The sequence below is a fragment of the Streptomyces sp. NPDC053750 genome, assembly GCF_044544295.1.
Classification (GTDB): domain Bacteria; phylum Actinomycetota; class Actinomycetes; order Streptomycetales; family Streptomycetaceae; genus Streptomyces.
Genome location: NZ_JBITXB010000024.1, coordinates 1 through 89,930 on the forward strand (window position 1 = coordinate 1; position 89,930 = coordinate 89,930).

The following is an 89,930-nucleotide window of genomic DNA, read 5'->3' on the forward strand; positions in this document are numbered from 1 at the left end:
GGCGACGGAGTTCACCAGGCCATGCTCGGCATCGCCCGACTGCACAACCTGGCCCTCACTGGATAACTCACACCCCATACGGGACAACCTCTAGTCGAACCACGACCCCGTACACCCTTGCCCCTGCGAGGACGGGGGTGTACGCGTTTCAACGAGATGACTGCGCACGCTATTGACGTGAACCTGCCCCACTGATTACCTGCTTGTGTAATCGTTTTAACTATGCCGTCACATAACTGGTGCCCAGCGGTACCGAATCCCGCTCGTCGTGCCGGCCACCGGACGGATCGTCCACCTCCGACGCACAGCGAAACAGGCCGGTAAGGAGGCCCTTTCGTGCAACGACAACCCCGACGACGTCTTCGTCGTCTCACCACAGCGGCGGCCGTGGCAGCGGCGCTGGTTCTCTGTGTCATCTCGCCGGGCTCGCCGCATCCCTCCCCGGCAGGCACGATGTCCGCGGCCGGACAGGCAGCGGCAGTACAGGCCAGGCCCATGGAAAACCTCGGCCGTGGTGTGGTGGCCGTGCGCTCAAGCGCTACCGAAGTCCTGGTCAGCTGGCGTCTGCTGGGACTCGACCCCGACGGCATCGGCTTCAACGTCTACCGGTCCTCCGCCGGCAGTAACTACCACCGCATCAACGACGAAGTCATCACCGACCGTACGAACTTCGTCGACACCGGGGCTGACCTGACCAAGCGGAACGCCTACCGTGTCCGTCCAGTGATCGACGGCAAAGAAGGTGCAGCCAGCGGGTCGTTCTTGCTGACCGCCGCTCACGCCCAAGAACCGGCCGTGCGGCTCCCGCTCCGTGCCGGAGGACCCGTGAAGTTCGTCTGGGTCGGTGACCTCGACGGTGACGGCGAGTACGACTACGTACTGGACCGGCAGACCTCGCCCCAGTCCATAGAGGCGTACAAGGGCGACGGCACATTCCTCTGGTCCGTTGACATGGGCCCGAACAGCCGGAACCAGGGCAACATCGAGGGCGGATCTTCCACCATCGACGTCGGCAACTGGGACGGCGTCACGGTCTACGACTTCGACAGCGACGGCAGAGCCGAGATAGCCCTGCGCATCGCCGACGGAGTCACCTTCGGCGACGGGCAGACGTTCACCTACAGCGACGACACGCACCAGTTCATCGCCATCCTCGACGGCCGGACCGGTGCGTCCCGTGCCACCGCCCCGGTCCCCGATGACTACCTCTCCGACGGCCCGCTCTACGCCCGCTTCGGGGTGGGTTACCTCGACGGCAGCACACCCAGTCTGGTCTCCTTCATGAAGAACCGGCAGGACGGCGGAGACTTCAACGCCGTGATCGCCGCGTGGCAGTTCGACGGCACCGACCTCACCCGGCAGTGGAAGTGGCTGCGGGGTGACCAGAACATGGCGGACGGCCACAACACGCGCGCCATCGACGTCGACGGCAACGGCACCGACGAGATCGCCGAGATCGGCTTCGCCCTCAACGGTGACGGCACCCTGCGCTACTCGCTGGCCGACGAGGGCATCCAGCACGGCGACCGCTTCGACATCGCCAAGATGGACCCTGACCGCCCCGGCCTACAGGGCTACGGCGTCCAGCAGGACAACCCGAGCGGACTGCGTGAGTACTACTACGACGCCCGCAACGGAACGATGCAGTGGCAGCACATCGAGGACGGAGTGGCGGACGTCGGGCGCGGCATGGCCGCCGACGTCGACGCCCGCCACGCCGGCATGGAGGTCTGGTCCTTCTCAGGGCTCTACAACGCGCCGACCAACAGACTGACCGAACCCGACTCCTCCCTCGCCCCCTGGCCCCAGCTGGGCCTGTGGTGGGACGGCGACACCACCCGGGAACTGCTCAACAACGGCAAGTTCGAGAAGTGGGACCCTGAGAACCCGGCCGCCAGCAACAGCCTGCCGCGCCTGCTCACCACCTCCGAGTTCGGTGCGGTCGACGCCAGTCAGAGCGTTCAGCCCACTTTCGTCGGCGACGTCCTCGGCGACTGGCGGGAGGAGGCCGTCTACACGAACGCCGCCTACGACGAGCTGATCATCTTCACGACCGACCGGCCCTCGGACACCAGGCTGTACACCCTCGCGCACAACCCCGCCTACCGGAACGCCATGACGTTCAAGGGCTACATGCAGTCCCACCACGTCGACTACTTCCTTGGCGCGGGCATGACCGCCCCGCCCCGCCCGAACATCCGGTATGCGGGTAGCTGAAACGATCGACCGCTGAGCGGTGAAGCCGTCGCTGAAGCTGAGCTACAACCGCTGCGAGGTGCCCTGAGCGGAGGCGCCGGAGGCGCAGTGGGCGGCGGAATGGGAAGTGCCGGGTAAGGCCGCGCGTTCGGCGTGGGGCGAGACCCGGCCGTCGGCCACGAGCATGACCGGTAGCTTCACCACAGGCAGTCGCCACCCTCGCCGCGGTTCAGCCGGCACCGTGCCTCCCGGCCCCCACCGCCAACACGGCGGTGGGGGCCGCCTTCTCCTGCGGCACGGACCGATCTCAGCCGGCCGCGGGCAGGCGACGGAACGGGTCCGCTGCGGGAGCTCCGATGCTCTCGCGCTCCACCAGGCGGGTACCGAGCAGGAGATGCCGGGCGGTACCGGGCTTCTCGGTTTCCAGTGCCAGCCGCACCGCGGCCCGGCCCAGTTCCTCATGCTGGACGTGAACAGTGGTGAGACCGATGTCGGCGGCCGGAGGAAGGTCATCGAACCCGGCGAGAGACACGTCGTCCGGAACACGCAGACCGCGCTCGGTCAGTGCCTGCCGGGCGCCTGCGGCGATCTGGTCGTTGGCCGCCATCACGGCCGAGAAGTCACGCGGACCGTGGTCGAGCCGCTCGGACATCATGCGATGTCCCTCGTGCCGCTCCATCGTCCCGTCGGACTCCAGCCCCGCGTCCCGGGTCACGCCATGCGCGTCGAGGGCCGCGTGAAAACCGGCGATGCGGCTCTCCGGCGTCGAGTAGCCCGCTCGCCGCCCCAGGAACAGGATGCGCCGGTGGCCGGCCGCGATGAGGCGGCTGGTCATGGCAAAGGCGCCGCCCTGGTTGTCGTACTCCACCACGATGGCCGGCACCTCGGGGCCCAGTGAGGGTCTGCCGCACAGGACCAGATGGCACCCCGCCACCGTCAGGGCGCGGGCGTAGGAGGCCATGCGTTCCCGGTACGCGTCGTCCGCGACGACGTTGCCCACGAGAATCAAAGCCTCGGCCTGGCGTTCCCGCATGAGCCGGACGATGGCGAGCTCCTGCTCGGGGTCGCCGCCCGTGGTGCCGACCAGGCAGATCCGCCCCGCGCGCGCGGCCTCCTCCTGCACACCTTGGGCGACATGCGCGTAGTGCGGAGAGGCGACACTGTTGACCACGATGGCGACGTTCCTGGACTGGCCGCCGGCCAGACCGCGGGCGTGCGGATTGGCCACGTAGTCGAGTTCGCGCACGGCACGCATCACCTTGGTGCGCGTCGCCGGGGCGCTCGGGTAACTGCCCGAGAGGATGCGCGAGACCGTGGCGACCGACACGCCAGCGTGCTGGGCCACATCACGGATCGTCGCCGGGCGATCCCGCCCGTCTTTCGGAGCGGGGCGGCGGACCATCCAGCCTCCTGGCATCACGGTTGCCGATGAAAACGCTTCGGACCGGATTATGCCACGGGGACGCCAACCGCCGTGATCGGGATGTCATCGGAGTGTAAGCGCTTCAAGCCGAACCGCTGCCGACGGAGGGGAGGTCGCAGCCGGATCCCGAGTACAATGGCGGCCCCTGGCGACCTGGCGGACGCGAATGCGTGTAGGGACTATGGCCTCTGGCCACGCACTGCCAGGGGCACACCGTCCAAGCCGTCGCCCGCGTGTACAACCTTGCCCTCGCCGCACGACCGAACACACACAGGCACCGCTTCAGCCTGCGTGATCACGGCCTTCCGCAACAGTCCTTGGGCGGTGAATCACGGTGGAGCGGTGGATCTCCGACGGCCTTGCCCGTCATGCGGTCGGCGGTGGCGGCGTGCATGCTGCTTCCCGGCGCCCCTGATCGCGAGCTTCCTCCAGCATCCGGTCAACGCGAGCCACTTTTCGGCGTCGGCCCGCGAAGAGAGCGAACAGGATGAGAACCACGGCAACCAGAATCGCGAGATGCGGCCAAGGAACCGTCCAGACATGAATCGTTGTCCGAGCGTCCGCCGCAATGCCGGGGCTGGTTCCCGTGGCTGTGAGAGTAAGGTTCACGGGGACGAGAAACACCGGCCATGCGGACGTCACCACCGTGGCGGCCCTGGTCTCGCCAGGAAGCAAACCGCCACGTTCATTCTTCTCGTCGCTGCCTATTCGATCAGCGTAGCTCAGCTGCATGTTGCCGCTGTTCGCGGCACGGTAGCTGACATTGATCTGGGCCGGGGCGAAGGGATTCCATGAGATCGACGACTTCGTCTCGATGTTCTGGATCTCGAGATCGGGCCTGATATCACCGGTCACGGTTGTCATCACCCTGAACCCGACGCGGCTCACGACCCCGATCTTGGATCCCTTGTCGTCTGTTCCGCTGCTCAAGATCGATGCGGCTACGCCAGCGGCATGATCGCCCGGTGTCGCATTGTCGGGCACGGTCACCGTGAAGGGAACGATCTCCGCCCCATGCGCTTTGACGATCACGGACGCAGGCAGGTCGATCCACGTGCCGGCGTCCGTCGATCCCATCTGGGTCGGCAGCATGTTGAACCGGCCCGTATCAGTGAAGTAGCCATCGGCGGCGGTGAGCTGGAACTCAGCGTCGATGTCTCCGAAGTTTCGGATGAGCGCGTAGTTCGTGATGGACGTGCCCGGGTCCAGTTTCTGTTCTATCCAGGCGCGCCCATCAGGGCCATTCTCATCCGCCGGACGAATCGACCATGTGACGCTGGTCGATTCGTTCGCGTCAGTGGCGGCCCACCCCGAAGGAGCAACAACAAGGCTGGCCAAAGCGGTTGCAACCGCGAGCAGGCGAGCGAACAGGTTGCTGCGCCGCGACATGGTCATCTCCTTCGGTTCATTCGAAGAGTGAGAGTGTGATGGTGGAGGTGTAGGTGCCGTCAGCGACGGTCGCCGGGGTACGAAGGGATAGGTCCGCGGTAGCGGTCCATTGCCCTTCGGCCGCGATTGCACCGGAGTCGGCTGCCATGGCGAAGAGCTCTTCGTCGACGAGGCCGACGTTGTCAGGTGCCTGGTCGTCGTCGACTGCGGAGTAGACCGGGTCACCGGCGGAGATGCTTCCGGGATCAGCGTCGATCAGACGTGGCGTCCAGCCGAGGTAGTTCGCATTGATCGGCGCCTGGCCCTCGTCGCCAGTGAAGTTCGTGGCCGTGCCGAGCACGTACCAGTACGCGCCGGCGGGAATCTCGTCTGCCGACCGGGTGTCGGTGACCGTGACCGTGGGCATGGTGCCGGTGAACTGTCGGACGAGGTCGGTCGAGCCGTTTTCGGTCAGCGTTGTACTGTCACCGTCGACGGTGAGCGCAAGAACCCCTGGGCTGTCGATGGCGGGGATCTCGACAGTGACGTCCACGTCGTCCTTGTCGTGGTCTTCTTCGGCTGTCGCAACTGCTGCACCGAAGATGGTGGAGAGCACGACTGCACCCAGCGTTGCCGCGCCGATGCGGGTGCCTCTACTGGTCGCCTTCATTTCTTTCTCTTTCCGGGTGGGCCGCGTCAGTACGACGCGAACGTGTGTGAGGGGAGGGCCGCGCCATGCGGCCCTCCCATGGGCTGTTTCAGCAGGTGTGCCCCGAGTAGGTCTGTGTCACGGTGCCGGTCGGCGGCGCACCGTCGACATCGGACGTGACTGTTGCGTCGACCGCCCCGGAGGCCAGGTCACGCACCCGAGTCGTGAAGCTTTGGAAGACAGACTTTCCGGGCGGGACGTTCGCGAACGTCTTCGGGCCGTACGGCGTGGTCAGCTCGATCGTGACCGGGGCCTCATTCGTGTTGACCGCGGAAACCGCAAGCATTGCCTTCTGAGCGACGCAACGAGCCTCAACCGACACCACCGACGAAAGCTGGTCGGTGCCGGCGCTGATCACGCGAGCCAACTGGCCCTTTCCGACGTGGAACGACCCGTCAGACGCGACCTCGAGTGTCCCCTCAGGGATCCACACGCCGTCCTCGTCAAACGAGCCCACCTCGGCAACAGGGTTGTCGGTATCCACGGTGAATTCCACATCGCCGAAGGTGTCGCTGATCACGTAAGTGCTCAGAGTGTCCTCGTCGTACAACGCGAAGCCGACGTCCTTGGTCGTTGTGCTGAAGGTGACGTCGCCGCCGGGCAGCGATACCGTTTCAGTTGCCTGTGTCGGCTGGTCACTTGCGGTCTTAGAAGCGTTGAACGCGGCCATCGTGCCCACCTCGGCCTTGGCGACTAGCTCCGGCATCTGCTCCATGCTGACCAAGAAGTTCCGCAGTCGCTGTGTGCTTACGGGCATCGCGGGGATTGTGCCGAGCTCCCAGTCGTAGTAGTGCTGGAAGTTCTCGACATTGCTGTCGTCACCGTACAGCGAGAAGCCAGAGCGGATGCCGGTCTCCTCCGTGCCGGTCGTCGCCCACGCGTCGTTCAGCATCCAGAAGTCGACGAACCCGCCGGCCGCGAGTACAGACGCGAGCACCGGGCTCTTCTCGTTGCTGTTACCGCCGGTCTCCGGGATGTACGCGATCGGCGATCCGGTCTCGTGGACCATGTTGATGTAGCCGACTTGGTTCATCGGGTTATGGTCGTAACTGTCCACACCGATGAAGTCGACGTTCTCTGACAGGAAGGTCGCGTAGCGCGCCCGGCGGTCATCGTTGGCAAAGTTGCCGCGCTGGAAGTTCATGCGCGTCGCCACAACGTAGTTCGACGTCTTGATCGCGGCGCCAAGTTCATCGACCAGCTGGCGCCAGACCGTGGTCTCAATGCCGCCGGTCGAGAAGTACGGGTAAGCGTCCGGCTCGTTGTAGAGCTGGAACAGGATCGTCTGGTGTGTGGTGTCTACCTCGGCGAGGTGGTCGAACATCGCATGCACCGCGGCCTGCTCCTGATCGAACAGGTATCGCGCATCATCGTAGTACGGCTCACCGGGGATCGGCAGCTTCGGCGGGTGGCGTTGGTCGCCGCTCACACGCACAGGGCTGCCGTCGGCGTTCTCCTGCCAGTACTTCGGATCCTCGAGATAGGTGGGAACTGTGCTGATGTAGCCGTTGTGCTCGCCGTCGATGACCGCACCGCCGACTCCGTTGCTGCCGAACCAGACGAAGTCCAGCTTGAGGTCGTACTTCTTGCCCCATTCGACATACTTGTCGATGATGTGCCAGTCGTACTCGCCCTCGCGCTCGGGCTGGATCGTGTTCCAGCCCAGTTCGATCTGCGCGGTCCTGAAGCCGGCCGCGGCCGTCTTCTCGAACGCGTTCTCGAGCCATGCTTCATCGAGAATCTGGTTGCTGCGATCGGTGGGGATGTTGGCGGGGTCGAGGCCGTTGCCGTAAAGCTGCCATTCGCCGAAGTTCTGCACGCCGGAGATCGGGAAAGGCTTGCCGTCGACCTCGAGATAGCCCTTCGTGCCGTTGTGCGCGACGCTCGAGACCACAACTGGCTTCTCGTCGGCGGGCTTGGCCACGGCGTTCGTTGTGGGGTACGCGGTGAGTATGAGCGCAGTAGCGGTAGCGGCGACTCCCGCAGCGTGAACGCGTCGCCTCTTTGCCGTTCGGAACACTTCGTCGTTTCCTTTCGTTCGGCCCGGCGGATCGGGCGGAGTGCGTGACTCAGGCCTCCTGTGTCACTCGTTCGAAGATCGGCAGCGTGCGCAGGCCGCATGTCACGGCCACCTCTACGGGCCCTGTGACGATGCGGTCGTCCGTACCGCGCCAGCTTCCGGCCGGAAGCTGGACGCGGCGCTCGGTCGCCCCGCGTTGAAGCACGGGCGCGACGACCACGTCGGCGCCGAGGAAGAACTGGTCGGTCACATCGATCAGTTCCGGCGCGTGGTACGCCATGGGGCGCACCACAGGCTCACCTGTGCGGGCCGCCTGGTCGACGAGGTCGAGTATCAGTGGCGTGTGCTCGGCACGGATGCGCATCGACTCGCGGACAGCGTCGAGGTGTTCGGCGTCCAGCACGCGCGAGGGCACCACGGAGAACTGCGCCATCGGGGCAAGCGCCGCCAGCTGCGCATAACGTACGAAGAACTCCTGATCGATACCGGACAGCTCGCTCATTGCATCGATCTCGCCACCGCCGATCATGTCAGGGCACGTGAACGCGTATCCGGCCATGCCCTGCGCGAGCATCTCGGGGATGAGCGAGCCGATACCGGTCTCATCCCATGCCGGGGGCTTGTCCTGCAGGCGCTGTCCGAGAGCCTGCCCGCCCATGTTCCAGCTGGCACGGAACTCGTTGAACGGGTAGCGAAGGCCGACGCGGCTCCACGCGTGGCACATCTGCACCGGCTCAAGGTCGCCCGCGGTGATGTCGTCGTGATGAAAGTCGCGAACGTCGCCACCGTCGAATTTGAAACCGTCGACGCCGATTTCGTCCATGATTGCGTCGAGTTGGTCAGTGATCCAACGGATCGCCGCATCATTGCTGAGGTCGAGCACGGCGCTCAGTCCGTTCCACCAGCGACGCACGGCGGTGTCGCCCGTCCTGTTGCGCACGAGCAGGCCGCGTTTCTCCAACTCGCGGAAAGAGAACGAGTCGGGGCTCACGAACGGTACTACCCACAGCATCACTGAGAAGCCGAGGTCGTGCAGGCGAGTCACCATCGCCGCCGGGTCAGGAAATCGGGCCTTGTCGAAGCGCCAGGTGCCGTAGTCGGGCCCCCATGAGTCGTCGATGTAGAGCACGCCCGGCGGCATACCAGAAGCGAGGAGCTCCTCGGCGTAGCGCAATACAGAGTCCTGCGTGGGCACGTAGGGCTGGTCGATCCAAGTGTTGTACTGCGGAGCAGCGAACAAGGCCCGCGCAGGTGTCTGGCCGCTTGCAGGGAAGAATTCGCGGGCTGCCGCCAAATATCCATCGCGCAGCGTCGTACCGCCGAGGATGAGACGCAGCCCCCGACCCTCTACTCGCATACGTCCTTTCGTGATGTTGAATCGGAAGGGGTGACACGAGCCGATCGCTCTTCCTGCTGTGGACACGAGCGCAGAGCTGGCTTGATTGGAGGGGGTGCCGAGGCCGTCGGTGAAGCTCGAGGGTCCGTTGAGATCCCGTGCGAATTCCGTCGCGCCGAAGGGCATGCTCACGCCATCGGTCGTGCTCCCGCCCCACCAGCGCTCCCGGGGCAGCAGAGCTATGTCGACGATGTGTTCGGAGATGACATCGCCATCGAGTGTCACGGACCTGTCTGACTGGCGCGTCAGTGCAGGCGGAGGGTTCATCGTCGAGGTTCCTCTGGCGTCGTTCGGCACGGGATCAGGTTGTGCAGCCCGTAAGGTCATCGATACGTATCGTACGGTACGTATCGATGATTGCAAGCAGAGAAGAGAGAAGCATCCTCTCCACGTCCCGATCGACACGGCAGATGTAGACGGCCGTTGCTGAACCCTTCTAATCACGGTGTGGTGCCGACGTACGCGTGCCGGCGGCGGTGGCACGCGTACGCGGTGTCGGTGGAGGCGGCGCCAGTGGACCACCACAGCCGCTGATCGCGGTCTCGTCGGGCCGGCGGAAGGATCAAAGCCCGTAGCAGGCAGAGGAGTGCGTGGCCGCGGAAGGGGGACGAGGCCGGCCTCGCAGGGGTCTCGCGGGTCGCCTGTGCGGTGGGTCCGGGGGCGGCTGCGGTGGCCGGGAATGCGTAGGCGACCAGGCTGAACCCGCTCCAGAAGGGCCAGGAGCTCCAGCGGGGTGACCTGGCCTTTGCCGAGGTGGCAGATCTTTACGCGTCCTGGAGATCGTCCACCACCCGTCACCTGCGGCACACCAGTGACACCAGTCGCGTCAGTGTCACCGGCCCCGGGGCGAAGCAGCGGTGGTAGGACACGGTGCAGGGTGTAACGGTGCCGAGGGACCAGCTGCACCGAGGCCCCCGCCTCGCCGTCGTGTCGGGCGGGAGTGTCGCCGGAATTGACCTGGATCACCGCCCAGGTGCACGGCGACATGACACAGATCCGCGCCGCCGACCGAGGAGTTCCGGCGGGCCGCGGCGGCCGGTCTCATTCTGATACTGCGTTACACCACGTCATGATCAAGGCTGCCGCCCTCGTGCCCCCACCCCCTTCGAGCAGCTGACCAGCAGCAACGAGCTCCGGCAGACCCATCTGCAGCTGCCGTATCGAGCAGGCAGAGAGCGAGCCTGCCCAGACGAATGGGTATCCTGCTCGAATGAAACACCCCTCGCGCGGACGCCGCGGCGCACCGACAAGCCGTGACGTCGCAGCACTCGCAGGAGTGGCGCAGAGCACCGTCTCTGCTGCGATCAACGGTGGCCCGGTTGCCCCCGATACCAAGCGGCGTATCGAAGAGGCAATGCGCATGCTCAAGTATCAGCCCAACGCAGGCGCCCGCACCCTTCGCACCAACCGCACCAACGCGATCGCCATGGTGGTGCACCTGGAACAGCAGGATGACGCGGCCGAAACCGTGCCGTACATCGATTCCGTCGTCGAGATCGCACGCCGAAGCGACTACGACGTCGTGCTGAGTACCCTGCGCGAGGGGGTCGACGGCATCGCGCGGTTGGCTGGACGCGCCATCTGCGATGGCTTCCTGGTCATGGACGTCGAGTCGCACGATGCCCGCGTCGGTAAGCTCGCCGAGCTTGGCGTACCGGCTGTTCTCGTGGGGCGACCAGCGGACCCGCAGGGCTTGGATGTTGTCGACCTCGACACCCGGGAAGCAGGGCGGCTCTTGGTGGATGAGCTCGCCGACACCGGACATCGGCGTGTTGCGATGCTCGCCGAGCCTGAAGAGGCGGAGCGGGAGTACAAATTCATCTCCGACTTCGTCGACGGCGTGCGCACGCGGGCAGCGGAGCGCGAGCTGACACTGGACCTGATCGCCGTCGAGGACCAGAGCTGGCCTGGCGTGCAGGCTGCCGCCGACCGGCTGCTGGGCCGCGCCGACGCCAGGCTCGGCCTCATCGCCCGCACACCGCGGGTGACGCAGTGGTTCATGAATCTACTGCAGCTGCGTGGACTCATCCCCGGGCGTGATATTTCGGTCGTGAGTCGCTGCACCGATGAGCTTGCCAAGTCCTTCGCCTTTCCGGTCAGCAACGTCTCACCACAGCCGCGCGAGATGTCGCGCATAGCCATGGAGTTCCTGATCGAACGTCTCGGCGGCAGTGACGTCCCCGCTCGTACCGTCCTCGTCCGCCCGGAGCCGCTGGTGCGTCGAGCATCCACGGCGATCTCTCCGTCCTGACGTCCCGCCGGCGACCGGCCCTCCGGCTGCGCAGGAAACCTCTCAGACTATTGGCGTGTCTGGCGAAGCTGTGTAAGATTTCGATACGTACCGACCGATACGTATCGATCGGCGCTACCGGTCGGTACGTATCGGCCGTTCCTTGTGAGCTCAACGAGGGGTCACCCCATGAGAAACTTCGCCCGCGCCCTGGCAACCAGCGCTGCCCTCACGCTCGCCGTAGCATCCCTTGCCGCCTGCAGTGCGGGTGCCGACAACGGGGGCAGCGACGGTCAGACCACCATCAGCTACTTCTCCTGGAACAACGAGGCGTCGATGAAGGAGATCATCGACACCTTCGAGGCCGAAAACCCAGACATCAGCATCGACTTCTCCGCCCCCACCGGCACCGCGAACGACTACGCGCAGACGCTCATGACCCGTATCTCGGGAAATCAGACGCCCGATGTGTTCCACATGTCGATCGAGACGCGAAACGAGATCATCGAGGCCGGTCTGGCTCGCGACGTCACCGATGCCGGCTTCATGGAGGGTATCGACCCGACCGCGAGCGAGATGTATACGAAGGACGGCAAGGTCTACGGCATGGCGCCGACCGCTTGGGCGGGTGTCATCGTCTACAACAAGGATCTGCTCAAGCAGGCCGGCTATGAAAGCGTTCCCAAGGATCTCGACGGCTTCATCCAGCTCGGCAAGGATCTGCTTGACGAAGGCATCACGCCGTACATGGAAGACACGAGCGTGACATCGGGTTCCTTCAACCCCATGCTCGGCGGCTACTACGCCGCCTCCGGCAAGACCGACCAGACCATCTTCGAGGGGAAGGCGACTTTCGCATCGGACTGGACGCCGCTCATCGAGCAGTGGCAGCGACTGGTCACCGAAGGTGTGCTGCCCACGTCGACGGTGGGCGTCGGCGCAGACCAGATCAAGCAGTCGTTCATGACCGGCGACCTCGCGATGTTCCGCTCGGGCCCCTGGGATTTCGCTGACCTCGGCACGTCCGGCGTCGACTACGGCACGGCTCCGTTCCCGGCATTCGAAGGCGGAGAGCCCTTCGTCGGCGGTGGCCCGGACTCGCCCTACGTCCTCAGTTCGAAGATCGGCGGTGACAAGCTCGCCGCTGCCGAGAAATTCCTCGCGTTCCTGAACAGTGACGAAGGTCTGACGCTGGCGGAGAAGAGTCTCAACCAGATCTCGACCTCCGCCAAGCACGACAGCAACGTCGCCTCGCAACTGGAGGACGTCTACCGGGACTACGTCAAGAACGGCAAGTACTACTGGATCAACTGGCCCGCCAGCGGCAACGTGATGGGCTCCGAGATCGCTGCGCAGTTCCAGCTGCTCATACAGGGCCAGGCCACGCCGGCTGATGTCGCCAAGGCGCTGGACGCGAAGTGGAGTGAACAGTAGCTCACTGACCAAGGCGGGGCCTGGCTCCAGGTCCCCGCCATTTCGAAAGCGGACAAGACATGAGCCTCACACGAGTGCCGGAGAAAGCACCGATACAAGCGTCGGCACGCCCGGCCGAGCGCCGCCGCGGTATGACGGAGAACCGTTTCAGCTCGACCATGTTCCTGCTGCCGATTGTCGCGATCTTCATCACACTCTTCCTCATCCCCCTGCTGCAGAGCGTGTACTTTTCCTTCACCGACTACAACACTCTCTCCGGAGAGTCGAACTTCATAGGGCTGGACAATTACGTCACGGTTTTTACCGACGCCTCACTGCTCTCCGGCTTGGGATTCACTCTTCTCTACGCGATCTTGACTACCGTGGTCACGACAGCACTCGCGATTCCCCTGGCGGTGGTGCTGAACAAGAGATTCTTCGGCCGCACGATCGCTCGTTCGCTCTTCTTCTTCGTGGGAGTCCCCTCACTCGCGGTGCTGGGCCTCATCTGGCAGTACGTGTTCTCGCCGATCGGATCGGGCGCGCTCAACGCGGTGCTCGGTTCGTTCGGCGTGGAGCCGATCCCGTGGCTGGCTGACGCGACACTGGCCCGTTTCTGCGTGATCTTCGTGGCAGTGTGGGCACAGGTGGGCTGGCACGCCACGCTGTACCTCGCCTATCTGCAGACCATCTCGGTGGACCTGTACGAGCAGGCATCGCTCGACGGCGCCGGCAACCGCTCGCAGTTCTGGCACATCACGTTGCCGGAACTCGTGCCCGCGATCGTCGTCTCGACGTTCCTGCTGCTCACGAACGGCCTGAAGGTCTTCGATCTGCCCTATGCCATGACCCACGGTGGCCCGGGGTTCTCCACCAACACCATCACTCAGTCGATCATCGTGCGAGGTCTCTCGCAGTCCGACTACGGTCTTGGATCGGCGCTCGCGGTGCTGTTCACACTCGGCTGTGTGCTTGTCGTCATGTTGCAGATGGCTGTCGCGAACACCGCGACCAGGAGGTTCTCGTGAGTATCGCCCGGCGCGAACGCGGGCGGTTCGCCACCCGCTCGGTGGTCATGATCGTTCTCACGGTCTTCATGGCGACCCCGCTGTACTACGTAGTCGTGAGCACCTTCAAGACGCCGGCCGAGATGGCGCATTCGCCGCTGGGCCTGCCGTCATCGTGGACCTTCGACAACTACACCGCGGTGTTCCAGCAGAACAACATCGGTCACTTCTTCGTCAATACCATCATTGTCACGCTCGTCTCAGTGTTCTTCCAGGTGCTCATCGGGTCGCTCGCCGCGTACGGCATGATCCTCCGCAAGAGCTGGTTCACCGCTGGGGTGGGCGCTGCGCTACTGGTCGCTTTCGCGATCCCGACGCAGGCGACGCTCATCCCGATCTACCGCATGGAAGCGCAGGCGGGTCTCGTGAACTCGCTCACGGGTCTCATCCTGATCTACCTGGGCAGCGCGATCTTCTGCTACTTCCTGATCGTCGGATACATGCGCAAGCTCCCACTCGAGATCCTCGAGGCGGCGCGCATCGACGGCGCTGGCCCGCTGCGGGTCTACTGGTCGGTCGTCCTGCCGCTGATCAAGCCGATCCTCACCACGGTGATCGTCTTCCAGACCCTCAGCACATGGAACGACTTCCTCTGGCCAAACGTGCTGCTGTCGTCGTCCGAGAATCGCACGATCGTGCTCGCCGTGTTCAACGCCGTCGGGCAGTTCAGTACCAACTGGCCGATGTTCATGTCCATCACGGTCATCGCGCTGATCCCCGTGTTCGTCTTCTTCCTGTTCTGCCAGCGGTGGATCGTCGCGGGCCTGGTGGCGGGCGCCGTGAAGGGATAGCCGCGAACCATGCCTCACATGTCAGCGTCACAGCTCATCACCGCAACACCCGACATGACCGATCCCGCGTTCGACGGCATCGGTGCGGTCAACGGGGGCGGTGCGACCTCCGTGCTCCTGAAGGACTATGCCGAGCCGCAGCGATCTCAGATCCTCGACCTTGTGTTCGCCCCCAAGTTCGGGGCATCCGTCAGCACGATGCTCGTAGAGGTGCCAGGAGACGGGAATTCCACCCAGGGCTCCATGCCGAGCCATATGCACGCGCGTGACGATCTCGACGCGTTCCGCGGCTACACCTGGTGGGTGCTGCGCGAGGCGAAAGCTCGCAATCCGCAGCTGACACTCGACGCCGCCGCATGGAGTGCACCGGGTTGGCTGGGCGATGGGGAGTTCTGGTCGCAGGACACTGCCGATTACTACGTGCAGTGGGCGCGACTGCTGCGCGATGTGCACGGGCTCAAGCTCGACGCGCTCGGATGTCGCAATGAGAAGGGCGTCAGTTTCGAGTTCGCGGCACATCTGCGTCTCGCGCTCGACGCGGCGGGCTTCCGGCACGTGCGAGTGCACGCGTTCGACAACTGGCCTGCGGACAAGTTCGACTTCGTCGCGGAACTCGACGCGCATCCGGCCGCGCTTGAGGCCATCGACATCATCGGCGCGCACGTCATGCATGGAGATGCCGAAGCGCCGGCTCCGCAGTGGGTGCAGCAGTGGGCAGCCGAGGCGGGCAAGCCCATCTGGAACTCGGAGGACCACGTCTACCGCGACGGCTTCGACTGCCTCATCGGCATTGTGCGATGCTTCAACCGCAACTTCATCGTGAGCGGAGCGACCAAGGTGGTGCTCTGGTACGACATCGCCGGCGTATACCCGATTGAGCCATATCCCACCCAGCCCGCGATGATCATCGCCCGCGAGCCATGGAGCGGGCATTACGAGATCCGTGAGGCGTTGTGGGCGTACGCCCATTACGGCCAGTTCACCGAGGCGGGTTGGACGTACGTGCGCTCGGCTTGCGGGGAGCTCGCCGACGGCGGCAGCGTCGTCGTGCTCCGCAGCCCCGAGGGGGCCGACATCAGTGCCATCCTCGAGACCGAGGGAGCTTCACGTGCGCAGCGCCTCGTCCTACGGCTCGCCGGCATCGCCGACGGCACCCGTATGTGCGTTTGGAGCAGTGACGAGGACGAGCAGTTCGTGCGCCGTGCTGACCTCGTGATCAAGGACGGCGCGATCGAGTTGGACGCTGAGCCGAACACGGTCTACTCCATCTCGTCGACCTCGGGACAGCGCAAGGGAACGTTCGATGCTGTGCCGCCGTCGGCGCCCTTCCCGTTCCCGTACTACGACGACTACTCCGCAGACAGCGCTCCGCAAGGCCGCCTGCCTCACTTCACTGCTGACATCGCTGGTGCTTTCGAGCTGACCGGCTCTGGGACGCTCCGCCAAAGTGTTCCGATTCCGACTCTGTCGTGGGCGCCCGACTGGCATCCCTACACCATCATCGGCGACGCAGGCTGGGCCGATTACGAGGTGCGCACACGCCTGAAGGTGAGCGGCAACGACGCCGCCGCGGTGATGGGACGCGTGCACCACGTCGGAACCGGTTATGGCTTCGAGCCGAAGGGGTATCTCTTCGAAGTCGCTGCCGACGGTGCTTTTCGTCTGGTTTCGGTCAATGGCAAGCTCGACAAGGCAGCGCTGATCGGCGATGCGGAGCAGCAGGCGATCATCCGTGCCGCGGCCGAAACTGAGCCGGGTGGCGAGAGGGTCCTGGCGACAGGTTTCGTCGACGTCGTGCCCGGCGCCTGGAGCGAGGTGTCGCTGCGCATGGTGGGGAACCTCGTCGAAGGAATCGTCGAGGGCACTGTGGTGGCGCGCGCGCGGGACGATGCACATTCGGCCGGTATGGCCGGTCTCCTGGCAGTCGCCCGGTCCGATGCGTTGAGCCGGCCGGAGTTCGATTGGCTGTCGATCACGGAGCCCGGCGGCAGAACCGCGACGCGCTATAAAAGTGCCGCTCAGCGCCTCTATCCCGAGACGGGCGGGCGGTGACAGCGCTGCTACGGACGATAAGTTCAGTGTGATGAGCCCTTGTCCCCCGATACGTATCGAGCTAGGCTGAACGGCACGGATTTGAAACGATTCATAGCGTGTATGGATGAGGGCGCAATGCAGTGACCGCCATGCAATGAATCCCCTCACACTCTGAAGGGCATTGATGTCTCACCTGATAAGGCGCCCTCGAAGGGGATGCCGCTTCCATCGACTGGCCGCAATGCTGGTGGCTGCAGCCACAGTTGTCGCCGGGGTCATCAGCGTTCCGGCGAACGCCTCAGCTTCGACGTCTGAGGTCCGTGTCGCGAGCCTCAAGACGAACGGCCGGACAGAACCTCTCGGCATTCCTGGAGGCGATCCCGTCTTCGGATGGGCGTCGACGTCCGATCGCCGCGGTGTGACTCAGACCGCATACAAGATCCAGGTCGGTTCGGCTGCCGGCCGGGCCGATGTCTGGGACTCGGGCAAGGTCGCGTCGCGGGACCAGGTCGACATCGCATACGAAGGTCCAGGTCTGGCCTCGGGCACTCGCTACTTCTGGAGAGTGAAGGTCTGGGACGACCGGGGTGCCGGAAGCGACTGGAGCGAGCCGACATGGTTCGAGACCGGTCTTCTGTCTGCTTCGGACTGGGGCACGGCTCAGTGGATCGGCAAAGCCGCCCCTCAGTTCGCGAAGTGGGACGACTACGTCGTCAAGACCCGGTTCAAGGTCAACGCGGTCGCCCTGGGCCTCATGCTGCGGTCGGACGCGAACTTCACAAACGGATATCTCTGGCAGGTGGCCCGATCCACGACGAACCCCACATACGCGATTCTCAAGCCGCACGTCAAGGCAGGTTCGTCCTACGCCGCGACAACTGTCGAGCTCCAGCCATTCGGCATCACATGGGACAGCTTGATCAACGGATACCACGATCTCGAAGTCCGTGTCACCGGAGATCAGTTCGTGACGTCGATCGACGGCACCCAGGTCGACTCGCGCAGCTACAGCAACCATGCACGCGGTCAGGCGGGGTTCCGGGCATCGTACAGCGGCTCGACGCCCGAGAGCTTCTCGCTGACGTCATTCTCCGTGACGAGATCGACGGGCGAAGAGCTCGCGGCATCCGACTTCTCGGCAGAGAACTCGCTGACGGCGGGGACGACGTCCGACGGCACTTACACGCTGGTCGGCGTCACCAAGAGAGAGGTATACAGCGCGTACAAGTACGCTGCCGGCCCGGATGACAATGCACCTCTGATCCGCAAGTCCTTCGACCTCGACCCCACCAAGCAGCTCGCTGACGCGCGCGTTTATGCATCGGCGCAGGGCATCTACGAACTCACGCTCAACGGCGAAGACGCGAGCAACTCGCACCTGGCTCCGGGATTCACCAACTACAACCACCGGATCCAGTCGCAGACGTATGACATCACCGAACTTCTGACACCGGGGCGCAACGTACTCGGCGTCGAACTCGGCAACGGCTGGTTCACGGGCTCCGTCGGAGTCAAGGGGATCAATCAGTTCGGCACGAAGAACGCCTTCGTCGGCCGGATCAAGCTGACCTACACCGATGGGAGCGTTCAGTGGATCGACACCGACACCACCTGGAAGGCCACCAATGGCCCCCTGGTCTCGAACGACCTTCAGAACGGCGAGGTCTACGACGCCCAGTACGAGAAGCCGGGCTGGAACACGGTCACCTATGACGACTCCTCTTGGAGGCCAGTCGTCGCCTCCGAATCGGCGACCGCCAAGCTGGTGCCTCAGCCCGATGCACCCGTGCGCACGCTCGGGGAGCTTCCGACGGTCACCGCTTCCGATCCCGTCCCCGGCACGCGCATCTACGATCTCGGTCAGAACATGGTTGGCGTCGCCAAGTTGCGCCTGACCGGCGCGGCCGGTGAGACGGCCAGGATCCGGTACGGAGAGGTGCTGTACACCTCGTACTACGGCGACAAGGAAGGTCATCTCTACACCGACAATCTGCGGAAGGCGCAGGCGACCGACCACTACACCTTTGCGCCGTCCTGCGGTAGCTCGTGCACGATCGAGTACACGCCGAAGTTCACGCAGCACGGTTTCCGGTACGTGGAGGTCAGCGGTCTGGCGCATCTTCCCGCCGCCGAAGACGTGACGGGCGTCGTGTGGGGTTCCGACCTCGAGCGCGTCGGCGATCTGACGACATCCTCGTCCCAGCTGAACCAGCTGACCTCGAACGTCTACTGGGGTGCGCGCGGCAACTTCCTGTCTATCCCGACCGACACTCCGGCGCGCGACGAGCGCATGGGCTGGATGGGCGACATCAGCGTGTTCGCGCCCACTGCGGGCTACCTGTTCGACTCGCGTGCGTTTCTCGGCAAGTGGATGACGGACCTCTCGGGCGAGCAGCGACTCACCGGTACTTCGGCGGGGTCCTTCCCGCCGGTGGCACCGTATCCCGTCGGCATCGGGGTGTCCGGGCAGCGCAGCTTCGGCTGGGAGGACGCGGCTGTCACCGTTCCCTACGCCATGTACCGGGCCACCGGCGACCTCGGCATCGTCCGCGACAACTGGGCGACGATGGAGCGCTTCATCGCCTACGTGATGGGTGAACTCGGCGACGACAACATCGATCCCGATCTTGGGCGCTGCGGATCGGGACCCTGCTCGGACTGGCTGAATCTCAACGACCCGACTTCTCGGAGTCTGCTGTCCACGGCGATCTCTGCTGAGGACCTGCGGATGATGGCTGAGCTCGCGGAGGCGATCGGGGATCCCGATGCGGCAGCCTACGCCGCTCGTCACGAGGCCGTACGAGAGGCGTTCACGGCGAAGTTCGTCGCTGCTGACGGTTCCGTGCAGGGCGGGCCGGAGACGTTCAGGTTCGGCAGTTCACTCGGTCTCGACGGTCCGGCCCGGGACAGCGTGCCCCCGTCCCAGACGGCGTATGCCGTGGCTCTCGGGATGGAACTGATCACCGATCCGCAGCTGCGTCAGAAGGCGGCCGACAAGTTCGTCGCGAAGCTCGCGGAGAACGATAACCACCTGACGACGGGCTTCCTCGGTGTCTCGTGGCTGCTACCGGCGCTGAGCAGCATCGGTCGCGATGACCTCGCCTTCGAGGTGCTCATGCAGAATGACTACCCTGGCTGGCTCTTCGAGATCTCCCAGGGCGCGACCACAGTCTGGGAGCGATGGAATTCGATCGACGAGAACGGCAAGTTCGGCGACGTCTCCATGAACTCCTTCAACCACTTCGCGTACGGCGCGGTGCTGGACTGGGTTCAGCAACACGTCGGCGGGATCCGGATCGACGAGCCTGGCTACCGCACGAGCATCATCGATCCGCACCTGGGTGCGGGCCTGACCGAGGCCAAGAACGAGATCAAGACCGTCTACGGACCGCTTTCGTCCGAGTGGAAGGCTGACGGCGACGACCTCACGCTCGACGTGACCATCCCCGTCAACACGACCTCGCGTGTACGCATCCCCACCCCTGACGGCCACGCGGTCACAGAAGCGGGGACGGCTCTCGCGGAGGGCAACGGAGTGACCGACGTCGACTACGACGCGGACGCCGAAGTGACGACGGTCACCGTTGGCTCGGGCACGTATCACTTCGCTGTCCACGAAAGCCTGCAGGCTCCTGAGCTGTCGGCGGTGGTGTCGGTCGAGGCACGTTGTGTCGATCAGAAGACAATGCTTGCGGTCTCCGCGGTCAACGCGAATGAGGTTCCGGTCACGGTCGAGCTGACCACGCCGTACGGCGCGAAGACGTTCGCGAACGTCGCACCCGGAAAGTCGGTCTTCCACAGCTTCACGACTCGGCTGCGTGATATGCCCTCCGGCGCTGTGGACGCAACGGTCACGTCCGATGCCGACGCCGCGCCGCCGGCCGGCACCGTGACGCAGACGTACTCGGGGCGCATCTGCTGAAACAACCCGTCGGAGGGGCCGCACGGCACGGCCCCTCCCATCACACACGTTCGCGTCATGCTGACGCGGCCTACCCGGGAGGAGCTGTATGAGCGCGACCACTGACGAGCTCTAGCGGTAACGATGGCCTCACTGTCTCTTTAGGCCGTTTGGGTTAGGGACGCAGGCGCGTAGGCTGATCATGGCGGAGCGTCGGGACACGGGTCTTTCCACAGCTGTGATTGCCGCTCTGGTCGCGGAGTTGGGTCCGGTCTGGCAGGCCCCGCAGGGATGCAGAACTGCTCGACCGACCACGCCAGCGAGCCGTGGGAGCGGGTGCGACGTAGAGGCTGGTCTTCAGCGAGCGGCTCCTGGCCATACTCGTCCAGACCACACTCATCGATGCCACCGAGATCCGAGTCCGTCGCCCGGGCGCACAGCGCGGCGGACGCAGCCGGTTCATCTCAGGTAAGAGCAGCGACAACGCCATGGAAGCCCTCCTCGTCACCACTAGCGCGCACGACCACTGTTCTGCGGCGAGGTTTCCGGCCGACTCCGGCGCCAACGTCACTCAGGCTCGTTACTTCAGCCTGGCCGACCTGCTCGCCGACACCACGACCGCAGATCCCTACCCGCGCCGGCTATCAGGGCCTCGGGGCCCAGACCTGCGGCCTGACCGTCACCCCGCCATGCAGACGAGGCGGCAAATACCTCGAACTGGACATCGCCACCGAACGCACTCGCAAAGCGATCCCATGCTCGCCCCCGTCGCTGGCCGTCGGCCTACCGGCGGATGAGATCCCGAGTGTTCTCGGTGCGTCCTCCTGGCGAGTGACCGATAGAGCCAGCCGCGCTGTCCGGGACCGGAGAAGGTCGACCACCTCGACTGACCGAGCTCCACTGCCGCCCGCCCTGTTCACGCGCCGAATCCCGCGGCGGCGGTCCCGTGTCCGCACTCATTCCAGACCCCTGCCCCACACCCCGCCCTGCTCGACAGACGAAGGAGTTCGTGTGATGGAACACCCCCTGGATCGCCGACGCTTCCTGACCGCCGCCGTGCTGACCGCGGGAGCGGCAGCCCTTCCCGGCGGCCTGTTCCCGGGGAAGGCTGAGGCCGCCAGCCCCCCGCAGATCACCCTCCCCGACCGCGGTATCTACGACACGGCTCCCGCTTCGTCCTGGACCGACGGCTTTCTCACGGGCAACGGCGAGTACGGTGCAATCCTCCACGGGGCGGCGGCGCTGGAGAAGGTGGTCTTCAACTATCACCGTCTGGTGATGCCGAACGGCACCCGTGCCATGAAGCCGCCCGTGCTTTCCGACCGTCTGGAGGGCGTGCGTGACAAGGCGCTCGCCGGCGACTACGCCGGAGCCCAGACCGACTTCACCTCCGGGTGGTCGCTGAAGTGGACGCAGACCTACCATCCCGCCTACGAACTGCGCATAGATACCCCTGGCATGACCACGGTCAACGACTACGGCCGGATCACTGACTTCCGTACGGGCGAGGTCAGCTCCAGCTGGACCGACCAGTTCGGCACCTGGACACGCCGGGCCTTCGTCTCCCGTGCTGACAACGTGATCGTCCACGAGCTGACGCCGGCCCCGGGCCGCACGGTGGACACCACGCTGAGTGTCAACACCGAGCTTGAAGGGACGCCCACCAGCGTCAGCTTCACCACTCGCGCCACCATGAGCAATGGCAACGGCTATCTGAACCTGCGCGGCGCCTACCCCTCCGGGAAGGGCGCCTTCGGCTACGAAGGCGTGACCCGGGTCGTCGCCACGGGACCGAACGCCTCCGTCAGCGCCAGCGGCTCCACCATCGTGGTGGCCCAGGCGACCAAGGTGATCCTGCTGACCAAGCTGGACCGCTACGACTCCTCGACCGCATGGAACGCCGAGCCGCTGCACGCCAAGCTGGCCGCACTCAGCACCGACTACTCCGCACTGAGCTCGGCGCACATCGCGATCCACGCAGGGATCTACGACCGCTCCCGACTCGACCTGAACGTCTCCGACGCCGACCGAAAGCTCTCGGTCGGCGAGCTGATAGCCCGACAGAACGCGGACCGGAGCGTCATCAACATGGCGCTGCTGGAGCGGCTCTACGACTCGGGCCGCTATCTCTTCATCAGCTCCAGCGGCGTACTTCCGCCCCGCCTCACCGGCATCTGGACCGGTTCCTGGACCGGTGCCTGGGCCGACGACTTCACCACCGACGCCAACATCAACCTCCAAGTCGCGGGCGGCAACATCCTCGATACCACCGAGGCTATGGAAGGCTACTTCAACCTGGTCCTCGGCCAGCTCTCCGACTGGCGCACCAACGCCACCAACCTCTACGGAGCCCGCGGCTTCCTCGCCCCCTCCCGCACGGACGGCGAATACGGCCACATGCTCCACTTCGCTAACAAATTCCCGGGCCACACGTGGACCGGCGGCGCCGACTGGCTGCTCTACCCGTTGCTCGAGTACTACGAGGTCACCGGTGACAGCAGCTTTTACCGCACCAAGCTGGCCCCCGCCCTGATGGAACTGGCCCTGTTCTACGAGGACTTCCTTACCCGTACGGACTCGAACGGCAAAGCGGTCTTCGTGCCGGCCTTCTCCATGGAGAACAGCCCCGGGAACACCGACTCGATGCTGGCGATCAACGCCACCGGGGACATCATGGCAGCCAAGCACGCCCTGCAAGCCGCCATCGACGCGGCCAACGCTCTCGGCGTGGAACAGGGCGGCGACGAGGGCATCGGCCGCTGGACCGCGCTGCTGCAGAAGATCCCCGACTACCGCATCAATGGCGACGGAGCGCTCGCCGAGTGGTCTTGGCCCGGCCTGACCGACCGCTATGACCACCGACATGTCCAGCACCTCTACGGCGCCTGGCCGCTGCACGAGATCAACGCCGAGGACAAGCCTGCCCTCGTCGGCCCGTCGCTCAGGGCCCTCGAACTGCGCGGCGACCAGAACATCTCCGCCCACGGCAGCCTCCACCGCGCCTTGGCCGGTGCCCGGCTCAAGGACGGCGGCAAGGTCTACAGCAACCTGCAGAAGATCATCGGAAACAACATGGTCTTCAAGTCGCTGATGACCTCCCACAACCCCGACCTCGACATCTACAACGCAGACGCCGCCAACGCCACACCCGGCGTGCTCGCAGAGGCCCTGATTTACACCCGGCCCGGCGTTTTGGAGATCCTGCCCGCGCTGCCCGACCAACTGGCCAAGGGCTCCATCACCGGCGTACGGGCCCGCGGCCGGATCCGCATCCACACCTTCGCCTGGAACCTGTCCGCCCACACCGCCACCCTGTCCGTCACCTCCGCGATCAACCAGACCATCACCCTCATTAGCCGCCGCGGCATGACCTCGGTGAGCACCTCCGCGACAGTGGCCTCCTCACCTCTGGGTACGCATGCGCGCAAGGTCACTCTGGCCGCCGGGCAGCGCACGGACGTCACTGTCTCCCTGCCTGTCGGGTACGTCCGACTGATCAATCGTCGCAGTGGCAAGGTCCTGGGTGTCTCCGCTGCCAGCACGGCCCACGGCGCCAAGATCATCCAGAACACCTGGTCCGGTGCCACCGACCAGCAGTGGCAGCTCCTAGCCAACACTGACGGTTCGTTCCGCCTCGCCGCCCGCCACAGCGGCAAGGTTCTCGATAGCCCTGGCAGGTCCGGCCGGGGGGCCCAGCTCATCCAGTGGGCAGATGCGGGCAGCAACAACCAGTGGTGGAAGCTCGTCGACGCGGGCAGCGGCTACTACCGCCTCGTCAACGTCCACAACGGCTGGTGCGCGGACGTCGAGGCCGGATCGACGTCCGACGGCGCCAACGTCATCCAGTGGCCTCTCGGCACCGGCACGAACCAGGAGTGGCAGATCTTCAACCTATGACGGAACGTGCGTCGGGTGAGCTCGCACCCGCGGATCGGCACACCGCGTTCAGAAGCAGATCCAGTGCTACATGGCACTGGTGCCTGACGGGCTAGCGAGAAGTGGGCTGAGCTCCCCGACTCACAACCGATACCGCAGCGATTCAGACGTTGTATCGATCTCTGACGACTGTGCTTCGTCAGCTTCTGAGTCCGGTTCGGTTGCGGGGGAGGGGTCGGTTGCAGGTGGTGCGGGTACCGGTCCAGCCCTGGAGGAAGCCCAGGGCCTGGTAGGGGGTCAGGCCGACGAGGCTTTCTGGTCGAGCTGCCTGAGAAGCCGTTGTCGTACCGATCTTGGTGAGCATGGGCTCGAATGCGGCGGCTCGGTCGGGCGATCTTCGGTCTGTCCGTGCATGAGACGTCATTTCAGTTGGCGAGTCTGCGGTGGCATATGAGGGTCGAGGCGATGGCGGTGAACGCAAGGAAATGTTCTGGCTTGCGCTCGTAGCGGCGATGGAGGCGTCGGCAGCCAGACAGCCAGGACAAGTTCGCTCTACGACCCAGCGGTGTCGGCCGAGTCGTCGGGATGACTCGATGCCCCTTCGGGCAAGGCGGTGCCGGATACCTCGGGAGGTGAGCCAGCGCCGCAGGTGGGGGTAGTCGTAGCCCTTGTCGCCGTGCAGTTTTCGGGGCCGGCGGCGTCGGGGGCCGCGACGCGAGCGGATGGGCGGGATGCCGCGGACCAGCGGGATGAGGGCCTGGCTGTCGTGGAGGTTCGCGGCAGAAATGCCGATGGACAGCGGCAGGCCTTTGCGGTCAACGATGAGATGAATTTTCGATCCGTTCTTGCCGCGATCGGTCGGATTCGGTCCCGTCAACAGCCCCCTCTGAGGGCCCGGACGCTGACGGAGTCGATCGCGCACCGCGACCAGTCCAGCCCACCCTGAGCACCGAGTTCGTCCAGGATTAAGCGGTGCAGCTTGGCCCACACCCGGGCCTCGGTCCACACGGTGAACCGGCGGAAGGCGGTCACACCCGACAGCCCGAAGCCAGGTGGCAACTGGTTCCAGGTGCAGCCCGAGGTGGCCACGAAAATGATCACAGCCAGCACCTCACGGTCCCCTCTACGGCGATGCCCTCCGCCTTGCGGACGTTCCGGAGCCGGCGGGACCACCCGCTGAAACAACTCCCACAGATCGTCCGGCGCCAACCGTTCGACAAGCGCAGCAGTCATCACCTCAGACTGCCGCAAGATCACGCCAACTGAAATGGTGTCCTATCAGGTGCTGCTCGCAGTGGCCCGAACGGTTCCCCGCCGCGCCGTCCCGACCTTCGGGACGGCGCCCCACCCTTTGCTGCAAACTCGGAACGGCTGGCGGCAGTGCTGATGAAGAAGGCAGCGCGCCGACGTGAGGGCCGGGCGGGAGCGCGGCCAGCAGGACACGCTGAGTCAGGCGCGCGCGTGCACACTGAGAGGCTCAGACTCGACCGATGATGCCGTCGGCAGCGCCCGACAAGTCGAGCCGCGGATGCATCGGGTCACAGGATTCCCCCGGCTGTGTGAGATCTTGTGAGACGTGAGAGGGTCGGAGCCGTGAGTGAGACGCCGCCGAACACCCTGCAATACCGCTTTGACGGGCCAGAAGACGCTCCGGTCCTGATCCTGGGTCCCTCACTGGGTACCACATGGCACATGTGGGACAGACAGGTGCCCGAGCTCGCGCAGCACTGGCGGGTCTTCCGTTTCGACCTGCCCGGACACGGCGGCGCCCCCGCGCACCCGGCGGGATCGGTCGCCGAGCTCACCGCGCGTCTGCTGGCCACACTCGACGGACTCGGTGTGCAGCGCTTCGGCTACGCGGGCTGTGCGCTCGGCGGGGCCGTCGGCGTCGAACTGGCCCTGCGCCATCCCGAGCGCCTCGCCTCCCTCGCGCTGATCGCCACCTCGCCGCGGTTCGGTACGGCGGACGAGTTCCGGCAGCGCGGTGTGATCGTCCGTACGAACGGGCTCGACCCCATCGCCCGCAGCGCGCCGGAGCGGTGGTTCACCGGAGGGTTCGCCGCGGCCCAGCCCGCGATCACCGAGTGGGCCGTCCAGATGGTGCGGACGACCGACCCCGGCTGCTACATCTCCGCCTGTGAGGCGCTCGCCGCGTTCGACGTGCGCGGTGACCTCGGCCGCGTCGGTGTCCCCACTCTGGTCCTCGTCGGCTCCGACGACCAGATCACCGGCCCCGCCGAGGCGCGCACCCTGGTCGCCGGCATCCCGGACGCCCGGCTCGCCGTCGTCCCCGGCGCCTCCCACCTGGTCCCCGTCGAGCAGCCCGCCGCCGTCACCGACCTGCTGGTACGGCACTTCACCACCGCCTGGCAGACCCCGCACGACGCCTCCACCGGCCAGATCGCCGTCCCGGCCGTCCACGCCACCGCGCCTGTGGCCTCCACCGCCCCGGTCCAGCCCGCCCTGATGGCCGCGCCCGTGCCGCCGCAGGCCGCGCCCGTCGCCGAGATCGCCCCGGCCGTCGTACCGCCGCAGGCACCGGGGCAGGGGCGGCCCGACCCGTACGACGCGGGGCTCAAGGTGCGTCGCGAAGTACTCGGCGACGCGCACGTCGACCAGGCGCTGGCGCAGGCGGACGAGTTCTCGGGGGACTTCCAGGATTTCGTCACCCGCTACGCCTGGGGCGAGATCTGGGACCGGCCCGGCCTGGACCGCCGCACCCGCAGCTGCGTCACCCTCACCGCCCTCGTCGCCGGCGGCCACCTCGAGGACCTGGTTCCCCACACCCGGGCCGCCCTGCGCAACGGTCTTACCCCGGCCGAGATCAAGGAGGTGCTGCTCCAGGCGGCCGTCTACTGCGGTGTACCGGCGGCGAACCGTGCCTTCCGGGTGGCGCAGCAGGTCATCCGCGAGGAGACGACACCGCCGGAGTGAGTCCCGACCGCCGGAGTGAGTCCGGTGGCCCGTGTGCCGGGGGGCGGCAGGATGGATACATGAAGCTCACCAAGAAGTCGCACGCCTGCGTCCGCCTCGAGAAGGACGGGCGGACGCTCGTCCTGGACCCCGGCGCTTTCAGCGAGGAGGACGCCGCCCTCGGCGCCGACGCGATCCTCGTCACCCACGAGCACCCCGACCACTTCGACGAGCTGCGGCTGCGGGCCGCGATGGAGGCCGACCCCGCTGCCGAGATCTGGACCCTGAGGTCGGTCGCGGAGAAGGTCTCGGCGGCCTTCCCGGGCCGCGTGCACACCGTCGGCCACGGCGACACCTTCACCGCCGCGGGTTTCGACGTGCAGGTCCACGGCGAGCTGCACGCGGTGATCCACCCGGACATCCCGCGCGTCACCAACATCGGCTTCCTCGTGGACGGTGGCAAAGTCTTCCACCCCGGCGACGCCCTCACCGTCCCCGACCGGCCGGTCGAGACGCTGATGCTGCCCGTCATGGCCCCCTGGAACAAGATCTCCGAGGTCATCGAGTACGTCCGCGAGGTCAAGCCGCAGCGCGCCTACGACATCCACGACGCCCTGCTCACCGACCTCGCCCGCCCGATCTACGACCGCCAGATCGGTCAGCTGGGCGGCTCCGAGCACCTGCGGCTGCCCCCTGGCGGATCCGCGCAGCTGTAGAGCCCCTGCCCACAGCCCCTGCCACACCCCCCGGTCACAGCCCCGGCTGCCGGTCGGGGCCGGGTTGTCAGTCCCGCCCGGTAGGTTGTGAGACATGCGCATCGCGACCTGGAACGTGAACTCGATCACCGCCCGCCTGCCGAGGCTCCTCGCCTGGCTGGAGAGCAGCGGCACCGACGTGCTGTGCCTCCAGGAGGCCAAGGTCGCCGAGGACCAGTTCCCCTTCGACGAGCTGCGCGAGCAGGGTTACGAGGCGGCCGTCCACGCCACCGGGAGGTGGAACGGCGTCGCGGTCCTGTCGCGCGTGGGCCTGGCGGACGTGGTCAAGGGCCTCCCCGGCGACCCCGGCTACGAAGGGGTTCAGGAGCCCCGCGCCATCTCCGCCACCTGCGGTCCGGTCCGCGTCTGGTCGGTGTACGTGCCGAACGGCCGCGAGGTGGAGCACGCCCACTACGCCTACAAGCTCCAGTGGTTCGAGGCACTGCGTGCCGCCGTCGCGGGCGACGCGACCGGTAGCCGCCCGTTCGCGGTGCTGGGCGACTACAACGTGGCACCGACGGACGACGACGTCTACGACCGCACCGCCTTCGAGGGCTCCACCCACGTCACCCCGGCCGAGCGCGCTGCCCTCGCCTCCCTGCGCGAGGCCGGCCTGTCCGACGTGGTCCCGCGCCCGCTGAAGTACGACCACCCGTTCACGTACTGGGACTACCGCCAGCTCTGCTTCCCCAAGAACCGCGGCATGCGCATCGACCTGGTGTACGGGAACACACCCTTCGCCAAGGCGGTCACCGACTCCTACGTCGACCGCGAGGAGCGCAAGGGCAAGGGCGCCTCGGACCACGCACCGGTCGTCGTGGACCTGGACGTGTAGGCGCTGCCCGCCTTCCCTGTCCTGCCGTGCCCGGTCCTGCCGTGCCCCGGCCGTGCGCGCGCCCTGTGGTGCGTATGGCGGTACGAATGACAGTCTGGAGGTATGAACTTCCCCTTCCTGGGCAAGCGACGCGAAGATCGCCGGACTCATGACGCCGAGGGCATCGGTGATCTGCTCGCCGACTGCGATCTGCTGCGTTCGCAGGCGTCACGGGACGGTGTCCGGCTCGACGACTCCGCCGTCTCGCTGGAGCAGCTCGACCAGGTGCTGCCGCGCTGGCGGGGCGACGACGAGATCGTCACCTGGCTCGGCAACGACGCCGGTCTGTACCTCGGCACCGTGATCGTGCGCACCGTGCCCGGCGCCGCCTGGTCCATCCGGTCCGACGGGCAGCCCGTCGTGCGGCTCGCCTCCGGCCGGGAGTTCGACGTGGTGGCGTCCGGTCAGGAGTGGGCAGCGGTCGGCGTCCCCGAGCTCTCGCAGCTGTACGGCGAGGTCGCGGAGACGTGAGCCTCCGGCGGGGCAGCGCCGGGCCCGCGGGACATCGGCTACCGGTCCTGGGCGCGGTGGGAGTTGCGGGCGGCCGGTGCCGGAGCAGGCAGGGGGCTCGTGGCCGCCCGGGTCACGTCTCCGACGAGTTCGACGACGTCCGGGCCGTACGCCTGCGAGTTGACCACCTTCAGCAGCAGGACGAAGGAGTTGGTGCCGTGCTTGCGGGCCAGCTTCTCGTGGTGACGGGCGAGGTAGCGGGTGGCGGCCTGGTTGGTGATCGCGCGCTGGCCGCAGAACAGGAACGCGGGGCGGGCCTCGCGCCGCTCCCCGGCAGTGAGACGGGCCAGCAGGACGTACTCCGTGATGCCCGCGTCCATGCGGTAGCGCTCGGCGCCGATCTGGAAGGCGCCGCGGTCCGGGCCGGGCTCCGGATCGACGTTGACCCGCACCCCGGGCAGCATGGCCGCCATGTGGGCCACCATCCGGCGGTTCGACCCGGGACCGCCCACGCAGAACTCCGTACGCTCCCCGAAGCCCTGGTGGACCATGTCCTGGGTGACCACCTGGACGTGCGCGCCGCAGTCCTTGATCAGTGCGGACAGCTCCAGCAGCGCGAAGACGTCGAAGCGGTGGACCGCGGGTTCCGAGGCGGCGGGGTCCCGGTTGACGACGAGCAACGACTCGGAACTGTCCGGCAGCCCGAAGAACGCCTGCTTGCGGCGGAGCTTCCGCTTCCATATGTAGGTACGGGCGAGCCACCCCAGCGCGGCGCTGATGCCCGCCGCGACCACGCCGAGGACGATGTTGCGTACGTCGTCAGTCATGGGCGCGCATGGTAGCGGGCATCGGGGTACCGGTGTTCGACAGGCCGTGTCGTCCGCGTTCTCCAGGCATTCCTGACGCGGCCATGACGATCAATTAAGCTGCCCGAACGGCCTTTCCCTGGAGGTGCGGATGCGTCGCCCTGTCGCACGGAAACTGACGGTTCTGGCGGTCTCGGCCGCCGTGGTGTCGGTGGGGGCGGCGGCGCCACCCGCCGAGCAGAGCAGACCCACCGCCCCGAAGACACCGGTCGCCGTCGGGTACGGCGGCGCGGTCGCCAGCGTCGACCCGGACGCCTCCGCCGCGGGCATCGAGGTCCTGCGGGGCGGCGGTAACGCCGTCGACGCGGCGGTGGCCACCGCGGCCGCCCTCGGCGTCACCGAGCCCTACTCCGCCGGCATCGGCGGAGGCGGCTACTTCGTCTACTACGACGCCAGGACCCGTACGGTGCGCACCATCGACGGCCGGGAGACCGCGCCGCTCACCGCGGACGAGGACCTCTTCACGGAGAACGGCAAACCGCTCGCCTTCGCCGACGCCGTCAGCAGCGGCCTCGCCGTCGGCACCCCGGGCACGCCCGCCACCTGGCAGACCGCCCTCGACCGGTGGGGCAGCCGCGGGCTCGCCTCCGTACTCAAGCCCGCCGAGCGACTGGCCCGGCACGGCTTCACCGTCGACGAGACCTTCCGCTCCCAGACCGCCGCCAACGAGACCCGGTTCCGCTACTTCCCGGACACCGCCGAGCTGTTCCTGCCCGGCGGCGAACTCCCGGTCGTCGGCTCCACGTTCAAGAACCCCGACCTGTCCCGCACCTACAAGGAGCTGGGCCGCGAAGGCGTCGACGCGCTCTACCACGGCGAGCTCGGCGAGGACGTCGTCGCCACCGTCAACAAGCCGCCCGTCGACCCGGACTCCGGCTGGAACGCCCGCCCCGGCGACCTGTCCGCCAAGGACCTCGTGGCCTACGAGGCCGAGCTCCAGGCGCCGACCAGGACCTCGTACCGCGGCCTGAACGTCTACTCCATCGCCCCCTCCTCCTCCGGCGGCACCACGGTCGGCGAGGCCCTCAACATCCTCGAGCGCACCGACCTGTCGAAGGCGAGCAAGGCCCGATACCTGCACCGCTTCATCGAGGCGAGCCGTATCGCCTTCGCCGACCGCGGGCGCTGGGTCGGCGACCCGGCCTTCGAGGACGTACCCGTGAAGGAGCTGCTCTCGCAGCGGTACGCCGACTCGCGCGAGTGCCTGATCAAGGACGACGCGGCCCTCACCAGCCCCCTCGCCCCCGGCGACCCCCGCAACCCCGCCCCCTGCGCAGCCGGCGGCACGGCGGCGCCGACCACGTACGAGGGCGAGAACACCACGCACCTGACCGTGGCCGACAAGTGGGGGAACGTCGTCGCGTACACGCTCACCATCGAGCAGACCGGCGGCAGCGGCATCACCGTGCCCGACCGGGGATTCCTGCTCAACAACGAGCTCACCGACTTCTCCTTCGCCCCGGCCAACCCGGCCGTCCACGACCCGAACCTGCCGGGTCCCGGCAAGCGTCCGCGGTCGTCGATCGCGCCGACCATCGTCCTGGACCAGCACCACAAGCCCGTCGTCGCGGTCGGTTCACCCGGCGGCGCCACGATCATCACCACCGTGCTCCAGACGCTCACCGGCGTCCTCGACCGCGGCCTCCCGCTGGTCGACGCGATCGCGGCCCCGCGCGCCAGCCAGCGCAACGCCGCCCAGACGGAGCTGGAACCGGGCCTCTACGACAGCGAGTTGCGGGCGGAGCTGGAGGCCCTCGGCCACTCCTTCAAGCTCAACCCGGAGATCGGCGCGACGACCGGCGTGCAGCGGCTGCCGAACGGCAAGTGGCTGGCCGCCGCCGAGAGGGAACGACGCGGCGGCGGCTCGGCGATGGTGGTCAGGCCCGCCCGGTAGGGAGGGTCACAGCTCGGGGACGGGCCGCTGCGGCGTACGGAACGCCAGCCGCCCGTCCTCGACGTCGACCGTCACCCGGCCGCCCTCCGAGATGCTGCCGTCGAGCAGCAGCCGGGACAGCTCGTTGTCGACCTCGCGCTGGATGGTCCGGCGCAGCGGACGGGCGCCGTACTCGGGCTGGTAACCGCGCTCGGCGAGCCAGTCCACGGCCGCGTCGGTGAAGGCGACGGCGATGCCCTGCGCCTGCACCATCCGGCGGGTCTGCTCCAGGAGCAGACTGGTGATCTGCCGCAGCTGCTCGCCGCTGAGCTGGCGGAAGACGACGATCTCGTCGATGCGGTTGAGGAACTCGGGCCGGAAGTGCTCGCGCAGCGGCCGCAGCACCTGCTCGCGCCGCGCCTCCTCGTCCGCCTCCGAGCCGCCGGCCCCGAAGCCGATGCCCGCACCGCGGCGGGTGATCACGTCGGAGCCGAGGTTGCTGGTCATCACGACGACCGTGTTGGTGAAGTCCACCGTCCGGCCCTGCGAGTCGGTCAGCCGGCCGTCGTCCAGGACCTGGAGGAGGATGTTGAAGACGTCGGGGTGCGCCTTCTCCACCTCGTCCAGCAGGAGCAGCGAGTACGGGTGCCGGCGCACCACCTCGGTGAGCTGGCCGGCCTCCTCGTGTCCGACGTAGCCGGGCGGGGCGCCGACCAGGCGGCTCACGGTGTGGCGTTCCTGGTACTCGCTCATGTCGAGCCGGACCATCCGGTCCTCGCTGCCGAACAGCGCCTCGGCCAGCGCCCGGGCCAGCTCGGTCTTGCCGACGCCGGTCGGGCCCAGGAAGAGGAAGCTGCCGATGGGCCGGCCGGGGCTGGCGAGCCCGGCGCGGGAGCGCAGCACGGCGTCGGAGACGACCCGTACGGCCTCTTCCTGGCCGACCACCCGCTGGTGCAGGTGGGACTCCAGACCCAGCAGGCGTTCCTTCTCCTCCTGGGTGAGGCTGCTGACCGGGATGCCGGTCTGCCGGGACACCACCTCGGCGATGGACTCGGTGCCGACGACCAGGTTCAGCCCCTCGTCGGCCTCGACACCGTCGTCGGCCTCGGTGATCCGCTGCTTCAGCTCGGTGATCCGGTCGCGCAGCTGGGTGGCCTGCTCGTACTGCTCGTCCGCGACCGCCTGGTCCTTGTCCCGGACCAGCTGCTCGACCTCGCGCTCCATGGCCCGTACGTCCGTGCCCTTGGTGCGCGCCTGCAACCGCACCCGGGCGCCGGCCTGGTCGATCAGGTCGATCGCCTTGTCCGGCAGCCGGCGGTCGGTGAGGTAGCGGTCGGACATCTCCACGGCCGCCACCAGCGCCTCGTCGGTGTAGCGGACCTGGTGGTGGGCCTCGTAGCGGTCGCGCAGGCCGCGCAGGATCTCGATCGCGTCCGCGGTGGTCGGCTCGGGCACCAGGATGGGCTGGAAGCGGCGGGCGAGGGCCGCGTCCTTCTCGATCCTGCGGTACTCCTCCAGCGTGGTGGCGCCCACGATGTGCAGTTCGCCGCGGGCCAGGGCGGGCTTGAGGATGTTCCCCGCGTCCATCGAGCCGCCCTCGCCGCCACCGCCCGCGCCGACGACGGTGTGCAGCTCGTCGATGAAGATGATCAGCTGGTCGGAGTGGGCGCGGATCTCGCCCACGATGTTGTTCATCCGTTCCTCGAAGTCGCCCCGGTAGCGGGTGCCGGCGACCACGCCGGTCAGGTCCAGGGCGACCACCCGGCGCCCGACCAGCACCTCGGGCACGTCGCCGTCGGTGATGCGCTGGGCCAGCCCCTCCACGACGGCGGTCTTGCCGACGCCCGCGTCACCGATCAGCACCGGGTTGTTCTTGCCGCGGCGGGAGAGCACCTCGACGGTCTGCTCGATCTCGTCCTCGCGCCCGATCACCGGGTCGATCCGGCCCTGCTGGGCCAGGTCGGTGAGGTCGCGGCCGTACTTGTCCAGGGTCGGCGTGTTGGTGGTCTTCGGTCCCTCGGTGCGGCCCTTCGCCGCGTCCGGGGTCTCCGTCGGCAGGCCCGAGGGCGCGAACCGGGCGGCGTTCAGGATGTGCCCGGCGGCCGAGTCCGGGTTGGCGGCCAGGGCGCTGAGCACGTGCTCCGGGCCGATGTAGCCGGTGCCGGTCGACCGGGCCAGCTCATGCGCGTCCAGCAGGGCGCGCTTGACGGCCGGGGTCAGGGAGAGCGAGGTCGGCGGCGGCACCTCGCCCGGCGGGTGCTGCACCGGGCCGCTGCGCTCGTCGATCTGCGACGCCAGCGAGTCCGGGTCGGCGCCGGCCCGGCTGAGCAGACCCCGCGTCGGTTCGGTGGAGAGCGCCGCCCGCAGCAGGTGCTCGGTGTCCAGGTCCCGGCTGCCGTGCTCGGCGGCGTACTGGGCGGCCCCGCGCACCAGCTCCCGGGCGGGCTGGCTGAGCAGCCTGCCGATGTCGATCTGCCTCGGCCGGGGCCCGCCGAAGAAGCGTGCCAGGAATTCCGCGAACGGGTCGCCCTCCGGGCCCATGTAGCCGCTGGTCATCGTGTACGGACCTCCGCTGCATCGCTGAACGACGTGCCGGGGCCGGGTAACCCGGTCGGGGCGCGCTCATGCCCAACATGACACGTTCTGTTCCGGTGGGCATGCCGGGAACCCCGGCGGGCGGCGGGCTTCGCAAAGGCCCTGGCGGAGGGCCGTCAGAGGCCGTCCCGCGACGTGAGGACGCGTGGCCCCGCGTCCGTGATCGCCACCGTGTGCTCCACGTGGGCCGCCCGGGAGCCGTCGTTCGTCCGCAGGGTCCAGCCGTCCGGGGCCGCGTGGTAGTCGTCCCGGCCGCCGCCGGTCAGCATCGGCTCGATGGCGAGGACCATGCCGTGGCGCAGGGGCAGCCCGCGTCCGGGCCGGCCCTCGTTGGGCACGCCCGGGTCCTCGTGCATGCGCCGGCCGATGCCGTGGCCGCCGAAGTCCGCCATGATGCCGTAGCCTCCCGCCCGGCACACCGTGCCGATCGCGTGGGCGATGTCGCCGATGCGGTTGCCGACGACGGCGGCCCCGATGCCCGCGGCGAGGGCCCGCTCGGCGGTGTCGATCAGGGTCAGGTCCGCCGCGCGCGGGGTGCCCACGACGAAGCTGACCGCCGAGTCGCCGGCCCAGCCGCCCAGGGTCGCGCCGCAGTCGATGGAGACGAGGTCCCCGTCGCGCAGCCGGTAGCCGTCGGGGATGCCGTGCACGATCGCGTCGTTGACCGAGGCGCAGATGACGCCCGGGAAGGGCGTCGGCGCGAAGGAGGGCCGGTAGCCGAGGAACGGCGAGCCGGCGCCCGCCTCCCGCAGCACCTCGCGCGCCACCGCGTCCAGCTCCAGCAGGGAGACGCCCACGTCCGCGGCGCGTCGTACGGCGGTCAGGGCGCGCGCGACGACCTGGCCGGCCTCGTGCATGGCGTCGATCGATGTGTCCGTCTTCAGTTCCACCATGCCAATTACTATACCGGTATTTGAATTGGGTCCGTTCTGTGGGACCGGTATTAGAATGACGCCATGGTGCGCACCCCCCTGACCCCCGAAGAGCGCGAACGCGGCGAGCGCCTCGGGCGCCTCCTGCGCGCGGCCCGCGGTGAACGGAGCATGACGGACGTCGCCGCCGAGGCCGGCATCTCCGCCGAGACCCTGCGCAAGATCGAGACCGGCCGGGCGCCCACCCCGGCGTTCTTCACGGTGGCCGCGCTGGCCGGCGCGCTGGGGCTGTCCATGGACGAGCTGGTGGGACGGTGTGTGCCCGTCGTGCTCTGAGCGTGGGGGTGACTCACCCACAGGAGTGCGAAACATGATCGACACCGCGCCTTGACGACGATGGTCTTGGCAAGCCCGTACGGCCAGGCTTACGTTCGTCCCTCTATGGCCTGCTCTACGGGCGTAGAGGCTCTGACGTCGTGTCGAAGGAGCAGCTCATGGCCAACGTCGTACGTGCCGCTCTCGTCCAGGCCACCTGGACCGGCGACACCGAGTCCATGGTGGCGAAACACGAGGAGCACGCCCGCGAGGCGGCCCGTCGGGGAGCCAAGGTCATCGGCTTCCAGGAAGTCTTCAACGCCCCCTACTTCTGCCAGGTCCAGGACCCCGAGCACTACCGCTGGGCCGAGCCCGTGCCCGACGGCCCGACCACCCGCCGGATGCAGGCCCTCGCCCGCGAGACCGGCATGGTGATCGTCGTCCCCGTCTTCGAGGTCGAGCAGTCCGGGTTCTACTACAACACCGCGGCCGTGATCGACGCCGACGGCACCGTCCTCGGCACGTACCGCAAGCACCACATCCCGCAGGTCAAGGGCTTCTGGGAGAAGTTCTACTTCCGCCCCGGCAACCTCGGCTGGCCCGTCTTCGACACCGCCGTCGGCAAGGTCGGCGTCTACATCTGCTACGACCGGCACTTCCCGGAGGGCTGGCGGCAACTGGGCCTCGGCGGCGCCCAGCTGGTCTACAACCCGTCCGCCACCCACCGCGGCCTCTCCGCCCACCTGTGGCGCCTGGAGCAGCCCGCGGCGGCCGTCGCCAACGAGTACTTCGTCGCCGCGATCAACCGGGTCGGCCAGGAGGAGTACGGGGACAACGACTTCTACGGGACGTCGTACTTCGTGGACCCGCGCGGCCAGTTCGTCGGCGAGGTCGCCAGCGACACCAAGGAGGAACTCGTCGTCCGCGACCTGGACTTCGACCTCATCGACGAGGTGCGGCAGCAGTGGGCCTTCTACCGCGACCGCCGTCCCGACGCCTACGAAGGGCTGGTGCAGCCGTGACCAAGGACCTGTTCGGCCGTCACCGCGCCGTCCTGCCCGACTGGCTCGCCCTCTACTACGAGGACCCGCTGGAGATCACCCACGGCGAGGGCCGCCACGTCTGGGACGCCGCCGGCAACAAGTACCTCGACTTCTTCGGCGGCATCCTCACCACGATGACCGCGCACGCTCTGCCCGAGGTGACCAAGGCGGTCGGCGAGCAGGCCGGACGGATCATCCACTCCTCGACCCTCTACCTCAACCGGCCGATGGTCGACCTCGCCGAGCGCATCGCCCAGCTGTCCGGCATCCCGGACGCCCGCGTCTTCTTCACCACCTCCGGCACCGAGGCCAACGACACCGCCCTGCTGCTCGCCACCACCTACCGGCGCAGCAACACCGTCCTGGCGATGCGCAACAGCTACCACGGCCGCTCCTTCAGCGCCGTCGGCATCACCGGCAACCGCGGCTGGTCCCCGACCTCGCTCTCCCCGCTGCAGACGCTCTACGTCCACGGCGGCGTACGCACCCGCGGCCCCTACGCGCACCTGGACGACCGGGAGTTCATCGACGCCTGCGTCGACGACCTCGAGGACCTGCTCGGCCACACCCGTGCCCCCGCCGCACTGATCGCCGAACCCGTCCAGGGCGTGGGCGGCTTCACCTCACCGCCGGACGGCCTCTACGCCGCGTTCCGCGAGGTGCTGCACGAGCGGGGCATCCTGTGGATCGCCGACGAGGTGCAGACCGGCTGGGGCCGCACCGGCGAGCACTTCTGGGGCTGGCAGGCCCACGGACGCGGCGGACCGCCCGACATCGTGACCTTCGCCAAGGGCATCGGCAACGGCATGTCGATCGGCGGTGTCATCGCCCGCGCCGAGATCATGAACTGCCTGGACGCCAACAGCATCTCCACCTTCGGCGGCACCCAGGTCACCATGGCGGCCGGCCTCGCCAACCTCAACTACCTGCTGGAGCACGACCTCCAGGGCAACGCCCGGCGCGTCGGCGGCCTGCTCATCGAACGGCTCCGGGCCGTCGCCGCCCAGGTGCCGCACGTGCGCGAGGTGCGCGGGCGCGGGCTGATGATCGGCATCGAGCTGACCCGGCCCGGCACCGACCGGGCGGCCCCCGAGGCCGCGTCCACCGTGCTGGAGGAGGCCCGCGCGGGCGGGCTGCTCATCGGCAAGGGCGGCGGCCACAACACCAGCGCCCTGCGCGTCGCCCCGCCGATGTCCCTCACCGTCGCGGAGGCCGAGGAGGGCGCCGCGATCCTCGAACGGGCCCTGCGGAGCCTGTGACCGACGCACCGGGGACCCTGACAGGAGGGAACAGCACCATGAGCAGCCGTACCGTCATCCGCGGTGGCCTCGTGATCACCGCGTCCGACGAGCTCCACGCCGACGTCCTGATCGAGGACGGCCGCATCGCCGCCCTCGCCGCGACCGGCACCACCGCGGCCGAGGCCTTCACCGCCGAGCGTGTCATCGACGCGACGGGCAAGTACGTCATTCCGGGCGGGGTCGACGGACACACCCACATGGAGATGCCCTTCGGCGGCACCTACGCCTCGGACACCTTCGAGACCGGAACCCGGGCCGCCGCCTGGGGCGGCACGACCACCATCGTCGACTTCGCCATCCAGAGCGTCGGGCACTCCCTGCGCGAGGGCCTGGACGCCTGGCACGCCAAGGCCGAGGGCAACTGCGCGATCGACTACGGCTTCCACATGATCGTCTCCGATGTGAACCAGGAGACGCTCAAGGAGATGGACCTGCTGGTCGAGGAGGGCGTCACCTCCTTCAAGCAGTTCATGGCCTACCCCGGCGTCTTCTACAGCGACGACGGGCAGATCCTGCGGGCCATGCAGCGCGCCGCCGAGAACGGCGGTCTGATCATGATGCACGCCGAGAACGGCATCGCGATCGACGTCCTGGTCGAGCAGGCGCTGGCCCGCGGCGAGACCGACCCCCGCTACCACGGCGAGGTCCGCAAGGCCCTGCTGGAGGCCGAGGCCACCCACCGCGCCATCAGGCTCGCCCAGGTGGCCGGCGCCCCGCTGTACGTCGTGCACGTCTCGGCGCAGGAGGCGGTCGCCGAGCTGACCCGGGCCCGCGACGACGGGCTGAACGTCTTCGGCGAGACCTGCCCGCAGTACCTGTTCCTGTCCACCGACAACCTCGCCGAGCCGGACTTCGAGGGCGCCAAGTACGTGTGCAGCACGCCGCTGCGCCCGCGCGAGCACCAGGCGGCGCTCTGGAAGGGCCTGCGGACCAACGACCTCCAGGTCGTCTCCACCGACCACTGCCCCTTCTGCTTCACCGGCCAGAAGGAACTCGGCCGCGGCGACTTCTCCAAGATCCCCAACGGCATGCCGGGCGTCGAGAACCGCATGGACCTGCTCCACCAGGCCGTCGTCGAGGGGCACATCAGCCGCCGCCGCTGGATCGAGATCGCCTGCGCCACCCCGGCCCGCATGTTCGGCCTGTACCCGAAGAAGGGCACCCTCGCGCCCGGCGCCGACGCCGACGTGGTCGTCTACGACCCGCACGCCGAGCAGGTCGTCTCGGCCGAGACCCACCACATGAACGTCGACTACTCGGCGTACGAGGGCAAGCGCGTCACCGGCCGCGTGGAGACCGTGCTCTCGCGCGGCGAGCCGGTCGTCACCGAGCGGGAGTACACCGGGCGCAAGGGCCACGGCGTCTACACCCCGCGCGCCACCTGTCAGTACCTCCACTAGTCAACGAGGAGCGGTGCCCATGGACTTCGGACTCGTCCTGCAGACCGACCCGCCCGCCTCCCGAGTCGTCAGCCTGATGAAACGGGCCGAACGGGCCGGGTTCCGCTACGGCTGGACCTTCGACTCCGCCGTGCTGTGGCAGGAACCGTTCGTGATCTACAGCCAGATCCTGGCCCACACCACGCACCTCACGGTCGGCCCGATGGTCACCAACCCGGGCACCCGCACCTGGGAGGTGACCGCCTCCACCTTCGCCACCCTCAACGACATGTACGGCAACCGCACCGTCTGCGGCATCGGCCGCGGCGACTCCGCGATGCGCGTCGCCGGCCGCAGACCCAACACCCTGGCCCGCCTCGGCGAGGCGATCGGCGTGATCCGCGACCTCGCCGAGGGACGCGAGGCCGAGGTCGACGGGCAGCCGCTGCGGATCCCCTGGGTGAGGAACGGCAAGCTGCCCGTCTGGATGGCGGCGTACGGGCCGAAGGCACTCGCCCTCGCCGGACAGAAGGCCGACGGCTTCATCCTCCAGCTCGCCGACCCGTACCTCACCGAGTGGATGGTGAAGGCCGTACGCGCCGCGGCGGTGGAGGCGGGGCGCGATCCGTCCTCCGTCACCATCTGCGTCGCCGCCCCGGCCTACGTCGGCGACGACCTGGCGCACGCCCGCGAGCAGTGCCGCTGGTTCGGCGGCATGGTCGGCAACCACGTCGCCGACCTCGTCTCCCGCTACGGCAAGCACTCGGACCGGGTCCCCGAGGCGCTCACGGCGTACATCAAGGAGCGGCACGGATACGACTACAGCCACCACGGACGCGCCGGCAACCCCTCCACGGACTTCGTCCCCGACGAGATCGTCGACCGGTTCTGCCTGCTCGGCCCGGCCGAGGCGCACATCGAGAAGCTGAGGGCACTGCGCGAGCTGGGCGTCGACCAGTTCGCCGTGTACGACATGCACGACGCGCAGGAAACGACGATCGACGCGTACGGCGCGGAGATCATCCCGGCACTCCACCGCTGACCGGAACCCTCTGCCGAAGGGTCACGCCCATGACCGCGACCGTCCCGCCCACGCCCTCCGACGGCCCCATACCCGACCCGGCGGGACGCGTCGAGCTGCCGCCCGGCACCGTCCTCACCGACAGCCGCTTCGTCAACGACGACCTGCTGCCGGTGCCGCTGGCCCGGCGCCGCTGGACGACGTACAACTTCGCGGCGCTGTGGGTCGGGATGGCCCACAACATCCCCTCCTGGCTGCTCGCCTCCGGTCTCGTCGCGCTCGGCATGGACTGGAAGCAGGCGGTGTTCACCATCGCGCTCGCCAACGTCATCGTGCTCGCACCGATGCTGCTGACCGGGCACGCCGGCCCCAAGTACGGCATCCCGTTCCCCGTGCTGGCCCGTGCCTCGTTCGGGCTGCGCGGCGCCAACCTGCCGGCGCTGATCCGGGCCGGGGTGGCGTGCGCCTGGTTCGGCATCCAGACCTGGATCGGCGGCCAGGGGATCTTCGTGCTGCTCGGCAAGCTGTTCGGGGGCTGGGCGAAGGCGTCGGAGGTCGGCGGTCAGCCCTGGACGCTGTGGGTGTGCTTCGTCCTGTTCTGGGCGCTCGAACTGGCCATCATCTACCGAGGCATGGAGGCCCTGCGCCGGTTCGAGAACTGGGCCGCGCCGTTCGTCATCGTCGGCGCGCTGGTGCTGCTGGCGTGGATCGCGAACAAGGCCGGGGGCCTCGGGCCGCTGCTCGACCAGCCCTCGCAGCTCGGCTGGGGCGCAGACTTCTGGCCGGTCTTCTTCCCGTCCCTCATGGGCATGATCGCCTTCTGGTCGACCCTGAGCCTGAACATCCCCGACTTCACCCGCTTCGGCGCGGGCCAGCGCGCCCAGGTCTGGGGCCAGACCCTCGGACTGCCCACCACCATGACGCTGTTCGCGCTGCTGTCGGTGTTCGTCACCTCCGGCTCACAGGCGGTCTACGGGGCCGCGGTCTGGGACCCGGTCGCCCTCGCCGCCAAGACCGACAACGTCTTCGGCCTGCTCTTCGCCCTGGTGACGGTGCTCGTCGCCACCATCTCGGTGAACATCGCGGCCAACGTCGTCTCACCGGCGTACGACCTGGCGAACCTGGCTCCGCGGCTCATCAGCTTCCGCACCGGCGCCCTGATCACGGGCGTCGTCGGTGTGCTGATCATGCCGTGGAAGCTCACCGAGACACCCGAGCTGTACATCTTCACCTGGCTCGGCCTGGTCGGCGGGCTGCTCGGCACCGTCGCCGGCATCCTCATCGCCGACTACTGGCTGATCCGCCGCACGGTCCTGGACCTGCCCGACCTGTACACCCCCGGCGGACGCTACTGGTACACCTCCGGCTGGAACCTGCGTGCCGTCGCCGCCTTCGTGGTCGGCGGGGTGCTCGCGGTGGGCGGCTCCCACTCGGCCCCGGGCAAGGGCCCCTTCCCCGAGGACGGGCTGATTCCCTTCCTGAAGCCGCTCGCCGACTACGGCTGGGCGGTGGGACTGGCGGCGTCGCTCGTCGTGTACGTCGCGCTGACGGCGGGCCGCAGGCCTGCGTGAGCGCCTGCGGCCCCGCTCGTCTATCGGGCCGTGCCGAAGTCCTGCGTCCAGTAGGAGCCGGGCTGCGCGAGGCCGACGCCGATCTCCTTGAACTCGCAGTTGAGGATGTTCTCCCGGTGGCCGGGGCTGGACATCCAGCCCGCCATCACCTTCTCGGGCGTCTCGTAGCCGTAGGCGACGTTCTCGCCGTAGGTGCTCCAGTTGTAGCCGGCGTTCGAGATGCGGTCCTCGGGGGACGATCCGTTGGAGCCGGAGTGCGACATGGTGCCGGTGGCCGCCATGTCCTCGCTGTGCGCCTGCGCGGCCTTCGTCAGGGCGGCGTTCACCGTCACCGGGGAACAACCGGCCTTGCCGCGCTCGGCGTTGACGAGCTCCACGACCTTGGCGACGTCACCGGAGGCCGGGGCGGTGGCCGCCGGGGTGCTCGGCGACGCGGGGGTCGTGGCGGCGGGGGCCGAGGGGGTGGGCTTCGCGGCGGACGGCTTGGAGGCGCCGGCGGAGGGCTTGGCGGAGCCGGTGGACGGCTTGGCGGAACCCGCGGACGGCTTCGTGGCGGTGGCCTTGGGAGCCGTCGTCTTCGGCTTGTGCGCGGGCCTGTCGTTCCAGTGGCCGGGCGTCCTGGACTTCGCGGGCTTCGACGCGCTCGCGGTGGCGGTCGGCGTCGTGGACGGTGCCGCCGAGGGCTCACCGCCCTGCTGGCTGCTCCACTCCCGGTACCAGTCGGCGTCGCCCCACCTGTCCTCGGCTCCGGCGGAGGCGGCGGTGTTCTGCACCCGCTCCTCGCTGCCGGGCCAGTCGGAACAGGCCAGGGCGACGGAGGGTATGGCTATGGCGCCCACGGCCAGTGCCGCGACGACCGGCCGCCGGTAGTGGTGCTTGTGGCGATGCTTTCCCATGCGTGACCTCACTCGGTGGCGACATCCTGACGCCGGTCATTCTTGGGATGGCCCGACACGGAGGGCAAAGGGCCCTTTTACTACCTCGCTTAGTAGGCTCGCGCGGTCCTTGCGACGGACGACGGGGCGTGCAGACCCGCCCCGCGCGGGCGCCCGAGTGCGCCTGCTGTCTCGTCAGAAGTCCGCCGCTCGCGAAGAACCGCCGACTCTCCCGCCGGGCCCGGACCACCCCCCGTGCCGACCCGGACTCCTCGCACGGCAAGCCGGACAAAGTCCTATATGTCCCTGGGGTGGTTCCTACTAAGGTGCCCGCATAGATCGGCAAGCGACGTGACGGATGTCACGGAACCATGGATTCCGGATAGACGTCCCCGCGCGGCGGACCCGGTGCGGCGCCGGCCGACGGGCGGGTCAGGCCCCGCCGTCGGCCAGGGCGGACACGGCCTCCTTGGCCGCCTTGATGGCACCCTTGTTGATCTCTTCGGTGCCGGGTGCCTTCTTCGACTCGAAGTCACTGCCGTTGTACGTGATCATCACCAGGGCGTTGGACGCGCGGACCAGCACGGTGCCCTCGCGCGTCTGCTGCTTGTCCTCGGTGGTGAGGTTCACGACGGAGTAGGCCGCGTCGCCGAGCCCCGGGACCTCGCCTCCGCCGCTCCGGTCGGCCACCCGCTCCTTGTACGACTTCAGCGCCGCCTCGTCCGACTCCATCACCTCGAACGAGACGTCGAGCCAGCGGTAGTCGTACCCCTTGAGCGCGTTCCAGGAACAGGTGCGGCGGACCTGGGTGTCCGTCGACGGGATCTCCTTGCCGGCCGCCTTGGCGCCCGGCACCAGCGAGGTGACCGTCTTCCCGGCCAGACTCCCGCACGGCGCAGGGGCGGCGGCGTACGTCTTCGTCGCCGCCTCGGTCGCCGGTGCGGAGGCGGACCGGTTCGTGGTGTCGGGCGGCGTCTCGTCCTTCGCGGCCGGTGACGTGTCCGGCCCGGACGACAGCGCCCAGCCCGCCGTGGCGAGCACGGCGACCGGGGCCAGACGCGCGGTCAGGGCGAGCGGCAGGGGAAGAGAACGCACGGCGCACTTCTCGTGGGGGACGGTGCGGAAGGAGTCCGCACTGCGGACGGGACGCCAGTGTCACACGACTCCCTGTGAGGCGGAAGGCCGAACTCGGTGCGTGGCCAGGCGGTGACGCAGACGCACCGCGGACTCACGGGCGGACGGCCGTCACCAGCCACACCCCGGCCCGCATCCGTACACCCGAGTCGGTGGCGTAGGGCCGCAGCGCCTCCTCAAGTCCGGTGCGCCGCCCGGCGGGAAGCGCGCCGCCGGGGTAACGCGACAGCAGGAACTCGACGGCGTCCCGGACATCACGTCCCCACACCGCCTCGACCGTGACCGGAGCGACCGTCACCTCCTCGAATCCCGCGAGGACTTCCCGGATGCGGGCCGGGTCCGACAGCGAGGCCATCGCGGTCCGCGCGGCGACCGTGTCCGCGTCGGGCGTCTCGTCGGCGAGCCGGGCGAACAGCGCCAGCGCCCGGGCCTCCTCCGACTCCGGCCCCGGCGGCTGCGGACAGACGAACGCCAGCCGCCCACCGGGCCGCAGCGCCCGCGCCAGATTGCCGAACGCGGCGGCATGGTCGGCGAAGAACATCACCCCGCCCCGGCTGACGACCACGTCGTACCCGCCGGCCGGAAAGGGGTGCACCTGCGCGTCGGCGCACTCGTACGCCGCGTTGGTGATCCCCTCGGCGGCGGTGCCTGCGCGGGCCCGCTCCAGCAGCGGCGCCGAGATGTCGACGCCGACGGCCTGCCCGGGGGCCGCGAGCCGCGCGGCGATCCGGGTCGTCGCGCCGGCCCCGCAGCCGACGTCGAGGACGCGGTCGCCGGGGGCGACGGCCGCCGCGTCGAACAGGGCGTCGTTCACGCCGGCCAGCATGGCGTCGTAGCGGGCCTGGTGGGTGGCCCAGTGTTGGCCCACGGGGCCGTTCCAGGCCTCGGCCTGACGGGGGTTGGCGACGAGGGTCATGAGGGCTCCCGGGTGGTCGGACGGGTGGGGGCCGGGGTCGTGCGGGTGAGGGGCGGGGTCGTGCGCGGTGCGGAGAGGGCGGTCTCGATGCGGTCGACCGCGGTGAACGCCCCGTACGCGACGAGGTGCACCAGGCAGTGGTCGGTGTGCTCGGGCCGGCGCCACGCCGCCACGTCCACGTCCGTGATCCGGTACGGCGCGAGCGCCGCCAGCAGCGCCAGCCGCGCGCCGGGACACTCACGCCGGTCGGGGAACGGGTCCGGGGTCAGCGGAGGGTGCGAGCCGTCCCAGGCGGCCACCGACTGCCGTACGAGGCTCTGCTCGTCGGGGTCGAGAAGGCCCGCGCCCGCCGTCGCGGCCGTACTCAGCGCCGCGTACGCGGGGCCGACCGGCGTACCCGCCGCCCACGCCGGGCCCCGGCCCGGGGCGTCCGGCAGGGTGTCGTCCAGCAGGGTGAGGGCGGCGCCGGGCACGGCCGGGCGGCGCACGGTGCGCGACAGCGACCGTCCCGCCAGACTGCGCACGCAGCGCAGCCGTTGCGCGCCGGCCGGGAAGAGCTGTTCGGCCACCAGCGCGGACACGATCCGGTTGATGAAGTGGAAGGCCAGCGCGGTGCCCACGTAGCCCGGGACCTCCTCGCGCGGGACGGGACACGGGTTCCCGGAGGCGTCCGGCACCCGGGAGCGCCGCGCCCAGTCGAGCACGCGCGCGTGCTCCCCGTCCGCGGGCGCCTCGCCCCGGGCCAGCCGCTCGGCCAGCGTGTGGTCTCCGGTGGCGTGCAGCAGCACGGTGTGCGCGTCCACGCAGAACGGGCACTGGTTGGCGAGCGAGACCCCGAAGGCGGCGACCTGCTTGCCGGTCCGGGTGCCGGGGCCGGCGATCAGCGACTCGCGCATCAACGCCCAGGTGGCCGCCATGAGTTCGGGTGCCGAGGAGAGTGCCACGAAGGGGGCGGCTTCGGGGATGCCGAAGTCCCGCGCGATCTGGCCGTAGACCTCCGCGACGCGGCCGGTGGCCGACTTCGGCGGCAGCGGTTCGGTGTGCAGGAAGGGTGAGGACGATGAGGACATGGACAGCAGCGTGCGCCGCCGGGGCACTCCCGGTCGTCGTACCGCCGGAGGCAGTCCGGGCTGCGACGACGGGGCCCGTCCGGGCGGGCGACTACTTCGCCGGGAGTAGTCCACAAGCCGTCCACAGGGCCGACGCGGCTGTCGGCGGGACCGTCTAGGGTGCGGGCATGAGTGGGCGTCAGGTCGATCGCGGACGGCTCGCCGACCTGGTCCTCGCGGCCGTGGTCGGCGCTCTCGGCACGGGCGTCGCCGCCTTCGACGACGGCACCACGCCGCTCGACCACGCGCTCATCGCCCTCGCCTCGGCGGCGCTTGCCTTCCACCGGGCCGCCCCGCGCGCGGTGCTGGCCGTCGCCACGGTGCTCGGCACGGCGTACGTCGTCCACGCGCACCCGGGGCCGCTCTCCGCCCTGCCCGTCCTGGGCGCCGTGCACACCGCGGCCCGGGTCGGCCACCGGGGCCTCGCGGCGGCCGGCAGCGCGGTGTTCCTGGCCGGGTACGTGTCGACCGGACCCGGCACGCAGGACGTGGCCGAGCGGGCCGGGCTGCTCGCCGGCTGGTTCCTGTGCGCGGTGGTGACCGGGCTCGCCGACCGGAACTGGCAGGCGTATCTGCGCCAGACCGAACAGCGCGCCCTGGAGGCGGAACGCACCCGGGAGGAGGCGGCCCTGCGCCGCGCCGGTGAGGAACGGCTGCGCATCGCCCGGGAGTTGCACGACTCCCTCACGCACAGCATCTCCATCGTCAAGCTCCAGGCGGGCGTCGCCGTCCACCTCGCCCGCAAACGCGGCGAGGAGGTGCCGCCCGCGCTGCTCGCCATCCAGGAGGCGAGCGGCGAGGCGATGCGCGAGCTGCGCTCCGCCCTCCAGGTGCTGCGCGCCGACGAGCCGGCCGGCACCCCGGCGCTGCTCGTGGAGCGGGCCCGCACGGCCGGCCTGCCCGTCGACCTGACGGTCACCGGCGACGAGCGCCCGCTGCCGCAGGCGCTGGACCGGGCCGCCTACCGCGTCGTCCAGGAGGCCCTCACCAACGCGGCGCGGCACGCCGGACCGGCGAAGGTCACGGTCCGCATCGACTACGGCCGGGGCACCGAGGGGGATCCGGCCAAGGAACGGTCGGCCAAGGGGGAGTTGACGATCGACGTGGAGGACGACGGCGCCGCGGACCCGGCCCGCCCGCCCGTGCCCGGCACCGGCCTGACCGGCATGCACGAGCGCGTCACGGCACTCGGCGGCACCCTGCACGCCGCCCCGCGCGCGGAGGGCGGCTTCGCGGTGCGGGCCCGGCTGCCGCTGGGGGAGACGACGGCATGAGCGAGGTCGTGCGGGTCGCGCTCGTCGACGACCAGGCGCTGATGCGGGCCGGCTTCCGGGCCCTCCTCGACGCGGAGGACGGCATCGAGGTGGTCGGTGAGGCCGCCGACGGCGAGCAGGGCGTGGCACTGGTGCGGGACCGGGTGCCCGACGTGGCGCTGGTCGATGTGCAGATGCCGGTGATGACGGGCATCGAGGCGACCCGCCGCATCGCCGCCGACCCGGCGCTCGCCGCGGTCCGCGTGGTCATCCTCACCAACTACGGCCTGGACGAGTACGTCTTCGAGGCCCTGAGGGCGGGCGCGAGCGGCTTCCTCCTGAAGGACACCGAGCCGGCCGACCTGCTGCAGGCCATCGAGGTGGTGGCCCGCGGCGAGGCCCTGCTCTCCCCGTCGGTCACCCGCACCCTCATCGGCGAGTTCGTGTCCCGGCCCCCGGACCGGGCCACCGCACCCGGCCTGGACCGCCTCACCCGCCGCGAACGCGAGGTCACCGCGCTCGCCGCCCGCGGCCTGAGCAACGAGGAGATCGCCGCGCACATGGTGATCAGCCCGCTGACCGCCAAGACCCACATCAGCCGGGCGATGACCAAACTGGGCGCCCGGGACCGGGCCCAACTCGTGGTGTTCGCGTACGAATCGGGCCTGGTGACGGCACGGGGGCGGCAGTACCGGTCCGAGAGTCCCTAGGGCACCCGCGCCGTCCACTCGGGCGCGCCGAACTTGGTGCGGGCCAGCTCCCGCGCCCGCGCCAGCTCGTCGTCGGTCACCTTCCCCTGGCTCAGCCCGTACCGGACGCCGAAGGAGGAGATCATCCGCTCGATCAGGGCCTCGCGCGCCAGACCGGTCTGCCGGCGCAGCGGGTCCACCCGCTTCTTCGCGCTCTTGATGCCCTTGTCGGACAGCTTCTCCCGCCCGATGCGCAGCACCTCCAGCATCTTGTCCGCGTCGATGTCGTACGACATGGTCACGTGGTGCAGCACGGCGCCGGGACCGCCGCCGGGCCCCACCACGCGCTTCTGCGCGGCGCCCGCGATCTTGCCCTGGTCGGTGGCGATGTCGTTCAGCGGCTGGTACCAGGCCCGGATCCCCATCTCGCCGAGGGCGCCCAGCACCCAGTCGTCGAGGTAGGCGTAGCTGTCCTGGAAGGAGAGCCCCTGCACCAGCGCCTCCGGCACGGACAGCGAGTAGGTGATCGTGTTGCCGGGCTCCACGAACATGGCGCCGCCGCCGGAGATCCGGCGCACCACGTCGATGCCGTGGCGCGCGGCGCCCTCGGCGTCCACCTCGTTGCGCAGCGACTGGAAGCTGCCGATGATCACCGCCGGGGCGGCCCACTCCCACACCCGCAGCGTCGGCGGACGCCGGCCCGCGGCGACCTCGGCCGTCAGCACCTCGTCCAGCGCCATGTGCAGCGCCGGGGACTCGGGCCCCTCGTGGATCAGCTGCCAGTCGTAGTCCGTCCAGTCCGTGGCGTGCGCGAGGGCACGGCGCACGGCGATGCCGACGCCCTCCGAGGTCAGCCCGTACATCACGGTGCCCTCGGGCAGCGCCGCGTCGATCCGCGCGGCGAGCCCCGCCGCGTCGGTGTCCGCCGGGGCGCCCTCCAGCGCACGGTTCACGGCGTCCAGCGCCTCGTCCGGTTCCAGGAAGAAGTCGCCCGCCACGCGCACGTGCCGCAGCACACCGCCCTCGGCCTCCACGTCCACGACGACCAGCTTGCCGCCGGGGATCTTGTACTCACCGTGCACCGATCCGCCTCCCTTTCCGCCCTTTCCGCACATGAGGGGCAACAGTGACGGAGGTGGCGGTGTTCCCGGGTCAGCGCAGGGCGCTCAGCAGGCCGGCGATCTCCGTGAAGCCGCGGCGCCGCGCGTGTTCGAGCGCGGTCATGCCGTCGCCGTCCGGGAGGCCCGGCGTGGCGCCGGCGGTGATGAGCAGCTCCACGATCTCCTGGTGCGCCTGGCCGCCGTCGCCGAGGATCACCGCCTCGAGCAGCGCGGTCCAGCCGAGCCGGTTGACGTGGTCGACGTCGATGTCCGTCGCGCGGAGCAGGGCCCGGACATAGTCGACGTGGCCGCGCTCGGCGGCGGGGATCAGCGCGGTGCCGCCGAAGCGGTTGCGGAGCTTCAGGTCCGGCTCCGCCGGGAGCAGGACGCGCATCATGCGGACGCTGCCGGTGACACCGGTGACCAGCCAGGGGCTGTCCTCACGGTCGTCCTGGGCGTCGGGGTCGGCGCCGGCCGCGACGAGGGCCCCGGCAGCCGCCACATGGTCGCCGATGGCGGCGATCAGGAGCGGGGTGCGGCGGTGCTCGTCCCGGGACTCGATCTCGGCGCCGTCGGCGAGGGCCAGGCGCACGGCGTCGGCGTCGTCGTCCCACACGGCGGCCCGAAGGGCGCGGTCGGCAGCGGACATGGGGGTGCTCCTCGAATGGGTCGGGCTGCGCAGTGAGGCCAGGGCCGCCCTCGTCCCACTCCGCGCGGCGATGCCGGTCCCCGCCCGGACACCTGCGTGGATCCGGGCCGGGTCGAAGAGCCGGCGGCGCACGGCACGAGGGATCACGTGCGCCGCCGGGGTCTGCGCGGGTGCACTGCTCGACGTGCCCGCCGCTACTTGCCCAGCGCCGCGACACCGGCCCGGGCGAACTTCTCGTCCAGGTCGCCGGACGGGGCACCCGCGACGCCGATGCCCGCGATCGGGGCGCCCTTGGCGGTGACCGGGGCGCCGCCGCCCAGGAACAGGGTGCCGGGGATGTCCTTCAGGTTGGGGGCCTGCTCCAGACGCTTGGCCAGCTCGGAGGTGGGCGCGTTCCAGGAGACGGCCGTGTACGCCTTCTTCTCGGCCGACTCGTAGGACTGCGGGCCGGCGCCGTCGCCGCGCAGGGTGAGGATGGTGTTGCCGTTGCGGTCGACGACGGCGACGGAGACGCGCTGGTTCTCCTTCTCCGCGGCGTCCAGCGCGGCCTGCGCGGCCTTTGTGGCGGCCTCGACGGTCAGATGGGTCGACCGGGTCAGGTTCTTGCCCCTGGCCTCCGCCTTCACCGCCGCCGGGGCCGCCTTGGGCGAGTCGGCGCTGGCGGAGTAGGCGCCGAAGCCGCCGAGGGCGAGGACGGCGACCAGCGCGCCGCCGGTGACGGCGCGGGTGCGCTTCGAGGCCTTCTTGACGTGCTTCATGACCCATCTCCTGAATCCGGTGGTCGGTGGGGTACGGCCGGTACGGGCCGTCCCGCTCTGGGACCCATGCTGGGTCCGCCGGGGGCCCCGGTCCGTCGGCGTACCGGCTGCCTCCCGCGCGCGGACGGCTGACGGGAGGGTCAACCGATCGGCTGACCCCGCGCCCGACCGCTTCGGTGACAATGAGCCGGAGGCGGGGCCGAAGGCGCGCGGGACGATCGATAGTCTGCCGGGCGAGCGCAGAGCAAAGACCGCAGAGCGCAGAGCAGCCGGAGGACGGCTCCGGCTCGAGGTGGAGGCCCCATGTTCACGACCCGTCCCACCCTCCAGGGCACCTTCGGCATGGTGGCCTCCACCCACTGGCTGGCCTCGCAGTCCGCCATGGCGGTCCTGGAGGACGGGGGCAACGCCTACGACGCCGCCGTGGCCGGTGCGTTCGTGCTGCACGTCGTCGAGCCGCACCTGAACGGACCGGCGGGGGAGGTGCCGATCCTGATCGCCCCGGCGGGCGGCGAGGTGCGGGTGCTGTGCGGGCAGGGCGTGGCGCCGGCCGGGGCGACGGTCGCGCACTACACGGGCCTCGGTCTGCGACTCGTCCCCGGCACCGGGCCGCTCGCCGCCGCCGTGCCGGGAGCCTTCGACGCCTGGATGCTCCTGCTGCGCGATCACGGCACCAAGCGCCTCGCCGACGTGCTGAAGTACGCCATCGGCTACGCCGAGCACGGGCACCCGCCCGTGGAGCGCTTCACGGAGACCGTCGAGACCGTCCGGGAGCTGTTCGAGACGGAGTGGACGTCCTCGGCCGGCGTCTACCTGCCGGACGGCCGCCCGCCCCGCCCCGGGGAGCTCTTCCGCAACCGGGCCCTCGCCGCCACCTGGCAGCGGCTGCTCGCCGAGGTCGCCGGGGCGGGGGACCGGGAGGCGGAGATCGAGGCGGCCCGAGAGGTGTGGCGCACCGGATTCGTCGCCGAGGCGCTGGTCCGGCAGTCCGGCCGGCCCACCATGGACACCAGCGGCGAGCGCCACACCGGCACCCTGACCGCCGCAGACCTCGCCGGCTGGTCCGCGTCCTACGAGGCCCCGGCGACGTACGACTGGAACGGCTGGACCGTGTGCAAGGCCGGCCCGTGGAGCCAGGGCCCCGTCCTGCTCCAGCAGCTGGCGCTGCTCCCGCCCGAACTGCCCGCCCACGGCTCCGCCGACTACGTCCACCTGCTGGTCGAGGGCTGCAAGCTCGCCATGGCGGACCGCGAGGCCTGGTACGGGGACGCGGACGGCGCGGACCGGATACCGCTCGACGACCTGCTGTCGCCGGAGTACAACGCGGCGCGGCGGCACCTCGTCGGCGACAAGGCGTCCTTCGACCTGCGGCCCGGCAGCCCCGGCGGGCGCACCCCGCGGCTCAGCGCCCACGCGCGCGTGGCGGCCGTCGAGGGGGAGGGCTTCGACGCGCTCGGGGTCGGCGAGCCGACGGTCGCCAAGAGCCCGACCTCACCGGTGCCGGGCGAACCGGACGTCACCGCCGACGGCGGCACCCGAGGCGACACCTGCCACCTGGACGTCGTGGACCGTTGGGGCAACATGGTCTCGGCCACGCCCAGCGGCGGCTGGCTCCAGTCCAACCCCGTCGTGCCCGAACTGGGCTTCCCGCTCGGCACCCGCCTGCAGATGACCTGGCTGGAGGAGGGCCTGCCGAACTCCCTCACCCCCGGACGCCGGCCGCGCACCACGCTCACGCCCTCCCTCGCCCTGCGCGACGGGGTGCCCGTCATGGCCTTCGGCACGCCCGGCGGAGACCAGCAGGACCAGTGGCAGCTGCACTTCTTCCTGGCGGTCGCCCTGCGCGCCCACGTGCGCGGCGGCCTCGACCTCCAGGGCGCGATCGACGCCCCGAACTGGCACAACGACAGCTTCCCCGGTTCCTTCTTCCCCCGCGGCATGCGGGCGGGCGGCGTCACCGTGGAGTCCCGCATGCCGGCGGAGGTCGTCGAGGAGCTGCGGCGCCGCGGGCACGACGTGACGGTCGGCGACGCGTGGTCGGAGGGCCGGCTGTGCGCCGTCGCGAGGGACCCGGAGACAGGCGTGCTGTCGGCGGCGGCGAACCCGCGCGGCATGCAGGGCTACGCGGTCGGCCGCTGAACCCGCGCACCGTGTGTTCATGCTGATTCCACCCGGAGTACACCACCCGGGTGGGGATTGTCAGTGCCGTGTGCTCCCATGGAGTCATGATCGACGACAACGAAACCATCGACGAGTTTCTCCCCCGGCACGCCGACGACGTGGAGGAGGCCGTCCGCAAGGCGGCCGCCCAGGAGATCATGCCCCGCTGGCGCCGGCTCGCGGCGCACGAGGTCGACCAGAAGTCCGGCCCGCACGACCTGGTGACGGACGCCGACCGCAAGGCGGAGCAGTACCTCACCGAGGCCCTGGTCGCCCTGCTGCCCGGCTCGGTCGTGGTCGGCGAGGAGGCCGTGCACGCCAACCCCGCGTCGTACGAGGCGATCCGGGGCGAGGCGCCGGTCTGGATCGTCGACCCCGTCGACGGGACCCGGCAGTTCGTGCACGGCGACCCGGGCTTCTGCACGCTGGTCGCGCTCGCCCGCCACGGAGTCGTGCACGCCTCCTGGACGTACGCCCCCGCCTCCGACCGACTCGCCACGGCGGTCCGGGACCGGGGTGCCTTCCTGGACGGCGAGCGGCTGTACGCGGGCCCGCCCGAGCCCGGCCGTGACCTGCGGGTCGCCACGTCCCACCCGGACTACACGACGGACGAGCAGAAGCGCGCCCTGCTCGGCCTGCGCACCCCGGGTGTGGCACCGCGCGCCTGCGGCTCGGCCGGCCTGGAGTACCTCGCCGTCGCCCGCGGCGAGTCCGACGCCACCGCCTTCTCGTGGGAGGCGGCCTGGGACCACGCCGCGGGGCTCCTCCTGGTCGAGGAGGCGGGCGGCACCCACCTGACCCGCGCGGGCGAGCCCTTCCGCATCACGGGCGGCAACGACCTGCCGTTCACCGCGGCCCGCGACGCGGCGACGGCCCGCCAGGTGGTGGCACTGCTGGCGGGCGAGGCCTGACCGGTCACCCTCGTCCGGGCGCCTGCCGTCAGGCCGCCACCAGCTCCTCGGCGAGGAACTTCTCCACCAGCTCGCGTGCGCGACGGTCGAAGTCGGCGTACTGCGCCTCGCGCTCGGTGCCCGCGACCGCCTCGCCGACCAGCAGATTTCCCTCGGCGTCGATGCGCTGCGGGCGCTCCTCCGCGTCGGTGAGCAGGCCGACGGTGGAGTGGGCGAAGCCGCAGTAGTAGGCGATGCCCTCGCTCAGATTGGTCTCGAGGACGGACTGCATGCCCTCCACGACGGCGTCGTCGGCGGTGGCGCCGGCCAGGGCCAGCCACAGCATGCGCTTGCCCGCGAGGCGGGGCTTGCTGCGGCCGTAGGCGAACCCGTAGTTCCACACGCGGTCGATCCAGCCCTTGAGGAGGGCGGGCACGCTCTGCCAGTACACCGGGAAGACGGCGACGACGACCTCGGCGTCGAGGATGCGCCGCATATGGGCGTGCGTCTCGTCCGAGTACGCCTTCTCCCTGTCGCCCCAGTCCGGCTGGTCCGCCACGTTCATCCGCGGGTCGAACCCCTCGGCGTGCAGGTCGAGCAGGTCGACGCGGTATCCGGCGGCCTCCAGCCGGGCGGCGGTACGACGGGCGGTGTGTGCGGTGAGGGAATCGCTGCGGTGGTGCGCGACGACCACGAGGGCCGTCCTGGCGTCGCTGCTGTGCTGCGTCACGGTGTCTCCCGGCTGGTCCTGATCAATCCGAATCAATCCGACGAGACCAGTACAGCCCCGGTCACGTGGATGATCCATGGGAGAAACCCTCCGAAACATAGGAGATCGTCTACGCTGTCTTCCGTGGATCCCCTGAGTTCGCTGCTGAGCGGCATCCGGGCCGAGGGCTCGGTCGTCAGCCACGCCGTACTGACGGCGCCCTGGACCATCCGCTTCGCCGACGGCGCGCCGCTCACCATGGTCAGCGTGCTGCGCGGCGGCGGCACCCTGCTGCTGCCCGACGGCACCGAGCGGACGGTCGGCGTGGGGGACACGGCCGTCGTCCGCGGCCCCGAGCCCTTCCTCCTCGCGGACCGGCCCACCACGGTCGACCGCCCCCACGCCGAGTACGAGATCGCCTGCTTCACCGAAGCCGAGTGCACGGCCCAGGACCTCGGCGGTATCCGCTGGGGCACCGATCCGGACGGGGCGACCGCGCTGATCGTGGGCGCCTACCGCGCCTTCGGCCATCGCCACGAACGGCTCCTGAGCGCCCTGCCGCCCGCCTTGGTGGTCAACGAGGACGTCGAGGTCTGCGCCTGGCTGGAGACGGCCGCCGCCGACGCCGCCCGGCGCTCGGCCGGCTCCCAGGCCCTCATGGACCGGCTCCTCGACTGGGCGCTGGTGTGCACCCTGCGCACCTGGTTCGACCAGGCCGGCGCCGACGCGCCCGGCTGGTACCGCGGCCTCGCCGACCCGGTCCTCGCCCCCGCCCTGCGGGCCTTCCACGACCGGCCCGCCGATGCCTGGACGGTCGCGTCGCTGGCCACGCGAGCCGGTGTCTCCCGGGCACTGTTCGCCAAGCGCTTCACCGAGCTGATGGGCAGCCCGCCCCTCGCCTACCTCACCGCATGCCGCATGGACGAGGCCGGGGCGCTCCTGGCCGACACCGACCTGAGCGTCGCCCAGGTCGCCGAGTCCGTCGGCTATGCCGACGCCTTCGGCTTCAGCGCCGCCTTCAAACGCCACAAGGGCGTGAGCCCCAGCACGTTCCGCGCCGGGGCGGCTGCCTGAGCACCGGCGGTCCCGCCCACCCGCGACCGCGGGCTGTCGGACCCCGGGCATATCCTGATCCCCAGTGGCCGTCGGCTGACGAAGGGGTCCGAAGGTGCCGTCGATGCTCGATGCGGTCGTAGTGGGTGCGGGGCCGAACGGACTGACCGCCGCCGTGGAGCTGGCCCGCCGCGGCTTCTCCGTCGCCGTCTTCGAGGCGCGGGACACCGTGGGCGGCGGCGCCCGCACGGAGGAGCTGACCCTCCCCGGTTTCCTGCACGATCCGTGCTCCGCCGCGCACCCGCTGGGCATCAATTCGCCCGCGTTCCGCGCCCTGCCCCTGGAGCGGTACGGGCTTGAGTGGCTGCACGCCGGGCTGCCCATGGCGCATCCCTTCCTCGACGGCTCGGCCGCCGTGCTGGCCCGCTCGGTCGGTGAGACGGCCGCCTCGTTCGGTCCGCGCGACGCGGGCGCGTACCGCAGGCTGGTCGAGCGCTTCCTGCCCCGATGGGACACCCTGGCCCGCGACTTCATGTCCCTGCCGCTCACCGCGCTGCCCCGCGACCCGGTCACCCTCGCCCGCTTCGGCCTGGTGGGCCTGCCCCCGTCGACCTGGCTGATGCGCCGGTTCCGCGACGACAGGGCCAAGACCCTCTTCGCCGGTCTCGTCGCGCACGTCATGGCACCGCTGGGCGGCTTCGCCACCGGGGCCATCGGCCTGGTCTTCGCCCTCGCCGCGCACGCCCGCGGCTGGCCCGTGGCCCGCGGCGGCTCCCAGGCCGTCTCCGACGCGCTCACGGCGTACCTGAAGGACCTCGGCGGCGCCGTCCACACCGACTACGAGGTCAAGCGCCTCGACGACCTGCCGCCCGCGCGGGCGTACGTCTTCGACACCTCACCCACGGCCCTGGCCCGCATCGCCGGCCTCGGGAGCTACTACGACAACTACCGCTACGGCCCCGGCGTCTTCAAGATCGACTACGCGCTGGACGGCCCGGTCCCGTGGACCGCGCGGGAACCCCGCACCGCCGGCACCGTGCAGATCGGCGCCGGCAGCGCGGAGATCGGCGCGGCGCTGAACGCCGCCTCCCGCGAGGGCCGCGCACCCGACGCGCCGTTCCTCATCACCGTGCAGCCCAGCGTCGCCGACCCCTCCCGGGCCCCGGCCGGCAAGCACGTGTTCTGGGCGTACGGACACGTACCCAACGGCTGGACCGGTGACCTCACCGACGCCATAGAACGCCAACTGGAGCGCTTCGCCCCCGGGTTCCGCGACCGCGTCCTCGCCCGCGCCACCGCCGGTCCACCCGAACTCGCCGCCCGCAACGCCAACTACGTCGGCGGCGACATCGCCTCCGGCGCGGTCAGCGGCCTCCAGCTCCTGCTGCGGCCCAAGCTGTCCCTGTTCCCGTACGCCACCCCGCACCCGGCCGTCTTCATCTGCTCGTCGGCCACCCCGCCCGGCCCGGGCGTGCACGGCATGTCGGGGCACAACGCGGCGAAGGCCGTCTGGCGAAGGCTGAGGCAGACATGACCACCATCACACTCGCCCTCGGCGACATCACCCGCGAGAGCGCCGACGCCATCGTCAACGCGGCCAACTCCTCCCTGCTCGGCGGAGGCGGCGTCGACGGCGCCATCCACCGGCGCGGCGGCCCCGCGATCCTCGAGGAGTGCCGCAGGCTCCGCGCGGGGCACCTCGGCAAGGGCCTCCCCACCGGCCGGGCCGTCGCCACCACCGCGGGCGCCCTGGAAGCCCGCTGGGTGATCCACACGGTGGGCCCGGTCTGGTCGGCCACCGAGGACCGCTCGGACCTGCTCGCCTCCTGCTACCGCGAGTCGTTGCGGGTCGCCGACGAGCTGGGCGCGCGCACGGTCGCCTTCCCGGCGATCTCCACCGGTGTCTACCGCTGGCCCATGGACGACGCGGCCCGTATCGCGGTCGAGACGGTGCGGACCGCCGGGACGTCGGTCGCGGAGGTCCGGTTCGTCCTGTTCGACGACCGGGCCTACGAGGCGTTCGCCGCCCGGACCCGCTGACGGATCCTCGGCCCACGCGCCCTGCCTCCCTTTGCGTACTCCCGTACGCATTCCCGTACGTATCCCCGTACGCGCCCTCACCCGCGCTCTCACCTGGCTTGACGCTTCAATTGCGACTGATGTGCAATAACCCCACACCGGCAACAATGTGGGAGAGACATGACGACCCGTCGGATACGAAGTGCCGCCGCCGCGGCGGCGTTGGCCGCCGGCGTCACCGCCTGCTCCGCCCCCGGGGGCGGGACGGGGGACGACGCCAAGGCGGCCGAGTCCGTCGTGATCGGGGTGGGCTCCGAGCCGGACACCCTCAGCCCGCTCCTCGGCTACGGCAAGGACGGAAACTCCAAGATCTTCGACGGGCTGCTCGCCCACGACACCGACCTGAAGCTGAAGCCGGCCCTGGCGACCGCGCTGCCGAAGGTCGGCGACGGCGGCCTGACGTACACGTACACCCTGCGCGACGGCGTGAAGTTCAGCGACGGCGAACCGCTGACGGCCGAGGACGTGGTCTTCACCTACCGCACCGTCCTCGACGCGAAGACCAACAACACCGCCCGCAGCGAACTGGACGCGATCAAGGACGTCCGCGCGGGCGGCGACGACACCGTCGTCTTCACCCTCAAGTACCCCTACGCGCCCTTCGCCGCCCGCACGGTGCTGCCCATCGTCCCCGAGCACGTCGCGGGCGGACAGGACCCCAACACCGGCGACTTCAACACCAAGCCCGTCGGCACCGGCCCGTACGTCCTGGCGAACTGGAGCAAGGGCGAGAAGCTCACCTTCAAGACCAACCCGCACTACTGGGGCGGCAAGCCCGCGGTGAAGTCCTTCACCATGGCGGTCATCGCCGACGACAACGTGCGCGCCACCCGGCTGCGCTCCGGCGACCTCGACGGCGCCGTCCTGCCGCCCAATCTCGCCGCCACCTTCAAGAACGACGACGGCCGGCGCAGCTACCAGGCCAAGTCCTACGACTTCCGGGCCGTCACCCTGCCCACCTCCGGCAAGGTCACCGGCGACCGCGCCGTCCGACAGGCCCTGGACGCCGCCGTGGACCGCCAGGCCATGGTCGACAAGATCCTCGACGGGGCGGGCCGCCCGGCCTACGGGCCGCTGCCCGCCGACGACCCCTCGTACGCGCCCGGCATCGAGCGCCCGCACGACCTGGCCAAGGCCAAGCGCATCCTCGACGAGGCCGGCTGGAAGCCCGGCTCCGGCGGCATCCGCGCCAAGGACGGACAGCGCGCCTCGTTCACCCTGTACTACCCCTCGGGCGACAAGGTCCGCCAGGACCACGCGCTCGCCTACGCCTCCGACGCCAAGAAGGCCGGCATCGAGGTGAAGGTGGAGGGCGCCACCTGGGAGGTCATCGAGCCGCGGATGAAGAGCGACGCGGTCCTGGCGGGCTTCGGCAGCGTCGGCGACCCGGACTTCGGGCTGTACACCCTCCTGCACTCCTCGCTCGCCGGCGACGGCTTCAACAACATGGCGCACTACGACAACCCCGTGGTGGACAAGGCCCTCGACGCCGGCCGCCGCACCCAGGACCCCGAGAAGCGCTCCGCCGCCTACGACGCGATCCAGCAGGCCCTGGTCGAGAACCCCGGCTACACCTTCCTCACCCACATCGACCACCTCTACGTCCTCGCCGACCGCTGGGACGGGCTGACCACGCAACTGGAGCCGCACGAGCACGGCTTCGCCAGCGGCCCCTGGTGGAACATCGAGGACTGGCAGCCGAAGAAGTGACCCGATCCCCCCGGAAACTGCCCTGGGGAGCGATGGCACGCCTGGTGGGACGGCGGGCGCTGTTCGCCGTCCCCATCGTCCTCGTCGTCACCTTCGGTGTGTTCGCCATCGCCGCCGCCTCGCCCTTCGACCCCGTCAAGGCCTACGCCGGCACCGCCGCGCTCGGCGCCGACCAGGAGACCCTGGACCGGCTGCGGGACAACCTCGGCGTCGACCAGTCGTTCGTGGCCCGCTGGTGGGACTGGCTGACCGCCGCGCTCACCGGCGACCTCGGCCACTCCGGCGTACTGCGCCAGCCGGTGACGCAGGTCATCGGGGAACGCCTCGTGTGGTCCGCGCTGCTGTGCGCCGTCGCCTTCGCCGCCGCCGTGCTGGTCGGCACGCTCCTCGGCGTGCTGGCCGCCCGGCGTCCCGGATCGATGCTCGACCGGGCGGTCACCTCGCTCGCGTACACCCTGGAGGCGGCGCCGGTCTTCTGGATCGCGCTGCTCGCCGTGTGGCTGTTCGCCCTCCAGTGGGACCTGCTGCCCGCCGGCGGCCTGACCGACACCGCCAGCGAACAGGTCAGCCCGGGCCAGGTCGCGAGCCACATCGTCCTGCCCGCCGGTGTGCTCGCGGTCTCCCAACTGCCCTGGTTCACCCTGTACGTGCGCCAGGGCGTCGGCGACGCCCTGGCCGAGGATCCGGTGCGCGGCGCGCGGGCCCGCGGCGTCGGCGAGGGCAAGGTCCTGCTCGGCCACGCCCTGCGCTCCGGGCTGCTGCCGGTGCTCACCCTGATCGGCTCCCGCGTGCCCGAACTCATCACCGGCGCCCTGCTGGTGGAGAGCGTCTTCAGCTGGCCGGGCATCGCCGCGGCCACCGTCGAGGCGGCCACCGCCGTCGACTTCCCGCTGCTGGCCGCCCTGACCACCCTCGCCACCGCCGCCGTACTCGTCGGAAACCTGCTCGCGGACCTGCTCTACGGACTGTTCGACCCGAGGGTGAAGCACAGTGAGATGTGATGTCCATGGCTGAGACCGCAGCCACCAAGGCAGCCGCCAAGGCAGCCACCAGGACGGAACGACCCGGCCCCGCCTGGCGCTCCTACGGCGGCGACCGCCGCTCCACCCGCACCCTGCGCCTGCGCACCTCCGCCGCGGTGCTGGCCGTGACCGTCCTCGCCGTGCTGCTCGTGCCGCCGCTGGTGCAGCTGGACCAGCAGGCCGTCGACCTGGCCGCCAAGCTGCAACCGCCCAGCCGGGAGCACCCCTTCGGCACCGACGACGTGGGCCGCGACCTGCTGCTGCGCTGCGTGTACGGCCTGCGCGTCTCCCTGCTCGTCGGGGTGGCGGCGGCGCTGACGGCGACGGTGGTCGGCACCGCCGTGGGCGCCACCGCCGGGGCGCTGGGCGGCTGGGTCGACCGGGCCGTCATGCGGGTGGTCGACACCATCTCCTCCGTGCCCCACCTGCTGCTCGGCATCTTCATCGTCGCGATGTTCCGGCCGGGCGTCTGGCCGGTGGTGATCTCCGTCGCGCTCACCCACTGGCTGTCGACCGCGCGCATCGTCCGCGCCGAGGTGCTGTCCCTGCGCTCGCGCCCGTACATCGACGCGGCCGTCTCCGGTGGCGCCTCCCGGTGGCGGGTGGCCGTACGGCATCTGCTGCCGGGCGTGCTGCCCCAGGCCGCGCTCGCCGCCGTACTGATGGTGCCGCACGCCATGTGGCACGAGTCGGCGCTGTCCTTCCTCGGGCTCGGGCTGCCCACCCACACCGCGAGCCTCGGCAACCTGATCCAGGAGGCGCGGGGTTCGCTGCTCGCCGGGCAGTGGTGGCCGACCCTGTTCCCGGGGCTGTTCATCATCGTCCCCACCCTCGCCGTCGCCGGACTCGCCGGTGCCTGGCGGGAGCGGATCAACCCCCGCCGGCGATCGGAGCTGATGCTGTGACCGAGCGAGCCCCCGTGCTGTCGGTGCGCGGTCTGTCGGTGCGTTTCCTCATGCCCGGCGGGCGGCGCGTAGCCGCCGTCACCGACGTCCACTTCGACGTGGCGGCCGGCGAGTGCCTGGCCCTGATCGGGGAGAGCGGCTGCGGCAAGTCCGTCCTCGCCTCCGCGCTGCTCGGGCTGCTGCCCGGCAACGCGCAGAGCGCCGGCAGCGCCTGCCTGGGCGAGCTGGACCTGCTCGCCGCCGACGAGCGGACCTTCGCCCGCACGGTGCGGGGCCGGCTGATCGGCCTCGTCCCGCAGAGCCCCGCCGCCCACCTCACCCCCGTGCGCACCATCCGTTCCCAGCTGGAGGAGACGGTCGCCGAGCTCACCGGGGTCCGTGGCCGTGCGGCCCTGCGCAAGGCCGCCGAGACCGCCGCCGAGCGCGCCGCGTTCCCGGTCGGCCACCTCGACCACCACCCGCACGAACTCTCCGGCGGCCTCGCCCAGCGCGCCGCCACCGCCATGGCACTCGTCGGCGACGCCCCCCTCCTGCTCGCCGACGAGCCGACCACCGGACTCGACCGCGACCTGGTGGACCACACCGTCGACGAGCTGCGGCGCCATGTCGACAGCAGGACGGACGACGAGAACCGCGCCCTGCTGATGATCACCCACGACCTGGCCGCCGCCGCACGCATCGCCGACCGGATCGCCGTGATGTACGCGGGCCGGATCGTCGAACTGGCCGACGCGGGCGACTTCTTCGGCACCCCGGGCCCCCGCCACCCCTACAGCCGGGGCCTGCTCGACGCCCTGCCCGAGCGCGCCTTCACCCCCATCCCCGGCCTGCCGCCCGAACTCGGCGCCCTGCCCGACGGCTGTGCCTTCGCCGCCCGCTGCGACCGGGCGAGCGACGCCTGCGCCGCGCTGCCGCCGCTGACCGGCACGGTCGCCTGCCACCACCCGCACGCAGCTCTCACGGAGGCCGCCGACCGTGCTTGAACTGCGCGCCGTCACCGCCGGATACACCAGGAACGCCCCCGTCGTCCGGGACGTCTCCCTGACCATCGCCCCGGGCGAGGCCGTCGGGCTGCTCGGGCCCAGCGGCTGCGGCAAGTCCACCCTCGCCCGCGTCGCGGCCCTGCTCCACCGCCCCGACGCCGGCACACTCGTCCTCGACGGCACCCCCGTACGGCACTGGCGCCACCGCGCCCCGCGCGAACAGCGCACCGCCTTCGGCGTCGTCTTCCAGCAGGCGCGGCTCTCCGCCGACCCCCGCCTCACCCTCACCGACCTGATCGCCGAACCGCTGCGCGCCACCGGCCGGCGCGAGGGCAGCGCCGACCGGATCGCCGAACTGGCCGCCACCGTGGGCCTGACCGCCGACCTGCTGGGCAGACGCCCGCACGAGGTCAGCGACGGCCAGTTGCAGCGCGCCTGCCTCGCCAGGGCCCTCGTGCTGCAGCCGCGCTGGCTGGTGTGCGACGAGATGACGGCGATGCTCGACGCGTCGACCACCGCCGCCCTGGTCCGGGTGGTGGAGGACTACCGGGCCGCCACCGGCGCCGGGTTGCTGGCCGTCGGCCACGACCGGGTCCTCCTCGACCGCTGGTGCGACCGCACCGTCGAATGGGCCGGTCTCACGAACCGCTGACCGCAAGAACCTTCATTGGACATGTATCGGTCAAGCGCGGTCCACGGGCACAGCCATCGGGGTTCACCCGGTGCCGTTTGCCTGGGCGTCGTCCGACCATCCGTCCTCTGGAGGTTCGATGACCCCGCCGCGCACCAGCTCCCCGAACTCCCTGAAGAGAAGGGGTTTCCTCGGCATCGCGGGCGCCGCCGGCGCCGGCGCGGTGCTGCTCGGCACCGGTGCCGCACCTGTCGCTGCCGCGCCCGGCCGTGTCCCGGCCGACCCCTTCCAGCTCGGCGTCGCCTCCGGCGACCCGCTCCCCGACGGCGTCGTCCTGTGGACCCGTCTCGCGCCGAAGCCGCTCGACGACGACGGCGGCATGCCGGCGCGTCCGGTCCCCGTTCGCTGGGAGGTCGCGCTCGACGAGCGGTTCCGCAAGGTCGTCAAGCGGGGCGTGGAGCACGCCGTGCCGCAGGAGGCGCACACCGTCCACGCCGACGTACGCGGCCTGCGCCCGCACCACGAGTACTACTACCGCTTCCGCGCCGGCGACGCGGTCTCACCGGTCGGCCGCACCCGCACCGCCCCGGCCCCCGGCACCGCGCCCGCCGTCGACTTCGCCTTCGCGTCCTGCGCCAACTGGGAGCAGGGGTACTTCACCGCGTACCGGCACATGGCCGAGGAGCGCCCCGACGTGGTCTTCCACCTCGGCGACTACCTCTACGAGTACGCGGCCGGCGTCAACGGCAAGGTGCGCACGCACCACGGCGACGAGATGAACACCCTCGCCGAGTACCGGGCCCGGCACGCCCAGTACAAGACCGACCCGGACCTGCGGCTGCTGCACGCGACGGCACCGTTCGTCGTCACCTGGGACGACCACGAGACCGACAACAACTACGCCGACCTGAGCCCGGAGAACAGCGACGCCGGCCAGGGCAACGACACCACCGCGCACTTCGCCGCCCGCCGCCGGGCCGCCTACCAGGCGTACTGGGAGCACATGCCGCTGCGCCGCTTCCGCAAGCCGGTGGACACGGCGCTGCCGCTGTACCGGCGCCTGGAGTTCGGCGCCACCGCGACCTTCAGCGTGCTGGACACCCGCCAGTACCGCACCAACCAGCCCTACGGCGACAAGTGGCAGGTCTCCGGCCCGGAGCAGTGGGACCCGAAGGCCACCATCCTCGGCGACGAGCAGCACGCCTGGCTGGAGCGCAGCCTGTCCCGGTCCCGCTCCACCTGGAACGTGCTCCCGCAGCAGATCTACTTCGCCAACTGGGACGCCGTCGCCGGCCCGGACGACGGCGGCTACAACGACGGCTGGGACGGCTACCGCGTCTCCCGCGACCGGGTGCTCGGCTACGTCGAGGAGCGCCGTATCGACAACTTCGTCGTCCTCACCGGCGACGTGCACAACAACTGGACCAACGACCTGCGCCGCGACTTCGAGCGCCCCGAGACCCGGCTGCTGGGCAGCGAGTTCGTCACCACGTCCATCACCTCGGGCGGCGACGGCTCGGCCACCCACGACCCCGGCCAGGTGTACTGGGACGAGAACCCGCACACCAAGTACTACAGCAGCCGTCGCGGCTACGTCCGGTGCACCGTGTCCCGGGACCGGTACACCGCCGACTACCGGGTGGTCGACTACGTCACCCGGCCCGACGCCCCGGTCCGCACCGACAAGTCCTTCGTGATCGAGGCGGGGGTGCCCGGAGTCCAGAACGCCTGAGACCTCCAGACCTCCAGACCTCCAGACCTCCAGACCTCCAAGCCTCCCAGACCTCCATCAGGAACCAACAAAGTCCGACGGGGTAATTGCTTCGGTTGTGTTCGAGTCCTAGGGTGACCCTGACTCAGTAGTCGCTGCGTCACCGGCAGTTGTGAGCCGTCTCCACATCAACTGCCGTCACAGCACCGTGCGTTGAGCCGCCCCCGAAGCCCATGGAAGGCCACGGTCATGCCGCACTCGCCCGTGTCACCCGCCGCAACCCCGGCCCGCCCCCGGCCGCTCGTCAGCCGCCGCCGTCTCCTGGAGGGCGGCGCCGCCGTCCTCGGCGCACTCGCCCTGTCGTCCGCGTCGCCCGTCGTGGCGCACGCGGCCGGCCGGCGGGCGGCGGCCGACGAGCCCCCTCAGTGGAACGACTTCGGAGTCTTCCGGCTCGGCACCGAGCCGCCGCACACCACGCTCACGCCGTACGCGGACGTCCGGCAGGCCCTCGCCGGCGACCGCACCCGCTCGCCCTACCGGCTCAGCCTCGACGGCAACTGGAAGTTCGCCTACGCCGACCGCCCCGAGGACCGGGACGCCGACTTCCACCGCACCGACGTGGACGACGGCGACTGGGAGACCATCCCCGTCCCGTCGGTGTGGCAGCTGCACGGCCACGACTTCCCGATCTACCTGAACATCACCTACCCGTACTGGGGCCCCAACGGCCGCGGCGAGGACCCCCAGCCGCCCACCGCGCCGACCCGCTACAACCCGGTCGGCCAGTACCGGCGCACCTTCACCGTCCCCCGCGACTGGCAGGGCCGCCGCACCTTCCTCCACTTCGAGGGCGTCAAGTCCGCCCACTACGTGTGGATCAACGGCGAACTGGTCGGCTACGACGAGGACTCCTACACCCCCTCCGAGTACGACGTCACCGACCACCTCAAGCCCGGCACCAACCAGATCGCGGTGGAGGTCTACCGCTACGCCGACGGCGACTGGCTGGAGGACCAGGACATGATCCGGCTGAGCGGCATCTTCCGCTCGGTCCACCTCTACTCCACCCCGGTCGTCCACCTGCGCGACTTCAAGCTGGACACCCCGCTGAACGACACGTACACCGAGGCCGAACTCGCGGTCACCGCGAGCGTGCGGGCGTACGGCGACGGCGGCACAGGCCGGTACACCGTCGAGACCCAGCTGTACGACGCCCGCGGCCACGCCGTCTGGTCCCGGCCGCTGGAGCAGGCCGCCGACCTCGGCACGGCCGGCGTCGGTCAGGACGTCACCGTACGGGCCGCGAAGGCGGTGTCGAAGCCCAGGCTCTGGTCGGCCGAGCACCCGAACCTCTACACCGCCGTGCTGCGCCTGCGGGACCCGGCGGGCAAGGTGATCGAGACCCTGTCGCACCGGGTCGGCTTCCGCGAGTTCGCGCTCAAGGACGGCCTGATGCGGATCAACGGCAAGCCCGTCTCCTTCCGGGGCACCAACCGCCACGAGATGCACCCCTCCCGGGGCACCGCGCTCACCCGCGAGGACCTGGTCGAGGACATCGGGATCATCAAGCGGATGAACATGAACAGCGTCCGCACCTCGCACTACCCGAACAACCCCCTGTGGTACGAACTCGCCGACGAGTACGGCCTCTACCTCGTCGACGAGACCAACCTCGAGACCCACGGCATCCGCGACGAGTACCCCGGCGACCACCCCGACTGGACCGAGGCCTGCGTGGCCCGCGCCCAGAACATGGTCCACCGCGACAAGAACCACGCCTCGGTCGTCATCTGGTCGCTCGGCAACGAGGCGGGCGGCGGCAGCACCTTCACCGCCATGCACGACTGGATCCGCTCCTACGACCCCAGCCGCGTCATCCAGTACGAGGGCGACGACCGCCCCGGGATCAGCGACATCCGCTCGGAGATGTACGACAGCCCCCAGCGCGTCGAACAGCGGGCGAAGGACACCTCCGACACCCGGCCCTACGTCATGATCGAGTACGCCCACTCGATGGGGAACTCCACCGGCAACTTCAAGAAGTACTGGGACGTCGTGCGCGCCCACGACGTGCTCCAGGGCGGCTGGATCTGGGACTTCGTCGACCAGTCCCTGTACACGCCCGTCCCGTCCCGCACCCTGCTGACGGAGGCCGGGCCGGCCGGGCTGCGCGGCGAGATCCTCGCGACCCACGGCGGCCTCGACCGCGACAAGGGCCTGACCGGCATCACGGTCTTCGAGCGCGACGACAGCCTCGACCTCACGGGCTCCCTGACCCTGGAGGTCTGGATCACCCCGGACGTGACCGGCTACCACCAGCCCATCCTCGCCAAGGGCGACACCCAGTACGCGCTGAAGCAGACCAACCGGAACCTGGAGTTCTTCATCCACTCCGACGGCCAGTGGATCACCGCGAGCTGGGCCGTGCCGGACGACTGGACCGGCCGGGAGCACCACATCGCGGGCGTCTTCGACGCGGACGCCGGGACGCTGACCCTCTACGTCGACGGCGCGGCGAAGGCCACCCGCACCACTACCCGGCGGCCCAGCAGCAACACCGCGCCCCTCGCCCTCGCCACCGACGCCGACGCCCAGACCAGGGAATTCAGCGGCACCATCCGCCGCGCCCGCGTCTACGCCCGTGCGCTCGGCGCCGCCGAACTGGCCTCGGAGGGCCGCGGTCCCGGTGACGACGGCGTGCGGTTCTGGTTCGACGCCGCCACCGTCAAGACCGAGCAGAAGCGGCCCCAGGACAAGACGTTCCTCGCCTACGGCGGCGACTGGGGCGACAACCCCAACGACGGCGCCTTCGTCGCCGACGGCATCGTCACCGCCGACCGCGGACACACCGGCAAGGCCGCCGAGGTCAAGCGCGTCTACCAGGCCGTCAACGCCGCCCGCGGCTCCGGCGGCGACCCCGGAGCCGTCACCCTCACCAACGAGTTCCTCTTCACCAACCTCCGCGAGTTCGACGGCCGGTGGGAGCTCGTCGCCGACGGCAAGGTCGTCCGACGCGGCAGGCTGACCGGCGACCAGCTGGACGTGGCGCCGCTGTCCGGCAAGGACATCACCCTCCCCGTCCGCCTGCCAGGCGACCCGGCCCCGGGCACGGAGTACTTCCTGGAACTCTCCTTCACCACCAAGGAGTCCACGCCCTGGGCCAAGGCGGGCTTCGAGGTGGCCCGGCAGCAGCTCCCCGTCGAGGCCGGGAGCCCCGACGTGACGCCCGTGCGGCTGGACAGCGTCCCGGCCCTGCGGCACGACGACCGCGACAGCGAGGTCAGGGTCACGGGCAAGGGCTTCTCGGTCACCGTCGACAAGCGCGGCGGCACCCTCACCTCCTACGAGGCGAACGGCACCCGGCTGATCACCTCCGGCCCCGTGCCCAACTTCTGGCGGGCGCCCACCGACAACGACAAGGGCAACGGCCAGCACACCCGCAACCAGACCTGGCGCGACGCGGGCACCCGTCGCAAGGTCACCGACGTCGCCGTGCGGACCCTGGGCGACCGGGCCGTCGAGATCAAGGTCACCGGCACGCTGCCGACCACGGTGGAGTCGACGTACACCACCACCTACACGGTGTTCGGCAACGCCGAGATCAAGGTCGACAACACCCTGCACCCGGGCGCCGCGAACCTGCCCTACATCCCCGAGGTCGGCACCCTGCTCCTCCTGCCGAGCAGCCTGGACCGCCTGCACTACTACGGCCGCGGCCCCGAGGAGAACCACTGGGACCGCAACACCGGCACCGACGTGGGCCTCTACTCCGGGACCGTCGCCGAGCAGTGGACGCCCTACATCCGCCCGCAGGAGAACGGCAACAAGACGGACGTCCGCTGGATCGCCCTCACCGACCGCCACGGCCGGGGCCTGCTCGCGTCCGGCGAACCCCTGCTGGAGGCCAACGCCTCCCACTTCACGCCGGAGGACCTGTCGACCGGCGTGCGGCACGACTACCAGCTGACGCCGCGCGACGAGGTCGTCCTGCGGCTGAACCACCGGCAGATGGGCGTGGGCGGCGACAACAGCTGGGGCGCGCACACCCACGACGAGTTCAAGCTCTTCGCCGACCGGGACTACTCCTACACGTACCGGCTGCGCCCGGTCACCGACGTCCGTGACGCGACGGCGGCCTCGCGGCGGCCCACGGCCACCGAATAGCGGTCCACGGCGACCGAACGGCCGGGGAGGAGCGGGGGAGTCCGGGGCGACCGGGCTCCCCCGCTCACTCGGCGGCGTCGCTGATGCCCAGCCGCAGGTGCTCCACGTGGTACACGGCCTGGTCGAGCAGCTCGGCCACATGGTGGTCGTGCAGTGCGTAGACCACCGACCGGCCGCTGCGCTCACCCACCACCAGGCCCAGGTTGCGCAGCAGCCGCAGCTGGTGCGAGCAGGCCGACTGCTCCATGCCGACCTCCGCCGCCAACTCGGTGGCGGGCAGCGGGCCTTCACGCAGCCGCGCCAGGATCAGCAGCCGGGACGGGGTGGACAGGGCCTGGAGCGTGGTGGCGACCTTGGCGACGTTGTCCGCGTCCAGGCGCACACGTGCGGCGGCGTCCTGCGCGGTGGTGGCGGCTCCGTGACCCATGCGCTCATCCTACTCACCACACATGAATGCATGAATGAGTCTTCATCTGTTCCTGTATGGTGTGCCGCGTGTCCACCACGCTTGCTCCCCCTCCCGTATCCGCTCCCGTCGCGTCGGCGCCCCGCCGCCGCACCCGCGTCCTCGCCCTGCCCGAGGCCCGCTGGGCGCTCGTCTCGCTGCTCGCCTTCCTGGCGGCCCTCCCGCTCGACCTCGGCGGCGCCCCCGCCTGGACGTACGGCCCGCTGTACGCGGTCGCCTACGCCGCCGGCGGCTGGGAGCCCGCGCTGGAGGGCCTGCGGGCGCTGCGCGAGAAGACCCTGGACGTCGACCTGCTGATGATCGTCGCGGCGCTGGGCGCGGCCTCCATCGGACAGGTCCTCGACGGCGCCCTGCTGATCGTCATCTTCGCCACCTCCGGCGCCCTGGAGGCCCTGGCCACCGCCCGCACCGCCGACTCCGTGCGCGGCCTGCTCGACCTCGCGCCCACCACCGCGACCCGCGTGCGGGAGGACCGCGAGGAGACCGTCCCGGCCTCCGACCTCGCCGTCGGCGACCTGATCCTGGTCCGGCCGGGGGAGCGGATCGGCGCCGACGGCACGGTCCTCGGCGGCGAGGGCGAGGTCGACCAGGCGAACATCACCGGCGAGTCCGTCCCGGTCCTCAAGTGCCCCGGCGACGACGTCTTCGCCGGCACCCTCAACGGCACCGGCGCCCTGCGCGTCCGCGTGGAGCGCGACCCCGCCGACTCGGTCATCGCCCGCATCGTCACCCTCGTCGAGGAGGCGTCCCGCACCAAGGCGCCGACGCAGCTGTTCATCGAGAAGATCGAGCAGCGCTACGCGGTCGGAGTGGTGGTCGCCACCCTCGCGGTCTTCGGCATCCCGCTCGCCTTCGGCGCCGACCTCACGAGCGCCCTGCTGCGCGCCATGACCTTCATGATCGTCGCCTCGCCCTGCGCGGTCGTCCTCGCGACGATGCCGCCCCTGCTCTCCGCCATCGCCAACGCCGGCCGGCACGGCGTCCTGGTGAAGTCGGCGGTCGCGATGGAACGCCTCGGCGAGATCGACACGGTCGCCCTCGACAAGACCGGCACCCTCACCGAGGGCACCCCCGAGGTGACCGCCGTACGCCCGCTGCCCGGATCCGGCCTCGACGAGGACGGCCTCCTCGCACTCGCCGCCGCGGCCGAGCACCCCAGCGAGCACCCGCTGGCCCGCGCCGTCGTGGCCGCGGCCCGCGCCCGGGACCTGCACCTCGCGCCCGCGGCGGACTTCACGGCGGCCCCGGGCCGCGGGGTGACCGCGGTGATCGAGGGCCACACCGTGCACGTCGGCCGCGCCGAGACCCCCGAGGGCGCCGAGACGACCGTCCAGGTCACCCGCGACGGCACCCTCCTCGGCACCCTCGCCCTCACCGACCGCCTCCGCGCCGACGCCGCACCGGCGACCGCCGCGCTCACCGCCCTCACCGGCACCGCCCCCACCCTGCTCACCGGCGACAACGCCTCCGCCGCCGCCCCCGTGGCCGCCGCGACCGGCATCACCGACGTCCGCGCGGACCTGCTGCCCGAGGACAAGGTCGAGGCCGTACGGGAAGGGGAGCGGGCCGGGCGCAAGGTGCTCCTCGTCGGCGACGGCGTCAACGACGCCCCCGCGCTCGCCGCCGCGCACGCCGGTGTCGCCATGGGCCGCGCCGGCTCCGACCTGGCCCTGGAGACGGCCGACGCGATCGTGGTGCGCGACGAGCTGACGGCCGTACCCGCCGTCGTCCGGCTGTCCCGCCGCGCGCGCCGACTGGTGCTGCAGAACCTGGTCGTCGCGGGTACGTTCATCACCGTCCTCGTCCTGTGGGACCTGATCGGCCACCTCCCGCTGCCGCTCGGCGTCGCCGGACACGAGGGCTCGACCGTACTGGTCGGCCTCAACGGGCTGCGGCTGCTGCGCGAGTCGGCGTGGCGATCCGAGTGACCAGGTCGATCCGAGTGGCCAGGGCGAGCCGGATGAGCAGGGCGATCCGGCGGAGCCCAGGAAGCGGGACGTCGATGTCGGATTCCCGCCAGCCACGGCCCGGCCGGTGGACCATCCTGGACGCATGCAGACGGGAATGCACACCGACACCGAGCGCTGCGTGCGTGCCGTGCAGTCGAAGGACGCGCGGTTCGACGGCTGGTTCTTCACGGCCGTCCTGACCACCCGGATCTACTGCCGGCCCAGCTGCCCGGTGGTGCCGCCCAAGCCCGAGAACATGACCTTCCACCCGAGCGCGGCGGCCTGCCAGCAGGCCGGGTTCCGGGCGTGCAAGCGCTGCCGCCCGGACACCAGCCCCGGCTCCCCGGAGTGGAACCGGCGCGCCGACCTCACCGCCCGCGCCATGCGGCTGATCGCCGACGGCGTCGTGGACCGCGAGGGCGTGCCCGGCCTCGCCGCCCGGCTCGGCTACAGCACCCGGCAGATCGAACGCCAGCTGCTCGCCGAGCTGGGCGCCGGTCCGCTCGCGCTCGCCCGCGCGCAGCGCGCCCAGACCGCCCGCCTGCTCATCGAGACGACCCCGCTGCCGATGGCGGACGTCGCCTTCGCGGCCGGCTTCTCTTCCATCCGCACCTTCAACGACACGGTCCGCGAGGTCTTCGCCCTCTCCCCGAGCGAGCTGCGCGCCCGCACCCCCAAGGGCCGCGTCACCGGCACCACCCCCGGCACCCTCTCCCTCCGCCTCCCGTTCCGGGCCCCCCTCAACCCCGACAACCTCTTCGGCCACCTCGCCGCCACCGCCGTACCCGGCGTGGAGGAGTGGCGGGACGGCGCGTACCGACGCACCCTGCGCCTCCCGTACGGTCACGGCATCGTGGCCCTCACCCCCACCCCCGACCACATCGCCTGCCGCCTCACCCTCAGCGACCTGCGCGACCTGACCGTCGCCATCAGCCGCTGCCGGCGCCTGCTCGACCTGGACGCCGACCCGACGGCGATCGACGACCAGCTCCGCGCCGACCCGCTGCTCGCGCCGCTCGTCGACAAGGCACCCGGCCGACGCGTCCCGCGCACGGTCGACGAGGCGGAGTTCGCCGTACGGGCCGTGCTCGGCCAGCAGGTCTCCACCGCCGCCGCCCGCACCCACGCCGCCCGCCTGGTCACGGCACACGGCGACGCGGTCGACGACCCCGAGGGCGGGCTGACCCATCTCTTCCCGGCGGCGACGGCGCTGGCAGCGGTGGACCCGGAGACCCTCGCGATGCCCCGCACCCGCCGCACCACCCTGACGACCCTCGTGTCCCACCTGGCGGACGGCTCGCTCACCCTGGGCGTCGAGTGCGACTGGTCCGAGACCCGTGCCCGCCTCCTCGCCCTCCCCGGCTTCGGCCCCTGGACCGCCGACGTCATCGCGATGCGCGCCCTCGGCGACCCCGACGCCTTCCTCCCCACCGACCTCGGCATCCGCCGCGCCGCCGGGGAACTGGGCCTGCCCTCGACCCCGGCGGCGCTCACCGCCCGCGCGGCGGCCTGGCGGCCCTGGCGGGCGTACGCGGTCCAGTACCTGTGGGCGACCGACAGCCACCCGATCAACTTCCTGCCCGTGTAAGGGAAATCCCGTGAAGCAGCACACCGTGATCGACAGCCCCTACGGCCCGCTCACCCTGGTCGCCGAGGACGACGTCCTGTGCGGCCTGTACATGACCGAGCAGCGGCACCGCCCGCCGGAGGAGACCTTCGGCGCACCCTCGTCTCCCGACGACGGTCCGTTCACCGAGGCACGGGAGGAGCTGACGGCGTACTTCGCCGGCGACCTGTTGGACTTCACCCTCGACCTGCGCCTGAACGGCACCCCGTTCCAGCGCACGGTCTGGGACCAGCTGCGCCGCATCCCGTACGGCGAGACCCGCACCTACGGCGAACTCGCCGACGCCCTCGGCAACCCGGCCGCCTCCCGCGCCGTCGGCCTCGCCAACGGCCGCAACCCGATCGGGATCATCGTCCCCTGCCACCGCGTCATCGGCGCGAGCGGCGGCCTCACCGGCTACGGCGGCGGCCTGGAGCGCAAGCAGCGCCTGCTGGACTTCGAGCGGGGTGCGGCGCTCTTCTAGGCACCTGGGTCATCACCCGGTCCACCACGGGGGACGGAGATCTCCCGTAGGGGCCGGCCGCCGTCCACGAACACCCGGCCGCCCGGGGCCGGCGCGGCGGCGATGCGCTCCAGCGCGCGCCGCCCCGCCTCCGGACGGCGGCCGTCGAGTGCGCCGACGCGTACGGCGTAGACCAGGTCGAAGGGCGCCTCCCCGGGCTCCCGTACGAAGTCCTCCGCCGCGAGGCACCTCAGGCTCGGGCGCCCCGAGGCGAGCTCCCGGGCCGAGCCGGCCTCCGCCTGCGCGATCGCCCGCGCCGAACGGCCGACGGCGAGCACGTGCCCCGTCACCAGCCGCGCGGCCACGGCCCGCGCGGCGGCCCCCGGCCCGCACCCGATCTCCAGAACCCGGGCGTCGGGCGTCAGGGGCAGCGCGTCCACGATCGCGGCGAGGCGGGGCGAGAGCTCTCCCGGCACGGCCCGGTCACCTCACTCGTTCGGTGTGCCGACCCGGAGGCGGTTGCCGTCCGGGTCGCGCAGCTCGGTCTCGCGCGCCCAGGGCGCCTCCTCGACCGGCACACCGAACTCGGCGGCGACCGCGTCGACGTCGGCCACCCGCAGATACACCAGCGTGTCCGGCCGGGCGTCCCCGGTGTGCTCCGACAGGAACAGCCGTATGCGTCCCCGCGCGACCTCCACGAACGCCGGCAGACCCGGCTCGAAGCGGTGCTCCCACTGCGTGGCGAAGCCCAGGCGCGCGTACCAGCGCACGGCCGCGGCGGCGTCGGCCACCCGCAGGACGGGGATGACCTCCTCGTCCACGCGGTCAGTCACCGTCCCGGCCGTTCTCGGGGTTCAGGTCGCGCAACAGCGCGGGCAGGGCGGTGCCGATGGGCTCGCGGACGACCTCGTCCGCCAGGTCGTCGTACGGCGTCGGCTCGGCGTTGACGACGACCAGCCGGGCGCCGTGGTCGGCGGCGACCCCGGCCAGCCCCGCGGCGGGGTGCACCTGGAGGCTGGTGCCGACGGCGATGAACACCTGGCACGCCTTGCTGATCGCGACCGCCTCGCCGAGGACCAGCGGGTCGAGCTGCTCCCCGAACATCACGGTCGCCGACTTCAGGATCCCACTGCACTCCCGGCACGGGGGATCGTCCTCACCGGCCTCGACGCGGGCGAGCGCGTCCTCCATCGGCCCCCGGGCACCGCAGCCGGTGCACACGTAGCTCCGCGCGGTGCCGTGCAGTTCGAGCACCTTGCGGTCGGGCAGGCCGGCTTGCTGGTGCAGCCCGTCCACGTTCTGCGTGATCACCCGGACCGGCACCCCCGACCGCTCCAGCTCGGCCACCGCGCGGTGCGCGGCGTTCGGCTCGGCCCGCAGCGCGTGCGTGCTCCGCCGCATCTGCCAGGACCGGCGCCGGATCTCCGGTTCGCCCATGTAGTACTCGTACGTCACGAGCTTCTCGGCCTCCGGGTCCCGCCGCCACAGCCCGTTCGGCCCGCGGTAGTCGGGGATGCCGGAGTCGGTCGACACGCCGGCGCCGCTCAGGACGGCGACGAGGGGCTTGGTGGTCATGCGGTCGAGGGTAGGACGCCGGTGGGTGCCCGGCGACCGGTTATCGGTCGACCCGGACGCCGTTCTCCAGCTCGGCCGTCCCCGAGCCCTCCGCCAGCACGTCCAGTGCCGCCAGGACCCGGCCGAGCAGCGCGCCGGTCAGGTGGCCGCCCAGGTCCTCGCGCGGCACCACCCGCCAGGACAGCAGCTCCTCCTCCTGCAACCGGATCGCCTTGAAGTCGTCCTCGGTGAGGACCCCGCCGTCGTACAGGTACGCCACGATCGGCGGCCGTCCCGGCCCGTGCGACCAGTCCACCGCGAGCAGCCGGCCGAGCGGGACGTCGAGCCCGATCTCCTCGAGCGTCTCCCGCCAGGCGCCCTGCCGCGGGGTCTCCCCGGCATCGGACTCGATCGTGCCCCCGGGCAACGTCCATCCCTCGCGATAGCCGGGCTCCACGAGCAGCACGCTTCCCTCGGCGTCCCGGAGGACCGCGGCGGCACCGGCAAGGACGCGGGGGAGACCGGCGATGTAGGTGGCGTAGTCAGGAGTGGTCATTCCGAAAGGGTAACGAGACCCGGGCGTTCCACCCTGCGGGCAGGGGCATGACGGCGTGGGCGTCCTCCGGTTAAGGTCGCAGCGGCGCGACTGCCTTGACGTGCGCAAGGCTCGAAGAGCAAGGGGAGAGCAAGGTGGCTGACGCTGCAGTGGACGGGACCCGCCGGGTGCTCGTCGCCGCGGACAAGTTCAAGGGTTCGCTGACGGCCGTCGAGGTCGCCGAGCGGGTGACGGCCGGACTCCGGCGCGTGGTGCCAAACCTCGGTGTCGAGGCGCTGCCCGTGGCCGACGGCGGCGACGGCACCGTGGCCGCGGCGGTCGCGGCCGGGTTCGAGCGCCGGGAAGTACGGGTCGCCGGGCCGCTCGGCGACGAGGTGACGGCCGCGTACGCGTTGCGCGAGGGCACCGCGGTGGTGGAGATGGCCGAGGCCAGTGGCCTGCAGCGGCTGCCGGCCGGCGTGCTCGCCCCGCTCACCTCGTCCACGTACGGCTCGGGTGAGCTGCTGCGGGCCGCGCTGGACGCGGGTGCGCGGACCATCGTGTTCGGGGTCGGCGGCAGCGCGACCACCGACGGCGGCGCCGGGATGCTGTCCGCGCTGGGCGCGCGGTTCCTGGGCGCGGACGGCGAGCCGGTGGCCCCGGGCGGGGGCGGTCTCGCCGACCTCGCCTCGGCCGACCTGTCGGGGCTGGATGCGCGGCTCTCCGACGTCGAGCTGGTCCTCGCGAGCGACGTCGACAACCCGCTGACCGGGCCGAAGGGCGCCCCCGCGGTTTACGGCCCGCAGAAGGGCGCCACGCCCGAGGACGTGGAGAGCCTGGACGCGGCCCTCGCGCACTTCGCGAAGGTGCTGGAGCAGACGGAGGGCGTGGGCGCACGGGCCGCCGAGTACGCGGCCTCGCCGGGCGCGGGCGCCGCGGGCGGCATCGGGTTCGGTGCGATGCTGCTGGGCGCGCGGTTCCGGCCCGGTATCGAGGTGATGCTCGACGTGCTCGGCTTCGCGCCGGCGCTGGAGCGGGCGGACCTGGTGATCACCGGGGAGGGCTCGCTCGACGAGCAGACCCTGCACGGAAAGGCGCCGGCGGGTGTCGCGGCGGCGGCACGGGCCGCGGGCAAGGAGGTCGTCGCGGTGTGCGGGCGGCTGGCGCTGGCACCGGAGGTGCTGGGGCGGGCCGGGATCCGGCGGGCGTACCCGCTGACGGATGTCGAGCCGGACGTCGCGAAGTGCATCGCGGATGCGGGGCCGATCCTGGAACGGGTCGCGGAGCGGATCGCCCGGGACTTCCTGGCCTAGGGGAGTTACGCCCCCGCCGCCCCTTCCCATTCCCGACCCCGGGGGCTCCGCCCCCAGACCCCCGTTCGGCCCTGAACGGGCCTCGTCCTCAAACGCCGGACGGGCTGGGTGGCCTGTTGCGGTCCCCTTTCAGCCCACCGAGTCGGGCGGTGGGTGGGCATAGGCCCGGGGGTCTGGGGGCGGAGCCCCCAGCGAGGCCCACACCGGCGCCGGGCGCGCACAAACAGAAGGGCCCCGAACCCGACCCGGGTCCGGGGCCCACTCAGCGGAGCGCTACGGCAACTGCGCCGCCCGCGCCTCCCGCCGATTGTCACGGAAGTTGTTCACCCTGCGAGCGGTGGCGAACAGGGGAATCACCGCACCCATCACCAGCTGCAGCGCACACCCCGTCTGCAGCAGCAGCTGCCCGCTCGGCGCGTCGAACGCCCACGCGGCCAGCAGCCCCATCGACAGGACGATCCACGACAGCATCGCCACCGCGAGGCGCCCCCGCGGCTTCGGGTACTCCACCCGGCTCACCATCAGCCAGGCGGTACCGATGATCGCGAGGAGCGTCGCCACGAAGGGCAGCTCCAGCAGCACGATCGACACCACGGTCAGCGCCCCGAACGGCGAGGGCATGCCCTGGAACGTGCCGTCCTTGACCGTGACGCAGGAGAACCGCGCGAGTCTGAGCACCACGGCCAGCAGCACCACGATCGCGCCCACCGCCGCAACGCGCTGGTAGGCGTCGTCCGCGACCATGCCGTAGACGAGGACGAAGTACGCCGGGGCCAGTCCGAAGCTGATCAGGTCGGAGAGGTTGTCCAGTTCGGCGCCCATCGGCGAGCTGCGCAGCTTGCGCGCCACCAGGCCGTCGAACAGGTCGAAGATCGCCGCGCACAGCATCAGGATGACGGCCGTGGCCGCGCTGTGCCGGGCCATGCCCGACTCGTCGCTGCCCATGAGGTGCGGGATCAGGATGCCGGTGGTGGTGAAGTACACCGCCATGAAGCCGCACGTGGCGTTGCCCAGGGTGAGGGTGTCCGCTATCGACAGGCGCAGCGAGAGGGGCATCTCCTCCTCGTCGTCCGCCTCGTCGGCCTCGGGCACCCACCCGGCCTGGGTCTGTGGATCAATCACGGTCAATTCGAGTCACCCCAGCCACCGTCTTCTGCCCCACCTCGACCGCGATCTCCACGCCCTCGGGCAGGTACAGGTCGACGCGCGACCCGAAGCGGATCAGGCCGACCCGCTCGCCCTGCTCGACCTTGGTGCCCTGGGGCACGTAGGGCACGATGCGGCGGGCCACCGCGCCGGCGATCTGGATCATCTCGATGTCGCCGAGCTCGGTGTCGAAGTGCCACACCACCCGCTCGTTGTTCTCGCTCTCCTTGTTGAAGGCGGGAACGAAACCACCGGGGACGTGCTCGACCGAGGTCACCGTGCCCGACAAGGGCGCACGGTTGACGTGGACGTTGAGCGGGCTCATGAAGATCGCGACGCGGGTGCGGCCGTCCTTCCACGGCATGATGCTCTGCACCACCCCGTCGGCGGGCGAGATGACCCGGCCCGGGGTGATCTCGCGCTCGGGGTCGCGGAAGAACCACAGCATCCCCGCCGCGAGCGCGGTGGCAGGGACGGCGACGGCCTTGGCGGCGCCGGAGCGACGGGCACGGAGAAGGCTGACGGCTGCGGTGGCGACGGTCGGCAGAAGCCACGGCGATGCTCCGCGCGCGAGGCGTACGCCGGCGAGGCTGTCGCGAGGTGCAGAGGTTTGGCTGTGGGGCATGGATGACCTTCGTAGGATGATGCCGCGCTCTGACGGGGGACGGCGGCTTTCCGGCGATCGTAGCGGCTTCCTGCCGCAACTGGGTAAGCCAGGAAGCCGAGTCGGCGGCCGAACAGTGCCTACGGGGTGTGACCTTGTTCTCCAAGAAAACACCCCGTATCCGGACATCTAACCCTGGAATCGATACTCTTCGAGCAGTCGGCGGCCGATGATCATTTTCTGGATCTCGGCGGTGCCTTCACCGATCAGGAGCATCGGGGCCTCGCGGTAGAGGCGCTCGATCTCGTACTCCTTGGAGAAGCCGTATCCGCCGTGGATCCGGAAGGCGTCCTCGACGACCTCCTTGCAGTATTCGGACGCGAGGTACTTGGCCATCCCCGCTTCCAGGTCGTTTCGTTCGCCGGAGTCCTTTTTGCGTGCAGCGTTCACCATCATCGCATGCGCGGCCTCCACCTTGGTAGCCATCTCCGCGAGCTTGAACTGAATGGCCTGGTGCTGGGCGATCTGCTTGCCGAAAGTGTGACGCTGCTGGGCGTACCGGATGCCGAGTTCGAAGGCACGCTGAGCGACGCCGCAGCCACGTGCCGCCACATTGACGCGGCCGACCTCGACACCGTCCATCATTTGGTAAAAACCTCGGCCGGTGACGCCGCCGAGCACCCGGTCGGCCGGAACGCGCAGGCCGTCCATGATGAGCTCGGTCGTGTCGACGCCCTTGTAGCCCATCTTGTCGATCTTGCCGGGGATGGTCAGGCCGGGGCGGACCTCGCCGAACCCGGGCTCCTTCTCCACCAGGAAGGTCGTCATCGACTTGTGCGGCGCCGTGCCCTCGGGGTGACCCTCGTCACTCTTCACCAGGACGGCCACCAGGGACGACGTACCGCCGTTCGTGAGCCACATCTTCTGGCCGTTCAGGACGTACTCGTCGCCGTCCCTGACCGCCTTCGACGAGATCGCCGACACGTCGGAGCCCAGCGCCGGCTCCGACATCGAGAAGGCGCCCCGGATGTCACCGGCGGCCATGCGGGGCAGGAAGTGGTCCTTCTGCTCCTGCGTGCCGTGCTGCTTGAGCATGTACGCCACGATGAAGTGCGTGTTGATGATGCCGGAGACCGACATCCAGCCGCGGGCGATCTCCTCCACGCACAGGGCGTAGGTGAGCAGCGACTCGCCCAGGCCCCCGTACTCCTCCGGGATCATCAGTCCGAACAGGCCCAGCTCCTTGAGCCCGTCGACGATGTCCTGCGGGTACTCGTCGCGGTGCTCCAGCTCCGTCGCGACCGGGATGATCTCCTTGTCCACGAAGTCGCGGACGGTGGACAGGATCTCCTGCTGGATGTCGGTCAGACCGGCGGTCCGGGCGAGTCGCGCCATTACTGCTTCCCCTGTTCCTTCAGCTCCGGGCGGCCCGGCTGCTCGCCGCCGCGCTCCTTGATGTACGTCTCGGTCGGCACCATCACCTTGCGGCGGAACACGCACACGAGCGTGCCGTCCTGCTTGTAGCCCTTGGTCTCGACGTGGACGATGCCGCGGTCGTTCTTCGACTTCGACGGCCACTTGTCGAGCACGGTCGTCTGGCCGTAGATGGTGTCGCCGTGGAAGGTCGGCGCCACGTGCTTGAGCGACTCGATCTCCAGGTTGGCGATCGCCTTGCCGGAGATGTCCGGGACGGACATGCCGAGCAGGAGCGAGTAGACGTAGTTCCCGACCACCACGTTCTTGCCGAAGTCCGTCGTCTTCTCGGCGTAGTTGGTGTCCATGTGGAGCGGGTGGTGGTTCATGGTGAGGAGACAGAACAGGTGGTCGTCGTACTCCGTGACCGTCTTCCCGGGCCAGTGCTTGTACGTCGCCCCGACCTCGAACTCCTCGTAGGTGCGTCCGAACTGCATCGTCCTCAGCCCTCCGGGATCTCGAACTTGCTGGTGCGCCGCATGCCGGCGGCGCGTCCCTTGCCGGAGACGACCAGGGCCATCTTGCGGCTGGCCTCGTCGATCATCTCGTCGCCGAGCATCGCGGAGCCCTTCTTGCCGCCCGCCTCGGAGGTGTAGTAGTCGTACGCGTCCAGGATCAGCTCGGCGTGGTCGTAGTCCTCCTGGGAGGGCGAGAAGATTTCGTTGGACGCCTCGACCTGGCCCGGGTGCAGCACCCACTTGCCGTCGAAGCCGAGGGCGGCGGCGCGCTGCGCGACGGCGCGGTAGCCGTCGACGTTGCGGATCTGGAGGTAGGGGCCGTCGATCGCCTGGAGGTTGTTGGCGCGGGCGGCCATGAGGATCTTCATCAGGATGTAGTGGTAGGCGTCCGCCGGGTAGCCGGGCGGCTGCTCGCCGACCACCAGCGACTTCATGTTGATGGACGCCATGAAGTCGGCCGGGCCGAAGATGATGGTCTCCACCCGCGGGGAGGCCTGCGCGATCTCGTTGACGTTGTTCAGGCCCTGCGCGTTCTCGATCTGCGCCTCGATGCCGATCCGGCCGACCTCGAAGCCCATCGTCTTCTCGATCTGGGTGAGGAGGAGGTCGAGGGCGACGACCTGCTGGGCGTCCTGGACCTTGGGCAGCATGATGCAGTCGAGGTTCTGGCCGGCGCCCTCGACCACCGTCACGACGTCGCGGTACGTCCACTCGGTCGTCCAGTCGTTGACGCGCACGACGCGGGTCTTGCCGGTCCAGTCGCCCTCGTTGAGGAACTTGACGATGGTGTGCCGCGCCTCCGGCTTGGCGAGCGGCGCGCAGGCGTCCTCCAGGTCCAGGAAGACCTGGTCCGCCGGGAGGCCCTGGGCCTTCTCCAGGAAGCGCGGGTTCGAGCCCGGGACCGCCAGGCAGGAGCGCCGGGGGCGAAGGCGGTTGATCGTCATGCGGGGACCTCCAGGGGGTCGAGCTTGTTCGCTTTGCGGATCTCGTCGACGATGCGGCCGATGATCGAGGTGATGTCGAAGTCCTTCGGGGTGAAGACCGCGGCCACTCCGGCCGCCCGCAGTTGTTCGGCGTCTCCGTTCGGGATGATGCCACCGGCGATCACCGGAATATCTGTGGCACCGGCCACATGCAGCCGTTCCAGGACGTCCGGCACCAGTTGGGCGTGCGAGCCGGACAGGATGGACAGGCCCACCGCGTGCACGTCCTCCGCGAGCGCGGCGTCCACGATCTGCTCCGGGGTGAGCCGGATGCCCTGGTAGACCACCTCGAACCCGGCGTCGCGGGCCCGCACGGCGATCTGCTCGGCACCGTTGGAGTGCCCGTCCAGGCCCGGCTTGCCGACCAGGAAGCGCAGCTTGCCGACGCCGAGGTCCTTGGCCGTCAGGTCCACCTTGCGGCGCACCAGGGACAGCGTCGAGCCCTCCTCGGCGGGGACGGCGACCGGCGCCGAGGAGACACCGGTCGGCGCGCGGAACTCGCCGAACACCTCGCGCAGGGCCCCGGCCCACTCGCCGGTCGTGACGCCGGCGCGGGCGCACTCCAGGGTGGCCTCCATGAGGTTGTCGGTGCCCTTGGCGGCCTCCTTCAGCTTCTCCAGTGCCTTGCAGGGGCGCGGGTGGTTGAAGGGCGGCTGGTAGCGGGTGTCCCGCCAGTGCTGGAGCGAGGCGATGACACGGGCCTCCACCGCCGGGTCGACCGTCTGGATCGCGGTGTCCAGGTCGGCGGTCAGCGGGTTCGGCTCGGTGCCCTCGAAGGCGTTGACACCGATGATCTTCTCCTGGCCGGACTCGATCCGGGCCCGGCGCTCGGCGTGCGAGGCGACCAGCTGCGACTTGAGGTAGCCGGACTCGACGGCGGCCATCGCGCCGCCCATCTCCTGGATGCGCTCGATCTCCGCGAACGCCTCCTCGACCAGCTCGTCGACCTTCGCCTCGACCACCTTCGAGCCCTCGAAGAGGTCGCCGTACTCCAGCAGGTCGCTCTCGTAGGCCAGCACCTGCTGGATGCGCAGCGACCACTGCTGGTCCCAGGGCCGGGGCAGACCGAGGGCCTCGTTCCAGGCCGGCAGCTGCACGGCACGCGCGCGTGCGTCCTTGGAGAGGGTGACCGCCAGCATCTCCAGCACGATCCGCTGGACGTTGTTCTCCGGCTGGGCCTCGGTCAGGCCGAGGGAGTTGACCTGGACGCCGTAGCGGAAGCGGCGGTGCTTGGGGTTCTCGATGCCGTACCGCTCGCGGGTGACGCGGTCCCAGATGCGGCCGAACGCCCGCATCTTGCACATCTCCTCGACGAAGCGGACGCCCGCGTTCACGAAGAAGGAGATGCGGCCGACCACGTCCCCCATGCGCTCCTGCGGCACCTGGCCGGAGTCGCGCACGGCGTCCAGCACGGCGATCGCGGTGGACATCGCGTACGCGATCTCCTGCACCGGCGTGGCGCCCGCCTCCTGCAGGTGGTAGCTGCAGATGTTGATCGGGTTCCACTTCGGGATGTGCGAGACCGTGTACGCGATCATGTCCGTCGTCAGGCGGAGCGAGGGCCCCGGCGGGAAGACGTGCGTCCCCCGGGACAGGTACTCCTTGACGATGTCGTTCTGGGTCGTGCCCTGGAGCTGGGTGATGTCCGCACCCTGCTCCTCGGCGACGACCTGGTAGAGCGCCAGCAGCCACATGGCCGTGGCGTTGATGGTCATCGAGGTGTTCATCTGCTCCAGGGGGATGTCCTGGAACAGCCGGCGCATGTCACCGAGGTGCGCGACCGGCACGCCGACCCGGCCGACCTCGCCACGGGCGAGGACGTGGTCGGAGTCGTAGCCGGTCTGGGTCGGCAGGTCGAAGGCGACCGACAGACCCGTCTGGCCCTTGGCGAGGTTGCGCCGGTACAGCTCGTTGGACGCCTCGGCCGTGGAGTGACCGGCGTACGTGCGCATGAGCCACGGCCGGTCCTTCTGACGCTCAGTCATGGGTGACCTCCGCCGCCCTCAGATGTTCCGGAAGCGGTTGATGGCGTCGATGTGCCGGGCGCGCATCGCCTCGTCGCGCACGCCCAGGCCCTCCTCCGGGGCCAGGCACAGCACGCCGACCTTGCCCTGGTGGGCGTTGCGGTGGACGTCGTGGGCGGCCTGGCCGGTGTCCTCGAGGGAGTACACCTTGGAGAGGGTCGGGTGGATCCTGCCCTTGGCGATGAGGCGGTTGGCCTCCCAGGCCTCGCGGTAGTTGGCGAAGTGGGAGCCGATGATGCGCTTCAGGGACATCCACAGGTAGCGGTTGTCGTACTCGTGCATGTAGCCCGAGGTCGAGGCGCAGGTGGTGATGGTGCCGCCCTTGCGGGTGACGAAGACGGAGGCGCCGAAGGTCTCGCGGCCGGGGTGCTCGAAGACGATGTCGATGTCCTCGCCGCCGGTGAGTTCGCGGATGCGCTTGCCGAAGCGCTTCCACTCCTTCGGGTCCTGGGTCTGCTCGTCCTTCCAGAACCTGTAGCCCTCGGCGCTGCGGTCGATGATCGCCTCGGCGCCCATCGAGCGGCAGATGTCGGCCTTCTGCTCGCTGGAGACGACGCAGATCGGGTTGGCGCCGCCGGCCAGCGCGAACTGGGTGGCGTAGGAGCCGAGTCCGCCGCTGGCGCCCCAGATGAGCACGTTGTCGCCCTGCTTCATGCCGGCGCCGTTGCGGGAGACGAGCTGGCGGTACGCGGTGGAGTTGACCAGGCCCGGGGCCGCGGCCTCCTCCCAGCTGAGGTGGCCGGGCTTCGGCATCAGCTGGTTGGACTTCACGAGGGCGATCTCCGCGAGGCCGCCGAAGTTGGTCTCGAAGCCCCAGATGCGCTGCTCGGGGTCGAGCATCGTGTCGTTGTGGCCGTCGGACGACTCCAGCTCGACGGAGAGGCAGTGCGCGACGACCTCGTCGCCGGGCTGCCAGGCGTTGACGCCCGGGCCGGTGCGCAGGACGACGCCCGCGAGGTCGGAGCCGATGACGTGGTACGGCAGGTCGTGGCGCTTGGCCAGCTCGTTGGTGCGGCCGTAGCGCTCCAGGAAGCCGAAGGTCGACAGCGGCTCGAAGATCGAGGTCCACACCGAGTTGTAGTTGACCGAGGAGGCCATGACGGCCACCAGGGCCTCACCGGGGCCCAGCTCGGGCACCGGCACCTCGTCGAGGTGGATCGACTTGCGGGGGTCCTTGTCGCGGGTCTCGAGGCCGGCGAACATCTCCGTCTCGTCCTTGTGCACGGTGATCGCACGGTACGACTCGGGGATCGGGAGGGCGGCGAAGTCGGCCGAGGTGGACTCGGGCGACTGGATCGCGGCCAGGATGTCCTTCATGGTCACGGTGTTGCCTCCGGCGTCGAGCGCCCTGAGGGAGGGGCGCTGAGGGTTACGTCGGTGCTGCTGAGGGTGGGTGAAGGGGCTGCCGTCGGTTCGGCGGGTGGTGCTTGTGCGGCGGCGCTTTGTGGCGCGGAGGGTGCCTGTGACGCAGGCGCCGGGCACGCAGGCGATCGCTTGCGGGGACAGCCCGGACACCTTCAACGTATGACACCGCGTGTCACCCCGCAAGGCACTGAGTGCCAGAACTTCTTCTCAGATGAAATCTTTACGCTTCAGATGAGCGATGATCGATCGAACGGGGGTCGACGGAACCCTGAAAAGGGGCGTTGACGTGCAAAAACGGCCACCCGGAGGGTGGCCGTTGTCACAGACGGAGAGGAGCGGGTCGGTGCGGGTCAGCGCTCCTTGAGCGCCTGCTCGATGGTGCGCATCACCTCGTGCAGCGGCGCGTCGGTGCGCGCCACCGTCACCAGCACCTCGCCCTGCACGGACGCCGAGGAGGCGGCGGCCGGCGGCCCGGAGGAGGCCGCGGAGCGCCCGGCGCCGATGCCCGTGCCGAACGTCCTGCGCACGATCGCGAAGGCGTGGTCGAGCTGGGACTCCACGTCCCCCTGCCCGCCCGCCCGCAGCCAGCGCCGCAGCACGTGGTTGTGGGCGGTGACCACCGCGGACGCGGCGACCTCCGCCAGCAGCGGGTCGTCGTTGGCGTCGTCGTCGTGCGCGTGCTCGTCGAAGTGGCCGAGCAGATAGCGGGTGAACAGGCGCTCGTAGCGGGCCACGGACGCGATCTCCGCCTCGCGCAGGGTGGGCACCTCGCGCGTCAGCTTGTAGCGGGCGACCGAGATCTCCGGCCGGGCCGCGTACATCTTCATGACTTCCTTGATGCCGCGGCACACCGTGTCGAGCGGGTGCTCGTGCGCGGGCGCCGCGTTGAGCACCGCCTCGGCGCGCACCAGGGTGTCGTCGTGGTCGGGGAAGATCGCCTCTTCCTTGGAGCGGAAGTGACGGAAGAAGGTGCGGCGGGCGACCCCGGCCTGGGCCGCGATCTCGTCGACGGTGGTCGCCTCGTACCCCTTGGTCGCGAACAGCTCCATGGCCGCGGCCGCCAGTTCCCGGCGCATTTTGAGCCGCTGGGCGGCGGCCCGGCTGCCGGCCGCGCTCTCCGGCGCGTCGGGCGTTGCTGGTGTACGTGAGGACTTGGCGGGCTGGGACATGACCCGAACGTACTGCATGGGCGCGCAATCATGCGCGTGACCGGGGATTCCCCCGCCCGCACGGGACGGGGGAGACCCGGCCGGGGAGGGTGGGGGGAACCCGGCCGGATCGAGCAGTCCGCCCCAGTCCTCCTCGGACCGGAACCGGTCGCCCGGTCGCTCAGCGGCGGGCATGTTCGCGGAAGCCGCGGCCCGTCTTGCGGCCGAGGCAGCCCGCGGCCACCAGGTGCTCGAGGAGTGGTGCCGGGGCCAGGCCCGGGTCGCGGAACTCGCGGTGCAGGACCTTCTCGATGGCCAGCGAGACGTCAAGACCGACCACGTCCAGCAGCTCGAAGGGCCCCATCGGGTAGCCGCCGCCCAGCTTCATCGCGGCGTCGATGTCGTCGAGCGTCGCATAGTGCTCCTGCACCATCTTCACGGCGTTGTTGAGGTACGGGAACAGCAGCGCGTTCACGATGAACCCGGCCCGGTCACCGCAGTCCACGGCGTGCTTGCGGATCTTGGCGCAGACCTCGCGGACGGTGGCGTGCACGTCGTCCGCCGTCAGCACCGTGCGGACCACCTCCACCAGCTTCATGGCCGGCGCGGGGTTGAAGAAGTGCATGCCGATCACGTCCTGCGGGCGCGAAGTGGCGCGGGCGCAGGCGACGACGGGCAGCGAGGAGGTGGTGGTGGCCAGCACCGCGCCGGGCTTGCAGACCTTGTCCAGCGTGGCGAACAGCTGCCGCTTGACCTCCAGGTCCTCGGCGACCGCCTCCACCGCCAGATCGACGTCGGCGAAGTCGTCGTACGTCCCCGTCGGCGTGATCCGCTCCAGCGTCTGCGCGGCGGCCTCGGCGGTCAGCCGGCCCTTGTCCACACTGCGCGCCAGGGACTTGCCGATGCGGGCCCTGGCGGTCTCGGCCTTCTCCGCGCTGCGGGCGGCGAGCACCACCTCGTAGCCGGCCTTGGCGAACACCTCGGCGATGCCGGACGCCATGGTGCCCGAACCGGCGACGCCCACCGAGCGGACGGGACGGCCGGGGACCGGGGTGTCGCCCGCGCTCGGGGTGAGCGTGTCCGGCACGACCGTCGCGCTGCCCGGCGCCTCGTAGGTGTAGAAGCCGCGCCCGGCCTTGCGGCCCGTCAGGCCCGCCTCGCTGAGCTGCCTGAGGATCGGCGCCGGGGCGTGCAGACGGTCGTGGGAGGCGGCGTACATGGCCTCCAGGACCGTGCGCGCCGTGTCCACGCCGATCAGATCGAGCAGCGCCAGCGGGCCCATCGGCAGACCGCAGCCGAGCCGCATGGCGGCGTCGATGTCCTCGCGGGAGGCGTAGTTCGCCTCGTACATCGCCGCGGCCTGGTTGAGGTAGCCGAAGAGCAGGCCGTCCGCGACGAAACCGGGCCGGTCGCCGACCGCGACGGGCTCCTTGCCGAGATCCAGGGCGAGGTTGGTGACCGCCGTGACCGCGGCCGGCGAGGTCAGCACGGAGGAGACGACCTCCACCAGCTTCATCGCGGGCGCCGGATTGAAGAAGTGCAGGCCGAGCACCCGCTCCGGTCGGGCCGAGTCGGCGGCCAGCCGCGTCACGGACAGCGCGTTGGTGCCGGTCGCCAGGATCGTCTCCGGACGCACGATCCCGTCCAGCTCCCGGAAGATCTGCTGCTTGATCTCGTACGACTCCGGAGCCACCTCGATCACCAGGTCGGCGTCGGCCGCCGCGCCCAGGTCGGTCGAGGTACGGACGCGGGCGAGGACGTCGGCGCGTTCCCGCCCGGTGAGGCGTCCGCGCTCGACGGCACGGGCGGTGGAGGACTCCAGCGCGGCGACGGCCGTCGCGGCCTGCGCCTCACTGATGTCGATGCCGACGACGTCCCGTCCGGCCCGGGCGAGGACTTCGGCGATGCCGGTGCCCATCGTGCCGAGGCCGACCACGGCGATGGTCCGGAGCGGGGACAGAGGGGTGTCGGACAGGGGAGTGGCCATCGCGGACTCCAGGAATGAGGGTGACGACAGGAAGCACGCCCGGGTGCGCCGAGGGGCGCACCGGGTGCGTGGGATGAGGAGTGCGGGTGTTGCCGGGCTGACTGGCGCACACGCCCGGTGCCGTCGTGAAGGGCGCGCACACGCCCGCACGGCGGTCTCCGACCGGCCCTGTCCCGAGGCCGAGTCGTACAGCGGTACCCAGTACCAGGGGTACCGAACCGACTTGCTCTGTGCTCACGGCGGCCGCGTCACCAGACCGCCGGGAGGAGTGCTGCGAGTGGGTAACTCGCTCGTCTGAGATTAACTCGCGGGTAACGAGCGCGCCAGCCCCCGGTGTTCGTGACGTACGTCCCACACGCACGGCGTGGCGCCCCCGGGCAGGCCCTAACCTCGGTGTCATGGACGAAGAGTTGCGATCGCTCACGGAGCGTTTACGAGCCGAGTCGAGCGCGTCGGGCGCGTCGGGCGCGTCGAGCGCGTCGGGCGCGCCCGACGGCCCGGCGGTGTACGACCGGCTCGTGGCGACCGGGGACCACGACGAGCTGGCCGCGGTGCTCACGGCACCCGGGCACCCCCTGTGGGCCCGGGAACTGGCCGCGTTCCGGCTGGGGGTGGCCGGGGACCGGCGGGCCTTCGAGTCCCTCGTACTGCTGCTGAACCACCGGGACCCGCCGCGCTGCGCCTCCGCCGCCCACGCCCTCGCCCGCCTCGGCGACCCCCGCACCGCCCGCGCCGCCGTCGCCCTGGCCACCAACGAACTGCGCGTCGCCTACGCCCTGCACCCGGTGCGGCTGCTGGTCGAGCTGCGGGCCCCCGAGGCCGTGCCCGCGCTGATCACCACGCTGGAGCGCCGGCTGCGCCCGCACGACCCCTACCGTCACGTGGCGCTCGCCTGCGTCGAGGGGCTCGGCTCGCTCGGCGACGACCGGGCCGCACCCGTCCTGAACGACGCCCTGGCCCACCCGGCGCTCGCGGAGGCGGCGGTGCGGGCGCTGGCGCGGATCCCGGGGCAGCGGTGAGCCGTCGCCCGTGTGCTCAGCCGGCCAGTGCCCTCGCGTACCGCACCTCGGGCACGGCCACGCCGTCCACCTCGGACGCCTCCTCGGCGCCGTCGGCGGTGAAACCCGCCCGCTCGTAGAAGCGCCGTGCGCGGGCGTTGTCCTTGAGCACCCACAGGAGCATGCGCTCGTGCCCGGCGGCCGTGCACCGGCGTATCGACTCCTGGAGCAGGGCGTGCCCGACGCCGGTGCCCACCCGTCCGGCGTCGACGTAGATCGCGTACAACTCGGCGTCCTCGGTGTGCCGTTCACCGTCCCGGTACGGACCGTGGCAGGCCCAGCCGACGACCCGGCCGCCGTCGTCCTGCGCGACCAGGTTCACCATGGTGTCCGGGGCGCGGAGGAAGAGGGCGCGGCGCCGCTCGGCGTCCTCGCGGGCGTCGAGCCCGTCGAGGTACGGCTGCGGCATCAGGCCCCGGTACGCCGTCTGCCAGCCCCGGACACGGATCTCGGACACGCGGTCGCAGTCGGCGAGCGTCATCTCCCGCACCCCGGGCGATTCCGGCACCCCCGGCACCTCCCGCACCACCGGCCCGCTCACGGGGCCACGACCGCGAACGCCTCGATCTCCATCAGGAATTCGGGCCGGACCAGCCCGGCGACCCGCACCGCCGAGGCGGCCGGGAGCCGGTCGTCGGGTATGTGCTCGGCGCGGGCCGCGCGGATCGCGGGCATGTGCGCCATGTCCGTGACGAAGAAGGTCAGTTTCACCACGTCGTCGAAGGACGCGCCGGCCGCCGCCAGGCACCGCCGCAGGTTCTCGAAGACCTGACGGGCCTGCGCCGCCGGGTCGCCCTCGCCGACCAGCCTGCCGTCCTCGTCCAGGGCGAGCTGGCCGGAGACGGCCACGAACCGTCCGGTGCCGACGACGACATGGCTGTACTGGGCGGCGGGCGCGACACCGTCGGGGGCGGGAATCCTGGTCAGCTCACTCATGCGTCCATCGTGGACCACGGCACTGACATTGATGCTGATACTCGGGTTCCGGCGGTCGTGACTCGGGCACTGACTGACGCCCTGCTGGGCTGTCCTTGTGTTGGTCTGTC

Annotated in this window: 70 protein-coding genes and 1 pseudogene; 38 read left to right on the forward strand and 33 right to left on the reverse strand. The window is 70.3% G+C overall.

Annotated features, from left to right (window positions below):
- Nucleotides 1–495 precede the first annotated feature (495 nt).
- A complete protein-coding gene (locus ACIGO6_RS37065) occupies nt 496–2,217 on the forward strand; it encodes a hypothetical protein (protein ID WP_399884361.1) in 1,722 nt (573 codons plus the stop codon).
- A gap of 286 nt (nt 2,218–2,503) precedes the next feature.
- Here ACIGO6_RS37065 and ACIGO6_RS37070 read toward each other — a convergent pair whose 3' ends face one another.
- The 5 genes from ACIGO6_RS37070 to ACIGO6_RS37090 form a co-directional block, all read right to left on the reverse strand.
- A complete protein-coding gene (locus tag ACIGO6_RS37070; protein ID WP_399884363.1) occupies nt 2,504–3,541 on the reverse strand; it encodes a LacI family DNA-binding transcriptional regulator in 1,038 nt (345 codons plus the stop codon).
- A 444-nt stretch (nt 3,542–3,985) separates the two neighbouring features.
- A complete protein-coding gene (locus ACIGO6_RS37075; protein WP_399884365.1) occupies nt 3,986–5,008 on the reverse strand; it encodes a hypothetical protein in 1,023 nt (340 codons plus the stop codon).
- 16 nt (nt 5,009–5,024) lie between these two features.
- Nucleotides 5,025–5,657 carry a hypothetical protein gene (locus ACIGO6_RS37080; protein ID WP_399884367.1) on the reverse strand — a complete coding sequence of 211 codons (633 nt, stop codon included), beginning with the start codon at nt 5,655–5,657 and terminating at the stop codon, nt 5,025–5,027.
- Nucleotides 5,658–5,745: 88 nt separating this feature from the next.
- A complete protein-coding gene (locus ACIGO6_RS37085; RefSeq protein ID WP_399884369.1) occupies nt 5,746–7,620 on the reverse strand; it encodes a DUF4978 domain-containing protein in 1,875 nt (624 codons plus the stop codon).
- 145 nt (nt 7,621–7,765) lie between these two features.
- Complete coding sequence (locus ACIGO6_RS37090; RefSeq protein ID WP_399884371.1) at nt 7,766–9,409, reverse strand: glycoside hydrolase family 31 protein; 1,644 nt, start codon at nt 9,407–9,409, stop codon at nt 7,766–7,768.
- Between the two features lie 913 nt (nt 9,410–10,322).
- On the opposite strand from ACIGO6_RS37090, the gene ACIGO6_RS37095 reads away from it, so the two are divergent.
- The 7 genes from ACIGO6_RS37095 to ACIGO6_RS37125 all read left to right on the forward strand — a co-directional run bounded on the left by ACIGO6_RS37095 (nt 10,323) and on the right by ACIGO6_RS37125 (nt 24,445).
- Nucleotides 10,323–11,363: a LacI family DNA-binding transcriptional regulator gene (locus ACIGO6_RS37095; protein ID WP_399884373.1), complete on the forward strand. Its 1,041-nt coding sequence runs from the start codon at nt 10,323–10,325 to the stop codon at nt 11,361–11,363.
- A 168-nt stretch (nt 11,364–11,531) separates the two neighbouring features.
- Entirely contained in the window at nt 11,532–12,776 is a 1,245-nt protein-coding gene (locus ACIGO6_RS37100; RefSeq protein WP_399884375.1) for an ABC transporter substrate-binding protein, read from the forward strand.
- A 74-nt stretch (nt 12,777–12,850) separates the two neighbouring features.
- Nucleotides 12,851–13,783, forward strand: a complete 933-nt coding sequence (locus ACIGO6_RS37105) for a carbohydrate ABC transporter permease (RefSeq protein ID WP_399884377.1) — start codon at nt 12,851–12,853, stop codon at nt 13,781–13,783.
- Nucleotides 13,780–14,613, forward strand: coding sequence for a carbohydrate ABC transporter permease (locus ACIGO6_RS37110; protein ID WP_399884379.1), 834 nt, complete (start codon nt 13,780–13,782; stop codon nt 14,611–14,613). Before ACIGO6_RS37105 ends, ACIGO6_RS37110 begins: the two co-directional genes overlap by 4 nt.
- An 18-nt stretch (nt 14,614–14,631) precedes the next feature.
- Nucleotides 14,632–16,665, forward strand: coding sequence for a hypothetical protein (locus ACIGO6_RS37115; RefSeq protein WP_399884381.1), 2,034 nt, complete (start codon nt 14,632–14,634; stop codon nt 16,663–16,665).
- Nucleotides 16,666–16,888: 223 nt separating this feature from the next.
- On the forward strand, nt 16,889–20,569 hold the full coding sequence (locus ACIGO6_RS37120) for a family 78 glycoside hydrolase catalytic domain (protein WP_399884383.1): 3,681 nt from the start codon (nt 16,889–16,891) through the stop codon (nt 20,567–20,569).
- A gap of 993 nt (nt 20,570–21,562) precedes the next feature.
- Nucleotides 21,563–24,445 carry a glycosyl hydrolase family 95 catalytic domain-containing protein gene (locus ACIGO6_RS37125; protein ID WP_399884385.1) on the forward strand — a complete coding sequence of 961 codons (2,883 nt, stop codon included), beginning with the start codon at nt 21,563–21,565 and terminating at the stop codon, nt 24,443–24,445.
- A 404-nt stretch (nt 24,446–24,849) separates the two neighbouring features.
- Here ACIGO6_RS37125 and ACIGO6_RS37130 read toward each other — a convergent pair.
- A pseudogene (locus ACIGO6_RS37130) lies at nt 24,850–25,657 on the reverse strand (IS5 family transposase).
- A 360-nt stretch (nt 25,658–26,017) separates the two neighbouring features.
- Here ACIGO6_RS37130 and ACIGO6_RS37135 point away from each other — a divergent pair.
- The 4 genes from ACIGO6_RS37135 to ACIGO6_RS37150 all read left to right on the forward strand — a co-directional run bounded on the left by ACIGO6_RS37135 (nt 26,018) and on the right by ACIGO6_RS37150 (nt 29,437).
- Nucleotides 26,018–27,358 carry an alpha/beta fold hydrolase gene (locus ACIGO6_RS37135; protein WP_399884387.1) on the forward strand — a complete coding sequence of 447 codons (1,341 nt, stop codon included), beginning with the start codon at nt 26,018–26,020 and terminating at the stop codon, nt 27,356–27,358.
- A 59-nt stretch (nt 27,359–27,417) separates the two neighbouring features.
- Nucleotides 27,418–28,053 carry an MBL fold metallo-hydrolase gene (locus ACIGO6_RS37140; protein WP_399884389.1) on the forward strand — a complete coding sequence of 212 codons (636 nt, stop codon included), beginning with the start codon at nt 27,418–27,420 and terminating at the stop codon, nt 28,051–28,053.
- Nucleotides 28,054–28,147: 94 nt separating this feature from the next.
- Nucleotides 28,148–28,927: an exodeoxyribonuclease III gene (locus tag ACIGO6_RS37145; RefSeq protein ID WP_399884391.1), complete on the forward strand. Its 780-nt coding sequence runs from the start codon at nt 28,148–28,150 to the stop codon at nt 28,925–28,927.
- 102 nt (nt 28,928–29,029) lie between these two features.
- Nucleotides 29,030–29,437 carry a DUF6278 family protein gene (locus ACIGO6_RS37150; protein ID WP_399884393.1) on the forward strand — a complete coding sequence of 136 codons (408 nt, stop codon included), beginning with the start codon at nt 29,030–29,032 and terminating at the stop codon, nt 29,435–29,437.
- Between the two features lie 38 nt (nt 29,438–29,475).
- Here the strand turns inward: ACIGO6_RS37150 and ACIGO6_RS37155 are convergent, their stop codons facing one another.
- Complete coding sequence (locus tag ACIGO6_RS37155) at nt 29,476–30,243, reverse strand: hypothetical protein (protein WP_399884394.1); 768 nt, start codon at nt 30,241–30,243, stop codon at nt 29,476–29,478.
- A gap of 130 nt (nt 30,244–30,373) precedes the next feature.
- Here ACIGO6_RS37155 and ggt point away from each other — a divergent pair, with 130 nt between their 5' ends.
- Nucleotides 30,374–32,176, forward strand: coding sequence for a gamma-glutamyltransferase (ggt, locus tag ACIGO6_RS37160; RefSeq protein ID WP_399884396.1), 1,803 nt, complete (start codon nt 30,374–30,376; stop codon nt 32,174–32,176).
- Between the two features lie 6 nt (nt 32,177–32,182).
- On the opposite strand, the gene ACIGO6_RS37165 is transcribed toward ggt, so the two are convergent.
- Nucleotides 32,183–34,711 (reverse strand): ATP-dependent Clp protease ATP-binding subunit, encoded by a 2,529-nt coding sequence (locus ACIGO6_RS37165; protein WP_399884399.1) that lies wholly within the window; start codon nt 34,709–34,711, stop codon nt 32,183–32,185.
- A 155-nt stretch (nt 34,712–34,866) separates the two neighbouring features.
- Entirely contained in the window at nt 34,867–35,643 is a 777-nt protein-coding gene (gene map / locus ACIGO6_RS37170; protein WP_399884401.1) for a type I methionyl aminopeptidase, read from the reverse strand.
- A gap of 63 nt (nt 35,644–35,706) precedes the next feature.
- Between map and ACIGO6_RS37175 the strand changes: the two genes are divergently transcribed.
- From ACIGO6_RS37175 to ACIGO6_RS37200, 6 genes are all read left to right on the forward strand, one after another.
- Nucleotides 35,707–35,958 carry a helix-turn-helix domain-containing protein gene (locus ACIGO6_RS37175; protein WP_399884403.1) on the forward strand — a complete coding sequence of 84 codons (252 nt, stop codon included), beginning with the start codon at nt 35,707–35,709 and terminating at the stop codon, nt 35,956–35,958.
- 158 nt (nt 35,959–36,116) lie between these two features.
- On the forward strand, nt 36,117–36,959 hold the full coding sequence (locus tag ACIGO6_RS37180; protein WP_399884405.1) for a nitrilase-related carbon-nitrogen hydrolase: 843 nt from the start codon (nt 36,117–36,119) through the stop codon (nt 36,957–36,959).
- Complete coding sequence (locus tag ACIGO6_RS37185; RefSeq protein ID WP_399884407.1) at nt 36,956–38,239, forward strand: aspartate aminotransferase family protein; 1,284 nt, start codon at nt 36,956–36,958, stop codon at nt 38,237–38,239. The genes ACIGO6_RS37180 and ACIGO6_RS37185 overlap by 4 nt, the downstream gene beginning before the upstream one ends.
- Before the next feature lie 38 nt (nt 38,240–38,277).
- The gene (hydA, locus tag ACIGO6_RS37190) at nt 38,278–39,681 is read left to right on the forward strand and encodes a dihydropyrimidinase (protein ID WP_399884410.1); all 1,404 of its coding nucleotides are present in this window, start codon (nt 38,278–38,280) and stop codon (nt 39,679–39,681) included.
- Between the two features lie 19 nt (nt 39,682–39,700).
- Entirely contained in the window at nt 39,701–40,702 is a 1,002-nt protein-coding gene (locus ACIGO6_RS37195; protein WP_399884412.1) for a TIGR03842 family LLM class F420-dependent oxidoreductase, read from the forward strand.
- A gap of 29 nt (nt 40,703–40,731) precedes the next feature.
- A complete protein-coding gene (locus ACIGO6_RS37200) occupies nt 40,732–42,252 on the forward strand; it encodes an NCS1 family nucleobase:cation symporter-1 (RefSeq protein ID WP_399884414.1) in 1,521 nt (506 codons plus the stop codon).
- Between the two features lie 20 nt (nt 42,253–42,272).
- Here ACIGO6_RS37200 and ACIGO6_RS37205 read toward each other — a convergent pair whose 3' ends face one another.
- The 4 genes from ACIGO6_RS37205 to ACIGO6_RS37220 all read right to left on the reverse strand — a co-directional run bounded on the left by ACIGO6_RS37205 (nt 42,273) and on the right by ACIGO6_RS37220 (nt 46,247).
- Nucleotides 42,273–43,148: a CAP domain-containing protein gene (locus ACIGO6_RS37205; RefSeq protein WP_399884416.1), complete on the reverse strand. Its 876-nt coding sequence runs from the start codon at nt 43,146–43,148 to the stop codon at nt 42,273–42,275.
- Between the two features lie 411 nt (nt 43,149–43,559).
- A complete protein-coding gene (locus tag ACIGO6_RS37210) occupies nt 43,560–44,222 on the reverse strand; it encodes a hypothetical protein (protein WP_399884418.1) in 663 nt (220 codons plus the stop codon).
- A gap of 133 nt (nt 44,223–44,355) precedes the next feature.
- Nucleotides 44,356–45,177: a class I SAM-dependent methyltransferase gene (locus ACIGO6_RS37215; protein ID WP_399884420.1), complete on the reverse strand. Its 822-nt coding sequence runs from the start codon at nt 45,175–45,177 to the stop codon at nt 44,356–44,358.
- Complete coding sequence (locus tag ACIGO6_RS37220) at nt 45,174–46,247, reverse strand: carboxymuconolactone decarboxylase family protein (protein WP_399884422.1); 1,074 nt, start codon at nt 46,245–46,247, stop codon at nt 45,174–45,176. The genes ACIGO6_RS37215 and ACIGO6_RS37220 overlap by 4 nt, the downstream gene beginning before the upstream one ends.
- A gap of 167 nt (nt 46,248–46,414) precedes the next feature.
- Here ACIGO6_RS37220 and ACIGO6_RS37225 point away from each other — a divergent pair, with 167 nt between their 5' ends.
- Entirely contained in the window at nt 46,415–47,560 is a 1,146-nt protein-coding gene (locus tag ACIGO6_RS37225) for a sensor histidine kinase (protein ID WP_399884424.1), read from the forward strand.
- The gene (locus tag ACIGO6_RS37230) at nt 47,557–48,249 is read left to right on the forward strand and encodes a response regulator (RefSeq protein ID WP_399884426.1); all 693 of its coding nucleotides are present in this window, start codon (nt 47,557–47,559) and stop codon (nt 48,247–48,249) included. The genes ACIGO6_RS37225 and ACIGO6_RS37230 overlap by 4 nt, the downstream gene beginning before the upstream one ends.
- Here the strand turns inward: ACIGO6_RS37230 and ACIGO6_RS37235 are convergent.
- From ACIGO6_RS37235 to ACIGO6_RS37245, 3 genes are all read right to left on the reverse strand, one after another.
- On the reverse strand, nt 48,246–49,310 hold the full coding sequence (locus ACIGO6_RS37235) for a biotin/lipoate A/B protein ligase family protein (protein ID WP_399884428.1): 1,065 nt from the start codon (nt 49,308–49,310) through the stop codon (nt 48,246–48,248). The two genes, ACIGO6_RS37230 and ACIGO6_RS37235, sit on opposite strands and share 4 nt — an antisense overlap.
- Before the next feature lie 70 nt (nt 49,311–49,380).
- Nucleotides 49,381–49,977 carry an ankyrin repeat domain-containing protein gene (locus ACIGO6_RS37240; RefSeq protein WP_399884430.1) on the reverse strand — a complete coding sequence of 199 codons (597 nt, stop codon included), beginning with the start codon at nt 49,975–49,977 and terminating at the stop codon, nt 49,381–49,383.
- A 194-nt stretch (nt 49,978–50,171) separates the two neighbouring features.
- Nucleotides 50,172–50,735, reverse strand: a complete 564-nt coding sequence (locus tag ACIGO6_RS37245; RefSeq protein ID WP_399884432.1) for a heme-binding protein — start codon at nt 50,733–50,735, stop codon at nt 50,172–50,174.
- Between the two features lie 303 nt (nt 50,736–51,038).
- Between ACIGO6_RS37245 and ACIGO6_RS37250 the strand changes: the two genes are divergently transcribed.
- Both ACIGO6_RS37250 and ACIGO6_RS37255 read left to right on the forward strand, forming a co-directional pair.
- Nucleotides 51,039–52,874, forward strand: coding sequence for a gamma-glutamyltransferase family protein (locus ACIGO6_RS37250; protein ID WP_399884434.1), 1,836 nt, complete (start codon nt 51,039–51,041; stop codon nt 52,872–52,874).
- Between the two features lie 86 nt (nt 52,875–52,960).
- Nucleotides 52,961–53,806 (forward strand): inositol monophosphatase family protein, encoded by an 846-nt coding sequence (locus tag ACIGO6_RS37255; protein WP_399884436.1) that lies wholly within the window; start codon nt 52,961–52,963, stop codon nt 53,804–53,806.
- A 28-nt stretch (nt 53,807–53,834) separates the two neighbouring features.
- Here ACIGO6_RS37255 and ACIGO6_RS37260 read toward each other — a convergent pair whose 3' ends face one another.
- Nucleotides 53,835–54,515 (reverse strand): NAD(P)H oxidoreductase, encoded by a 681-nt coding sequence (locus ACIGO6_RS37260; RefSeq protein WP_399884438.1) that lies wholly within the window; start codon nt 54,513–54,515, stop codon nt 53,835–53,837.
- Nucleotides 54,516–54,629: 114 nt separating this feature from the next.
- Here ACIGO6_RS37260 and ACIGO6_RS37265 point away from each other — a divergent pair, with 114 nt between their 5' ends.
- The 10 genes from ACIGO6_RS37265 to ACIGO6_RS37310 all read left to right on the forward strand — a co-directional run bounded on the left by ACIGO6_RS37265 (nt 54,630) and on the right by ACIGO6_RS37310 (nt 68,752).
- Entirely contained in the window at nt 54,630–55,568 is a 939-nt protein-coding gene (locus tag ACIGO6_RS37265) for an AraC family transcriptional regulator (RefSeq protein WP_399884492.1), read from the forward strand.
- 103 nt (nt 55,569–55,671) lie between these two features.
- Nucleotides 55,672–57,081 carry a phytoene desaturase family protein gene (locus ACIGO6_RS37270; RefSeq protein WP_399884440.1) on the forward strand — a complete coding sequence of 470 codons (1,410 nt, stop codon included), beginning with the start codon at nt 55,672–55,674 and terminating at the stop codon, nt 57,079–57,081.
- Nucleotides 57,078–57,587 carry an O-acetyl-ADP-ribose deacetylase gene (locus tag ACIGO6_RS37275; RefSeq protein WP_399884442.1) on the forward strand — a complete coding sequence of 170 codons (510 nt, stop codon included), beginning with the start codon at nt 57,078–57,080 and terminating at the stop codon, nt 57,585–57,587. The genes ACIGO6_RS37270 and ACIGO6_RS37275 overlap by 4 nt, the downstream gene beginning before the upstream one ends.
- A 159-nt stretch (nt 57,588–57,746) precedes the next feature.
- A complete protein-coding gene (locus ACIGO6_RS37280) occupies nt 57,747–59,336 on the forward strand; it encodes an ABC transporter substrate-binding protein (protein ID WP_399884444.1) in 1,590 nt (529 codons plus the stop codon).
- A gap of 32 nt (nt 59,337–59,368) precedes the next feature.
- On the forward strand, nt 59,369–60,337 hold the full coding sequence (locus tag ACIGO6_RS37285; protein WP_399884446.1) for an ABC transporter permease: 969 nt from the start codon (nt 59,369–59,371) through the stop codon (nt 60,335–60,337).
- 5 nt (nt 60,338–60,342) lie between these two features.
- Nucleotides 60,343–61,263, forward strand: a complete 921-nt coding sequence (locus tag ACIGO6_RS37290) for an ABC transporter permease (RefSeq protein ID WP_399884448.1) — start codon at nt 60,343–60,345, stop codon at nt 61,261–61,263.
- Nucleotides 61,260–62,246, forward strand: coding sequence for an ABC transporter ATP-binding protein (locus ACIGO6_RS37295; RefSeq protein WP_399884450.1), 987 nt, complete (start codon nt 61,260–61,262; stop codon nt 62,244–62,246). Before ACIGO6_RS37290 ends, ACIGO6_RS37295 begins: the two co-directional genes overlap by 4 nt.
- Nucleotides 62,239–62,898, forward strand: coding sequence for an ABC transporter ATP-binding protein (locus ACIGO6_RS37300; RefSeq protein WP_399884452.1), 660 nt, complete (start codon nt 62,239–62,241; stop codon nt 62,896–62,898). The genes ACIGO6_RS37295 and ACIGO6_RS37300 overlap by 8 nt, the downstream gene beginning before the upstream one ends.
- A gap of 118 nt (nt 62,899–63,016) precedes the next feature.
- Complete coding sequence (locus tag ACIGO6_RS37305; protein ID WP_399884454.1) at nt 63,017–64,609, forward strand: alkaline phosphatase D family protein; 1,593 nt, start codon at nt 63,017–63,019, stop codon at nt 64,607–64,609.
- A 228-nt stretch (nt 64,610–64,837) separates the two neighbouring features.
- Nucleotides 64,838–68,752, forward strand: coding sequence for a glycoside hydrolase family 2 TIM barrel-domain containing protein (locus ACIGO6_RS37310; RefSeq protein ID WP_399884456.1), 3,915 nt, complete (start codon nt 64,838–64,840; stop codon nt 68,750–68,752).
- 64 nt (nt 68,753–68,816) lie between these two features.
- Here ACIGO6_RS37310 and ACIGO6_RS37315 read toward each other — a convergent pair whose 3' ends face one another.
- A complete protein-coding gene (locus ACIGO6_RS37315; RefSeq protein ID WP_399884459.1) occupies nt 68,817–69,179 on the reverse strand; it encodes an ArsR/SmtB family transcription factor in 363 nt (120 codons plus the stop codon).
- A gap of 56 nt (nt 69,180–69,235) precedes the next feature.
- Between ACIGO6_RS37315 and ACIGO6_RS37320 the strand changes: the two genes are divergently transcribed.
- The 3 genes from ACIGO6_RS37320 to ACIGO6_RS37330 all read left to right on the forward strand — a co-directional run bounded on the left by ACIGO6_RS37320 (nt 69,236) and on the right by ACIGO6_RS37330 (nt 73,257).
- Complete coding sequence (locus ACIGO6_RS37320; RefSeq protein WP_399884461.1) at nt 69,236–71,146, forward strand: heavy metal translocating P-type ATPase; 1,911 nt, start codon at nt 69,236–69,238, stop codon at nt 71,144–71,146.
- 124 nt (nt 71,147–71,270) lie between these two features.
- Nucleotides 71,271–72,755: an AlkA N-terminal domain-containing protein gene (locus tag ACIGO6_RS37325; protein WP_399884463.1), complete on the forward strand. Its 1,485-nt coding sequence runs from the start codon at nt 71,271–71,273 to the stop codon at nt 72,753–72,755.
- A gap of 10 nt (nt 72,756–72,765) precedes the next feature.
- Nucleotides 72,766–73,257 carry a methylated-DNA--[protein]-cysteine S-methyltransferase gene (locus ACIGO6_RS37330; protein ID WP_399884465.1) on the forward strand — a complete coding sequence of 164 codons (492 nt, stop codon included), beginning with the start codon at nt 72,766–72,768 and terminating at the stop codon, nt 73,255–73,257.
- Here the strand turns inward: ACIGO6_RS37330 and ACIGO6_RS37335 are convergent.
- The 4 genes from ACIGO6_RS37335 to ACIGO6_RS37350 are packed head-to-tail and all read right to left on the reverse strand — an operon-like array spanning nt 73,254 to nt 75,346.
- Nucleotides 73,254–73,712, reverse strand: coding sequence for an SAM-dependent methyltransferase (locus ACIGO6_RS37335; RefSeq protein ID WP_399884467.1), 459 nt, complete (start codon nt 73,710–73,712; stop codon nt 73,254–73,256). The genes ACIGO6_RS37330 and ACIGO6_RS37335 overlap by 4 nt on opposite strands.
- 12 nt (nt 73,713–73,724) lie before the next feature.
- Nucleotides 73,725–74,057 (reverse strand): glyoxalase superfamily protein, encoded by a 333-nt coding sequence (locus tag ACIGO6_RS37340; protein WP_399884494.1) that lies wholly within the window; start codon nt 74,055–74,057, stop codon nt 73,725–73,727.
- A 4-nt stretch (nt 74,058–74,061) separates the two neighbouring features.
- Nucleotides 74,062–74,811, reverse strand: coding sequence for an SIR2 family NAD-dependent protein deacylase (locus tag ACIGO6_RS37345; protein WP_399884469.1), 750 nt, complete (start codon nt 74,809–74,811; stop codon nt 74,062–74,064).
- 40 nt (nt 74,812–74,851) lie between these two features.
- Nucleotides 74,852–75,346, reverse strand: coding sequence for an NUDIX domain-containing protein (locus ACIGO6_RS37350; RefSeq protein WP_399884471.1), 495 nt, complete (start codon nt 75,344–75,346; stop codon nt 74,852–74,854).
- 149 nt (nt 75,347–75,495) lie between these two features.
- On the opposite strand from ACIGO6_RS37350, the gene ACIGO6_RS37355 reads away from it, so the two are divergent.
- On the forward strand, nt 75,496–76,638 hold the full coding sequence (locus ACIGO6_RS37355; protein WP_399884496.1) for a glycerate kinase: 1,143 nt from the start codon (nt 75,496–75,498) through the stop codon (nt 76,636–76,638).
- Nucleotides 76,639–76,911: 273 nt separating this feature from the next.
- Here ACIGO6_RS37355 and pssA read toward each other — a convergent pair whose 3' ends face one another.
- From pssA to ACIGO6_RS37400, 9 genes are all read right to left on the reverse strand, one after another.
- Nucleotides 76,912–77,730 (reverse strand): CDP-diacylglycerol--serine O-phosphatidyltransferase, encoded by an 819-nt coding sequence (gene pssA, locus ACIGO6_RS37360; RefSeq protein ID WP_399884498.1) that lies wholly within the window; start codon nt 77,728–77,730, stop codon nt 76,912–76,914.
- A gap of 22 nt (nt 77,731–77,752) precedes the next feature.
- Nucleotides 77,753–78,409 (reverse strand): phosphatidylserine decarboxylase, encoded by a 657-nt coding sequence (locus ACIGO6_RS37365; RefSeq protein ID WP_399884473.1) that lies wholly within the window; start codon nt 78,407–78,409, stop codon nt 77,753–77,755.
- A gap of 168 nt (nt 78,410–78,577) precedes the next feature.
- Nucleotides 78,578–79,783 carry an acyl-CoA dehydrogenase family protein gene (locus ACIGO6_RS37370; RefSeq protein ID WP_399884475.1) on the reverse strand — a complete coding sequence of 402 codons (1,206 nt, stop codon included), beginning with the start codon at nt 79,781–79,783 and terminating at the stop codon, nt 78,578–78,580.
- Complete coding sequence (locus tag ACIGO6_RS37375; protein ID WP_399884477.1) at nt 79,783–80,298, reverse strand: MaoC family dehydratase; 516 nt, start codon at nt 80,296–80,298, stop codon at nt 79,783–79,785. The genes ACIGO6_RS37370 and ACIGO6_RS37375 overlap by 1 nt, the downstream gene beginning before the upstream one ends.
- Before the next feature lie 5 nt (nt 80,299–80,303).
- The gene (locus tag ACIGO6_RS37380; protein WP_399884479.1) at nt 80,304–81,263 is read right to left on the reverse strand and encodes an HpcH/HpaI aldolase/citrate lyase family protein; all 960 of its coding nucleotides are present in this window, start codon (nt 81,261–81,263) and stop codon (nt 80,304–80,306) included.
- Nucleotides 81,260–83,287 carry a protein meaA gene (locus tag ACIGO6_RS37385; RefSeq protein WP_399884481.1) on the reverse strand — a complete coding sequence of 676 codons (2,028 nt, stop codon included), beginning with the start codon at nt 83,285–83,287 and terminating at the stop codon, nt 81,260–81,262. The genes ACIGO6_RS37380 and ACIGO6_RS37385 overlap by 4 nt, the downstream gene beginning before the upstream one ends.
- A gap of 18 nt (nt 83,288–83,305) precedes the next feature.
- Nucleotides 83,306–84,643, reverse strand: coding sequence for a crotonyl-CoA carboxylase/reductase (gene ccrA, locus ACIGO6_RS37390; protein ID WP_399884500.1), 1,338 nt, complete (start codon nt 84,641–84,643; stop codon nt 83,306–83,308).
- Between the two features lie 398 nt (nt 84,644–85,041).
- A complete protein-coding gene (locus ACIGO6_RS37395) occupies nt 85,042–85,860 on the reverse strand; it encodes a TetR family transcriptional regulator (protein ID WP_399884483.1) in 819 nt (272 codons plus the stop codon).
- Nucleotides 85,861–86,020: 160 nt separating this feature from the next.
- A complete protein-coding gene (locus ACIGO6_RS37400; protein WP_399884485.1) occupies nt 86,021–87,826 on the reverse strand; it encodes a 3-hydroxyacyl-CoA dehydrogenase family protein in 1,806 nt (601 codons plus the stop codon).
- A 398-nt stretch (nt 87,827–88,224) separates the two neighbouring features.
- Here ACIGO6_RS37400 and ACIGO6_RS37405 point away from each other — a divergent pair, with 398 nt between their 5' ends.
- Nucleotides 88,225–88,845, forward strand: a complete 621-nt coding sequence (locus ACIGO6_RS37405; protein ID WP_399884487.1) for an adenylosuccinate lyase — start codon at nt 88,225–88,227, stop codon at nt 88,843–88,845.
- Between the two features lie 16 nt (nt 88,846–88,861).
- On the opposite strand, the gene ACIGO6_RS37410 is transcribed toward ACIGO6_RS37405, so the two are convergent.
- Entirely contained in the window at nt 88,862–89,365 is a 504-nt protein-coding gene (locus tag ACIGO6_RS37410; RefSeq protein WP_399884502.1) for a GNAT family N-acetyltransferase, read from the reverse strand.
- Between the two features lie 56 nt (nt 89,366–89,421).
- Nucleotides 89,422–89,820, reverse strand: coding sequence for a RidA family protein (locus ACIGO6_RS37415; protein ID WP_399884490.1), 399 nt, complete (start codon nt 89,818–89,820; stop codon nt 89,422–89,424).
- Between the last annotated feature and the right edge of the window lie 110 nt (nt 89,821–89,930).

Excerpts from the sequence above, each read along its gene's own strand:
- ACIGO6_RS37065 (WP_399884361.1), top strand. The coding sequence starts at position 496 with ATGGAAAACCTCGGCCGTGGTGTGGTGGCCGTGCGCTCAAGCGCTACC.
- ACIGO6_RS37075 (WP_399884365.1), bottom strand. The coding sequence starts at position 5,008 with ATGTCGCGGCGCAGCAACCTGTTCGCTCGCCTGCTCGCGGTTGCAACC.
- ACIGO6_RS37080 (WP_399884367.1), bottom strand. The coding sequence starts at position 5,657 with ATGAAGGCGACCAGTAGAGGCACCCGCATCGGCGCGGCAACGCTGGGT.
- ACIGO6_RS37095 (WP_399884373.1), top strand. The coding sequence starts at position 10,323 with ATGAAACACCCCTCGCGCGGACGCCGCGGCGCACCGACAAGCCGTGAC.
- ACIGO6_RS37100 (WP_399884375.1), top strand. The coding sequence starts at position 11,532 with ATGAGAAACTTCGCCCGCGCCCTGGCAACCAGCGCTGCCCTCACGCTC.
- ACIGO6_RS37115 (WP_399884381.1), top strand. The coding sequence starts at position 14,632 with ATGTCAGCGTCACAGCTCATCACCGCAACACCCGACATGACCGATCCC.
- ACIGO6_RS37120 (WP_399884383.1), top strand. The coding sequence starts at position 16,889 with ATGCTGGTGGCTGCAGCCACAGTTGTCGCCGGGGTCATCAGCGTTCCG.
- ACIGO6_RS37125 (WP_399884385.1), top strand. The coding sequence starts at position 21,563 with ATGGAACACCCCCTGGATCGCCGACGCTTCCTGACCGCCGCCGTGCTG.
- ACIGO6_RS37140 (WP_399884389.1), top strand. The coding sequence starts at position 27,418 with ATGAAGCTCACCAAGAAGTCGCACGCCTGCGTCCGCCTCGAGAAGGAC.
- ACIGO6_RS37145 (WP_399884391.1), top strand. The coding sequence starts at position 28,148 with ATGCGCATCGCGACCTGGAACGTGAACTCGATCACCGCCCGCCTGCCG.
- ACIGO6_RS37150 (WP_399884393.1), top strand. The coding sequence starts at position 29,030 with ATGAACTTCCCCTTCCTGGGCAAGCGACGCGAAGATCGCCGGACTCAT.
- ACIGO6_RS37155 (WP_399884394.1), bottom strand. The coding sequence starts at position 30,243 with ATGACTGACGACGTACGCAACATCGTCCTCGGCGTGGTCGCGGCGGGC.
- ggt (WP_399884396.1), top strand. The coding sequence starts at position 30,374 with ATGCGTCGCCCTGTCGCACGGAAACTGACGGTTCTGGCGGTCTCGGCC.
- ACIGO6_RS37165 (WP_399884399.1), bottom strand. The coding sequence starts at position 34,711 with ATGACCAGCGGCTACATGGGCCCGGAGGGCGACCCGTTCGCGGAATTC.
- map (WP_399884401.1), bottom strand. The coding sequence starts at position 35,643 with ATGGTGGAACTGAAGACGGACACATCGATCGACGCCATGCACGAGGCC.
- ACIGO6_RS37175 (WP_399884403.1), top strand. The coding sequence starts at position 35,707 with ATGGTGCGCACCCCCCTGACCCCCGAAGAGCGCGAACGCGGCGAGCGC.
- ACIGO6_RS37180 (WP_399884405.1), top strand. The coding sequence starts at position 36,117 with ATGGCCAACGTCGTACGTGCCGCTCTCGTCCAGGCCACCTGGACCGGC.
- hydA (WP_399884410.1), top strand. The coding sequence starts at position 38,278 with ATGAGCAGCCGTACCGTCATCCGCGGTGGCCTCGTGATCACCGCGTCC.
- ACIGO6_RS37195 (WP_399884412.1), top strand. The coding sequence starts at position 39,701 with ATGGACTTCGGACTCGTCCTGCAGACCGACCCGCCCGCCTCCCGAGTC.
- ACIGO6_RS37200 (WP_399884414.1), top strand. The coding sequence starts at position 40,732 with ATGACCGCGACCGTCCCGCCCACGCCCTCCGACGGCCCCATACCCGAC.
- ACIGO6_RS37205 (WP_399884416.1), bottom strand. The coding sequence starts at position 43,148 with ATGGGAAAGCATCGCCACAAGCACCACTACCGGCGGCCGGTCGTCGCG.
- ACIGO6_RS37215 (WP_399884420.1), bottom strand. The coding sequence starts at position 45,177 with ATGACCCTCGTCGCCAACCCCCGTCAGGCCGAGGCCTGGAACGGCCCC.
- ACIGO6_RS37220 (WP_399884422.1), bottom strand. The coding sequence starts at position 46,247 with ATGTCCTCATCGTCCTCACCCTTCCTGCACACCGAACCGCTGCCGCCG.
- ACIGO6_RS37225 (WP_399884424.1), top strand. The coding sequence starts at position 46,415 with ATGAGTGGGCGTCAGGTCGATCGCGGACGGCTCGCCGACCTGGTCCTC.
- ACIGO6_RS37230 (WP_399884426.1), top strand. The coding sequence starts at position 47,557 with ATGAGCGAGGTCGTGCGGGTCGCGCTCGTCGACGACCAGGCGCTGATG.
- ACIGO6_RS37240 (WP_399884430.1), bottom strand. The coding sequence starts at position 49,977 with ATGTCCGCTGCCGACCGCGCCCTTCGGGCCGCCGTGTGGGACGACGAC.
- ACIGO6_RS37245 (WP_399884432.1), bottom strand. The coding sequence starts at position 50,735 with ATGAAGCACGTCAAGAAGGCCTCGAAGCGCACCCGCGCCGTCACCGGC.
- ACIGO6_RS37250 (WP_399884434.1), top strand. The coding sequence starts at position 51,039 with ATGTTCACGACCCGTCCCACCCTCCAGGGCACCTTCGGCATGGTGGCC.
- ACIGO6_RS37255 (WP_399884436.1), top strand. The coding sequence starts at position 52,961 with ATGATCGACGACAACGAAACCATCGACGAGTTTCTCCCCCGGCACGCC.
- ACIGO6_RS37270 (WP_399884440.1), top strand. The coding sequence starts at position 55,672 with ATGCTCGATGCGGTCGTAGTGGGTGCGGGGCCGAACGGACTGACCGCC.
- ACIGO6_RS37275 (WP_399884442.1), top strand. The coding sequence starts at position 57,078 with ATGACCACCATCACACTCGCCCTCGGCGACATCACCCGCGAGAGCGCC.
- ACIGO6_RS37280 (WP_399884444.1), top strand. The coding sequence starts at position 57,747 with ATGACGACCCGTCGGATACGAAGTGCCGCCGCCGCGGCGGCGTTGGCC.
- ACIGO6_RS37285 (WP_399884446.1), top strand. The coding sequence starts at position 59,369 with ATGGCACGCCTGGTGGGACGGCGGGCGCTGTTCGCCGTCCCCATCGTC.
- ACIGO6_RS37290 (WP_399884448.1), top strand. The coding sequence starts at position 60,343 with ATGGCTGAGACCGCAGCCACCAAGGCAGCCGCCAAGGCAGCCACCAGG.
- ACIGO6_RS37305 (WP_399884454.1), top strand. The coding sequence starts at position 63,017 with ATGACCCCGCCGCGCACCAGCTCCCCGAACTCCCTGAAGAGAAGGGGT.
- ACIGO6_RS37310 (WP_399884456.1), top strand. The coding sequence starts at position 64,838 with ATGCCGCACTCGCCCGTGTCACCCGCCGCAACCCCGGCCCGCCCCCGG.
- ACIGO6_RS37315 (WP_399884459.1), bottom strand. The coding sequence starts at position 69,179 with ATGGGTCACGGAGCCGCCACCACCGCGCAGGACGCCGCCGCACGTGTG.
- ACIGO6_RS37320 (WP_399884461.1), top strand. The coding sequence starts at position 69,236 with ATGGTGTGCCGCGTGTCCACCACGCTTGCTCCCCCTCCCGTATCCGCT.
- ACIGO6_RS37325 (WP_399884463.1), top strand. The coding sequence starts at position 71,271 with ATGCAGACGGGAATGCACACCGACACCGAGCGCTGCGTGCGTGCCGTG.
- ACIGO6_RS37345 (WP_399884469.1), bottom strand. The coding sequence starts at position 74,811 with ATGACCACCAAGCCCCTCGTCGCCGTCCTGAGCGGCGCCGGCGTGTCG.
- ACIGO6_RS37350 (WP_399884471.1), bottom strand. The coding sequence starts at position 75,346 with ATGACCACTCCTGACTACGCCACCTACATCGCCGGTCTCCCCCGCGTC.
- ACIGO6_RS37365 (WP_399884473.1), bottom strand. The coding sequence starts at position 78,409 with ATGCCCCACAGCCAAACCTCTGCACCTCGCGACAGCCTCGCCGGCGTA.
- ACIGO6_RS37370 (WP_399884475.1), bottom strand. The coding sequence starts at position 79,783 with ATGGCGCGACTCGCCCGGACCGCCGGTCTGACCGACATCCAGCAGGAG.
- ACIGO6_RS37375 (WP_399884477.1), bottom strand. The coding sequence starts at position 80,298 with ATGCAGTTCGGACGCACCTACGAGGAGTTCGAGGTCGGGGCGACGTAC.
- ACIGO6_RS37380 (WP_399884479.1), bottom strand. The coding sequence starts at position 81,263 with ATGACGATCAACCGCCTTCGCCCCCGGCGCTCCTGCCTGGCGGTCCCG.
- ACIGO6_RS37385 (WP_399884481.1), bottom strand. The coding sequence starts at position 83,287 with ATGACTGAGCGTCAGAAGGACCGGCCGTGGCTCATGCGCACGTACGCC.
- ccrA (WP_399884500.1), bottom strand. The coding sequence starts at position 84,643 with ATGAAGGACATCCTGGCCGCGATCCAGTCGCCCGAGTCCACCTCGGCC.
- ACIGO6_RS37395 (WP_399884483.1), bottom strand. The coding sequence starts at position 85,860 with ATGTCCCAGCCCGCCAAGTCCTCACGTACACCAGCAACGCCCGACGCG.
- ACIGO6_RS37400 (WP_399884485.1), bottom strand. The coding sequence starts at position 87,826 with ATGGCCACTCCCCTGTCCGACACCCCTCTGTCCCCGCTCCGGACCATC.
- ACIGO6_RS37405 (WP_399884487.1), top strand. The coding sequence starts at position 88,225 with ATGGACGAAGAGTTGCGATCGCTCACGGAGCGTTTACGAGCCGAGTCG.
- ACIGO6_RS37410 (WP_399884502.1), bottom strand. The coding sequence starts at position 89,365 with ATGACGCTCGCCGACTGCGACCGCGTGTCCGAGATCCGTGTCCGGGGC.
- ACIGO6_RS37415 (WP_399884490.1), bottom strand. The coding sequence starts at position 89,820 with ATGAGTGAGCTGACCAGGATTCCCGCCCCCGACGGTGTCGCGCCCGCC.